General features: G+C 73.0%; 110 protein-coding genes, 1 tRNA gene and 1 riboswitch (2 of these 112 cut by a window edge). Of the genes, 80 read left to right on the top strand and 31 right to left on the bottom strand.

Features of this window, described 5'->3' with window-relative positions; genetic code table 11:
* The 4 genes from ACFO9I_RS02205 to ACFO9I_RS02190 all read right to left on the bottom strand — a co-directional run.
* Window positions 1-636, bottom strand: partial view of an ABC transporter ATP-binding protein gene (locus ACFO9I_RS02205; protein WP_379177345.1) — the 5' portion only. 141 nt of this gene lie to the left of the window's left edge; 636 of the gene's 777 nt are visible here — the first part of the coding sequence; the start codon lies at window positions 634-636; its stop codon lies off the left edge, out of view.
* Window positions 637-700: 64 nt separating this feature from the next.
* Window positions 701-1,384: a response regulator gene (locus tag ACFO9I_RS02200; protein WP_379177344.1), complete on the bottom strand. Its 684-nt coding sequence runs from the start codon at window positions 1,382-1,384 to the stop codon at window positions 701-703.
* A gap of 19 nt (window positions 1,385-1,403) precedes the next feature.
* The gene (locus tag ACFO9I_RS02195; protein ID WP_379177343.1) at window positions 1,404-2,585 is read right to left on the bottom strand and encodes a sensor histidine kinase; all 1,182 of its coding nucleotides are present in this window, start codon (window positions 2,583-2,585) and stop codon (window positions 1,404-1,406) included.
* 108 nt (window positions 2,586-2,693) lie between these two features.
* Window positions 2,694-3,089 carry a low affinity iron permease family protein gene (locus tag ACFO9I_RS02190; RefSeq protein WP_379177341.1) on the bottom strand — a complete coding sequence of 132 codons (396 nt, stop codon included), beginning with the start codon at window positions 3,087-3,089 and terminating at the stop codon, window positions 2,694-2,696.
* A 44-nt stretch (window positions 3,090-3,133) separates the two neighbouring features.
* Between ACFO9I_RS02190 and ACFO9I_RS02185 the strand changes: the two genes are divergently transcribed.
* The 5 genes from ACFO9I_RS02185 (at window position 3,134) to ACFO9I_RS02165 (ending at window position 6,591) form a co-directional block, all read left to right on the top strand.
* Window positions 3,134-3,292 carry a DUF4177 domain-containing protein gene (locus ACFO9I_RS02185; protein ID WP_165236972.1) on the top strand — a complete coding sequence of 53 codons (159 nt, stop codon included), beginning with the start codon at window positions 3,134-3,136 and terminating at the stop codon, window positions 3,290-3,292.
* Window positions 3,289-3,747, top strand: coding sequence for a RidA family protein (locus ACFO9I_RS02180; RefSeq protein ID WP_379177339.1), 459 nt, complete (start codon window positions 3,289-3,291; stop codon window positions 3,745-3,747). Before ACFO9I_RS02185 ends, ACFO9I_RS02180 begins: the two co-directional genes overlap by 4 nt.
* Window positions 3,744-4,625 carry an NUDIX hydrolase gene (locus tag ACFO9I_RS02175; RefSeq protein ID WP_379177337.1) on the top strand — a complete coding sequence of 294 codons (882 nt, stop codon included), beginning with the start codon at window positions 3,744-3,746 and terminating at the stop codon, window positions 4,623-4,625. Before ACFO9I_RS02180 ends, ACFO9I_RS02175 begins: the two co-directional genes overlap by 4 nt.
* Before the next feature lie 68 nt (window positions 4,626-4,693).
* Window positions 4,694-5,467, top strand: a complete 774-nt coding sequence (locus ACFO9I_RS02170; protein WP_379177388.1) for an MBL fold metallo-hydrolase — start codon at window positions 4,694-4,696, stop codon at window positions 5,465-5,467.
* 221 nt (window positions 5,468-5,688) lie between these two features.
* Window positions 5,689-6,591: a DUF559 domain-containing protein gene (locus ACFO9I_RS02165; protein WP_379177335.1), complete on the top strand. Its 903-nt coding sequence runs from the start codon at window positions 5,689-5,691 to the stop codon at window positions 6,589-6,591.
* Between the two features lie 61 nt (window positions 6,592-6,652).
* On the opposite strand, the gene ACFO9I_RS02160 is transcribed toward ACFO9I_RS02165, so the two are convergent.
* The 3 genes from ACFO9I_RS02160 to ACFO9I_RS02150 all read right to left on the bottom strand — a co-directional run bounded on the left by ACFO9I_RS02160 (window position 6,653) and on the right by ACFO9I_RS02150 (window position 9,237).
* Window positions 6,653-7,987 (bottom strand): hypothetical protein, encoded by a 1,335-nt coding sequence (locus ACFO9I_RS02160; RefSeq protein WP_379177333.1) that lies wholly within the window; start codon window positions 7,985-7,987, stop codon window positions 6,653-6,655.
* On the bottom strand, window positions 7,984-8,487 hold the full coding sequence (locus ACFO9I_RS02155) for a SigE family RNA polymerase sigma factor (RefSeq protein ID WP_379177331.1): 504 nt from the start codon (window positions 8,485-8,487) through the stop codon (window positions 7,984-7,986). The genes ACFO9I_RS02160 and ACFO9I_RS02155 overlap by 4 nt, the downstream gene beginning before the upstream one ends.
* A 72-nt stretch (window positions 8,488-8,559) precedes the next feature.
* Window positions 8,560-9,237: a Crp/Fnr family transcriptional regulator gene (locus tag ACFO9I_RS02150; protein WP_246355054.1), complete on the bottom strand. Its 678-nt coding sequence runs from the start codon at window positions 9,235-9,237 to the stop codon at window positions 8,560-8,562.
* A gap of 136 nt (window positions 9,238-9,373) precedes the next feature.
* Between ACFO9I_RS02150 and nth the strand changes: the two genes are divergently transcribed.
* The 4 genes from nth to ACFO9I_RS02130 are packed head-to-tail and all read left to right on the top strand — an operon-like array spanning window position 9,374 to window position 12,559.
* Window positions 9,374-10,078, top strand: coding sequence for an endonuclease III (nth, locus tag ACFO9I_RS02145; protein ID WP_379177329.1), 705 nt, complete (start codon window positions 9,374-9,376; stop codon window positions 10,076-10,078).
* Complete coding sequence (locus ACFO9I_RS02140) at window positions 10,075-10,680, top strand: TlpA family protein disulfide reductase (RefSeq protein WP_379177327.1); 606 nt, start codon at window positions 10,075-10,077, stop codon at window positions 10,678-10,680. The genes nth and ACFO9I_RS02140 overlap by 4 nt, the downstream gene beginning before the upstream one ends.
* A complete protein-coding gene (locus ACFO9I_RS02135; RefSeq protein WP_379177325.1) occupies window positions 10,677-11,387 on the top strand; it encodes an NUDIX hydrolase in 711 nt (236 codons plus the stop codon). The genes ACFO9I_RS02140 and ACFO9I_RS02135 overlap by 4 nt, the downstream gene beginning before the upstream one ends.
* A gap of 2 nt (window positions 11,388-11,389) precedes the next feature.
* Entirely contained in the window at window positions 11,390-12,559 is a 1,170-nt protein-coding gene (locus ACFO9I_RS02130; RefSeq protein ID WP_379177386.1) for a MarP family serine protease, read from the top strand.
* A gap of 27 nt (window positions 12,560-12,586) precedes the next feature.
* On the opposite strand, the gene ACFO9I_RS02125 is transcribed toward ACFO9I_RS02130, so the two are convergent.
* The 4 genes from ACFO9I_RS02125 to ACFO9I_RS02110 form a co-directional block, all read right to left on the bottom strand.
* Window positions 12,587-13,006: a phage holin family protein gene (locus ACFO9I_RS02125; protein WP_379177324.1), complete on the bottom strand. Its 420-nt coding sequence runs from the start codon at window positions 13,004-13,006 to the stop codon at window positions 12,587-12,589.
* A 78-nt stretch (window positions 13,007-13,084) separates the two neighbouring features.
* Complete coding sequence (gene nhaA, locus ACFO9I_RS02120) at window positions 13,085-14,419, bottom strand: Na+/H+ antiporter NhaA (protein WP_379177322.1); 1,335 nt, start codon at window positions 14,417-14,419, stop codon at window positions 13,085-13,087.
* Window positions 14,420-14,546: 127 nt separating this feature from the next.
* The gene (acs, locus tag ACFO9I_RS02115) at window positions 14,547-16,541 is read right to left on the bottom strand and encodes an acetate--CoA ligase (RefSeq protein WP_379177320.1); all 1,995 of its coding nucleotides are present in this window, start codon (window positions 16,539-16,541) and stop codon (window positions 14,547-14,549) included.
* A 113-nt stretch (window positions 16,542-16,654) separates the two neighbouring features.
* On the bottom strand, window positions 16,655-17,548 hold the full coding sequence (locus ACFO9I_RS02110; RefSeq protein WP_379177318.1) for a class I SAM-dependent methyltransferase: 894 nt from the start codon (window positions 17,546-17,548) through the stop codon (window positions 16,655-16,657).
* Between the two features lie 57 nt (window positions 17,549-17,605).
* On the opposite strand from ACFO9I_RS02110, the gene ACFO9I_RS02105 reads away from it, so the two are divergent.
* Window positions 17,606-18,340 carry an oxidoreductase gene (locus ACFO9I_RS02105; protein WP_379177316.1) on the top strand — a complete coding sequence of 245 codons (735 nt, stop codon included), beginning with the start codon at window positions 17,606-17,608 and terminating at the stop codon, window positions 18,338-18,340.
* Window positions 18,341-18,599: 259 nt separating this feature from the next.
* On the opposite strand, the gene ACFO9I_RS02100 is transcribed toward ACFO9I_RS02105, so the two are convergent.
* A complete protein-coding gene (locus ACFO9I_RS02100; protein WP_379177315.1) occupies window positions 18,600-19,400 on the bottom strand; it encodes an HAD family hydrolase in 801 nt (266 codons plus the stop codon).
* Between the two features lie 136 nt (window positions 19,401-19,536).
* Between ACFO9I_RS02100 and ssd the strand changes: the two genes are divergently transcribed.
* The 7 genes from ssd to ACFO9I_RS02065 all read left to right on the top strand — a co-directional run bounded on the left by ssd (window position 19,537) and on the right by ACFO9I_RS02065 (window position 24,369).
* Window positions 19,537-20,583, top strand: a complete 1,047-nt coding sequence (gene ssd, locus ACFO9I_RS02095) for a septum site-determining protein Ssd (protein ID WP_379177313.1) — start codon at window positions 19,537-19,539, stop codon at window positions 20,581-20,583.
* Window positions 20,580-21,746, top strand: a complete 1,167-nt coding sequence (locus tag ACFO9I_RS02090; protein ID WP_379177311.1) for a TadA family conjugal transfer-associated ATPase — start codon at window positions 20,580-20,582, stop codon at window positions 21,744-21,746. The genes ssd and ACFO9I_RS02090 overlap by 4 nt, the downstream gene beginning before the upstream one ends.
* Complete coding sequence (locus ACFO9I_RS02085) at window positions 21,743-22,507, top strand: type II secretion system F family protein (RefSeq protein ID WP_379177309.1); 765 nt, start codon at window positions 21,743-21,745, stop codon at window positions 22,505-22,507. The genes ACFO9I_RS02090 and ACFO9I_RS02085 overlap by 4 nt, the downstream gene beginning before the upstream one ends.
* On the top strand, window positions 22,504-23,217 hold the full coding sequence (locus tag ACFO9I_RS02080) for a type II secretion system F family protein (RefSeq protein WP_379177307.1): 714 nt from the start codon (window positions 22,504-22,506) through the stop codon (window positions 23,215-23,217). Before ACFO9I_RS02085 ends, ACFO9I_RS02080 begins: the two co-directional genes overlap by 4 nt.
* A 146-nt stretch (window positions 23,218-23,363) precedes the next feature.
* The gene (locus tag ACFO9I_RS02075) at window positions 23,364-23,651 is read left to right on the top strand and encodes a DUF4244 domain-containing protein (RefSeq protein ID WP_379177305.1); all 288 of its coding nucleotides are present in this window, start codon (window positions 23,364-23,366) and stop codon (window positions 23,649-23,651) included.
* Window positions 23,648-24,031, top strand: a complete 384-nt coding sequence (locus ACFO9I_RS02070; protein WP_379177304.1) for a TadE family type IV pilus minor pilin — start codon at window positions 23,648-23,650, stop codon at window positions 24,029-24,031. The genes ACFO9I_RS02075 and ACFO9I_RS02070 overlap by 4 nt, the downstream gene beginning before the upstream one ends.
* Window positions 24,028-24,369: an Rv3654c family TadE-like protein gene (locus tag ACFO9I_RS02065; RefSeq protein ID WP_379177302.1), complete on the top strand. Its 342-nt coding sequence runs from the start codon at window positions 24,028-24,030 to the stop codon at window positions 24,367-24,369. Before ACFO9I_RS02070 ends, ACFO9I_RS02065 begins: the two co-directional genes overlap by 4 nt.
* A 6-nt stretch (window positions 24,370-24,375) precedes the next feature.
* Here the strand turns inward: ACFO9I_RS02065 and ACFO9I_RS02060 are convergent, their stop codons facing one another.
* Window positions 24,376-26,670 (bottom strand): DEAD/DEAH box helicase, encoded by a 2,295-nt coding sequence (locus tag ACFO9I_RS02060; RefSeq protein ID WP_379177300.1) that lies wholly within the window; start codon window positions 26,668-26,670, stop codon window positions 24,376-24,378.
* A 212-nt stretch (window positions 26,671-26,882) separates the two neighbouring features.
* Here ACFO9I_RS02060 and ACFO9I_RS02055 point away from each other — a divergent pair, with 212 nt between their 5' ends.
* From ACFO9I_RS02055 to ACFO9I_RS02045, 3 genes are all read left to right on the top strand, one after another.
* Window positions 26,883-27,221, top strand: a complete 339-nt coding sequence (locus ACFO9I_RS02055) for an STAS domain-containing protein (RefSeq protein WP_379177299.1) — start codon at window positions 26,883-26,885, stop codon at window positions 27,219-27,221.
* A 218-nt stretch (window positions 27,222-27,439) separates the two neighbouring features.
* Window positions 27,440-29,869, top strand: coding sequence for a sodium-translocating pyrophosphatase (locus ACFO9I_RS02050; RefSeq protein ID WP_379177297.1), 2,430 nt, complete (start codon window positions 27,440-27,442; stop codon window positions 29,867-29,869).
* Between the two features lie 164 nt (window positions 29,870-30,033).
* Window positions 30,034-31,512, top strand: a complete 1,479-nt coding sequence (locus tag ACFO9I_RS02045) for a DUF7059 domain-containing protein (RefSeq protein WP_379177295.1) — start codon at window positions 30,034-30,036, stop codon at window positions 31,510-31,512.
* A gap of 12 nt (window positions 31,513-31,524) precedes the next feature.
* On the opposite strand, the gene ACFO9I_RS02040 is transcribed toward ACFO9I_RS02045, so the two are convergent.
* On the bottom strand, window positions 31,525-32,325 hold the full coding sequence (locus ACFO9I_RS02040) for a hypothetical protein (RefSeq protein WP_379177294.1): 801 nt from the start codon (window positions 32,323-32,325) through the stop codon (window positions 31,525-31,527).
* Window positions 32,326-32,520: 195 nt separating this feature from the next.
* On the opposite strand from ACFO9I_RS02040, the gene topA reads away from it, so the two are divergent.
* The 4 genes from topA (at window position 32,521) to ACFO9I_RS02020 (ending at window position 38,756) form a co-directional block, all read left to right on the top strand.
* Complete coding sequence (topA, locus tag ACFO9I_RS02035; protein ID WP_379177292.1) at window positions 32,521-35,214, top strand: type I DNA topoisomerase; 2,694 nt, start codon at window positions 32,521-32,523, stop codon at window positions 35,212-35,214.
* A 169-nt stretch (window positions 35,215-35,383) separates the two neighbouring features.
* Window positions 35,384-36,043 carry a dTMP kinase gene (gene tmk, locus ACFO9I_RS02030; protein ID WP_379177290.1) on the top strand — a complete coding sequence of 220 codons (660 nt, stop codon included), beginning with the start codon at window positions 35,384-35,386 and terminating at the stop codon, window positions 36,041-36,043.
* Complete coding sequence (locus ACFO9I_RS02025) at window positions 36,040-37,203, top strand: DNA polymerase III subunit delta' (RefSeq protein WP_379177289.1); 1,164 nt, start codon at window positions 36,040-36,042, stop codon at window positions 37,201-37,203. The genes tmk and ACFO9I_RS02025 overlap by 4 nt, the downstream gene beginning before the upstream one ends.
* Complete coding sequence (locus tag ACFO9I_RS02020; protein ID WP_379177287.1) at window positions 37,200-38,756, top strand: alpha/beta hydrolase; 1,557 nt, start codon at window positions 37,200-37,202, stop codon at window positions 38,754-38,756. Before ACFO9I_RS02025 ends, ACFO9I_RS02020 begins: the two co-directional genes overlap by 4 nt.
* A 96-nt stretch (window positions 38,757-38,852) precedes the next feature.
* Here ACFO9I_RS02020 and ACFO9I_RS02015 read toward each other — a convergent pair whose 3' ends face one another.
* A complete protein-coding gene (locus tag ACFO9I_RS02015) occupies window positions 38,853-39,791 on the bottom strand; it encodes a TauD/TfdA dioxygenase family protein (RefSeq protein WP_379177285.1) in 939 nt (312 codons plus the stop codon).
* A gap of 71 nt (window positions 39,792-39,862) precedes the next feature.
* Window positions 39,863-40,789 carry a LysR family transcriptional regulator gene (locus ACFO9I_RS02010; protein ID WP_379177284.1) on the bottom strand — a complete coding sequence of 309 codons (927 nt, stop codon included), beginning with the start codon at window positions 40,787-40,789 and terminating at the stop codon, window positions 39,863-39,865.
* 105 nt (window positions 40,790-40,894) lie between these two features.
* Between ACFO9I_RS02010 and ACFO9I_RS02005 the strand changes: the two genes are divergently transcribed.
* From ACFO9I_RS02005 to ACFO9I_RS01995, 3 genes are all read left to right on the top strand, one after another.
* Entirely contained in the window at window positions 40,895-41,077 is a 183-nt protein-coding gene (locus tag ACFO9I_RS02005) for a hypothetical protein (RefSeq protein ID WP_379177283.1), read from the top strand.
* 106 nt (window positions 41,078-41,183) lie between these two features.
* Window positions 41,184-41,259: transfer RNA gene (locus tag ACFO9I_RS02000), tRNA-Thr, on the top strand.
* A 212-nt stretch (window positions 41,260-41,471) separates the two neighbouring features.
* Window positions 41,472-42,548 (top strand): acyltransferase family protein, encoded by a 1,077-nt coding sequence (locus ACFO9I_RS01995; protein ID WP_379177281.1) that lies wholly within the window; start codon window positions 41,472-41,474, stop codon window positions 42,546-42,548.
* 3 nt (window positions 42,549-42,551) lie between these two features.
* On the opposite strand, the gene ACFO9I_RS01990 is transcribed toward ACFO9I_RS01995, so the two are convergent.
* From ACFO9I_RS01990 to ACFO9I_RS01975, 4 genes are all read right to left on the bottom strand, one after another.
* The gene (locus tag ACFO9I_RS01990; RefSeq protein WP_379177279.1) at window positions 42,552-43,019 is read right to left on the bottom strand and encodes a PTS sugar transporter subunit IIA; all 468 of its coding nucleotides are present in this window, start codon (window positions 43,017-43,019) and stop codon (window positions 42,552-42,554) included.
* Window positions 43,016-44,302 (bottom strand): MFS transporter, encoded by a 1,287-nt coding sequence (locus ACFO9I_RS01985; RefSeq protein ID WP_379177278.1) that lies wholly within the window; start codon window positions 44,300-44,302, stop codon window positions 43,016-43,018. The genes ACFO9I_RS01990 and ACFO9I_RS01985 overlap by 4 nt, the downstream gene beginning before the upstream one ends.
* A gap of 78 nt (window positions 44,303-44,380) precedes the next feature.
* Window positions 44,381-44,920 carry a DUF421 domain-containing protein gene (locus ACFO9I_RS01980; RefSeq protein WP_379177276.1) on the bottom strand — a complete coding sequence of 180 codons (540 nt, stop codon included), beginning with the start codon at window positions 44,918-44,920 and terminating at the stop codon, window positions 44,381-44,383.
* Between the two features lies 1 nt (window position 44,921).
* Window positions 44,922-47,177, bottom strand: coding sequence for a SpoIIE family protein phosphatase (locus ACFO9I_RS01975; RefSeq protein ID WP_379177274.1), 2,256 nt, complete (start codon window positions 47,175-47,177; stop codon window positions 44,922-44,924).
* Window positions 47,178-47,314: 137 nt separating this feature from the next.
* On the opposite strand from ACFO9I_RS01975, the gene ACFO9I_RS01970 reads away from it, so the two are divergent.
* Window positions 47,315-47,659 (top strand): STAS domain-containing protein, encoded by a 345-nt coding sequence (locus ACFO9I_RS01970; protein ID WP_379177273.1) that lies wholly within the window; start codon window positions 47,315-47,317, stop codon window positions 47,657-47,659.
* Between the two features lie 19 nt (window positions 47,660-47,678).
* On the opposite strand, the gene ACFO9I_RS01965 is transcribed toward ACFO9I_RS01970, so the two are convergent.
* Together ACFO9I_RS01965 and ACFO9I_RS01960 are read right to left on the bottom strand one after the other, a co-directional pair.
* Complete coding sequence (locus ACFO9I_RS01965; protein ID WP_379177271.1) at window positions 47,679-48,101, bottom strand: ATP-binding protein; 423 nt, start codon at window positions 48,099-48,101, stop codon at window positions 47,679-47,681.
* Window positions 48,102-48,114: 13 nt separating this feature from the next.
* Window positions 48,115-48,423: an STAS domain-containing protein gene (locus ACFO9I_RS01960; protein WP_379177269.1), complete on the bottom strand. Its 309-nt coding sequence runs from the start codon at window positions 48,421-48,423 to the stop codon at window positions 48,115-48,117.
* 64 nt (window positions 48,424-48,487) lie between these two features.
* Between ACFO9I_RS01960 and ACFO9I_RS01955 the strand changes: the two genes are divergently transcribed.
* The gene (locus tag ACFO9I_RS01955; protein ID WP_379177267.1) at window positions 48,488-49,162 is read left to right on the top strand and encodes a heme oxygenase (biliverdin-producing); all 675 of its coding nucleotides are present in this window, start codon (window positions 48,488-48,490) and stop codon (window positions 49,160-49,162) included.
* Here ACFO9I_RS01955 and ACFO9I_RS01950 read toward each other — a convergent pair.
* A complete protein-coding gene (locus ACFO9I_RS01950) occupies window positions 49,125-49,934 on the bottom strand; it encodes a putative protein N(5)-glutamine methyltransferase (RefSeq protein WP_379177265.1) in 810 nt (269 codons plus the stop codon). The two genes, ACFO9I_RS01955 and ACFO9I_RS01950, sit on opposite strands and share 38 nt — an antisense overlap.
* A 42-nt stretch (window positions 49,935-49,976) precedes the next feature.
* On the opposite strand from ACFO9I_RS01950, the gene ACFO9I_RS01945 reads away from it, so the two are divergent.
* Together ACFO9I_RS01945 and ACFO9I_RS01940 are read left to right on the top strand one after the other, a co-directional pair.
* Window positions 49,977-50,348, top strand: coding sequence for a hypothetical protein (locus ACFO9I_RS01945; protein WP_379177264.1), 372 nt, complete (start codon window positions 49,977-49,979; stop codon window positions 50,346-50,348).
* A 15-nt stretch (window positions 50,349-50,363) separates the two neighbouring features.
* The gene (locus tag ACFO9I_RS01940) at window positions 50,364-50,783 is read left to right on the top strand and encodes a hypothetical protein (RefSeq protein ID WP_379177262.1); all 420 of its coding nucleotides are present in this window, start codon (window positions 50,364-50,366) and stop codon (window positions 50,781-50,783) included.
* Window positions 50,784-50,786: 3 nt separating this feature from the next.
* Here the strand turns inward: ACFO9I_RS01940 and ACFO9I_RS01935 are convergent, their stop codons facing one another.
* Together ACFO9I_RS01935 and ACFO9I_RS01930 are read right to left on the bottom strand one after the other, a co-directional pair.
* Entirely contained in the window at window positions 50,787-51,302 is a 516-nt protein-coding gene (locus tag ACFO9I_RS01935; protein WP_379177260.1) for a DinB family protein, read from the bottom strand.
* Entirely contained in the window at window positions 51,299-51,706 is a 408-nt protein-coding gene (locus ACFO9I_RS01930; protein ID WP_379177258.1) for a VOC family protein, read from the bottom strand. Before ACFO9I_RS01930 ends, ACFO9I_RS01935 begins: the two co-directional genes overlap by 4 nt.
* A 92-nt stretch (window positions 51,707-51,798) precedes the next feature.
* Here ACFO9I_RS01930 and ACFO9I_RS01925 point away from each other — a divergent pair, with 92 nt between their 5' ends.
* Complete coding sequence (locus ACFO9I_RS01925; RefSeq protein ID WP_379177256.1) at window positions 51,799-52,860, top strand: MBL fold metallo-hydrolase; 1,062 nt, start codon at window positions 51,799-51,801, stop codon at window positions 52,858-52,860.
* On the opposite strand, the gene ACFO9I_RS01920 is transcribed toward ACFO9I_RS01925, so the two are convergent.
* Both ACFO9I_RS01920 and ACFO9I_RS01915 read right to left on the bottom strand, forming a co-directional pair.
* Window positions 52,844-53,281 (bottom strand): GNAT family N-acetyltransferase, encoded by a 438-nt coding sequence (locus tag ACFO9I_RS01920; protein ID WP_379177254.1) that lies wholly within the window; start codon window positions 53,279-53,281, stop codon window positions 52,844-52,846. The genes ACFO9I_RS01925 and ACFO9I_RS01920 overlap by 17 nt on opposite strands.
* A complete protein-coding gene (locus ACFO9I_RS01915; RefSeq protein WP_379177252.1) occupies window positions 53,278-54,207 on the bottom strand; it encodes an alpha/beta hydrolase in 930 nt (309 codons plus the stop codon). The genes ACFO9I_RS01920 and ACFO9I_RS01915 overlap by 4 nt, the downstream gene beginning before the upstream one ends.
* 80 nt (window positions 54,208-54,287) lie before the next feature.
* Here ACFO9I_RS01915 and ACFO9I_RS01910 point away from each other — a divergent pair, with 80 nt between their 5' ends.
* From ACFO9I_RS01910 to ACFO9I_RS01870, 9 genes are all read left to right on the top strand, one after another.
* Window positions 54,288-54,872, top strand: coding sequence for a carboxymuconolactone decarboxylase family protein (locus tag ACFO9I_RS01910; RefSeq protein ID WP_379177250.1), 585 nt, complete (start codon window positions 54,288-54,290; stop codon window positions 54,870-54,872).
* Between the two features lie 8 nt (window positions 54,873-54,880).
* The gene (locus ACFO9I_RS01905; RefSeq protein WP_379177248.1) at window positions 54,881-55,753 is read left to right on the top strand and encodes an RNA polymerase sigma-70 factor; all 873 of its coding nucleotides are present in this window, start codon (window positions 54,881-54,883) and stop codon (window positions 55,751-55,753) included.
* Window positions 55,754-55,768: 15 nt separating this feature from the next.
* Window positions 55,769-55,888, top strand: a riboswitch (TPP riboswitch).
* Entirely contained in the window at window positions 55,878-56,948 is a 1,071-nt protein-coding gene (locus ACFO9I_RS01900) for a thiamine ABC transporter substrate-binding protein (protein WP_379177246.1), read from the top strand. (Overlaps the previous riboswitch by 11 nt.)
* Window positions 56,945-58,624: an ABC transporter permease gene (locus tag ACFO9I_RS01895; RefSeq protein WP_379177244.1), complete on the top strand. Its 1,680-nt coding sequence runs from the start codon at window positions 56,945-56,947 to the stop codon at window positions 58,622-58,624. The genes ACFO9I_RS01900 and ACFO9I_RS01895 overlap by 4 nt, the downstream gene beginning before the upstream one ends.
* Window positions 58,625-58,628: 4 nt before the next feature.
* Window positions 58,629-59,621 (top strand): ABC transporter ATP-binding protein, encoded by a 993-nt coding sequence (locus ACFO9I_RS01890; RefSeq protein ID WP_379177242.1) that lies wholly within the window; start codon window positions 58,629-58,631, stop codon window positions 59,619-59,621.
* Between the two features lie 30 nt (window positions 59,622-59,651).
* Window positions 59,652-60,698: a phosphatase PAP2 family protein gene (locus tag ACFO9I_RS01885; RefSeq protein ID WP_379177240.1), complete on the top strand. Its 1,047-nt coding sequence runs from the start codon at window positions 59,652-59,654 to the stop codon at window positions 60,696-60,698.
* Window positions 60,699-60,979: 281 nt separating this feature from the next.
* A complete protein-coding gene (locus ACFO9I_RS01880; RefSeq protein WP_379177238.1) occupies window positions 60,980-62,299 on the top strand; it encodes an NlpC/P60 family protein in 1,320 nt (439 codons plus the stop codon).
* Between the two features lie 90 nt (window positions 62,300-62,389).
* Complete coding sequence (locus ACFO9I_RS01875) at window positions 62,390-64,381, top strand: acyl-CoA dehydrogenase family protein (RefSeq protein ID WP_379177236.1); 1,992 nt, start codon at window positions 62,390-62,392, stop codon at window positions 64,379-64,381.
* A gap of 3 nt (window positions 64,382-64,384) precedes the next feature.
* Window positions 64,385-65,056 (top strand): class I SAM-dependent methyltransferase, encoded by a 672-nt coding sequence (locus ACFO9I_RS01870; protein ID WP_379177234.1) that lies wholly within the window; start codon window positions 64,385-64,387, stop codon window positions 65,054-65,056.
* Between the two features lie 65 nt (window positions 65,057-65,121).
* Here the strand turns inward: ACFO9I_RS01870 and ACFO9I_RS01865 are convergent, their stop codons facing one another.
* Complete coding sequence (locus ACFO9I_RS01865; RefSeq protein WP_379177384.1) at window positions 65,122-65,610, bottom strand: inorganic diphosphatase; 489 nt, start codon at window positions 65,608-65,610, stop codon at window positions 65,122-65,124.
* 183 nt (window positions 65,611-65,793) lie between these two features.
* On the opposite strand from ACFO9I_RS01865, the gene dacB reads away from it, so the two are divergent.
* The 14 genes from dacB to ACFO9I_RS01795 all read left to right on the top strand — a co-directional run bounded on the left by dacB (window position 65,794) and on the right by ACFO9I_RS01795 (window position 78,105).
* Window positions 65,794-67,185: a D-alanyl-D-alanine carboxypeptidase/D-alanyl-D-alanine-endopeptidase gene (dacB, locus tag ACFO9I_RS01860; protein ID WP_379177232.1), complete on the top strand. Its 1,392-nt coding sequence runs from the start codon at window positions 65,794-65,796 to the stop codon at window positions 67,183-67,185.
* 73 nt (window positions 67,186-67,258) lie between these two features.
* Window positions 67,259-68,290, top strand: a complete 1,032-nt coding sequence (locus ACFO9I_RS01855; RefSeq protein WP_379177229.1) for a zinc-dependent metalloprotease — start codon at window positions 67,259-67,261, stop codon at window positions 68,288-68,290.
* A 16-nt stretch (window positions 68,291-68,306) separates the two neighbouring features.
* Window positions 68,307-69,299 (top strand): tRNA lysidine(34) synthetase TilS, encoded by a 993-nt coding sequence (tilS, locus tag ACFO9I_RS01850; protein WP_379177227.1) that lies wholly within the window; start codon window positions 68,307-68,309, stop codon window positions 69,297-69,299.
* A 268-nt stretch (window positions 69,300-69,567) separates the two neighbouring features.
* Window positions 69,568-69,750 carry a hypothetical protein gene (locus ACFO9I_RS01845; RefSeq protein WP_379177225.1) on the top strand — a complete coding sequence of 61 codons (183 nt, stop codon included), beginning with the start codon at window positions 69,568-69,570 and terminating at the stop codon, window positions 69,748-69,750.
* 81 nt (window positions 69,751-69,831) lie between these two features.
* Entirely contained in the window at window positions 69,832-70,569 is a 738-nt protein-coding gene (locus ACFO9I_RS01840) for an Ig-like domain repeat protein (protein ID WP_379177223.1), read from the top strand.
* Window positions 70,570-70,628: 59 nt separating this feature from the next.
* Window positions 70,629-71,180: a hypoxanthine phosphoribosyltransferase gene (hpt, locus tag ACFO9I_RS01835; RefSeq protein WP_379177221.1), complete on the top strand. Its 552-nt coding sequence runs from the start codon at window positions 70,629-70,631 to the stop codon at window positions 71,178-71,180.
* Window positions 71,181-71,319: 139 nt separating this feature from the next.
* Complete coding sequence (gene ftsH, locus ACFO9I_RS01830) at window positions 71,320-73,374, top strand: ATP-dependent zinc metalloprotease FtsH (protein WP_379177219.1); 2,055 nt, start codon at window positions 71,320-71,322, stop codon at window positions 73,372-73,374.
* The gene (gene folE / locus ACFO9I_RS01825; protein ID WP_379177217.1) at window positions 73,371-73,985 is read left to right on the top strand and encodes a GTP cyclohydrolase I FolE; all 615 of its coding nucleotides are present in this window, start codon (window positions 73,371-73,373) and stop codon (window positions 73,983-73,985) included. The genes ftsH and folE overlap by 4 nt, the downstream gene beginning before the upstream one ends.
* A complete protein-coding gene (gene folP, locus ACFO9I_RS01820) occupies window positions 73,985-74,866 on the top strand; it encodes a dihydropteroate synthase (RefSeq protein ID WP_379177215.1) in 882 nt (293 codons plus the stop codon). The genes folE and folP overlap by 1 nt, the downstream gene beginning before the upstream one ends.
* On the top strand, window positions 74,863-75,234 hold the full coding sequence (gene folB, locus ACFO9I_RS01815; protein WP_379177213.1) for a dihydroneopterin aldolase: 372 nt from the start codon (window positions 74,863-74,865) through the stop codon (window positions 75,232-75,234). The genes folP and folB overlap by 4 nt, the downstream gene beginning before the upstream one ends.
* Window positions 75,231-75,800 carry a 2-amino-4-hydroxy-6-hydroxymethyldihydropteridine diphosphokinase gene (gene folK, locus ACFO9I_RS01810; RefSeq protein WP_379177211.1) on the top strand — a complete coding sequence of 190 codons (570 nt, stop codon included), beginning with the start codon at window positions 75,231-75,233 and terminating at the stop codon, window positions 75,798-75,800. The genes folB and folK overlap by 4 nt, the downstream gene beginning before the upstream one ends.
* Entirely contained in the window at window positions 75,797-76,285 is a 489-nt protein-coding gene (locus tag ACFO9I_RS01805; protein WP_379177210.1) for a DUF3180 domain-containing protein, read from the top strand. The genes folK and ACFO9I_RS01805 overlap by 4 nt, the downstream gene beginning before the upstream one ends.
* 9 nt (window positions 76,286-76,294) lie before the next feature.
* Window positions 76,295-76,903 (top strand): hypothetical protein, encoded by a 609-nt coding sequence (locus tag ACFO9I_RS01800; protein ID WP_379177208.1) that lies wholly within the window; start codon window positions 76,295-76,297, stop codon window positions 76,901-76,903.
* A gap of 92 nt (window positions 76,904-76,995) precedes the next feature.
* Entirely contained in the window at window positions 76,996-78,105 is a 1,110-nt protein-coding gene (locus tag ACFO9I_RS01795) for a GNAT family N-acetyltransferase (protein WP_379177206.1), read from the top strand.
* A gap of 72 nt (window positions 78,106-78,177) precedes the next feature.
* Here ACFO9I_RS01795 and ACFO9I_RS01790 read toward each other — a convergent pair whose 3' ends face one another.
* The gene (locus ACFO9I_RS01790; protein ID WP_379177204.1) at window positions 78,178-79,197 is read right to left on the bottom strand and encodes an ABC transporter ATP-binding protein; all 1,020 of its coding nucleotides are present in this window, start codon (window positions 79,195-79,197) and stop codon (window positions 78,178-78,180) included.
* Between the two features lie 3 nt (window positions 79,198-79,200).
* On the opposite strand from ACFO9I_RS01790, the gene ACFO9I_RS01785 reads away from it, so the two are divergent.
* The 11 genes from ACFO9I_RS01785 to ACFO9I_RS01735 all read left to right on the top strand — a co-directional run bounded on the left by ACFO9I_RS01785 (window position 79,201) and on the right by ACFO9I_RS01735 (window position 95,770).
* Complete coding sequence (locus tag ACFO9I_RS01785) at window positions 79,201-79,908, top strand: ABC transporter permease (protein ID WP_379177202.1); 708 nt, start codon at window positions 79,201-79,203, stop codon at window positions 79,906-79,908.
* Window positions 79,905-80,669, top strand: coding sequence for an ABC transporter permease (locus tag ACFO9I_RS01780; RefSeq protein WP_379177200.1), 765 nt, complete (start codon window positions 79,905-79,907; stop codon window positions 80,667-80,669). The genes ACFO9I_RS01785 and ACFO9I_RS01780 overlap by 4 nt, the downstream gene beginning before the upstream one ends.
* Before the next feature lie 68 nt (window positions 80,670-80,737).
* Window positions 80,738-81,694, top strand: a complete 957-nt coding sequence (locus tag ACFO9I_RS01775) for a glycine betaine ABC transporter substrate-binding protein (RefSeq protein WP_379177198.1) — start codon at window positions 80,738-80,740, stop codon at window positions 81,692-81,694.
* A 30-nt stretch (window positions 81,695-81,724) separates the two neighbouring features.
* Window positions 81,725-84,688 carry a CDP-glycerol glycerophosphotransferase family protein gene (locus tag ACFO9I_RS01770; protein WP_379177196.1) on the top strand — a complete coding sequence of 988 codons (2,964 nt, stop codon included), beginning with the start codon at window positions 81,725-81,727 and terminating at the stop codon, window positions 84,686-84,688.
* A gap of 64 nt (window positions 84,689-84,752) precedes the next feature.
* Entirely contained in the window at window positions 84,753-86,585 is a 1,833-nt protein-coding gene (locus tag ACFO9I_RS01765; protein WP_379177194.1) for a class I SAM-dependent methyltransferase, read from the top strand.
* Between the two features lie 21 nt (window positions 86,586-86,606).
* Window positions 86,607-87,368 carry a class I SAM-dependent methyltransferase gene (locus ACFO9I_RS01760; RefSeq protein ID WP_379177192.1) on the top strand — a complete coding sequence of 254 codons (762 nt, stop codon included), beginning with the start codon at window positions 86,607-86,609 and terminating at the stop codon, window positions 87,366-87,368.
* Window positions 87,365-87,877: a hypothetical protein gene (locus tag ACFO9I_RS01755; protein WP_379177190.1), complete on the top strand. Its 513-nt coding sequence runs from the start codon at window positions 87,365-87,367 to the stop codon at window positions 87,875-87,877. Before ACFO9I_RS01760 ends, ACFO9I_RS01755 begins: the two co-directional genes overlap by 4 nt.
* 86 nt (window positions 87,878-87,963) lie before the next feature.
* Entirely contained in the window at window positions 87,964-89,709 is a 1,746-nt protein-coding gene (locus ACFO9I_RS01750; protein WP_379177188.1) for a glycosyltransferase family 61 protein, read from the top strand.
* A 77-nt stretch (window positions 89,710-89,786) separates the two neighbouring features.
* Window positions 89,787-93,341 (top strand): bifunctional glycosyltransferase/CDP-glycerol:glycerophosphate glycerophosphotransferase, encoded by a 3,555-nt coding sequence (locus ACFO9I_RS01745; RefSeq protein WP_379177186.1) that lies wholly within the window; start codon window positions 89,787-89,789, stop codon window positions 93,339-93,341.
* A gap of 45 nt (window positions 93,342-93,386) precedes the next feature.
* Window positions 93,387-94,451, top strand: coding sequence for a sulfotransferase family protein (locus ACFO9I_RS01740; protein ID WP_379177184.1), 1,065 nt, complete (start codon window positions 93,387-93,389; stop codon window positions 94,449-94,451).
* Window positions 94,452-94,585: 134 nt separating this feature from the next.
* Window positions 94,586-95,770 carry a hypothetical protein gene (locus tag ACFO9I_RS01735; RefSeq protein ID WP_379177182.1) on the top strand — a complete coding sequence of 395 codons (1,185 nt, stop codon included), beginning with the start codon at window positions 94,586-94,588 and terminating at the stop codon, window positions 95,768-95,770.
* A 60-nt stretch (window positions 95,771-95,830) separates the two neighbouring features.
* Here the strand turns inward: ACFO9I_RS01735 and ACFO9I_RS01730 are convergent, their stop codons facing one another.
* Window positions 95,831-97,255, bottom strand: a complete 1,425-nt coding sequence (locus tag ACFO9I_RS01730; RefSeq protein ID WP_379177180.1) for an SDR family NAD(P)-dependent oxidoreductase — start codon at window positions 97,253-97,255, stop codon at window positions 95,831-95,833.
* Window positions 97,256-97,372: 117 nt separating this feature from the next.
* On the opposite strand from ACFO9I_RS01730, the gene ACFO9I_RS01725 reads away from it, so the two are divergent.
* From ACFO9I_RS01725 to ACFO9I_RS01660, 14 genes are all read left to right on the top strand, one after another.
* Window positions 97,373-98,509, top strand: coding sequence for a hypothetical protein (locus ACFO9I_RS01725; RefSeq protein ID WP_379177178.1), 1,137 nt, complete (start codon window positions 97,373-97,375; stop codon window positions 98,507-98,509).
* A gap of 54 nt (window positions 98,510-98,563) precedes the next feature.
* Window positions 98,564-99,319, top strand: coding sequence for a TylF/MycF/NovP-related O-methyltransferase (locus ACFO9I_RS01720; RefSeq protein WP_379177176.1), 756 nt, complete (start codon window positions 98,564-98,566; stop codon window positions 99,317-99,319).
* 203 nt (window positions 99,320-99,522) lie between these two features.
* Window positions 99,523-100,437 carry a Rossmann-like and DUF2520 domain-containing protein gene (locus ACFO9I_RS01715; protein WP_379177174.1) on the top strand — a complete coding sequence of 305 codons (915 nt, stop codon included), beginning with the start codon at window positions 99,523-99,525 and terminating at the stop codon, window positions 100,435-100,437.
* The gene (panC, locus tag ACFO9I_RS01710) at window positions 100,434-101,333 is read left to right on the top strand and encodes a pantoate--beta-alanine ligase (RefSeq protein ID WP_379177172.1); all 900 of its coding nucleotides are present in this window, start codon (window positions 100,434-100,436) and stop codon (window positions 101,331-101,333) included. Before ACFO9I_RS01715 ends, panC begins: the two co-directional genes overlap by 4 nt.
* Window positions 101,333-101,752: an aspartate 1-decarboxylase gene (panD, locus tag ACFO9I_RS01705; RefSeq protein ID WP_379177170.1), complete on the top strand. Its 420-nt coding sequence runs from the start codon at window positions 101,333-101,335 to the stop codon at window positions 101,750-101,752. Before panC ends, panD begins: the two co-directional genes overlap by 1 nt.
* Window positions 101,753-101,761: 9 nt before the next feature.
* On the top strand, window positions 101,762-103,435 hold the full coding sequence (locus ACFO9I_RS01700; protein ID WP_379177168.1) for an L-aspartate oxidase: 1,674 nt from the start codon (window positions 101,762-101,764) through the stop codon (window positions 103,433-103,435).
* Window positions 103,436-103,446: 11 nt separating this feature from the next.
* Window positions 103,447-104,364 (top strand): carboxylating nicotinate-nucleotide diphosphorylase, encoded by a 918-nt coding sequence (gene nadC, locus ACFO9I_RS01695; RefSeq protein ID WP_379177166.1) that lies wholly within the window; start codon window positions 103,447-103,449, stop codon window positions 104,362-104,364.
* Between the two features lie 5 nt (window positions 104,365-104,369).
* Complete coding sequence (locus ACFO9I_RS01690) at window positions 104,370-105,143, top strand: type III pantothenate kinase (protein ID WP_379177164.1); 774 nt, start codon at window positions 104,370-104,372, stop codon at window positions 105,141-105,143.
* Between the two features lie 113 nt (window positions 105,144-105,256).
* Complete coding sequence (locus tag ACFO9I_RS01685) at window positions 105,257-105,718, top strand: hypothetical protein (RefSeq protein WP_379177162.1); 462 nt, start codon at window positions 105,257-105,259, stop codon at window positions 105,716-105,718.
* Window positions 105,715-106,671 carry a hypothetical protein gene (locus ACFO9I_RS01680; protein ID WP_379177160.1) on the top strand — a complete coding sequence of 319 codons (957 nt, stop codon included), beginning with the start codon at window positions 105,715-105,717 and terminating at the stop codon, window positions 106,669-106,671. Before ACFO9I_RS01685 ends, ACFO9I_RS01680 begins: the two co-directional genes overlap by 4 nt.
* Window positions 106,668-108,092 (top strand): hypothetical protein, encoded by a 1,425-nt coding sequence (locus ACFO9I_RS01675; protein ID WP_379177158.1) that lies wholly within the window; start codon window positions 106,668-106,670, stop codon window positions 108,090-108,092. The genes ACFO9I_RS01680 and ACFO9I_RS01675 overlap by 4 nt, the downstream gene beginning before the upstream one ends.
* Window positions 108,089-108,832, top strand: coding sequence for a hypothetical protein (locus tag ACFO9I_RS01670; protein WP_379177156.1), 744 nt, complete (start codon window positions 108,089-108,091; stop codon window positions 108,830-108,832). Before ACFO9I_RS01675 ends, ACFO9I_RS01670 begins: the two co-directional genes overlap by 4 nt.
* A 123-nt stretch (window positions 108,833-108,955) precedes the next feature.
* Complete coding sequence (locus ACFO9I_RS01665; RefSeq protein ID WP_379177154.1) at window positions 108,956-109,291, top strand: histone-like nucleoid-structuring protein Lsr2; 336 nt, start codon at window positions 108,956-108,958, stop codon at window positions 109,289-109,291.
* A 245-nt stretch (window positions 109,292-109,536) separates the two neighbouring features.
* Window positions 109,537-112,125 (top strand): ATP-dependent Clp protease ATP-binding subunit, encoded by a 2,589-nt coding sequence (locus ACFO9I_RS01660; protein WP_379177153.1) that lies wholly within the window; start codon window positions 109,537-109,539, stop codon window positions 112,123-112,125.
* A gap of 123 nt (window positions 112,126-112,248) precedes the next feature.
* Here ACFO9I_RS01660 and ACFO9I_RS01655 read toward each other — a convergent pair whose 3' ends face one another.
* Window positions 112,249-112,697, bottom strand: the 3' portion of a protein-coding gene (locus ACFO9I_RS01655) for an A/G-specific adenine glycosylase (protein ID WP_379177151.1). Its footprint extends 418 nt past the window's final position; the window shows 449 of its 867 coding nt (coding positions 419-867); its start codon lies beyond the right edge, outside the window; it ends in the stop codon at window positions 112,249-112,251.

The following is a 112,697-nucleotide window of genomic DNA, read 5'->3' as shown; positions in this document are numbered from 1 at the left end:
GACCGTCTGGCCGAGCTCGCGCACCGAGCGCCGCAGGAAGTCGAGCACCTCGGCGGATGCCTGGCTGTCCAGGTTGCCGGTCGGTTCGTCGGCGAAGACGATCTCGGGACGGGTGACCAGGGCGCGTGCGATCGCCACCCGTTGCTGCTGGCCGCCGGAGAGCTCCGCCGGCCGGTGGCCGAGACGGTCTCCGAGCCCGAGCACCTCGACGACGAGGTCGAAGCGGGCCCGGACCGCCTCGCCGCCCCGACGCCCGGCGAGCTCGAGGGGCAGCAGGATGTTCTGGCGCGCGGTGAGCATCGGCAGCAGGTTGAAGGACTGGAACACGAAGCCGACGTGCTCGCGCCGGAACACCGTCAGCGCCGTGTCGTCCATGGCGCCCAGCTCCCGCCCGGCGATGTTGACGCTCCCCCCGGTGGGGACGTCGAGGCCGGCGAGACAGTGCATGAGGGTGGACTTGCCGGAGCCCGAGGGGCCCATGATGGCGGTGAACCGGCCTGAGGGAAGGTCGAGGTCGACGCCGCGCAGAGCGTGCACCTGGGCGTCACCGCGGCCGTAGGCGCGAGTGAGGCCACGGGCCCGGGCGGCGAACCTGGTCTGGAGTGAGGTGCTGGTGGTCGTGGTGCCTGAGGTCATGCGACGACGATCCCGTCCGGCGGCCCGCGGATCGTCAGACCGGGGAACGGGACCGGCGTACGACTCAGGGAGTACGCACCAGGCCGGTCTCGTACGCCAGCACGACGAGCTGGACCCGGTCGCGGCTGCCGGTCTTGGCCAGCAGCCGGCCGATGTGGGTCTTCACGGTGGCCTCGGCCACCACGAGGTCGGCCGCGATCTCGGTGTTGGAGCGGCCGCGGCCGACGTGCGTGAGCACCTCGCGCTCCCGCTCGGTCAGCGACTCGAGCCGGGCGTCCGCACGTCCTGCGCACCGAGGGTCGGGGAGGGCCGTCGCGAACTGCTCGAGCAGCCGTCGGGTGGTGCTGGGCGCGACGACCGAGTCGCCCGCATGGACCGTGCGGATCGCGGCGAGCAGGTCCTCGGGTGCGGCGTCCTTGAGGAGGAACGCGGCCGCTCCGGCGCGGATGGCGGCGAAGGCGTACTCGTCGAGGTCGAAGGTGGTCAGCACGACCACCCGGGGTGAGTCACCCCGGCCGGTGACCACGCGGGTGGCCTCCACGCCGTCCAGCCGGGGCATCCGGACGTCCATGAGCACGACGTCGGTGCGGGTGACGGCGAGCCTCTCCACGGCCTCGGCGCCGTCCCCCGCCTCGCCGACGACCTCCATGTCGGGTTGGCTGTCCACCAGCATCCGAAAGCCGCCCCGGACCATCTGCTGGTCGTCGACCAGGAAGACCCGGATCGGTCCGCTCGCCCCTGCACTCACCCGGTGATCCTCTCCCGGCTCACAGAGGGAGCCTCGCGCAGACCCGGAACCCGCCGCCGGACCGCGGCCCGGCCTCGACCTCACCGCCGTGCGCGGCGACCCGCTCCCGCATCCCGACCAGGCCCAGGCCCCGACCGTCGCCGGGCGCAGCGGCGCCCCTCCCGTCGTCCTCGACCACGACCTCCACCTCGTCGCCCACCGTCACCTCGAGACGGACGGCGACGACAGGGCCGGCGTGCTTGCGGACGTTGGTCAGCGCCTCCTGCACCACGCGGTACGCCGTGAGCGCCACTCCGTCGGGCACCGACGGTGCCCGGTCCGGAAGCCGCGCCGCCACCACGGCCCCGGCGCTGCGGGCCTCGTCGACGAGGGCGCCGAGATCGGCGAGCCCGGGCTGGGGGGCGAGGTCCGGCCGCGTATCGGACCGCAGCAGGCCCAGCATCCGGCGCATCTCGGTGAGCGCCTCGCGTCCTGTGGTCGAGATGTTCGCCAGGGCCGCGGTCGCGGCGACCGGGTCGTGCGGCGCGGCGTACCGCGCCCCGTCGGCCTGGACCACGATCACCGACAGGCCGTGTGCCACGACGTCGTGCATCTCCCGAGCGATCCGGGCCCGCTCGGCGGAGGCCGCCAGCTCGACCTGCTGGGCGGCCTCGAGCTCGATCCGCTGGCCGCGCTCGACCAGCGCGTCGACGTAGGCGCTGCGGGTGCGACCCAGGGTCCCCAGGGCCCAGGCGGTCACCACGATGGTGGCGATGGTGAGGAAGTAGGAGGCGACCGCGGAACCGGAGAGCGTCACGCCGTACCCCCCGATCCAGTCGGGTGCCGCGACGGCGGCGCCGCACAGCCCGACCAGCAGGGCCGCCACGCCGAAGCGGGGCCGCGAGAACCGGGCCACCGAGTAGACCGCGACCGGGAACGCCACCTGGCCCCAGAGCGGGGTGTCGACCAGCACCGCCTGCAGGGCGCTCAGCGCAGCCACGACCACGAAGACCGGCACCGCATGCCGCCGCCGCCAGAGGAGCGGGAGCAGCTGGCCAGCAGTCAGGGCCACCCCTGTCGGGTCCGCTCCTGCGACGCCGAGGACCGGGACCGGTGCCAGCAGCACCAGCACCAGCCCCGCGTCGAACCAGCGCCGGCCGCGCACGCCGAGCCGCGGCGGGCGGCGGGCGGCCCGGTCGGGTGTGCTGCCCCCGGTCGTCACGAGCCGACCCTAGAGGAGCCGTGGCCCGCCGCGCGTCCTACCGAGGTCGTACGTCCCCGGCGCCGACCGCTGCCCGGGCAGCAAGCGGGAGCGACTCCGCGGCCTCGGTCAGTGCCGCTCCTCGAGACCGACGGCGTCGCGGAGGCGGCGTACCGACTGCTGGAGCCCGGGGTCGTCCTGCGCCCGGGAGTCCATCAGGTCCGAGAGGGCCTCGGCGATCACGTTGAGCTTCTCCTGGGCCGCCTCCTCCGAGCGCCGGCCGGCGTTCTCCAGCAGCACCAGCAGCAGCAGGGAGAGCACGGTGCCGAGGGTGTGGATCGCGACCTGCCAGGACTTCGACGACGACCAGAGCGGGTAGCTGGCGAGCCAGGCGACGACGATCGCGACGATCACGAGGAAGAAGGGGGCGCGGCTGACGACCTGGTTGACCGCCTCGACGAACTTCTCGAACCGACCGCGCCCGTCGTCCTTGTGCCGGTCCTTGGCCGCATCGCTCCTGTCCACGCCAGGAGCGTAGTGCGCCCGAGGGCGTCGGTAGAGTCACCGGCATGACCAAGTGGGAATACCTGACGGCGCCGATCCTGACGCACGCAGCGAAGCAGATCCTCGACAACTTCGGCGCCGACGGGTGGGAGCTCGTCCAGATCGCGCCGGGGATGAACCCCGAGAACCTCGTCGGCTACTTCAAGCGTCCGGTCGAGGCATGAGCACCCCGGAGGAGCGCCTCGCCGAGCTCGGCCTGTCGGTGCCCGAGGTGGCCAAGCCGGTGGCGGTCTACGTCCCGGCCGTGCGCAGCGGCAACCACGTCTTCACGTCGGGCCAGCTGCCGATGCGCGCGGGCGAGCTGATGCTCACCGGCAAGGTCGGCGGCGAGGTCAGCCAGGACGAGGCCGTCGAGTGCGCCCAGCAGTGCGCGCTCAACGCGATCGCGGCCGTCAAGGCGGAGATCGGCGACCTGTCGCTGGTGAAGAGGGTCGTCAAGGTCGTGGCGTTCGTGGCCTCCACCCCCGACTTCACCGGCCAGCCGTTCGTGGCCAACGGCGCCTCCGAGCTGCTCGGCAAGGCCTTCGGCGACGCCGGCGTGCACGCCCGCTCGGCGGTCGGCGTGCCCGTGCTCCCCCTGGACTCGCCGGTCGAGGTCGAGATCCTCGTCGAAGTGTGACGACGGTGCTCCGCATCCCGCTGCCGCCGCAGCTCGTCGAGCAGGCCAAGGAGTACGCCGCGGGCACGCGCACGCCGGCCGAGCCGCGCAACGCGGCGACCGTCGTGCTCCTGCGTCCCTCCTCGTCAGGGTCCCCGGCGGGCGGGCCGTCGGTCTACCTGCTGCGCCGCCAGACGTCGATGGCGTTCGCGGGAGGCATGTGCGTGTTCCCGGGCGGCGGTGTCGACCAGCGTGACTTCGACGCCACCGTCGCCTGGCACGGGCCCTCCCCGGCCGACTGGGCCGACCGGCTCGGCACCGACGAGGAGACCGCGCGCGCCCTGGTGTGCGCGGCGGTCCGGGAGACCTTCGAGGAGTCCGGCGTGCTCCTGGCGGGGCCGTCGCCCGACACCGTCATCGCCGACACCACCGGCGAGGACTGGGAGGCCGACCGGGTGGCGCTCGAGGGCCGCGACCTGGCGTTCACCGAGTTCCTGGCGCGGCGCGGGCTGGTGCTGCGCTCGGACCTGCTCGGCGTCTGGTCCGGCTGGCTGACGCCGGTCTTCGAGCCGCGTCGCTACCGCACCTGGTTCTTCGTGGCGGCCATGCCCGACGGGCAACGGACCCGCGACGTGTCGACGGAGTCGTCGTCCGTGCACTGGACGCCGGCGATGTCGGCGGTCGAGGCGGTGGACGCCGAGGAGCTGCTGATGCTGCCGCCGACGTACCTCACCTGCCTCGAGATCGCGCAGTACGACGCACCCGGCGACGTGCTCGCGGCGGCCGCGGGACGGCGCGTGGAGATGTTCACGCCCGAGGTCGAGGGGGAGGGCGAGGGGGCCACGCTGTCCATGCCGGAGTCGCTGCGGCCGCTGGTCGAGGAGCGGCTGGGGTCGTGACCGGGAGCGGATGGGCGGGGGGATCCTTCGGCGAGCGCGCCCGGTGCGTGCTGGCCCCCAACGCCAACATGATGACGCTCGACGGCACCAACACCTGGGTGCTGCGCGAGCCGGGTGCCCGACGCTCGGTGGTGGTCGACCCGGGCCCGTCGATCCTCGCCCACCTCGACGCGGTGGCGGCCGAGGCCGGCGAGGTCGGCGTCGTGCTGCTCACCCACCACCACGCGGACCACTCCGAGGCGGCCAAGGAGTTCGCCGAGCGGATGGGCTGCGGCGTACGCGCCCTGGACCCGGAGTACCGCCTCGGCGCGGAGGGTCTCGGCGACGGTGACGTGGTGGAGCTGGACGGGCTCGAGGTCCGCGTGGTCGGCACCCCCGGCCACACCGCCGACTCGCTGTCGTTCCTGCTGCCCGCCGAGGGTGCGGTGCTGACCGGTGACACGGTCCTGGGTCGCGGCACCACCGTGGTCGCCCACCCGGACGGGCAGCTCGGGGCCTACCTCGACTCGCTGGACCGCCTGCACGCGCTGGCTTCGGCCCACGAGGTGTCCCGCATCTGGCCCGGCCACGGTCCGGTCATCGACGACGCCCTGGGCGCCCTGGACTTCTACATCGCCCACCGGCGCGAGCGGCTCGCCCAGGTGGAGGCCGCCGTGCTCACGCTGTCGGGGGAGACCTCCCTCGCGCGGGCGCTGCCCCACGTGGACCTCGAGGCGGGCACCGGCGCCACCCTGACCCCGCGTGCCGTGGTCGAGCACGTCTACGCCGACGTCGACCCGGTGCTCTGGGGCGCGGCCGAGCTCTCGGTCCGGGCCCAGCTGGCCTACCTCGCCCGTCGTTGAGTTGGGCCGAAATCAGTGTTGAGTTGGGCCTGATTCGGCTTCCAGTTGGGCCAGGTTCGGCTCCGAGGTGGGCCTGATCCGCTGTCGGTCCTGGGCGAGCCGGGTGCCTGCAGCCGATCGTGCCGCGACGAGCCGTCCACAGTGTGCTGCGCCGCCGGCGCCGTCCACAGGCTCCCGCGGCGTCCGCCTCCTCTGCTGCCGCCCCGCCGGATCGTGTGCAGATGCAGGTACGTACCGAGTTCCCCTCCGTCCCCTTCACGTGGGGTCAGACGCGCAGGCTCGGCTGCCGGCGCTGGAACCTCGACGCCGCAGTGCGCGAGCGCACGCTGCTCCGCCTCTTCACGGGTGTCTACGTCCGGGCCGACGTCGAGCTGACCCCCGTGCTGCGGGCCCAGGCGGCCCTGCTCGTCATGAGCAGGCACTCGGTGCTCTGCGACCGGAGCGCCGCCTGGATCCACGGCGTCGACGTCCACCGGTTCCGCGAGCGCGACGTCGTGCCGCAGCTCGAGTCGTACGTCCTGCGCGGACACGACCCGACGGACCGACCGGAGTGCAACGGAGGCACGCGAGACCTGCTCCCGGTGGACTGGATGACGATCGGTGGGGTCCGGGTGACGACGCCGCTGCGCACAGCCATGGACCTGGGCTGCAAGCTCTCGCGTCGAGATGCCCTGGCTGCCATGGACGCCCTGGCCCGGATCCACGGGATCACGCTGGCCGAGATGCTGAGGTTGCTTCCCAGGTACTTCCGGCGGCGCGGCGTGGTCCAGCTGCGTGAGCTGATCCCGTTGGTCGACGGCAGCTCCGAGTCGCCCGGTGAGTCCTGGACCCGGCTGGAGATCCTCGATCGAGGCCTACCGTCGCCGAGGCTCCAGCACTGGGTCTGCGTCGACGGAGTGCCGACGTACCGCCTCGACCTGGCCTATCCGCATGCTCGCGTCGCCATCGAGTACGACGGCGAGGAGTTCCACTCCAGCCCCGCGGACCGGGAGGCCGATCGAGTCCGCCGGGCATGGCTTCGAGAACAGGGCTGGACCGTCATCGTCGTGACCAAGCACGACTTCACCCCGGATGCCACGGACCGTTGGATCCGCGAGGTCCGCGACGCGCTCGGTCTCCGGTGACTCGTGCGGGGCCGCTGGTCGAGCCGATTCCGGCCCAACTGAACACTGAACGCGGCCCAACTCAACGATGGCGGCGGCGGATGCGCCACGCGCTCACGAGCAGCGTGAGGGCGCCGGCCCCGACGAGGGCGATCGTCAGCGCGAGCCGCTCGTCGGACCAGGGCCAGTCGGGCTCGGGGCGCTCGACCGTGGGGCGGTCGGGCGTCACGAGGTCGGCCGCCACGGTCAGGGACGGGTTGACCCCGCCGTCGACGGTCCCGACGGTCCGGGACGCGCCGCCGGAGACCGGCACCAGCCGCAGGACGCCGTCCGACGGTCCGTTGTCGTCGGTCACCACGAGCAGCTCGTCCCCGACCCAGGCCAGCGGCATCACCCGCGCCTCGCGGTCCTGGACCCCCACGTCCACGGTCCGCGAGCGCACCCCGTCGACGAGGACGACGCTCGCCTGCCCGAACGTCGACAGCGCCACCTCGCCCCTCGGGCTCACGGGCGCCATCCCCCCGAGCCTCGCGCCGGCCAGGTCGATCGCCCGCGCCCGCACCCCGTCCCAGGAGACCAGCCCCCCTCCGTCGCTGAGAGTGACCCGACCCCGGTCGTCGACCGACAGGTCGGCCTCGGACGTGTCGATGCGGCGGACGGGGATCGCCTTGGCGGTGCTCGCCGCCACCGAGACCCGACCGGCCACAGGTTCGCCCCGGCCCATCGAGGACGTCGTCCACGAGCCCATCCGGGCGCCGGCCCACGCCAGCCACCGGCCGTCGGGTGACCAGGCGAGCGTGGTGACCGCGGTGCCCTCGTCGCCACGCAGGACGAACTCCCGCACCCGGCCCGTCTCCAGGTCGGCGACTCGCACCCCGCTCGGGATCGGGTCGGTGGCAGCGTTCGCACCGAAGGTGGCCCAGGAGTAGGCCAGCTGTCGGCCGTCGGCCGACAGTGCGATCGTCGGCTCGTGCAGCCCGTAGGTCATGAACCGGTTGTTGCCGGAGAACCCTGGCAGGTCGAGCAGGTGGTAACCGCCCTCGGCCGCGTCGACGACCACGGGGAGTCCACCCGAGGGCGTCAGCCAGGCGGCCGCCGCGGTGCCCACCTTCAGGTCGGTGGTGACCTCGTCGCGTGTCCAGCCGAGGTCCTCGTCGTGCTGCGACATCCGTTCCGGGACGTAGTACAGGTGATTCGGCAGCCCGGGTCCGCCGCCCGAGGCGACCGGTGCCGAGTCCGGTGGCGGCAGGAGGGTCAGGCCCCCGACGACTGCCAGCACCGCCATCGCCGCCGCGCCCGTCAGCACCCGGTCACGGACCCGCGCGCGACGAGCCCGGGCCCACGTGTCCGCGGGCACGTCGGCCACCGGGGCCTGCTCGGCGACCCGGGCCAGCGCATCGCGGAGCTGCCCGGTCACGACGGCTCCCCGATCAGCTCGGCCAGCTCCGGCGCCAGGACGCGCAGCCGGCCCAGCGCCTGACGGGTGATCGACTTGACGGTTCCGGAGCCGATGCCGAGCACCTCGGCTGCCTGCACCTCGGTGAGGTCGTCGAAGTACCGCAGGACCAGGACGGTGCGCTGGCGGGTCGTGAGCCGGCCCAGGGCCTCCTCGAGGGTCAGCCGCAGGTCGGTGTCCGCCGGCGCCGAGGGGGCGTCGTACGACGCCAGAGAGGTCTCACGGACGTGTCGCCGCGAGCGCCACCAGGAGACGTTCTGGGTGTAGAGGATGCGTCGCACGTAGGCCTCGGGTGAGCCCTGGATGCGCTGCCAGTGGCGCGCCGCCTTGAACAGTGCCGTCTGCACGAGGTCCTCCGCGAGGTGGGCGTCCCCGGTCAGGAGGTACGCCGTGCGCGACAGGGCAGGAGTGCGTGCGACGACGAACGCGTGGAACTCGTCCTCGGCTGACGTTGCTGGCACCCGGGCCCCCTTTCACCTCGTACGACGCGAAGGTCGCGGGCTCCGGGGGTCACCCGGGTGCAGAAATGTTCGTCAGCGGGCGCGGCGGGAGAGCCGCTCGACGTCCATGATCACGACCGAGCGCGGCTCGAGGCGCAGCCAGCCGCGGGAGGCGAAGTCGGCCAGCGCCTTGTTCACGGTCTCGCGGGAGGCTCCGACCAGCTGGGCCAGCTCCTCCTGGGTGAGGTCGTGGTGGACGTGCACCCCGTCGTCGGCGGTGCGGCCGAAGCGGTCGGCGAGGTCGAGCAGCGCCTTGGCCACGCGACCGGGCACGTCGGAGAAGACCAGGTCGGCGACGACGTCGTTGGCCTTGCGGAGCCGGCCGGCGAGCTGGGCGAGCAGCCCGCGGGCGACCACCGGGCGGCCCTCGAGCCAGCGCAGCAGGTCCTCGTGGGAGAGGGAGGCGAACGAGGCGTCGGTGACCGCGGTCACCGTCGCCGAGCGCGGGCCCGGGTCGAAGAGGGAGAGCTCGCCGAACATCTGGCCCGGGCCGAGGATCGCGAGGAGGTTCTCGCGGCCGTCGGAGGAGGTGCGTCCGAGCTTCACCTTGCCGTCGAGGACCACGTAGAGCTTGTCGCCGGAGTCGCCCTCGTGGAACAGCACGTCACCCCGTCGCAGCCGGCTCTCGGTCATCGAAGACCTCAGCGCGGTGGCCGCCTCGTCGTCGAGAGCGCTGAACAGCGGCGCCTGACGAAGTACGTCGTTGTCCACGAAACCTCCTGGTGACCTCACCCGCCCCGCACGGGCGGCCGCGACGATCCTAGCCAGTGCAATTGGTCACAGGAACAACCGGCACCGGGAAGTCGCGATCGGGACGCCGTCGGCGGTGCGCCGTACGCTGGGGCGCGTGCTCGATGCGGAAACCCCCACCGGCCTGGTCCGGCGTGCCCGGAAGATCGACCGGGTCCTCGCCGAGACCTACCCCGACGCGCGCTGCGAGCTCGACTTCGACAACCCCTTCGAGCTGCTCGTGGTGACCGTGCTGTCGGCCCAGACGACCGACAAGCGGGTCAACGCGGTGCGCCCGACGCTCTTCGCGGCGTACCCCGACGCGCCCTCGATGGCCGCGGCCGAGCGCGACAAGCTCGAGCAGATCGTCGGTCCGCTGGGCTTCTTCCGCGCCAAGACCGAGTCGCTGCTCAAGCTGAGTCAGGCGCTGGTCGAGCGGTACGACGGCCAGGTGCCGGCCCGGCTCGAGGACCTGGTGACCCTGCCCGGCGTGGGGCGCAAGACGGCGAACGTCGTGCTCGGCAACGCGTTCGGGGTCCCCGGCATCACCGTGGACACCCACTTCGGCCGCCTGGCCCGCCGCTTCGGCTGGACCGACGAGACCGACCCCGTGAAGGTCGAGCACGCGATCGGCGCGCTCTTCCCCAAGCGGGACTGGACGATGCTCAGCCACCACCTGATCTGGCACGGCCGGCGGGTCTGCCACTCCCGCAACCCCGCCTGCGGTGCCTGCCCGGTGGCGCGCTGGTGCCCGGCGTACGGCGAGGGTCCCACCGACCCCGAGGCGGCGGCGAAGCTGGTGCGGACCGAGGGCAGAGCGTGAGGCCGTCCCTCGTTGCCGCGCTGGCCGCGGCGGTGCTGGTGCTGAGCGCCTGCGGCACCGACTCCGTGCCCGCCCCGGGCCCGGCGAAGATCGACGTGGACACCCAGCAGCTGCGCCAGGCCAAGAAGGACGCCGGGGTGGAGCCCTGCCGGCCCGCCGACGCCGCCCCGGTCGACGGTGGCCTCCCCGACGTGACGCTGCCCTGCTTCGGCGGAGGCGACGACGTCACCCTGTCGAGCCTGCGCGGGCCCCTCGTGGTGAACCTGTGGGCCTCCTGGTGCGGCCCCTGCCGCCAGGAGATGCCGGTGCTCCAGCAGTTCCACGAGCAGTACGGCGACCGCGTCGGTGTCCTCGGCATCGACTTCCAGGACCCGCAGGCGCAGGGCGCCATGGACCTGGTCGGCAAGTCCGGCGTGACCTACCCGCTGCTGGCCGACCCGCAGGGCGAGCTCCAGGGCGCCGCCCCGTTCCCGGCCCGGATGGGGCTGCCCCTGTTCGCGTTCGTCGACGAGTCGGGTCACGTCGAGCTCGCCGCCGGCGGCGTGGACTCCGTCGACGAGCTGGTCGACCTGGTCGACGAGCACCTGGGGGTGCAGCTGTGAGCGCCGCGCCCGGGCTGCCTGACTGGCTGCGCCCGGTGGAGGCCGGCGCGCGGTCCATCACGGTGCACGACCTGACCCGGTTCATGCCGCCGGAGGACTCCGACGCCCGCCTCGGGGCGGTGCTGATGCTCTTCGGGGAAGGCCCCGACGGCCCCGACCTGCTGCTGACCGAGCGTGCCCACCACATGCGCTCCCACCCCGGACAGGTCTCCTTCCCGGGCGGCAAGCTCGACCCGGGTGAGACACCTCGGGAGGCAGCGCTGCGCGAGGCGTGGGAGGAGACCGGGCTGGACCCCGAGGGCGTGACAGTGTTCGCGGAGCTGCCCGAGCTGTGGCTGCCGCCGAGCAACTTCGCGGTGACCCCGGTCCTCGGCTGGTGGCACGAGCCCACCCCGGTGGCGGTCGTCGACCCCGACGAGGTCCACGAGGTCTACCGGGTGCCGATCAGCGAGCTGGTCGCCCCCGAGCACCGGATCGCCGTGCGCCACCCCTCCGGCTGGGTCGGCCCCGGCTTCCTCATCGGCGAGGACAAGGACGTCATCCTCTGGGGGTTCACGGCCGGCATCATCGCCCGCCTCTTCGACTTCCTGGGCTGGACGACCGAGGTGGACGATCCGCCGATGCGTGACCTGCCGGACTACATGCTGCAGGGTGAACCCGTCCCGCGCGACGTGCAGCCCAACACCAGATTCGAGGAACGCCGGTGAACATGCTCGACTGGCTGTTGGTGGTGCTGGTCCTGGCCTACGCCCTCTCGGGCTACTGGCAGGGCTTCGTCACCGGTGCCTTCGCCACCGCCGGCCTGCTGCTGGGCGGCCTGTTCGGCGTCTGGCTGGCACCCGTCGCCCTCGGCGACGCCCAATCGTCGCTGCTGGTGTCGCTCGGCGCGCTGTTCATCGTGATCCTCTCGGCCTCGCTGGGGCAGGCTATCCTGCAGTTCCTCGGCGCCAAGATCCGCGACCGGATCACCTGGCAGCCGATCCGCGCCATCGACGCCGTGGGCGGGGCCGCGCTCAGCGCCGCGGCCGTGCTGCTCGTCGCCTGGGCCCTCGGGGTCGCGATCTCGGGCACCCGCATCGGCTCGATCACCACGATGGTGCGCAGCTCGGCGGTGCTCAGCGAGGTCGACGGCGTGCTGCCGTCCTCGGCCGGCGGCGTGCTCCAGGCGTTCAACAACGTGGTCGGCACCAGCTTCTTCCCGCGCTACCTCGAGCCGTTCGCGCCGGAGCGGATCGTCGAGGTCGGGCCCGGGCCGAAGCGGCTGCTCAAGGACCCCGACGTGGTCGACGCTGCCACCAGCGTGCTGAAGGTGCGCGGCACCAACGACTGCGGCCGCGGCGTCGAGGGGTCGGGCTTCGTCTACGCCCCCGACCGGGTGATGACCAATGCCCACGTGGTGGCCGGCGTCGACTCGCCCGACGTGCTCATCGGCGACAGCTCGGTCCCCGCCGAGGTCGTCTACTACAACCCCGACATCGACGTGGCCGTGCTCGCCACGGACACCGGCACGGCCCCCGTCCTCGACTTCGACACCGGCGGCACGGCCAGCGAGGGCGTCGCGATCCTCGGCTACCCCGAGGACGGCCCGTACGACGTCCAGCCCGGCCGTGTCCGCGCCGAGCAGCGGCTGCGCTCGCCCAACATCTACGGCGACGGCGCGGTGATCCGCCAGGTGTTCTCGCTGCGCGGGCTGGTCCGCCCCGGCAACTCCGGCGGACCGATCGTGTCGTCGGCCGGTGACGTCGTGGGCGTGGTGTTCGCGGCCTCGGTGACCGACCCGGACACCGGCTACGCGCTCACGACCGAGCAGGTGCAGCGCAGCGCGGAGCTCGGCCGGGCCAGCAACGGCGAGGTGTCCACCGGCGACTGCGCCGGGTGATCAGGGCCGCTTGATCAGGCCGGTGGATCAGGCCCGGCCTTTCAGGGCGCGGGGGATCTCCTTGCCCTGGGCGATCGCCTTCTCCGGTGCCCGCACCTGCTTGACCTTGCGCACGCCGACGTAGACGAGCAGTCCGGCGAGCAGCAGGTAGAACGCGAAGACGATCAGGAACGCCCACTGCAGGGCGAGCCCGTCGCCGTTCCAGTGGATGAGGTAGGCGATCGCGACCGAGAGCATGATGATCGCCAGGACGGCGAGGAACCCGGCGGCGGCGAAGAGGCCGATGCCGGTGCCGCCTGCCTTGACGCTCACCTTCAGCTCGGACTTGGCGAGCGCGATCTCCTTGGAGATCAGGCTGGAGATGTCCCGGCTGGCGTCGGTGACGAGCTTGCCGATGGTCGGCTCGTCCTCGGTGGGAGCAGCGGCCTTGACCGGTTCGGTTGCCATGCGGTGTTCCCCCTGCGGATGGGCTCGTGGGCTGGGCTCGGTGCTGACCCTACAGAAGGAGGCGTGGGAGCTGCGCCGTCAGGCCGTTCCGTCGTCCCTCGTCTGGTAGACGTCGGGGATCCCGTCCGCGTCGTCGTCGCGCTCCTCGAGCTCGCAGATGCGGCGGTAGACCCGGTTGCGGGCCCGCAGCACGACGGTGGCGAGGAGGGTGGCGACCAGGGATCCGACGAGCACGCCCACCTTGACGTGGTCGTCGCGCGCCGTGCCGGAGCCGAAGGCGAGCTCGCCGATCAGCAGCGAGACGGTGAACCCGATGCCGGCGAGCATGGCCATCCCGAGGACGTCGACCCACGACAGCTCGTCGTCGAGGTCGGCCCGGGTGAACGTCGCGAGCAGCCAGGTCGAGCCGGCGATGCCGACGGTCTTGCCGACCACCAGACCGGCGATGATCCCGAGCGCGACCGGGTCCTGCAGGGCGGTGCGCAGCCCGTCGAGTCCCCCGACGGTGACGCCCGCCGCGAAGAAGGCGAACACCGGCACGGCGACGCCCGCCGAGACCGGTCGCACCAGGTGCTCGAGGTGCTCGGCGAGGCCGGTCCCGTCCGACCCGTCGCGACGGCGTACCGGCACCGTGAAGCCGAGGACGACACCGGCCACCGTCGCGTGCACCCCGGACTCGTGGACCAGCGCCCAGGCCACGACCGCGAGGGGGATCAGCAGCCACCCCCGGTGGATCCGGCGCTGGACGAGGACGGCGAACACCGCGATCGGCACGACCGCCAGCGCGAGCCAGGCCAGGTGGAGCTGGTCGGTGTAGAAGATCGCGATGATCGTGATCGCCAGCAGGTCGTCGACCACGGCGAGGGTGAGCAGGAAGGTGCGCAGACCCACCGGGAGGTGGGTGCTGATCACCGCGAGGATCGCGACCGCGAACGCGATGTCGGTGGCGGTCGGGATCGCCCAGCCGGACAGGTCGCCGTCACCGCGGAGGTTGATCGCGGCGAAGACCAGCGCCGGCAGGGCCATCCCGCCCACGGCCGCCACCACCGGCAGCGCGGCCCGGCGGGTGTCGCGCAGGTCGCCGGCCACGAACTCGCGCTTGAGCTCGAGGCCGGCCACGAAGAAGAAGATCGCCAGCAACCCGTCGGCGGCCCAGGTCCCGAGGCTGAGGTGGAGGTCGAGCGCCTCGGGCCCGACCCGGAAGTCCCGCAGCGCCGCGTAGGCGTCGGACCACGGGGTGTTCGCCCAGACGATCGCCACCAACGCGCCGGCGATGAGCAGCAGGCCGCCGGTCGTCTCCGCCCGGAGGATCTCGGCGACCCGTGAGCTCTCGAGGAACGACCCCCGGGTGAAGAGTCGCTGCGTACGACCGGGCTGCGGGCCCTGCGAACGGTGGTGCGGGGGCGTTGTCATGGCGCTCCAAGGGTCGACGGCATGGTGCCGACCAGACTTCCCGGCGCTCCTGCGGCCACCCTACCGAACTCCGAGTCGGCGCTCGTCGACCATCGCGCGGGTCGACGGGCGCCGGCTCGGCGGGGGATCAGTCCTCGGACCTGCCGGAGTCGAGGCCGGTGGAGATCAGGTCCATCACCGAGGAGTCGGCCAGCGTGGTGACGTCGCCGACCTCGCGGTGCTCGGCCACGTCGCGCAGCAGCCGGCGCATGATCTTGCCCGACCGGGTCTTGGGCAGCTCGGGGACGATCATGATCTGGCGCGGCTTGGCGATCGCACCGATCTCCTTGCGGACGTGGTTGCGCAGCTCCTCGACGATGTCCTCGCCGCCGTCGCCGGCCTCCTCCCGCAGGATCACGAACGCGCAGACCGCCTGGCCGGTGTCCTCGTCCTTGGCGCCGACGACGGCCGCCTCGGCGACCTTCGGGTGCGAGACCAGAGCCGACTCGATCTCGGTGGTGGAGAGCCGGTGGCCCGACACGTTCATCACGTCGTCGACCCGGCCGAGGACCCAGATGTCGCCGTCCTCGTCCTTCTTGGCGCCGTCGCCGGCGAAGTAGAAGCCCTGCTTGGAGAAGCGCGACCAGTAGGTCTCCTTGAACCGGTCGTCGTCGCCCCACAGGGTGCGGAGCATCGAGGGCCACGGCTCGGTGAGCACGAGGTAGCCGCCGGACCCGTTCGGCACCGGCTCACCCTCGTCGTTCACGACCTCGGCCGCGACGCCCGGGATGGGGGTCATCGCCGAGCCGGGCTTGCCCGCGGTCACGCCCGGCAGCGGGCTGATCATGATCGAGCCGGTCTCGGTCTGCCACCAGGTGTCGACGACCGGGGTGCGGTCACCACCGACGACGGAGCGGTACCAGACGTAGGCCTCGGGGTTGATCGGCTCGCCGACCGAGCCGAGCAGCCGCAGCGACGACATGTCGCGCCGGTCCGGGATCTCGCGGCCCTGCTTCATGAAGGACCTGATCGCGGTGGGGGCGGTGTAGAAGATCGAGACGCCGTACTCCTCGATGATCTGCCACCAGCGCCCTCGCTCGGGGCTGTCGGGCGTGCCCTCGTAGAGCACCTGCGTCGCGCCGTTGGCCATCGGCCCGTAGACGATGTAGGAGTGCCCGGTGACCCAGCCGATGTCGGCGGTGCACCAGTAGACGTCGGTCTCCGGCTTGAGGTCGAAGACCGCCCAGTGGGTGTAGGCCGAGCCGACGAGGTAGCCGCCGGTCGTGTGCAGGATGCCCTTGGGCTTGCCGGTGGTGCCGGAGGTGTACATGACGTAGAGCGGGTGCTCGGCGTCGAAGAACTCGCAGGCGTGCTCGGTGGAGGCGGAGTCGACGGCGTCGTGCCACCACACGTCGACGGAGTCGTCCCAGTCGACGTCCTGGCCGGTACGCCGCACCACGAGCACCTTCTCGACCTGGTGGCCGCTCTCGGCGGTCTTCGCGCGGGCCTCGTCGACCGCCGGCTTGAGCGCGGAGGGCGCGCCGCGGCGGTAGCCCCCGTCGGAGGTGATCACGACACGGGCGTCGCAGTCGATGAGCCGGGTGGCCAACGCGTCGGAGGAGAAGCCGCCGAAGACCACCGTGTGCGGGGCGCCGATGCGGGCGCAGGCGAGCATCGCGATGACGGCCTCGGGGATCATCGGCATGTAGATCGCGACCCGGTCACCGGTCCGCACCCCGAGGTCGGTGAGCGCGTTCGCGGCCTTCGAGACCTCGTCCTTCATCTCCGCGTAGGTCAGGGTGCGCTTGTCGTCGACCGGCTCGCCGACCCAGTGGAAGGCGACCTTGTCGCCGTGGCCGGCCTCGACGTGGCGGTCCACGCAGTTGTACGCCGCGTTGATCCGGCCGCCGGTGAACCACTTCGCGAAGGGCGGGTTGTCCCAGTCCATGACCCGGTCCCACTTCTGGTCCCAGCTGAGCCGCTCCGCCTGCTCGGCCCAGAACGCCTCCCGGTCCTGCGCGGCCCGGTCGTAGGCCTCGACCTTGAGGTTGGCGTGCTCCGCGAGCTCCGCCGGCGGCTCGAAGCGGCGCTCCTCGCGGGACAGGTTGGCCAGGGTCTGGTCAGAGGGGGTCTCTTCGCTCACGGTCTCTCCCGGATCTCGCTCGATGTGGCTCTCGCCACCCTAGGACGTGGGCAGCGCACGTGGATACGTGCCGCTCTCCCAGCGTGCACGGGCGGGGTTGGCCCCCGGTTGCCCTACCGGAAGTCGATGAGCAGCATGTCGGTGTCCGTGCCGTCGGAGACCTCGGGCTCCACGGCGACGGGGGTCTCGCCGGTCTGGTCGTCCGGCCCCGGCTCGTGCACGGCCTTCGGCTCCTCGGTTGCGCGCGGCTGGTCCACCACCACCGCCCGGAAGCAGCTGGACTCGTAGGGCAGCTGCATGCCGTCCATGCCCCGCCCGTAGTCGTCGTAGAAGGCGAGCACCTCGGCGAGCTTCGCGGCGCGCGCCTCCTCGTCGAGCACCGCGACGTTGGAGCGCGAGAGCACGAGGTCCTGGATCGACTCGCGGTCGACGGTCTGCCAGAAGCGGAACGTCGTCGCCTCCACGAAGCCGAACAGCGCCGACTGAACCAGCGGCTCGGCCGGCTCCCGCAGCTGCTCCTGGGTGCCGATGAGCGCGCCGAGGCGGCGCACCCACGGGATCCGCTCGTCGCGCTGGTTCCACACCAGCGCGAGGCGGCCGCGCGGCTTGAGCACCCGGGCGATCTCCGGCAGGGCCCGGTCGAGGTCGAACCAGTGGAAGGCCTGGGCACAGACCACGACGTCGACCGAGCGGTCGGGAGCCGGGATCTCCTCGGCCGAGGCGACGGTGGTGCGCACGTCCGGGAGGTCGCGGCGCAGGACGGCCAGCATCGCCTCGTCGGGGTCGGTGGCGTGGACGTCGTGGCCGAGCGCCACCAGCTGCGCGGTGAGCTTCCCGGTGCCGGCGCCGAGCTCGAGGACCGTCACCGGCTGCTCGCCGACCAGCCACGCCGCCGCCTCGAGGGGGTACGAGGGGCGGCCCCGGTCGTAGGCGTCGGCGACGGGGCCGAAGGACCTGGCCCAGTCGGGGTTGCGGTCGTCCGAGGGGGGCTGCGGCGCGTCACTCATCACCGATCACGTTACCGGCTGGGGATGCCCGATCGGCGAGCCGTAGCCTTCACAGCCATGAGTGCGGATCCGCTGGCCTGGCTGACGAACCTGGAGGGTGTGCCCTCGGCGTACGCCGCGGCCCGCGACGGGATCGACGTGGTGCTGCGCGACCGCGGGCTGCGCCGGACCTCGCCCGAGACCACCGCGGAGTCGCTGCTCCGCGGTGCCCACTCGAGCGCGGTGCTGGAGGGGTCCGGATCCTCCCTCGCCGAGGTCCGCGAGGGGACCGGGGACCAGGTCGCGCACGACGCCGTGCGGGTCTCCACCGAGCTGCTCTCGCTGGCCCCGCTGCTGGCCCGGTCGCCCCTGCAGGCCCTGGCCCGCATCCACGCGCTGGCCGCGGCCGGGAGCCTGCCCGCCGAGCTGCTGGGCCGCCCACGGGACGCCGCGTCCGCCGAACGGCTGCGCGGGCTGGCCGAGCTGCTGACCGCCACGACCTCGGCCCCGGCGCTGCTCCAGGCCGCCGTGGTGCACGCCGAGCTGGCGACGGTCGCCCCCTTCGCCTCCCACAACGGGCTGGTGGCCCGGGCGGCCGAGCGGCTGGTGCTGGTCGCCCGCGGGGTCGACGAGAAGTCGCTGGTGGTGCCGGAGGCCGGGCACCTGGCCCTGCGCGCGGCGTACGAGTCGAACCTGCGGGGGTACGCCGACGGCGGCCGGGCCGGCGTGCACGCCTGGATCCTCTACGCGCCCGAGGCGTACGCCGCGGGCGCGGAGGCGAGCCCGTTGCGACGTGCCGCCGACGAGGCCTGAGACCTGGCTCCCGACGTGCGAGCGGCACCCGACTCGAGAAGATTCGGATGCCGCCGCTGACACGTGACTCCGATGGCTACCAAGCGTGCAACATCAACTGCTGCCCCGGGACCACCCCGGTCTGGCAAGCGCCCTGTAGAAGGGTAGATCGCCGCGTGGGTACCCGGATCACGTGCTGTCCTGTGGAGTTCTGCCCCCGTTTCTACGCCCCATCCATCCCGTGTTCAAGGCTTGACATTCGGCGTCAGGGCGAGACAGATCAGGCGCCGAGCCGTCGCTTGCGGGCGTTGGCCCACCACACGCCGCCCACGGCGACGACCCCGCCGACTGCCAGCGCGGCCAGGGTCGGCCGGGCCGGCGGCAGCGGGACCCGGGCCCGGAGCGCGACCGGCTTGCTGAAGACCAGGACCGGCCAGCCGTTGGCCGTCGCGATGCGGCGCAGCTCGCGGTCGGGGTTGACGGCGTGCGGGTGGCCGACCGCCTCGAGCATGTGCACGTCGGTCACGGAGTCGCTGTAGGCGTAGCTGTGCTCGAGGTCGTAGCCCTCCAGCTCGGCGAGCTCGCGGATGGCGCGGGCCTTCTCCTCGGCGTAGGCGTAGTACTCGATCTCGCCGGTGTAGCGACCGTCCTCGATCTCCATCCGGGTCGCGACCACGCGGTCGGCGCCGAGCATCTCCCCGATGGGGCCGACCACCTCGGTGCCCGAGGTCGAGACGATCACGACGTCGCGGCCGGCGAGGTGGTGCTCCTCGATGAGCGAGACGGCCTCGTCGTAGACCAGCGGGTCGACGATGTTGTGCAGGGTGTCGGCGACGATCTCGCGGACCGTCGCCACGTCCCAGCCCGCGCACAGCTGCGACATGAACTGCCGCATCTTCTCCATCTGGTCGTGGTCGGCCCCGCCGACGAGGTAGACGAACTGGGCGTAGGCCGACCGGAGCACCGCGCGCCGGGTGATCAGGCCCCCGGCCTGGAACGGTCGGCTGAACGCCAGCGTGCTCGACTTCGCGATGATCGTCTTGTCGAGGTCGAAGAAGGCCGCGGTGGGGCGGTGCGCCATGGGCACATCGTAGGTGGGGACGCCGTCCGGCCGTCGCCGGTCCGGTTGTCGTCCCCAGCGCCGGTTCCCGCACGCGTCCTCCACAGCCCGTCCGGGGAGGCGGGTGGAGCGACCCGGTGGCGGGGAGCCTGCTGCCATGACCGCGCCCCTGCTGATCACCCGTGACCAGACCCTGCTCGACGACCTGCTCCGCCTGGCGGCGGCCGCGGGGGTCACGCCCGACGTCGCCGCCGACGCGGCGGCGGCCCTGCGCACCTGGACGGCGGCGCCGCTGGTCCTCCTGGGGGCCGACCTGGCGGTCGAGGTGGCCCGCACCCAGCCGGCGCGCCGGGCGCGCGTGCACCTGGTGGTGCCGGGCCCGGCACCCGAGGCGCTGTTCCGCACGGCGGTGGCCGTCGGCGCCGAGGGCGTGGTCGAGCTGCCCCGGGCCGACGAGTGGCTGGTCGAGCTGCTGACCGACGTCGGCGACCACGACCGCGGTCAGGGGGTGCTGCTGGGCGTGGTGGGCGGGTCCGGCGGTGCCGGCGCCACCACCTTCGCCTGCGCGCTGGGGCAGGTCGCGTCGCGGCACGGGCCGGCCGTGGTGGTCGACACCGACCCCCTGGGGCCGGGCGTCGACCGGGTCCTGGGGCTGGAGAACGACGAGGGGGTCCGGTGGGACGCCCTGTGCCGGACCACCGGACGGCTCAGCGCGAGGTCGCTGCGCGACGCGCTGCCCCGGCGCGGGGACCTCGCGGCACTGACCTGGCACGCGGCCACGAGCACGCCGCTGCCGGCGTACGCCGTGCGGGAGGCGCTCTCGGCGGCGCGCCGTGGCCACGACACCGTGGTGGTGGACCTGCCCCGGGCCTCCGACGAGGTGGTCGAGGAGGTGGCCTCCCACTGCGACCTCGTGCTGGTGCTGGTCGTCCCCTCGGTCGCGGGCGTCGCCGCGGCGGCGCGTCTGTGCGCGCGCGCCGCCGACGCGTCGCGGATGCGGCTCGTGGTGCGCGGGGGCGGTGTCGAGCCCGACGAGGTGGCACGGGTCACCGGCGTGCCGGTCCTGACCAGGATGGCCGACCAGCGCGGGCTCGCCGAGGCCATCGACCTGGGCCTGGGGCCGGTGCGGTCGCGCCGGGGGCCGCTGGGTCGTGCCGCCGCGGACGTCCTCACCCGGCTGGCGATGACGCGGGCCGCGGCATGACCTCCGGTCCGGGCCCGTGGGCCGACGGGGACCTCGGGCTGGTGCGTGACCGGCTCGCCCGGGAGCCGGGCGAGGTCACCCCGCACCGGGTGGCCCAGGCCCTGCGGGAGTCGGGCCGACCGGTCGGCGACGCCACCGTGCTGGAGGTCTACGAGGCGCTGCGTCGCGACGTGGTGGGTGCCGGGCCGCTGGAGCCGCTGCTGCGGACGCCCGGTGTCACCGACGTCCTCGTCAACGGCGCGGAGCGGGTCTACCTGGACCGTGGGCACGGGCTCGAGCTCAGCGGGGTGCGGTTCCCCGACGAGGAGGCCGTCCGGCGGCTGGCCCAGCGGCTGGCGGCCGCGGGAGGGCGGCGCCTCGACGACGCCACGCCGCACGCCGATCTGCGGCTCCCGGACGGGACCCGCTTCCACGCGGTGCTGGCGCCGGTCGCCAGCCCGGGCACGCTGGTCTCGCTCCGGGTGCCGCGGGCGCGCACCTTCACGCTCGAGGAGCTGCTGACGGCCGGGTCGCTCACGGCCGACGCGGTCGAGCTGCTGCGTGCGGTCGTCGCCTCCCGGGTGGCGTTCCTGGTCAGCGGGGGCACCGGCACCGGGAAGACCACGCTGCTGGCCGCACTGCTGTCGCTGGTGCCACCCGGCGAGCGGATCGTGCTGGTCGAGGACGCGGGCGAGCTGAGGCCCGACCATCCCCACGTGGTGGCGCTGGAGGGGCGCCCGCCCAACATCGAGGGAGCGGGAGGGATCGACCTGCGGACGCTGGTCCGCCAAGCGCTGCGGATGCGTCCCGACCGGCTGGTCGTCGGCGAGGTGCGCGGCGCGGAGGTGGTGGAGCTGCTCGCGGCGCTCAACACCGGCCACGAGGGCGGCTGCGGCACCCTTCACGCCAACTCGGCGCTCGACGTCCCGGCGCGGGTGGAGGCGCTGGCCCTGGCCGCGGGGCTGGGCCGGGCGGCGGCCCACAGCCAGCTCGCGTCCGCGGTGGACGTCGTGCTGCACCTGACCCGTGACCGGGACGGCCACCGCCGTCTGGGCCAGGTCGCCGTGCCCGAGCGGGGTGCGGACGGCCTGGTCCGGATGGTCACCGCCCTGGAGCTCGGTCCGGAGGGACCGGCGAGGATCGGCCCGGCGGGTGGCCGGCTCGTCGAGCGGCTCGGCCGATGACCCTCCTCGCTGCGCTCGCCGCCGCGCTGGCGGTGCTGCTCCTCCTGCCGGTGCGTCCGCGGTCCCAGGCCCCGGCGGCGGGGCGCCGCGCCCCGCTGCTCCTCCTGGTGGCGGGTGTGGTGGCGCTGGCGGTCCGTCACCCCGGTGTCGCCGCGCCCACGGCGGTCGCGACCGGCGCGCTGCTCGGCGCCTCGGCCCTCTGGGCCGCACGGCGCCGCCGTCGCGATGCCCGGGCGGTGGCCGGCCGGGTGCTCGAGACCTGCGAGCTGCTCGCCGCCGAGCTGGGGTCCGGTCTGCCTCCCGGTGCCGCACTCGACCGGGCCGCGGCGACCTGGCCGCCGCTCGCCCCGGCTGCCGAGGCCTTCCGGGTGGGCGCGGACGTGCCGGACTCGCTGCGCCAGCTCGCCCGGTCACCCGGCGCCGCCGACCTGCGCCTGGTCGCCGCTGCGTGGCAGGTCGCCCACCGGACCGGGCACGGCCTCGCCCGGGCCGTGGACGCCGTGGCCGACGACCTGCGCGCCGACGAGGCGAGCCGCAGGGTCGTGGAGGGCGAGCTCGCGTCGGCGCGGGCCACGGCCCGGATGGTCGCCGGCCTGCCGCTGCTCGCGCTGGCCATGGGCTCGGGCGCCGGCGGCGACCCGTGGGGCTTCCTGGTGGGGCGACCGCTCGGACTGGTCTGCCTGGCCGGTGGCATCGCGCTCGCCCTGGCGGGGCTGGCCTGGATCGAGGCGATCGCGCGGGACGTGGACCGGTGCCGGTGACGCAGTGGACGGCCGTCGTCTGCGCGGCCCTGGCCGTCGCGCTCGCCCTTCCGGTGCGAGCCGGGCTGCCCGCGCCGGGACCTGGACCCCGGGAGGCGGCAGCCGGCGGCTGGATGCGTCGCCAGCGTGCTCTCCTGTCGCTGCTCGCGGGCACGGCGGCGCTGCTGTTCGTGGGTGGCCCCGCCGGTGGTGCCGCCGCGGGTGTGGTGGGCGTCGCCGCGTGGGTCGCGATCGGTCGCGCCGAGACGCCCGAGGCCCGCCGGGAGCGCGAGCAGGTGCGCCGTGACCTCCCGCACGTGGTCACGCTGTTCGCCGCCACCCTCCGGGCGGGGGCCGCGCCCGGGGACGGGCTCCGGGTCGTGTGCAGCGCGCTGCCCGGCGCCGCGGCGGACCGTCTCGCCGCCGTGTCCGCGCGGTTGGCGCTGGGGCTCGACCCCGTCGTCGTCTGGGAGTCCCTCGGCTCCGACGCCGACCTGGCCCCGCTGGGCAGGACCCTGGCCCGGTCCCAGGCGACCGGGGCCGCCGTGGTGCCGGCGGTGGAGCGGCTTGCTGGGGACCTCGCCCGCCGGGCCCGCGCGGACGTCGAGGACCGGGCCCGGGCCGTGGGCGTGAAGGCGGCGCTGCCGCTGGGGCTGTGCCTGCTGCCCGCCTTCGTGCTGGTCGGGATCGTGCCCCTGGTCGCGGGCCTGCTGTCGAGCCTCGATCTGTGACCACCGGCCACCGGGCGTCCACCGCGAGGTCCCGGGCACACAGGATCCACAGGTCGGGCCCACGAGCCGGGTCGGGGTCGGCGTCATCGCCGAGCCTCGTCCTGGGCGGTCGCACCGGCGACCGCACTGACACCGAGAGGCACGCCATGTCCCTGACGACCCAGATCCTCACGCCCCAGCCCCTCACGACCCAGCCCCTGACGGCCCAGCCCCTGACGGCCCAGCCCCTGACGGCCCAGCCCCTGACGGCCCAGCCCCCTGCCCGCACCCGCGGACGGAGCGAGGCCGGCATCACGACGGCGGAGTACGCCGTGGGCACCGCTGCCGGCGCCGGACTGGCCGGGTTGCTCTACAAGCTGCTCACCGGAGGCTTCGGCAACCAGCTGCTGCACACGCTGTTCGACCACGTGCTGGGCCTGCTGGGCGTCGGGTGATCCCGGTCCGGACCGGGGCGCTCCGCCGCCGTGACGACCACGGCGCCGCTACCGCCGAGCTGGCGATGTCGTTGCCGCTCCTGCTCGCGGTGACCGTGGGCCTGGTCTGGCTGCTCGCCGTGGGAGCCGCGCAGATCCGGGTCGTCGACGCGGCGCGCGAGTCCGCCCGGGCCGCGGCCCGGGGCGAGGGGCAGGCCGAGGCGGTCGCCCGGGGGCTGCAGGTGGCGCCTCCGGGCAGCACCATCACCGTCCGGGCGGACGGCGACCGGGTGACCGCCTCGGCGGTGGCCCGGATGTCGGGGCCCGGTGCGGTCCTCGACCTGTTCCCGGCGGTCACCCTGCGCGCCGACGCGGTCGCCGCGCTGGAGCCCTCGCCGTGACCCGGTCCGACCGCGGCTCGGTGAGCGTCGTGGTGGTGGCCTGCCTGGGCGTGCTGCTGCTCCTCGGCGCTGCCCTGGGCGTGGTGGCCGCCATGGTGCGCGCCCACCGGCAGGCGCAGTCGGCGGCCGACCTGACCGCGCTCGCGGTGGCAGGGGCGGTGCTCGGCGGCGGGGATCCCTGCTCGGCGGGTGCCGGCATCGCGACCGCGAACGGCGCCCGGCTGGTCGCGTGCGAGGTGGTCGGCCACGACGTCCTGGTCCGGGTCGAGGTGGACGGACCGCACTGGCTCGGCCAGCAGGGGGACCTCGTCGCTGTGGCCCGCGCGGGGCCCGCGTGAGGGGGCTCAGGCCCCGGTCGAGGCACCGAGCAGGACGTCGAGCAGCCGCACCGCCCCGGCCTTGTCGAGCGGGTTGTTCTGGTTGCCGCACTTGGGCGACTGGATGCACGAGGGGCAGCCCTCGACGCAGGCGCACGCCTCGATGGCCTCGCGGGTGGCGGTCAGCCACTCGCGGGCCGCCGCGAACCCCCGCTCGGCGAAGCCGGCACCGCCGGGGTGGCCGTCGTAGACAAAGACGGTCAGCCGGCCGGTGTCGGGGTGGACGGCCGTGGAGACGCCGCCGATGTCCCAGCGGTCACAGGTGGCGAAGAGAGGCAGCAGGCCGATCGAGCAGTGCTCGGCGGCGTGCGCGGCCCCGGGCAGGTCCTGCTCGGCCAGCCCGGACTCGGCGAGCACGTGCTCGGGCACGGTCCACCAGACCGCGCAGGTGCGCAGCGACCGCTCGGGCAGGTCGAGCGGCTCCTCGCCGATGACGTCCCCGCCGGGCTGGCGGCGCTTGAGGAACGACACGACCTGGTGGGAGACGTCGACGTCCCCGAAGGAGATCCGGCAGTCCGCCCAGTCCCGGTGGGCGCGCTCCGCGACGACGGCGATGTCGGTGACCTCGCGGGCCGAGGTCGAGTAGTCGGGCTCGGCCCGCTCGATCACGGCCACGTGGTCGTCGAGGTCGAGCGAGGAGACGAGGTAGGTCTCGCCGCGGTGGACGTAGACGGCGCCCTGGTGGGCGGTGCCGTGGGCGCTGGAGGCGTCGACGGTGCCGACGACCCGACCGGTCCCGGCCTCGACGAGCTGCACCGGCGAGCCACCGGTGGAGCGGATGTCCGCCAGGTCGGCGGCCCGGCGCCGGTCGGTCCAGAACCACCCGCGCGGCCGGCGGCGCAGCAGCCCGGCCTCGGTGAGCTGGTCGAGGACCTCGGCAGCAGTGGGTCCGAAGAGCGGCAGGTCGGCCTCGGTGAGCGGGCGCTCCTGGGCGGCCGCGCACAGGTGCGGGCCGAGGACGTAGGGGTTGCCCGGGTCGAAGACCGTCGACTCGACCGGTCGGCCGAGCAGCGCCTCGGGGTGGGTCACGAGGTAGGTGTCGAGCGGGTCGTCGCGGGCCACCAGCACCCCGAGTGCGTCCTGGGCGCCGCGTCCGGCCCGGCCGACCTGCTGCCACAGGGCGGCCCGGGTGCCGGGGAAGCCCGCCATCAGCACGGCGTCGAGGCCGCTGATGTCGATGCCGAGCTCGAGGGCGTTGGTCGCGGCGAGCCCGGTCAGGTCGCCGCGGCGCAGCGCCTGCTCGATGGCCCGGCGCTCCTCCGGCAGGTAGCCGCCCCGGTAGGACGCGACCCGCCCGGGCAGGCTCGGGTCCACCTCGGTGAGCAGGTCGGCCGCGGTCATCGCCACCTGCTCCGCCCCGCGACGCGAGCGCACGAAGGCGAGGGTGCGGACCCCCTCCGCGACCAGGTCGGCCAGCAGGTCGGCGGTCTCGGAGGACGCCGCCCGGCGGACCGGGGCGCCGTTCTCACCGCCGCCCGAGGTGAACGGCGGCTCCCATAGCGCCAGCGACACCTCGCCCCGGGGCGAGGCGTCGTCGGTGACCGCCTCGACGTCGGCGCCGACGAGCCGCTGTGCGGCGACCTCGGGCTCGGCGACCGTGGCGGAGGCCAGCACGAAGGTCGGGTCGGCGCCGTACGCCGCGCAGATCCGGCGCAGTCGTCTCAGCACGTGGGAGACGTGCGCGCCGAACACGCCGCGGTAGTGGTGGCACTCGTCGACGACGACGTAGGAGAGCGAGCCGAGGAACGACGCCCAGCGCGCGTGCCCGGGCAGCAGCGAGCGATGCAGCATGTCGGGGTTGGTGAGGACGTACTCGCCGTGGTCGCGGGCCCAGTCGCGCTGGTCGCGACCGCTGTCCCCGTCGTGCGTGGTCACCCGGACGTCGAGCCCGAGGCCGGTGATCCCCGACAGCTGGTCCTGCGCCAGCGCCTTGGTGGGGGCGAGGTAGAGCACGGTGGCCCCGCGCTGGCCGCGGGGGCCGCGGGCGGCCCGGATCGCGGTCAGCGCCGGCAGCTGGTAGGCCAGCGACTTGCCCGAGGCGGTGCCGGTGGCCAGCACGACGTGCCGCCCGGCGTGGGCCGCGTCCGCCGCGAGCGCCTGGTGCGCCCACGGGCGCTCGACGCCGCGGGCCACGAAGGCGGCGACCACGTCGGGGTCGGCCCAGCCGGGCCAGTCGCTGGTCCGCGCGGCGCGGGACGGCAGCACCTCGAGGTGCGTCAGGCGCCCCTCGCGACCGGGCACGGACGCCAGGCGATCGACCACCTGACCCGTGCTCCGGGGCACGATCCCGACCGCAGATTCCACCCCGTCAGTCTCGCAAATGGCACCGACAGTGGACGACGCGCGTCAACAGAGTCTTTACTTCTTTGTGCGTGCGAGGGGTGCGCGTGGTTTTATTGTGCTGGCCGAGTTTCGGGGCTTGCCGCCACGACTGACTCGGCAACCAGCCGTTTCGTTCCTCCAGGGGAGATCTTGTGGACCTGACTCTTGCGACGCGCGACGTCGATGGGAAGACCATCGTTGCCGTCGGGGGCGAGATCGACGTCTACACCGCGCCCAAGCTCCGGGACAAGATCACCGAGCTGGTGGCCGCAGGTGTCTACGACCTCGTCATCGACATGGAGGAGGTCGAGTTCCTCGACTCCACCGGTCTCGGAGTCCTGGTCGGCGGCCTGAAGAAGGTCCGGGCCCACGACGGCTCCCTGCAGCTGGTCTGCAACCAGGACCGCCTCCTGAAGATCTTCCGGATCACCGGCCTGGCGAAGGTCTTCGTCATCCACGAGTCGGCCGAGGCCGCGCTCGCCGCCAACTGAGCGCGGCCACTCCTCACCGCACCGGCCCGTAGGCCGGTCCTCCCCGCTGGCCGGGCCGGTCGTCCGCGCCCGCCCCCGCGCCCCCATTGGTGGGTCGGCTCCGCGACGCGCCGTGTGGTCCCGGTCACATCTACGCGCATCGAGGCGCCTTCGCGTGCGTAGACTCCCCGCAGTTCGTGAGACATGAATCACTCCCTCGATCGCGCAGGAGGAATCACATGGCGGGGACGCATCCCTTCGTCGTGGACGTCTCCGGCGGCAATCTCGTCCTGGTCATCGTCGTCGCACTGATCGCGCTGGGCGCGCTCGCGATGGCAGCGATGTTCCGCCAGGAAGTCATGGCCGCCGGTGAGGGCACCGACAACATGAAGAACATCGCCCAAGCGGTGCAGGAGGGCGCCGACGCCTACCTGCAGCGACAGTTCCGGACCCTGGCGATCTTCGCCGCGGTCGCCTTCTTCGCACTGCTGGCGCTGCCCGCCGACGACGCGACCGTGCGCATCTTCCGCTCCGTCTTCTTCCTCGTGGGGGCCGGCTTCTCGGCCGCCGTGGGCTACCTCGGCATGTCGCTGGCGGTCCGCGCCAACCTGCGCGTGGCGGCGGCGGCCAACACCACCGGCCGCGAGGCCGCGATGACCATCGGCCTGCGCACCGGAGCCATGGTGGGCATGCTCACCGTGGGTCTGGGCCTGCTCGGCGCGAGCCTGGTCGTGATCTTCTTCCAGGACCAGGCACCCAAGGTGCTCGAGGGCTTCGGCTTCGGCGCGGCGCTGCTCGCCATGTTCATGCGGGTGGGTGGCGGCATCTTCACCAAGGCCGCCGACGTCGGTGCCGACCTGGTCGGCAAGGTGGAGCAGAACATCCCCGAGGACGACCCGCGCAACGCGGCGACCATCGCCGACAACGTGGGGGACAACGTCGGCGACTGCGCCGGCATGGCGGCCGACCTCTTCGAGTCGTACGCCGTGACCCTGGTCGCGGCGCTGATCCTCGGGTCGCAGGCGTTCGGGGACAAGGGCCTCGTCTACCCGCTGCTGATCCCGGCCATCGGCGCGCTGACCGCCGTGATGGGCGTCTACGTCACCAAGCCCCGCGCCGGGGAGAACGGCCTGACCACGATCAACCGGGCGTTCTACATCTCGGCCGGTGTCGCCGCGGTGGCCAGCGTCATCCTCTCGTTCGTCTACCTGCCGACGTCGTTCGACGACTTCTCCGGCGTCGGGGGCAACACGCTCGACGAGCTCTTCGGGGGCCAGCCCGACGGCAACCCGGCCCTGATCGCGTCGATCGCGGTGGTCATCGGCATCGTGATGGCCGCCGGGATCCTCGCGCTCACCGGCTACTTCACCGGCACCGAGTACCGCCCGGTCAAGGACGTCGGGAAGACGTCGCTCACCGGTGCCGCGACCGTCATCCTGTCCGGCCTGGCGGTCGGCTTCGAGTCGGCGGTCTACACGACGCTGGTGATCGCTGCGGCCGTGTTCGGGGCCTTCCTGCTCGGCGGCGCGTCCCTGACCGTGTCGCTGTTCGCGGTGGCCTTGGCCGGCTGCGGGCTGCTCACGACGGTGGGCGTGATCGTCGCCATGGACACCTTCGGCCCCGTCTCCGACAACGCCCAGGGCGTGGCGGAGATGTCCGGCGACGTCAGCCCCGAGGGCGCCCAGATCCTCACCGAGCTCGACGCGGTCGGCAACACCACCAAGGCGATCACCAAGGGCATCGCGATCGCGACCGCCGTGCTGGCGGCGACCGCGCTGTTCGGGTCCTACTCCACGTCGGCCTTCGAGGCGCTCGCCGAGGCCAACCCGACCCAGGACGAGTTCAAGATCTCCGACTTCTTCGTGTTCAACCCGGCGGTGCTCGTGGGTGTCCTGCTCGGCGCCGCGGTGGTCTTCCTGTTCGCCGGCCTGGCGATCAACGCGGTCGGCCGGGCTGCGGGCGCGGTGGTCTTCGAGGTACGCCGCCAGTTCCGCGAGATCCCCGGGATCATGGAGGGCACCGGCCGTCCGGAGTACGGCCGCGTGGTCGACATCGTCACCAAGGACTCCCTGCGCGAGCTCATCACGCCCGGCATCCTGGCCGTGCTGGCACCGGTGGCGGTCGGCTTCGGGCTCGGTGTCACCGCCCTCGCCGGCTTCCTGGCGGGCGCGATCGGCGCCGGCACCCTGATGGCGGTCTTCCTGGCCAACTCCGGTGGTGCCTGGGACAACGCCAAGAAGCTCGTCGAGGACGGCAACTTCGGCGGCAAGGGCTCGGACGCCCACGCGGCCACGGTCATCGGCGACACGGTGGGCGACCCGTTCAAGGACACCGCCGGCCCGGCGATCAACCCGCTGATCAAGGTGATGAACCTGGTCTCGCTGCTGATCGCCAGTGCTGTCGTCTCCATGGGCGTCGGCAAGGACCAGAACGACCCGCTGCGCATCATCATCGCGGTGGTCGCGGTCGCGATCATCGCCGGCGCGGTCTACGTGTCCAAGCAGCGCCAGGTGTCGATCGGTGACGGCGCCGACGAGCCGCCCGCGCCTCCGGCGGCCCCGCCGGCCGACGCCGCCGGCGAGACCCGGCCGCGGGCCTACACGCCGGACGCCCCGCCGCCCCCGGCGGATCCGACGGCGACCCAGCAGTTCGAGCCGCCGACGCACTAGGCACCAGCACCACGACACCGGCCCCCGGAGCGCCCGCTCCGGGGGCCGGTGCCGTCCGGTCGCGGCCGAGCCCGTCTCCCGCACGTCGAGAGGACGGTCACATCGCCCCCGTGGGACACCACGCGGGTGAGGCGACGGCAACGATCGACCCCTACTGTCGACGGGTGACGACCAGCGACCTTCCCCAGCGGCTGCGGGCCGCCCTCTCCCTGGCCGGCTTTACCTACGACGCGGTGGCCGAGACCCTCGGCCCGCTCGCGCACGACGCGCTCGGCCGCAACGAGACCACGCCCGGGCTGCGCGCGACCGCCGGCGGCTCGCCGCTCGAGACCCTGATCCGGATGTTCCTGCTCCAGGCGCCGGTGGAGCTCGCCGCCGCCGAGGCCGCGCTCCCGGGGCTGCTCGACCCGATGGCCGCCGAGGGCCTCGTCGAGCAGACCGTCGGCGAGGTGGCGGCCCGCATGGACGTGCGGCCGTACGCCACCGGCGAGCTGGCCGGTGACCGGGACCTGTGGGTGGTCAGCGACCTGACCCCCGGACTCGACGGGCAGCAGGTCCGCGTCGGCGCCGACCACGTGCTCGGGATCAGCTCGGCCTCGACCTCGCTCGCCCAGCTCACCCTGCGGATGCCAGTCGGCCGCGCCCTGGACCTCGGCACCGGCTGCGGCGTCCAGGCGCTGCACCTCGCCCAGCACAGCGACCGGGTGGTCGCGACGGACGTGAACGCGCGCGCCCTGTGGACGACCCGCTTCAACGCGGCCCTCAACGACGTGGCCGACCGGGTCGAGGTCCGGGACGGGTCGCTGTTCGGCCCGGTCGGGGGCGAGCGGTTCGACCTGATCGCCACCAACCCGCCGTTCGTGATCTCGCCGGCCACGGGGGAGCGGCTGGTCTACCGCGACTCGGGGCTGCCGGGCGACCGGGTCGTCGAGGACATCGTGCGGGCCGCGCCGCAGCACCTCACCGAGGGCGGCTGGTGCCAGGTCCTGGCCAACTGGGTGATCTCGCGCGACCGCCCCTGGGACGACCGCCTGGCCTCGTGGCTCGCCGACGACTGCGACGCGTTCGTCGTGCAGCGCGAGGTGCTCGACCCCGCGGCGTACGTCGAGCTCTGGCTCAAGGACGCCGGACTCCACGGGGCCGTGGACTACCTGGTGCGCTACGACACCTGGCTGTCGTGGTTCGAGGAGCAGGGGGTCGAGGGCATCGGCTTCGGGTGGATCAACCTGCGCCGCCGCGGCGCGCAGCAGGGGGGCGGCCCGGCCCGCGAGCTCCTCGTGTGGCCCTACGACGTGGAGCAGCCGATCGCCCCCGCGATCCGCGACTGGTCGACCGCCGTGGGCGCTGACGTGGGCGCGGGCTCCCGCCTGGTGGTCCGGCCCGACGTCCAGCAGGAGACCCTCGGCGCCCCGGGGGCCGAGGACCCCGAGGTGGTGGTCCTGCGCCAGCAGCGCGGCCTGCGTCGGGCCCGCCAGGTCGACACCGTGGAGGCGGCGCTGGTCGGTGCCTGTGACGGGGAGCTGACCGTGGGCCAGATCCTCGACGCGCTCGCCGAGCTGCTCGACCTCGACGCCGATCAGGCGCGGACGACGTACCTCCCGACGGTCCGCGAGCTGGTCGCGGAGGGCTTCCTGCAGGCCTGACCCGGGGCCGGATCAGGCCGCATCTGTGGCGGCGTCCCGGGCGGCCAGTGCCCGGTCGCGCAGCCGGACCAGCCGTCGACGGGTCGGGGAGCAGAGCAGCTCCACCCGGCCGAGCGGCTCGAGCGCCGGTGCCCCCTGGGGGCGCCACCAGCGGCCCGGGCCGAGGTCCCGGAACCCGACGAGCGCACTGCGGACCGTGCTGCCGGGGCCGGAGAGCGGCGTCGACAGCGCCAGCGCCTCCTGCACGCGGGCCACCGTCAGGTCGCCCTGCGGCCGGAAGCTGCCGTTGGCCTTGCCGACCGCCCAGCAGATCCCCCCGGCGAGGTGAGCCGCGGACCGGGCGCCGGTCACCGTCTCGGGCTCCTCGGCCCACAGCAGGAGCAGCGCCCGGCGCAGGGCGGTGGCCGTCTCGGGGTCGAAGCAGCGGGCGGCGACCGCGTCGAGCAGCTCGGCGGTCGCCTCGAGGCGGCTGCGGGACCCGGCGTCGGGCGTCTCGGTGGGGAGGTCGCACCCGTCGTCGAGGGCTTCGTCGGTCAGGCCGGTGACGGCTGCGGGTCCGCCGCAGACGTGGGCGAGCCAGTCGAGCGCCTGCTGCCACGTCGGCCGCGGGGGCGGTGCCGGCTCGGCGCGGAAGCGCTCGCGGTCGAACCGGTCGGCGTGGCGCTGCCAGCGGGTCCCGGCCACCGGCTCGGACCAGGTGTCCACCAGCCTCCCGTCCACCAGCACCAGGTGCGTGAGCCGCTCGAGGTCGCGCCGGGGCACCTCCTCGAGGTCGTGCTCGTCGAGCCAGGGGTGGTCGTGGTCGTCGTACATGCGTGCTCCTCCGAGCGGGGTCGCGGGGTGTGGTGGCCCACGCTGGCACCCTCCGGGCGTCCCCCGCCGAGCTCCTCCACAGGGCGGGGGCGGACGGCCGCGGGAGTGGGATCTGTGGAAGACGCGCTACCGTGAGCGGCCGTGGGCCCCGCAGCGGTGGCCCGTGCAGCAGGTGAGCAGGAGAAGGAAGCACACGTGGCACACAAGTTGGTGATCGTCGAGTCCCCGGCGAAGGCCCGCACGATCGGCGGGTACCTCGGCGCGGGGTACGTCGTCGAGTCCTCCATCGGCCACATCCGCGACCTGCCGAACAACGCGGCGGACACCCCGGCCAAGATCAAGGACAAGCCGTGGGGCCGGCTGGCCGTCGACGTGGAGAACGGCTTCGAGCCCTACTACGTCGTCCCGCGCGACAAGAAGTCCCACATCTCCAAGCTCAAGTCGCTGCTGAAGGACGCCGACGAGCTCTACCTCGCCACCGACGAGGACCGCGAGGGCGAGGCGATCGCCTGGCACCTCCTCGACGAGCTGAAGCCGAAGAACATCCCGGTCCACCGGATGGTGTTCCACGAGATCACCAAGCCCGCGATCCAGGCCGCGGTCGAGAACCCCCGCCAGATCAACGAGGACCTCGTCGAGGCCCAGGAGGCCCGCCGCATCCTGGACCGTCTGTACGGCTACGAGGTCTCCCCGGTGCTGTGGAAGAAGGTCATGTCCGGCCTCTCCGCGGGCCGCGTGCAGTCGGTGGCGACCCGCCTGGTGGTCGACCGCGAGCGGGAGCGGATGCGCTTCCGGATCGCGTCCTACTGGGACCTCGAGGGCACCTTCGACGCCGGCAGCAAGCACGAGCAGCGGATGTTCCCCGCCAAGCTGCACTCGGTCGACGGCGCCCGGGTGGCCCGCGGCTCCGACTTCGGCCCCGACGGGCTGCTCAAGGACGCCGCCAAGGTCGTCCACCTCGACCGCACCCGCGCCGAGGCGCTGGCCGCGGCGCTGCAGGACACGACGTACGACGTCCGCTCGGTGGAGTCCAAGCCCTACCGACGCTCGCCGTACGCGCCGTTCCGCACCACCACCCTCCAGCAGGAGGCGAGCCGCAAGCTCGGGATGGGCGCGTCGGTGACCATGTCGGTCGCGCAGCGGCTGTACGAGAACGGCTTCATCACCTACATGCGTACCGACTCCACGACCCTCTCCGACGCCGCCGTCGGTGCGGCGCGGTCGCAGGTGCGGGAGCTGTACGGCGCGGAGTACCTCCCCGACTCCCCACGCGTCTACGCCTCGAAGGTCAAGAACGCCCAGGAGGCGCACGAGGCGATCCGCCCGGCGGGCGACTCGTTCCGCACCCCCGCGCAGACCGGGCTCAAGGGCGACCAGTTCCGCCTCTACGAGCTGATCTGGATGCGCACGGTCGCCTCCCAGATGAAGGACGCCGTCGGCCAGTCGGTCACGATCCGCCTCGGTGGCGGGGCGGCGACCGGCGAGGACGTCGTGTTCTCCGCGTCCGGTCGCGTCATCACCTTCCACGGGTTCCTCAAGGCCTACGTCGAGGGCACCGACGACGCCTCCGCGGCCAAGGACGACCAGGAGACGCGGCTGCCCGCGCTCGAGCAGGGCGACGCCGTCTCCGCCGCGTCGGTCACCGCGTCCGGCCACGAGACCAAGCCACCGGCCCGCTACACCGAGGCCACCTTGATCAAGGAGCTCGAGGAGCGCGAGATCGGGCGGCCCTCGACGTACGCCTCGATCATCGGGACGATTCTCAACCGCGGGTACGTCTACAAGAAGGGCACCGCGCTGGTGCCGGCGTGGCTGGCGTTCTCGGTGACCCGGCTGCTCGAGGAGCACTTCCCGCGCCAGGTCTCCTACGAGTTCACCGCCTCGATGGAGGACGTGCTCGACGAGATCGCCGCCGGCCGCAAGGATCGCAACACCGAGCTCGGCGAGTTCTACTACGGCTCCGGTGACGTCGAGGGCCTGCACACGCTGGTCAACGAGCTGGGCGAGATCGACGCCCGCGAGCTGGCGACCTTCCCCGTGGGCGGGGAGGACTCCGGGATCCACCTGCGGGTGGGCCGCTACGGCCCCTACCTCGAGGGCCCGGACGAGGACGGCACCCCGTTCGGCCGCCGCGCCAACGTGCCCGACGACCTGCCGCCCGACGAGCTGACCATGGAGAAGGCCAAGGAGCTGCTGGCCAACCCCGCGGGCGAGGAGATCGAGCTGGGCTCCCACCCGGAGACCGGGCTGCGCGTCGTGGCGAAGAACGGCCGCTTCGGCCCCTACGTCACCGAGGAGCTCCCCGAGGACGCCCCGAAGTCCGCGAAGCCGCGCACCGGCTCGCTGTTCAAGACGATGTCCCTGGACACGGTCACGCTCGACGACGCGGTCAAGCTGCTCTCGCTGCCGCGCGTGGTCGGGGTCGCCGAGGACGGCGAGGAGATCACCGCCCAGAACGGTCGCTACGGGCCGTACCTGAAGAAGGGCACCGACTCCCGCTCGCTGACCTCCGAGGACCAGCTGCTCACGATCGGCCTCGACGAGGCGCTGAAGATCTACGCCCAGCCCAAGCAGCGCGGGCGCGCCGCAGCCGCGGCGCCGCTCAAGGAGCTCGGCAACGACCCGGTCTCCGGGCAGCCGGTGGTGGTCAAGGCCGGCCGGTTCGGCGAGTACGTCACCGACGGTGAGTACAACGCGACCCTCCGCAAGGAGGACTCGGTCGAGTCCATCACGATCGAGCGGGCGGCCGAGCTGCTCGCCGAGCGCCGCGCCAAGGGCCCGGCGAAGAAGACGGCCAAGAAGGGCGCGAAGAAGACCGCCGCCAAGAAGACGGCCAAGAAGTCGACGGCCAAGAAGACCACCAAGAAGGCGGCCGCGAAGAAGTCCTGAGAACGGTCCCGGCGGTGCCCGAGGGCTGCGGATTGGTCCCCAACCGCAGGTCTCGGGGCCTTCGAGGTGCGGTTCGTGACCAGTCGGCGACCTCTGCCGGGCCCGGTGACGGGCTCCCACGCGGCACGCGCGGCGGCCGGCGTCGGCCCCTCCGCCTAGGGTGTACGCCGTGAGCACCGGCGTCCACGCATCCACCGGCGTCTTCGTCTGCTTCGAGGGGGGCGAGGGCTCGGGCAAGTCCACCCAGTCCCGGCTCCTGCGCGACCGCCTGGCCGCGGAGGGGTACGACGTGGTGCTCACCTTCGAGCCCGGCGACACCCCGGTGGGGCGGGAGATGCGCCGGATCGTGCTGAGCCCGGAGACCGGCGTGCTCGCCGACCGCACGGAGGTGCTGCTCTACGCCGCCGACAAGGCCGAGCACGTCGAGACCCTGGTCCAGCCCGCGCTGGACCGGGGCGCGGTGGTCGTCACCGACCGCTACGTCGACTCCACGCTGGCCTACCAGGGCGCCGGCCGTGCCCTCGACGTGGCCGAGGTCGAGCAGGTCGCCCGCTGGGCCACCCACGACCTGCGGCCGCACCTGACCGTGGTCCTCGACCTCGAGCCGGAGCACGGCCTCGGCCGGTTCGAGGAGCGGGACCGGATCGAGGGCGAGTCGGTGGAGTTCCACCAGCGGGTGCGCGCGGCCTTCCTCGCGATGGCCGCGGCCGACCCCGACCACTACCTCGTGCTCGACGCCCGGCGGCCGGTCGAGGAGATCGCCGACGCCGTGCTCGAGCGGGTCGCGCCGCTGCTGGACCACGCGGTCCGGGGAGCGGGGCAGCGGTGACCGTCTGGGACGGCCTGGTCGGCCAGCACCGGGCCATCGAGGCGCTGCGCACCGCCGCGGAGGGCCACGGGATGAGCCACTCCTGGCTGTTCACCGGCCCGCCCGGGTCGGGTCGTTCGAACGCCGCGATCGCCTTCGCGGCCGCGCTGCAGTGCGAGACGGCCCCGCCCGCCGGACCGGGTTGCGGCACCTGCCACTCCTGCCACACCGTGCTCGCCGGGTCCCACGCCGACGTTTCGGTGATCCGCACCGAGAAGCTCTCCATCGGCGTCGACGAGGTCCGCGACCTGGTCCGCCGGGCGGCGCTCTCCCCGGTCGGCCGGCGCTGGCAGATCCTCATCGTCGAGGACGCCGACCGGCTCACCGACCAGGCCTGCAACGCGCTGCTCAAGGCCATCGAGGAGCCCACCGACCGCACCGTCTGGATGCTCTGCACGCCCACGGTCGAGGACGTGCTGCCCACGATCCGGTCCCGCTGCCGGCTGGTCACGCTGACCACGCCCACCGCCGAGGACGTGGCGGCCTTCCTGACCAGGACCGACGGGGTGCCCGACGCGCTGGCGTCGTACGCCGCCCGGGCCAGCCAGGGTCACATCGGTCGCGCCCGCGCGCTGGCCCGCGACGAGGCGACCCGCAACCGTCGTCGCGAGGTCGTCTCGATCCCGGCGCGGCTGACCTCCCTGGGCGCCTGCATGACCGCGGCCGCCAACCTGGCCGAGGTGACCAAGGAGGAGGCCGACCTCCTCACCCGCGAGCTCGATGCCCGCGAGCGCTCCGACCTCGACGCGTCGTACGGCGTGGTCGAGCGCGGACGCCGGCCCCGCGAGTACGCCCCCGCGCTCGCCACCATGGAGAAGGGGCAGAAGACCCGCGCCAAGCGCCGCCACCTCGACGTGGTCGACCGCAGCCTGATGGACCTGGTCTCGGTCTACCGCGACGCGATCGCGCTGGCCTGCGGGGCTCCCGGGCGGCTGGTCAACGAGGAGATCCGCGGCGACGTCGACCAGGTGGTGCGCACCTCCACCCCCGAGCTCAACCTGCGCCGGATCTCGTGGATCTTCGAGGCCCGCGAGCAGATGCTCGACTTCAACGTGCCCGTCGCCCTCGCGCTGGAGTCGATGATGGTGGCGCTCCGGGTCCCCGACGGGCCGGCGAGATGAAGCGCGTCCTGGTCTCGGTGCTCGCCCTCGCGTTGCTGGCCACCGGACTGGGCACCCTCGGGTTCGCGATCCTCCAGCTGGACGACGAGCCCGGCGTCTCGAGCGTCCCCGCCGCGCCCCCCACCACCACTCCCGACCCCGAGGCGACCCGGCCGCCCCGCGCGGACCTGGCCCGCTTCTACTCCCAGCGCCTGGACTGGTCGTCGTGCGACGACAACCTCTGCGCCACGCTGGAGGTGCCGCTGGACTACCGGCACCCCGAGGGGCAGGCCCTCGACCTGGCCGTGCTCAAGGTCCCGGCGCAGGAGCCCTCCCGGCGGATCGGCTCGCTCGTGGTGAACCCCGGTGGCCCGGGCGCGCCCGGCACGCAGTACGCCGCGCAGGCCGGCCAGGTCTTCCGGCAGCCGCTGCTCGACCGGTTCGACATCGTCGGCTTCGACCCGCGCGGCACCGGCGCGAGCGACCCGGTCGACTGCCTGAGCGACGACCAGCTCGACGCCTACGTGGCCATGGACCCCGACCCCGACACCGCCGCCGAGCGGGCGACCTACCTCGGCTTCGTCGACACCCTGGGCCGCGGCTGCGCCGAGCGGTCGGGCGACCTGGCCGCCCACGTCTCCACGGTCGAGGCGGCCCGCGACATGGACGTCCTGCGGGCGGCGCTGGGCGAGTCGACGATGACCTACTTCGGTGCGTCGTACGGCACCAAGCTCGGCGCGACGTACGCCGACCTGTTCCCCGACAGGGCCGGGCGGCTGGTCCTCGACGGCGCGGTCGACCTCTCGATCGGGGCGCGCGAGCTGGCGCTCGAGCAGGCTGCGGGCTTCGAGACGGCGCTGCGCGCCTACGTCCAGAACTGCGTGGACCAGACCGACAGCTGCTTCCTCGGGGACTCGGTCGACGCGGGGCTGGCGCGGATCTCGTCCTTCCTCGACGGTGTGGACGCGCAGCCGCTGCCGACGAGCGGAAACCGTGAGCTGGAGGTGGGCAACGCGTTCTACGGCATCGTGGCTCCGCTCTACAACCGCGACTACTGGTACGTCCTCTCGGCGGCGCTCAAGCAGGGCTTCGCCGGGGACGGCTCGACGCTGCTGCAGCTCTCGGACCTCTACTCCTCGCGCGGGTCCGACGGCTACGACGACAACAGCGCCGAGGCGATCTACGCCATCAGCTGCCTCGACGACCCCTACGCGATCACCGGGGACCAGGTGGCCGGTCAGCTGGCCGACTTCGAGCGGGCATCGCCCACCTTCGGCGACGTGTTCGCGTGGGGGCTGACCGGCTGCGGCGGCGTGCAGGCCCGCTCGTCGGAGAAGCCCCGGCAGGTGCGCGCCGCCGGTGCGCCGCCGATCCTCGTGATCGGGACGACCCGCGACCCGGCCACGCCGATGCAGTGGGCCGAGCACCTGGCCGCGCAGCTCGACTCCGGAGTGCTGGTCCGCCGCGACGGCGACGGCCACACCGGCTACAACGCCGGCAACGACTGCGTGGACGGTGCCGTCGAGCACTACCTGCTCGACGGCACCGTCCCGCAGGACGGCCTGTCCTGCTGAGCGCCCCCGCGACTCAGCCGACCACCGTCTGGAGGGATAGTCCGGCACGTTTTCCTCGTCGCGAGGCCGAGAACGTGCCGGACTATCGTCAGGACTTCAGCTGATCAGCTCGTCGATGCGCGTGTAGGCGTCGGAGTCGCCGAGCACGACGCGGCTGCGGCGCCCGTCGATGCTGACGGGGGCGTCGCCGGCCACGGTCACCCGGCGTACTTCCCTGCGGTGGTTGTCGAAGTCCGCGACCGCGTAGTGCTGGGTGGCGCGGTTGTCCCACATCGCGACGTCGCCCTCCTCCCACGACCACCGGACGGTGTTCTCGAGGCGGGTGACCCGGTTCTGCAGCAGCTGGAAGAGCGCGCTGGACTCGGCGCTGTTGAGCCCGATGAAGCGGCGCACGAAGTGGCCGAGCACCAGCGACCGCTCACCGGTCTCGGGGTGGACCCGCACCACGGGGTGCTCGGTCTCGTAGGCGGTGGAGCGGAACTGCCGGCGGTCCAGCGCGTCGCGGTCCGGCCCGTCGTTCTCGGGGTCCTCGGCGGACGCGACGTAGTCGTAGTCGTTGCTGTGCACCGCCCACAGGCCGTCGACGAGCGCCTGCAGCGGCGCGGGCAGGGACTCGTACGCCGTGGCCGTGTTGGCCCAGACGGTGCTGCCGCCGTACGGCGGGATGGTGACGCCGCGCAGGATGCTGATCGCCGGGATCCGGTCGACGAACGTGACGTCGGTGTGCCAGCTGTTGGCGGCCATCCCCTTGGTCGCGGCCAGGCTCAGGACGTGCGCGCTGCCGGTGTTGACCGTCGGGTGCGCGGTGGTGAGCGTGCCGAGCTGCTGGGCGAACGCGATCTGGCCGGCGTCGTCGAGGTGGTGCTGGCCGCGGAAGAACACGACCTTGTGCCGCAGCAGGGCTCGGCGGATGGCAGCGACGGTCTCCGCGGGGAGGTCGGGGCCCAGGTGCACGCCGTCGATGCGGGCGCCGATCCGGCCGCCGAGACGGTGCACGTCGACGTCGTGGTGGGTGCGGTCGAGACTGATGGTCATGCGGGCCCTCCGTGCGTTCGTGGTGACTAAGCTCTACTGACTTACTAGAGAATAGCCCACGACACTCCGGGCTAGCGCGGGCGCACCGGCTCGGCGATGGCCTGGATGCGCGCGGTGGCCAGCTCGATCATCAGCCGGGCGGCCGGGGAGAGGGTGGCGCCGGCGCGGTGCACGATCGCGAAGGTGTCGTACTGGCGGGGGCGCAGCGAGACCCAGCCGGCGTCCGGAGCGAGTCGCGGCAGCAGCTGGAGCGCGGCGCCCTTGGGGATCACCGAGTCGGCGAAGCCCATGCCGACCAGCTCGACCGCTGTCTCGATGTCCTCGACCTCGATGCGCGTCTGCGGGTTGCGACCGGTCTCGTGCAGCATCTGGCGCAGGGTCTGCCGGGTCGAGTCCTCCGCGCGGTAGGTCGTCTCCGGCATCACCAGCGAGGCCTGCGACAGCCGCTGGGCGGTGACCGGCGTGGCCAGGTGCGTGGGCTCGGCGCTGATGTAGACGAGCTCCTCCCGGGCCACCGGTGTGATGACCATGCCCTCGCTGGTGACGGTGGACACGGCCAGCATCGCGGCCTCGAGGCGCCCGCGGCGCAGGTCCTCGGCGACCTCGGTGGAGTTCTGCCCGACCAGCTCGACCCGGACCCCGGGATGGCGGGAGAGCACGTCGGCGATCAGGCCGGCGCCGGCGTAGAGCCGGGCGATCCCGAACATGCCGAAGCGGATCGTGCCGGTCTCGAACGACTTCACGCGCTGCACGGCCTGCCGGGCGTCCTCGGCGGCGGCCAGGACGCGTTCGGCATGGGGGCGGAGGCTGTCGGCGACGGTGGTCGGCACGACGCCGCGCCCGACCCTCCGGAACAGCTGTACGCCGAGCGTCTTCTCGAGGGCGCGGACCTGCTCCGAGACCGACGGCTGCGCATACCCGAGCTCGTCGGCCGCCGCGGTGAACGACCCCTGCTCGTAGACGGTGAGGAAGCAGCGGAGCTGGTGCGGCGACAACATAGGTGTCTCCTTGGGTTTCTATAGAAAGGAGAGGCTACCCCTATGTATGGCAGTGACCCACCATGGTGACGCACCCGTCTGCCGTCTTCTGAGAGGGAGGTCATCATGTTCGACCACCACTGCACCGCCTGCGACAAGCGCCAGCTGATCTTCCCGAGCCAGATCACGGCGATGACCAACACCGACGCCGGCATCGTCGTCGGCTTCACCTGCTGGTGCGGCGCCGAGCAGACGATGACGACCGGCCGCCGCGCGCAGCGCTCGTCGAAGGTGTCGATCGCGGCCTGACGCCGCCCCGGCATCGGGACGTCACGCCGGTTTCGCGCCCGGGCGGCGACGTCCGTATACTTCCCCGGGTTGCCCGGACAGGCCGTCGAGCCGAGCCGGGCAGCGCGCCGCCTTAGCTCAGTCGGTAGAGCGATTCACTCGTAATGAATAGGTCGTCGGTTCGATTCCGACAGGCGGCTCCAGCAGGAGCCGAGCACAGGTCCGCAGCCCGCCGGGGCGGCGGACCTTCGGCATTTCGGGGCTGCCGGCCCGCGGTGCCTGAGCCGGCGGTGGGAACGGCCGCCCACGTGGCACCGGTCACTGGCAGGGCCCCGCCGCGACCGCCACCCGTCTGTCCCCGGGAGGACGCCGGGTAGCGTGCGCCGGTCCCCGTCCCGAGAGTTCCTGGAGTGCTGTGCCCACCCCCGTCACGCCCGGCGTCCGGCTGCTGTGGCCCGACCTCGCCAAGGGCGTGTGCATCCTGCTCGTGGTGCTGCACCACGTCATCACCAAGCACTACGCGGCCTGGGTCCCCGATGACCTGGGTCGGCTCGGCAGCGCCTGGCTGGGCGCGACGTACGCGCTCAGGCCGGTCCGGATGCCGCTGTTCTTCGTGATCAGCGGGATGTTCGCGGCGCGAGCCGTGCACCGGCCGTGGCGGCAGGCGGCGCGGCGCGCGGCCGGCCCCTACTACCTGTACGTCGTCTGGCTGCTCCTCCTGGCCGTGGCCTTCTCGGTCGAGCGCACGCTGCCCATGAATCGCACCCAGGACCTCGGCGAGCTGCTCGCGGACCTCGTGCTCGCCTCGACCGGGCTGTGGTTCCTCTACGCGCTCTCGGCCTACTTCGTGCTCGCCCGGCTGCTGGCCCCGGTCCCGTCCCGGTGGCTGCTGCCGGTCGCGGCCGCCGGCTCGATGGCCGCGCACGCGCTGCCGCTGGACGAGGTCAACCGGGTCTCGGTGCTGGCCCACTTCTTCTGGTTCCTGGTCGGCACCCGGTGCGTCGCTGCCCTCCGCGGCCTCGCGGCGCTGGAGCACCGGGCCCTGCTGCCGGCGCTGGTCGTGGGATACGCCGTCGTGGCGGGTGTGCTGGCGGCGCTGCGGGCCCCGCAGGCGGCCGACGTGCTGCTGGGCCTGCTGGGCGTGCCCGCGGCGGTGCTCGCCGCCGCCAGGATCGCGACCCGGCCTCCGGTGGCGGGTCCGCTGGCGCGCCTGGGGCGCCGGACGCTGCCCGTCTACGTGCTGCACGTGCCGGTGCTGGCGGTGGCCCACCACCTCGTCGAGCCACCCCCGGTGGGTCTGAGGGGCGCGGGCGCGCTGGTCGTGGCCGGCTACCCGCTGCTGCTGACGGCGGCCGTCGTGGCCACCTGCCTGGCCGCCCACGCCCTGATGGTCCGCTCCGGGCTGGGTGCCCTCTTCGAGCTGCCCCGCCGACGGTCGACGGTGGCCGAGGCGAGCGAGGTCGCCCGGCGGGGTGCGGTCATCAGCGCCTGAGCGTCAGCGGCGGCCGAGTGCGCCGCTCACGAGCGCGGCGAGCTCCTCGGGGGACTCGGCGTCGCGCACGGCGGAGCGGAAGCTGGACTTCACGCAGGCACCGGCCAGCTGCGACAGGACCGCCAGGTAGCCCTGGGGGTCGTCGTCCGGAGCGGCGATGAGCAGCACGACCCCGACCGCCGGGCCGTCGGCCTCGAGGGCGACGGGGCGGGGGAGGCGGGCGACCGCGACGGACAGCTGGGCGACCGCGGGCGTGCGGGCGTGCGGGATGGCGAAGCCACCCGGGAGCGCGGTCGAGGCGAGCGCCTCGCGCGCCATCACGGACTCGACGAAGGCGTCGGCGTCGCCCACCCGTCCGTCGGCGACCAGCAGCTCGGTCAGGGCACTGACGACCGCGCGGGTGTCCTCGCCCACAGGGGTGCCGAGCGCGACGATGGCGGGCGTGGTGACGGGTGTTTCGGGTTGGCTCATACAGCGATTGTCTCGGTCGCCCCGGGGCGCCCGCCACCGAGGTCGGTCGGTGCCCCCTCGGAGGGGTGCTGCCGCGGGTGCCCGGCAGCCGCGCGTCGTAGGCGGGAGCGCTGGCTCGCCGCCAGGAGCACGGCGACGGCGGTGACGGTCACCGTGACCGCGAACGCCGCCGTGTGGCCGTGGTGGTCGGCCAGACGGCCGGCGACGCTGGAGCCCAGCGCGTAGCCCAGCCCGGTGGCACTGGCCAGCAGCGTCATGGCGGTGCCGACCCGGCCCGGCGGCACGATCCGCTCGCCCAGCGTGAAGACGCCGATCATGTACGGCGCCACCGCGAAGCCGAGCGCGAAGACGGTGATCGTGAGCGAGGTCAACCCGTCGGCGACGAGCAGGGGCAGCGAGAGGAGGAACAGGGCGCCCGCGGCGACGAGCACCCGGGTCTCCTGCCCGATCCGCTCCGGGACGAACGCCGTGGCCAGGCCCGCGGCAGCGCTCCCGACCCCGAGCATCGCGTGCACCAGGCCGGCGGCTCCGGGCTGGCCGGCGGCCGTCGCCAGCACGGTCGCGCCGGTCTGGGTAGCCCCGAAGAGCGCGCCGATCGCCAGCTGGGCGAGGGCCAGCACCGCGAACGCCAGGGTCAGCAACCGGCCGGTGGCGAGGGTGCGGGCGCTCTCGGCCGCGAGCCGGGCGGTCGGGTGCAGCGCGAAGGCCGAGCCGAAGACGGCCAGCAGCAGCGCTGCGAGCAGGAGCGCGCCGGACGGCGAGACCACGACCGCCCCGACGCCGACGAGCGCCGGACCGACCGCGAACGATGCCTCGTCGGCAGCACCCTCGTAGGAGAAGGCTGCGTCGACGAGACGGCGCTGGTGCGCGCCGGTCCCGGCGGTGATCGGACGCCAGCGCACGCGGGCCAGGGGCCCGATCTGCGGCAGCGCCAGTCCAGCCAGGCCGGCCGCTCCGATCAGGGCCGCGGCCTGGGCGTCGAGGTGGACCAGCAGCACGAGCAGGGCCAGCGCGCCGCCGCCCGCCAGCGACTGGGCCAGGACGACCGGTCGCTGCCCGACCCGGTCGGCGAGGGCTCCGGCGAGGGGCGCGCCCACGGCGCTGGTGATCGCGAGGGCGCCGGCGGCGAGACCGCCGAGCGCGTACTGCCCGGTGGCGGTCGAGACCAGCAGCAGCGTCCCGAGCTGGCTCATCGCCAGCGGCAGCCGGCCGAGGAAGCTGATGAGGACGTACGCCGGGCCGGTGAGGTCGAGCAGGCGGCGGTAGGAGGAGAGCGGTGACACGGGGCGGGCCTTTCGGGTGCGTCAGTACGACGCGCCGAACCCACCTCCAAGACGCGTGAAACCCTCTACGTCGCCATTCTAGGACGACCCGGTCGTGGGTCGTGAGTCCACGGTCAGGTCCGCGGTGAGCCACGCGTCCACCGGGCCGCGCAGCACGCTGATCCGGCCGGTCGGCTCGAGCACGGCGTACGCCACCTCGGCGAGGGTGGCCACGCCGGCGGCGCGCAGCGCCTGGCGCAGGTCGTCCTCGTGGACCCGGGCGCGCCACAGCGCCGCGGGCAGCAGCTGGCCGTCGCGCACGAGCACCACGGGGGAGCGGTGCAGCCGGTCCCGCCAGGGCCCCCGCCGCTGCAGCCGCGTCATCAGCCACTGCAGGAGGAGCAGGGTCACCAGCGCCAGCAGCCCGGTGACGAGCGTCGGCTCCGCCAGCAGCGCGGTGCGGCCCACGACCGCACCCAGCGCCATCACGCAGGCGACGTCGGGCAGCGACAGGGTGGCCAGGGTCCGGTGGCCGGTCAGCCGCAGGAGCAGCAGGAACACGAGGTAGACGACGACCGTGGCGACCACGACCTGGAAGGCGGTCGACGGCGTGGTGGTCAGCTCGTCGAGCACCGGCACCTCACAGGACGGTCAGGGCCAGGACGGTGGTGTCGTCGTCGCCCTGGGCGGGCATGTCGGCGAGCACCTGGTCGACCCACAGGTCGAGGTCCTGGCCGCCGGGCCCGTCGCCCGCGGTGCGCGAGAGCAGGTCCAGGCTGTCGAAGAGGTCGGTGCCGCGACGCTCCACCAGCCCGTCGGTGAACATGAGCAGGGTGGTGCCGGCGGGCACGTCGACCGACGTGACGACCGCGGTCCCCGCGCCGAGCCCCAGGACCGGACGTGCGACCGGGTGCAGCGGGGCGGCCGGGTCGGGAGGCAGGAGCAGCGGCGGCGGGTGGCCGGCGCTGGCGACCTCGAGGCGGCGCGCAGCGCGGTCGACCACCACGATCTGCGCCGAGGCGATCTGCTCGCCGAGCAGGGCCGACATGAACAGGTCCAGCTGGTCGAGGCTCTGGCCGGTGTCGTGGCCGGCGAACAGGTAGGCGCGCAGCGCGGCCCGGACCTGGGTCATCGCGGCCACCGCCGAGACGCCGTGCCCGGCGACGTCGCCGATCACGAACGCCACCCGGTCGCCGTCCAGCTCCATGCAGTCCCACCAGTCGCCGCCGAGCTGGTAGGACGCGGCGGAGGCGTACCGGACCGCGACCTCGAGGCCCTCGAGCCGGGGCGCGCCGTCCGCGAGGACGCTGCGCTGGAGGGACTCCGCGACCTCGATCTGGTCGCGGGAGCGCTTGAGCAGGAGGCCGTTGATGCGGCTGCGCAGGTCGTGGGCGGCCTCCTCGTCCTCCTCGACCCAGGGGCGGCTGCGGCCACGCACGACCTCGCGCCACTTCTCGAAGGACTTGCGGGGGGAGAGGCGCACCGAGGTGTCCTCGGCCGCCGCGACCTCCTTGTTGTGCGGGTCGCCGCCCCAGTCCACGGTCTGCTGGAGCTCGGGACGGAACCAGACGATCCACCGGTCGGGCAGGGTCCCGATCGCGAGCGCACCCGCGGCCGGGCCGTCGTACGCCGCCAGCCGCGCGTCCAGCTCGCCCAGCCGGTCGGTGTGCCCGACCGACCCGTCCTCGGGGCCGAGCAGTGCGTGGGCGACGACGGGCAGCGCCTCCAGCGGCGGCACCTCGCCGACCGTGCGCAGGGTCCCGTCGTAGGACAGCGCGACGCCGTCGGCCCCCATCAGCTCCAGGAGCTCCGGGTCGTCGAGCAGGGCTTCCAGCGTGGAGCCCGAGGTGGCCGCCACCCGGCCGACGATCCGGCTGAGCATGGACCGTGTCCGCAGCACCTCCTCGCGGGCGTCGGAGCGCTGCCGCTCGGCGACCTGCTGCGAGGCGACCTGGCCGAGGAACTCCGCCGCGGCGCGGGCGTCCTGGCTCGGCCGGTGCGGCCCGGAGTAGTGGTGGCAGGCGATGAGGCCCCACAGCTCGCCGTCGATGACCAGCGAGATCGACATCGAGGACGTCACGCCCATGTTGTGGAGGTACTCGAGGTGGATCGGTGACACGCTGCGCAACGTGGAGTGCGACAGGTCAAGCGGGGCGGCCGAGGCCGGGTCGAGGACGGGCACGAGCGGCACCGGGACGTAGTCCACGTCGGCGATGAGCCGGGTCCAGTTGACGGTGTACAGCCGCCGGGCCTGCGCCGGGATGTCGGTCGCGGGGTAGTGCAGCCCCAGGAAGGGGTTCAGGTCGGCGCGTCGCTCCTCGGCGATGACCTCGCCGTTCCAGTCCCGGTCGAAGCGGTAGACCATGACCCGGTCGAACAGCGTCAGGGCGGCGACCTCGCGGGCCAGCTGGGCGGCCAGGCCCAGCACGGTCGTCTCCTCCGCCAGCCGGGCCATCGCGCCGCGGGCGGACTGGTAGCTGAGCATGACCGAGCGCGGCCGGCCGAGCGTCTCGAGCTCGACGACCAGCCTGCTCCCGGACAGGTGCAGGCTGATGTCCACCTCTCGCCCGCCCAGGTCGCCGCGGACGGACGCGGGCAGCCGGACGATCAGCGGCTCGCGGAAGGTCTGCTCGATCGTGCGCCGGCGTACCTGCTCGGCGGCGTCCTCGCCGATGAAGGCCGCGAGCGGGCTCCCGACCGCGTCCGCGAGCAGCACGCCGGTCTGCTGCTCGCAGTTGGCCGATGCGACGGCCACCTCGAGCGAGGTGGGATCGACCGCGAGCAGCACGCCGTGGGGCTGGATCGCGCCCGGGACGTGGATCGGCTCGTCCTCACAGCTGGCCAGGTCGACGGGGCCGTAGGCCGGTGTGTGCTGCGAACCCGAGGTCGAGACCATGGAACCTTCCGTAGCGTGAGTCCCGGCAGGGTTGGCCGGTTCCGGCAACACTATCCCGGGGAGGCCGTCGCGAGTGCCCACTCACTTCACCCCTTCCGGTGGAACATCGCCGGCGCTCGTTGCCTAGGGTGGGGCCCGTGCTTGACCGGACCTTCGAGGCAGAGCTCGTCGACCGGACCCTCGTGGTCCGGGGCGACGTGGACGACTACGGCATCATCACCCTGCGCAACCTGCTCGCCGAGCACGGGACGACGCCGGGGACCGCGCTGGTGGTGGACCTCAGCGCCGCCGACTACCTGCCGAGCGTGGCGGTCGGGGTGCTGACCCGGGCCCTCGGCGCGGCCCAGCGCGCCGGGGCCGAGATCGAGCTGGTGGCCCGGCGGGGCAGCGTCGCCCAGCGGGTGCTGCACGTCTGCGCTCTGCCCTACCGCGAGTCCGCCGACGACGACCGGGACCCGCCGGACGCCGACGTGCCCGCCTGACCCGCGCCCCTGCGGGCGGTCAGCGCCAGGCCAGGACGGCGGTGACCCGGGTGCCGCCCTCGCGGTCGAACCACCAGGACGTCGACAGCGCCTGCACCATGGCCAGTCCTCGCCCGCGTGGGGCGTCGAGGTCCGGGGGCATCACGTGCGGCGTGGTCGACCCGCCGCCGTCGAGGACGCTGAGCCGCAGCGTGGCGCCGTCGAGCTGCCAGGAGACCTCGAGCCCCCGGTGCAGGTCGGGGCGACCGTGGTCCAGCCCGTTGGCGACGAGCTCGCCGATCACGATGGCGGCGTCCATGGCTGCCTCGGAGGGCAGGGTCTGGCGGCCCAGGAAGTCCTTGAGGAGTGAGCGGGCGCGCCGGTTGCTGTCGCGCGAGAACGGCAGCTCGTGCACCTCGGCCGTGGACCCGAAGCCCGTGCTGACCGCCCCCGCGTCCGTCATGGTGTGGACCGGGTCAGACCGTCTCGTGCTCGAGCTGGCAGATCGTGAGCACGCGCTGCGCCACGGTGCCCTCGGCAGCCAGCAGGCCGAGACCCACACCCGCCTGCGCGGCCTTGCGGCGGGCCGTCGCGAGGACCCCCACGGCGAGGCTGGGGAAGTAGTCGACACCGCTCAGGTCGATCCGCAGCCCGCGCGAGAACTCGCGGGAGTACTTCGAGATCTCCTCGCGGAGCACCACGCCCGCGGCCTCGTCGATCTCACCGGTCACGGTGAGCGTCGAGGAGCCCTCGTCGAAGCTGGAGGAGTACGACACGTCATCCACACCAACGAGGATAACCGCGATCCTCGTGGCATAGCGTGGGACCTCACCAACGGAAGGCAAGCGCGTGCTCCCAGCGGAGGATCCGACCCCGCTCTCGATCGCGATGCGCGAGGGCTCGCGGGCCGACCACGAGCGGGCCGAGGCGGCCGGCTTCGTGGCCGACCTGATGGCCGGGCGGATGGATCCCGAGCGGTACGCCGCGTACCTGCGCCGCCTGCAGGTCGTCTACACCGCGCTCGAGCGGGCGGTCGGCGCCCACCGCGCCCACCCCGCGGTGTCCGCGGTGCACGACGCGTCGCTGTGCCGCAGCGACGCGCTGGAGCGGGACCTGGCGCACTGGTCGGCTGCGTGCCCGGGACCCGCCTCCCCGCGGACGACCTCGCCGGCGGCCGCGGCCTACCGGGTGCGGATCGAGCTCGCCGGAGAGCGCCCGCACCTGCTGGTGGCGCACCACTACACGCGGTACCTGGGGGACCTCTCGGGCGGGCGCATGCTCGCGCAGGCCCTGCGCCGGAGCCACCCCGGGCTCGCAGACGGCGGGTTGGCGTTCTACGACTTCGCGGACATCGCCAAGCCCGTGGCCTACAAGCGGGCCTACCGCGCCCAGCTCGACGCGCTCCCGGTCGACCCGGCCGAGCGGGTCGAGGTGGTCGAGGAGGTCCGGCACGCCTTCGACCTCAACCGGCGGCTCCTCGACGAGCTCAGCGCGGCCGACCAGGCGCCGGCCCTGTGCCCGTGACGGGGCCGCCCGTGTCCAGGGTGCCGACCACCAGGGTGCTGCCGAGCTCCTCGTCGTGGACCACCTCAGGCACCAGGCCGGCCGCCTGCATCAGCCCCGCCGTGACCGGGGCCTGAGCGACGCTGCTCTCGACGAGCAGGCGCCCGCCCGGCGCCAGCCACTCCGGCGCCCCGCCCACCACGCGGCGCTGCACGTCCAGGCCGTCCGGGCCGCCGTCGAGGGCCACGAGGTGCTCGTGCTCGCGCGCCTCGGGCGGCATCAGCGCCACCGCGTCGGTGGGGACGTAGGGCGCGTTGCACGCCAGCACGTCGACGCGCCCCAGCAACCCGGGCGGGAGTGCGGCGTACAGGTCGCCCTCGAGGACCCGGTCGGGGGGCAGGTTGCGGCGCGCGCAGGCGACCGCGGCAGGGTCGAGGTCGGCGGCGTACACCTCCGCGGACGGGAGGGCGTCGAGCACGACCCGGCCCACCGCGCCGGTTCCGCAGCACAGGTCCACGACGACGGAGCCCGGGCGAGCCAGGGCGGCCGCCCGCCGGGCCATCAGCCCGGTGCGCCGTCGTGGCACGAAGACACCCGCCTCGACGACGATGCGCAGCCCGCAGAACTCCGCCCAGCCGAGCACGACCTCCAGCGGCCGCCCAGCGACCCGCTCGCCGACCATCCGCTCGAGGTCGCCGGGAGAGGCCGCCGTCTCCTCGAGGAGCGCGGCCTCCTCCTCGGCGAACACGCAGCCGGCGGCGCGCAGCCGGTCGACGACGGTCGTGAGGGTCATGGCGGTCTCCGGGGTCAGGAGGGGGACGGCGATGATGGTCCCATGCAGTCCGCTCTCGACACCCCGCTCGGCCAGCTCACCGTGGTCGCGGCGGGGTACGCCGGCGTCGTCACGCTGGTCGCCCTCGTCATCACCCTGCGCCGGGTCCCGCGGCCGGCCTGGCTCGACCACATGGTGTGGGCGCTCGAGCTGGTCATGGCGGTCCGTGCGGTGGCCGGCCTGGGGACGATGCTGAAGGGCGACCGGCCCGACGAGCTCGGCCCGAACGTGGGCTACCTGGTCGCCGCCGTCTGCATCCTGCCGATCGCGATGCAGTCCGTCGCCGACGACCGCGGCACCTGGGCCACCGGGGTCGTGACCGTGGCAGCGCTGGCGGTGACCGTGGTCGCCGTACGCCTCCAGATGACCGTCTGACCGGACAGGAGACCCGTGACCGACACTCCTCGCAGCGGCCCCCACAAGGTGCTGCTCGCGTTCTACGCGCTCTTCACCCTCGCCGCCGGCGCACGTGCCGCGGTCCAGCTCCTGACGCAGTACGACGACGCCCCGGTCGCCTACTGGCTCTCCGCCGCAGCGGCGGTGACCTACGCGCTCGGCTGGTTCGCGATCCGCCGCGCCTCGGTCGGCCACACCGGCTTCGCCAGCGTGATGCTCTGGGTCGAGCTCGGCGGGGTGCTCACCGTCGGCACGTTGAGCCTCGTCGAGCGGGACTGGTTCCCCGACGCCTCGGTGTGGTCCGACTACGGCGTCGGTTACGGCTTCTTCCCGGCGGTGCTGCCGATCGCCGGGCTGTTCTGGCTGCGCCGGCAGAAGCAGCAGGAGCCGGAGCCGGAGCGCGCGGGCCGCTAGGGGTCAGTCCGGGAGGACCAGCCAGGTCCGCCCGTCGATCAGCTCCCTGGCCGCGTCGAGGTGGCCCGCGTGGGTGGCGGTCTCGGTGATCACGTGCATCAGCACCTCGCGCAGGCTCTCCATGCGGAAGCCGCCGAAGAAGTCCGGCCACCAGGCGGGCGCGGAGTCCAGGGGGGTGGCCTCGACGATCGCGTCCGTCAGGGCGGCCTCCTCGCGGTAGAGCGCGAGGACGTCCTCCGCCGACTCCTCGGGCCCGACCTGCCACGCGCTCTGCGTGGCCGTGGCGACCTCGTCGATCACCGCCTGCTGGCCCGCCACGACGCCGCGGAACCAGAACCGCTCGTCGTCGAGCGCCAGGTGGCGGACCAGACCGAGGCACGACCAGCCGCTGGGGAGCACCGGCCGGCGCAGCGCCTCGTCGTCCAGCCCGTCGAGGATGCCGAGCACGTGTCGTCGCTGCGAGCGCAGGTGGGCCAGCAGCAGCTCGGTCTCGGGACCGACCGGGTCGGACGTGCTCACGAGGCCTCGATCCCCTGCGCGACCTCCCAGCTGTGGCCGGCAGGGTCGGTGAAGGTGGCGACGCGCATCCCCCACGGCCGGTCCACCGGGCCGACCAGGAGCGTGACGCCCCGCTCACGCAGGTCGGCGCAGACGGCATCGACGTCCGGGACCCAGATGCTCAGCTGGAAGCGTGAGCCCGCGTCCGGTGCCGCCACCGGCGCCGGCTCGACGAGCTCCGACGCCGCTGTGTCGTGCAGCAGGTTGACGACCAGGTTGTCGAACCTCAGCGCGACCGACACCTCGTCCTCGAAGACCACCGGGACGCCGAACACGTCCTGGTAGAACCTCTTGGCCTCCGGCACGTCCGCCACGAACAGGCTGATCGCGCTGATCGGTCCCAGCGTCGTCACGTCGGTGCTCACCCGAGTCCGCCCCCTTGGTCACGTCTTGTGGAGCCTCACCGTAGACCTCCGCCCGCCCGCGGGGGCTGCGACTCGCCCCCTAGGGTCGAGGGGTGAGCTCCACGACCAGCACCGCCCACGCCGTCTCGCCCGACTCCGGTCGGCACTGGACCGAGCCGGGCGCCTGGCAGGTGGCCGAGCAGGTGCACCGGATCCCGCTGCCGCTGCCCACCGACGGGCTGCGCGCGGTCAACGTGTACGTCATCGACACCGGTCACGGGCTGACGCTGGTCGACGGCGGCTGGGCCATCGACGAGGGCCGCACCCTGCTGGAGAAGTCGCTCGGCGAGATCGGGTCCTCCTTCGCCGACATCACCCGCTTCCTGGTCACCCACGTGCACCGCGACCACTACACGCTGGCCGCGGTGCTCGGGCGGGAGGTCGGCGCCCACGTCAGCCTCGGGCTCGGTGACAAGCCCACGCTGGACCTGCTGCACGGCGCCGACGAGTCGACCGACGACCCCACGCTGCTCGTGCTGCGCTCGACCGGCGCGCACCGCATCGCCGAGGAGTGGCAGCGCTTCACCGACGGCCGGGTGCCCGACCTGGGCACCTGGGGCTACCCCGACTCCTGGCTGGAGGGCGACCACGCGATCGAGGTCGGCGACCGGACCCTCGACGCCGTGCACACGCCGGGGCACACGCAGGGGCACTACGTCTTCGCCGAGCGGGCCGCGGGGCTGCTGTTCGCGGGCGACCACGTGCTGCCGACGATCACCCCGTCCATCGGCTTCGAGCCGGTCCCGGTCCGCCAGCCGCTGCGCGACTTCATGGGCTCGCTGGCCAAGGTGCGCGACCTCCCCGACCTGACGCTGCTGCCGGCGCACGGGCCGGTCGCGCCGTCCTCGCACGCACGGGTGGACCAGCTGCTCGACCACCACGAGGAGCGGCTGGCCCACTGCCTCGAGGTCCTCGGCGGTGGCCCGGCCACGGCGTACGACGTCGCCGGCGAGCTCCCGTGGACCCGTCACGAGCACCGGCTCGCCGACCTCGACACCTTCAACGCGGCGCTCGCCAGCCTGGAGACCAAGGCCCACCTCGAGCTGCTCGTGGCGCGCGGTCAGGCCAGCCGTGCGGACACCGACGGGGTCGTCGTGTTCACCGCGGCCGGCTGACCCGGCGCATCGGCACGTGCGGGATGCCGTCCTCGACGAACTCCGGACCGTCGACCTCGAACCCGAACGACGCGTACCAGCCCGCCAGCGGTGACTGGGCGTCGAGCACGACGTCGCGGTCCGGGCAGACCTGGAGCGCCGTGCTCACCAGGTGGTCGGCGAGGCCACGACCGCGGGCGGCCGGGTCGAGCACGACCCGGCCGATGCGCCACACGTCGCCGTCGTCGAGCACCCGCGCGTAGCCGAGCAGCGTGTCCTCGTCGTCCAGCAGCACGTGCCGGGTGCCCGGCTCGGGGTCGCGCCCGTCGAGGTCGGGGTAGGGGCACTCCTGCTCGACGACGAAGACCGCCTGCCGCAACCGCCAGACGTCGTACGCCGTGCGGGCGTCGAGCGCCTCGAAGGGGACCGCGGCGACCCTCACGAGAGGAACTCCACCGTGCGGTGCCAGGCCCGGCGGGCCTCGGGCAGCAGGGGGAGCAGCGGGTAGACGTGGATCAGGTCCGGCTCCTCCACGTAGGTCAGGTCCCAGGTCGACGCGGCGGCCCGCGAGGCGAGCAGCCGGCAACCCGGCGCGAGCAGGTCCCGTGTGCCGCAGAACATCAGCGCCGGCGGCAGCCCGTCCAGGTCGGCGAGCGCGGGCGAGACCTCGTGGCGGCCGAGGTCGGCGGGCGAGCCGGCCCACCAGGCGGCGTACGCGTGCATCTTGCCGAGGAACAGCCAGGTGTCCCGGGCCGCGAACGCCTCCGTCTCGGGGGCGGAGGCGGTCAGGTCGACCCAGGGCGAGTGGAGCAGCAGCCGTGACGGCTGGGCGCCGCCCCGGTCGCGCAGCGTCTCCGCGACGGCCAGCGCGTAGCCGCCGCCCGCAGAGTCGCCGGCGAGCACCACCGGCTCGGGCTCCTCCAGCCACCGCCCGGTCAGGTCCGCCACGGCCTCGTGCGAGTCCCGCCAGGAGTGCTCGGGCGCCAGCGGGTAGTCCGGCAGCACCACCCGGGCCCCGAGCGTCTGCGCCAGCCGGGCGGCGTAGCGGACGTGGAAGGGGTCGAGCGGGGCGACGAAGCCGCCGCCGTGCACGTAGACGAGCGTGAGGCGGGGCTCGAGGTGCCGAGGGGTGAGGACGTGGGCCGGGAACTCGCCCGACGGGCCGGTCAGCGTCTCGGTGACGACCGAGAAGCGGCGGTGGAAGCCGGGCACGAGCCGGGTCGGGAGCGCCCGGGTGAGGCCGTCGTGCCAGCGCTCGAGGCGCGCCCGCTCGGCGTCCTCGGTGTCGAGGTCGCGCGACCCGCGGACCCGGGGGACCGCCCAGGCGAGGAGCTCGTGGCGGCGGCTGGGGGACCGTCGGGCAGACATGGGGCCGAGGTTGTCACACGCGCGCCCCGGCCGGTGTCTCCATGCCGACAGACGAACACGACTCACTCGAGGAGGGCACCGTGCCCAGCACGTTCCGCATCCCGAAGGCCACCATCTCCGGCGCCTACGGCAAGGTCATGGCCGCCTACGCCCGTCGCACCTGGGGCCAGGTCCCCGACAACGCCTACGTCTACTTCCACCACAAGCAGCTGCTGAAGGCGGTGTTCGGCTTCGAGGGGAAGGTGGCGAAGTGGCACGCCCTCGACGAGGACCTCAAGTCCTACGCCCAGCTGGCGAGCGCCGGGGTCATCGGCTGCAGCTGGTGCCTGGACTTCGGCTACTTCATGGCCCGCAACGACGGCCTCGACCTCGCCAAGGTGCGCGAGGTGCCGCGCTGGCGCGAGTCCGACGTCTTCACCCCGCTGGAGCGCGACGTCCTCGAGTACGCCGAGGCGATGAGCGTCACCCCGCCCACCGTCACCGACGAGATGGTCGCCGGCCTGGTCGACCGGCTCGGCGCCGCGGCCGTCGTGGAGCTGACCCAGATGGTCGCGCTGGAGAACATGCGCTCCCGCTTCAACTCGGCCGCCGGGCTGCAGAGCCAGGGCTACTCCGACGTGTGCGAGATTCCGTTGGCCCGCCCGACGGGGGCGACGGCAGGATGAGCGGCGTGATGACCCGTGCGACCGAGGCGTTCGTCGCCCACCGCAATCTGCTGTTCACCGTCTCCTACGAGATGCTCGGCTCCGCCGCGGACGCCGAGGACGTGCTGCAGGAGACCTGGCTGCGCTGGGCCGAGGTCGACCACGGCACGGTGCGTGACGAGCGTGCCTACCTGGTCCGGGTCGTCACGAGGCTGAGCCTCAACCGGCTGCGCACCCTCCAGCGGCGCCGCGAGGAGTACGTCGGGCCGTGGTTGCCCGAGCCGCTGCTCACCTCCCCCGACGTGGCCGAGGACGTGGAGCTCGCCGACAGCGTGTCCACGGCGATGCTGGTGGTGCTCGAGACGCTCGCGCCGACCGAGCGGGCCGTGTTCGTGCTGCGCGAGGCCTTCGACCTGGGCTACGACGAGATCGCGGCGGCCGTGGACAAGTCGCCGGCCGCGGTGCGCCAGATCGCGCACCGGGCCCGCGCCCACATCGAGGAGAGGCGTCCGCGGGCCGACGTGTCGCCCAGCCTCCGCGACGAGGTGATCGGGAAGTTCCTGCTCGCCGCGAGCACCGGCGACATCACGAGCCTGATGGACGTGCTGGCACCGGACGTCGTGCTCGTCACCGACGGGGGTGGCTTCAAGAAGGCCGCGCTGCGGCCGATCCTCGGGCGGGACAAGGTCATCCGGTTCCTCGACGGGGTCACGCCGCAGGAGGGTGCGCAGGCCGACGTGGTCGTCGTCAACGGTGCCCCGGCGCTGCGGGTCCTCCTCGACGGGGAGCTGGACTCGATCGGCTCGCTGTTGGTCGAGGACGGCCTGGTGACCGGCATCTACTGGGTCCGCAACCCCGCCAAGCTGGCCCGGCTGGGCAAGGTGGTCAGCCTGACCCGGTGACGTCGTAGAGTGAGCGGCACAAGACAGGGGAGCACGCGCCCCGACGGGACCGGCGTGCTGAGAGTGCGGACGAGCCGCAGACCCTCCGAACCTGCTCCGGTTAGCACCGGCGAAGGGAGTCCACATGAAGTCCGCGCGTGCGCTCGCAGCGCTCTGCTCGATGACGGTCCTGGGCCTGACGGCCTCGGCCTGCTCCACCCTGGGCGAGAGCTCCGACGGTGACGGGGGCCAGGCGAGCGACCGGGTCGTCCTGGTCACCCACGACTCGTTCGTGCTGCCGAAGGAGCTGAAGAAGAAGTTCGAGCAGGAGTCCGGCTACGACCTGGTCGTGCGTGCCTCGGGTGACGCCGGCCAGCTCACCAACAGGCTGGTGCTGACCAAGGACGACCCGATCGGGGACGTGGCCTTCGGGGTGGACAACACCTTCGCGTCCCGGGCCCTGGACGCGGGCGTCTTCGCGCCGTACTCCTTCGACGAGCCGGCCGGGGTCTCCGACTACGCGCTGCCCGGCGACGAGGACCACCGGCTGACCCCGGTCGACAACGGCAACGTCTGCGTCAACGTCGACGACACCTGGTTCGCCGCACACGACCAGGCGCCGCCGAGGACGCTGGACGACCTGACCGACCCGGCCTACCAGGACCTGTTCGTCCTCCCGGGCGCCGCCACCAGCTCCACCGGCATGGCGTTCCTGCTCGCCACCGTCGCGGCGTACGGCGAGGACGGCTGGCAGGACTACTGGTCCAGGCTGATGGACAACGGCGCGAAGCTCACCGCCGGCTGGTCGGACGCCTACGAGGTCGACTTCACCCAGGGCGGCGGCTCGGGCGACCGCCCGATCGTGCTGTCCTACGACTCCTCGCCGGCCTTCACCGTGCCGAAGGGCGCGAAGACCTCCACCACCAGCGCGCTGCTGGACACCTGCTTCGAGCAGGTGGAGTACGTCGGCGTGCTGGACGGCGCCGCGAACGTCGACGGCGCGCGGGCGTTCGTGCGCTTCATGGACAGCCCCGAGGTGCAGGCGGCGCTGCCGGAGAGCATGTACGTCTTCCCGGACGCCGACGGGGTGAAGCTGCCGGCCGAGTGGGCGAAGTTCGCCGTCCAGCCCACCGACCCGTACGCCGTGGATCCCGCCGACATCGCCGCGAACCGCGACGACTGGCTGCGGGACTGGAGCGACATCACCTCGCGATGAGGGGCCGCACCCGCCGCACGGCGCCCCGCCGGTGGTCGAGCCTGTCGAGACCGCTCGCCACCACGGCGCTGGCCCTGGTGCCGGTGCTCGTACTCGGCGTGTTCTTCGTGCTGCCGGTGAGCGGGATGCTCCGGCTCGGGTTCTGGTCCGACGGGACCTTCGACCCCGCCGCGGTGCTGGAGGTGCTCGGCCGGCCACGGGTGCACCGGGTCGCGTGGTTCACGGTGTGGTCCTCCTCGGTCGCGACCGTGGTCGCGGTCCTGCTGGGGCTGCCGGCGGCACACACGTTGCACCGGCTGCGCTTCCCCGGTCGGGGCCTGGTCCGGGCGGCGCTGCTGGTGCCGTTCGTGCTGCCGACCGTGGTGGTCGGCGTGGCGTTCCGCCAGCTGCTCGGCGAGGCGGGACCTTTGGGGTTCCTCGGCCTCGACGGCACGGCGGTGGCGATCGTCGCCGGCCTGGTGTTCTTCAACGTCGCGGTCGTGATCCGGGCGGTCGGCGCCGCCTGGGAGTCCCTGGACCCGCGCCCCGCGGAGGCCGCGGCGGCGCTGGGGGCCAGCCCGGCGCAGGTGTTCCGGACCGTCACGCTGCCGGCGCTGCGGCCCGCGATCGTCTCCGCGGCCTGCGTGGTGTTCCTGTTCTGCGCGACCGCGTTCGGGGTGGTGCTGACCCTCGGCGGGCTGCGCTACTCCTCGGTGGAGACCGAGATCTACCTGCTCACCACCAACCTGCTCGACCTCCAGGCCGCGGCCGCCCTCTCGATCCTGCAGCTGGTGGCCGTCGTGGTGCTGCTGGTGCTCGCCGGGCGGCTGCGCGCCGTGCCCGGTGACGGCGTCACGCGGGTGCGTGCCCGCCCCCGTCGCCCCGGGCGCGGCGACCTCGCCGCGATCGGCTCGATCGTGGTGCTGCTGGTGCTGGTGGCCGCCCCCATCGCGACCCTGGTGGTGGGCTCCCTCCAGGTCGACGGTCGCTGGAGCCTCGCGAACTACCGGGCGCTGACGACCCAGGGCACCCACCAGGCGCTGCTGGTCCCGGTCACCGACGCCCTCGTCACCTCGCTGCGCACCGCCGTGGACGCGACCTGGATGGCGCTGTCCATGGGCCTGATGGTGGCGTTCACCGTCACCCGCCGCTCGCGCTCCCGCGCGGAGCGGCGGGTGCGCAGCGGCCTCGACGGGCTGTTCATGCTGCCGCTGGGCGTGTCGGCGGTGACCCTCGGCTTCGGGTTCCTGATCACGCTGGACCACCCGCCGCTGGACCTGCGGGAATCTCCGTTGCTGGTGCCGATCGCCCAGGCGCTGGTCGCGCTCCCGCTCGTCGTCCGCACCATCGTCCCGGTGCTGGCCGGCATCAACGACCGTCAGCGGCAGGCCGCCGCCTCGTTGGGGGCGGGGCCGCTGCGTGCGGTGCTGACCGTCGACCTGCCGGTCGTCTGGAAGCCGCTGCTGGCCGCCAGCGGCTTCGCGTTCGCCGCGTCGCTGGGGGAGTTCGGCGCGACCTCGTTCCTCGCGCGCGAGGAGCACCCGACGGTGCCGGTCGTGATCTTCCGGCTGATCGGCCACCCGGGGCCGATGAACTACGGGATGGCGCTGGCCGCGTCGGTGGTCCTGGCCGCGGCCACCACCATCGTCATGCTGGCCGTCGAACGCCTCCGGGTGCCGTCCGTGGGAGCCTTCTGACGCCATGCTCCAGATCGAGGACCTGACCGTGTCGTACGACGGGGTCCCCGCCGTCGTCGACGTCTCGCTGGACCTGCGCGACGGCGAGGTGCTCGCCGTGCTCGGCCCGTCCGGCTGCGGCAAGTCGACGCTGCTGCGCGCGGTCGCGGGCCTCGAGGTGCCGACCGCGGGGAGCGTGCGCTGGGACGGCCGCGACCTCGCGGGCGTGGCCACCCACCGGCGCGGCTTCGCGCTGATGTTCCAGGACGGGCAGCTGTTCGACCACCTCACGGTGGCGCGCAACGTGGGGTACGCCCTGCGGATCCGGCGCACGCCCCGGCCCCGGGTCGCCCGCCGCGTCGAGGAGCTGCTGGAGCTGGTGGGCCTCGAGGGGTACGCCCCCCGCCTGCCGTCGACCCTGTCCGGGGGCGAGCGGCAGCGGGTGGCGCTCGCGCGCGCACTCGCGGTCGAGCCACGGCTGATCCTCCTGGACGAGCCCCTCTCGGCGCTCGACGCCGGGCTGCGCGAGCGTCTGGCCGGTGACCTGCGCGAGATCCTGCGCACGGCCGGGACGACCGCGCTGATGGTCACCCACGACCACGAGGAGGCGTTCACGGTCGCGGACCGGCTGGCCGTGATGCGCGAGGGCCGCCTGGTGCAGTCCGGTGCGATCGGCGAGGTGTGGCGAGCCCCTGCCGATCCCGACACCGCGCTGTTCCTCGGCTACGCGCGGGTGCTGCGCGACGACGCCGCGCGGCTGCTGCTCGAGGCGGCGGGCCTGCCGGGCGCGCCGGCGGTCGCCGTACGCCGCTCGGCGCTGCTCGCCTCGACCACCGGACCTCTCGTCGGCCGGGTGGTCTCCGGCCGGGCCACCCCGGAGCAGGTGCGGCTGGTGGTGGATGTCGCGGGCCTGGGCGAGATCGACGCGGTGGCACCGCTGGACCTCCATCCGGGACCGGGTGACCTGGTTCACCTGGCCGTCGAGGCGGCCAAGCTCGCGGTCATCCCCGGAGCCTGACCCGAGGGTCAGATCCCTACACTGGCGTGCGTGTATCGCCGCGCCTATGCCCTCCTGATCGGGATCGCCGCGCTCATGGGCGCCCTCGCGATCCTCGCGGCGTTGCTGCTCGACAAGAGCCTGGCCGACCCCGACGGGTTCCTCGGGCCCTCGTGGGCCCGGCTGCCGCTGCTGGTCGGTGGTGCGTTCGCAGCCGACCTGGTGCCGCGGACGCTGTGGCAGTCGCGGATGAGGCCGAAGGAGATGCCGGCGATCTTCCGCACCCGGGTCCGCACCCACTGGACGCGCGAGCGGGTGACGCTCGTGGTGATGGGCGTCGTGTGCTTCTACATCACCTACGTCAGCTACCGGAACCTCAAGTCGTTCCTGCCGTTCGTGATGGGCGACACCAAGTACGACCGCGAGCTGCACCTCGTCGACCGGGCGCTCCTGTTCGGCCACGACCCGGCCATCGCGCTGCACGACCTGCTCGGCACCGGCATCTCGGCGCACTTCCTGTCCTACATCTACCTGTGGTTCCTGCCGCTGGTGCCGCTCGCGCTCACCGCCTGGCTGGTGTGGTCGCGCAACATCACCTTCGGCTACTGGTTCGCGACCTCCCAGTGCATCGCCTGGGCGCTCGGCACGCTGTCGTACTACGCGTTGCCGACCCTCGGCCCGGGCTTCCAGTACCCGTGGCTCTACGACAGCCTCCCCGACACCCCGGCGTCGTCGCTGATGGAGTCGCTGTTCTACGGCCGGGCGGGCGTCATCCACACGGGGATCGAGGGCGCCGTCCAGTCGGTGGCCGGCTTCGCGAGCCTGCACTGCGCGATCACCCTGCTGGTCGCGATGATGGTGCAGTTCACGCTGCGCTCGAAGGTCCTCAAGTGGGTGTTCTGGGTGAACTTCGGGTTCACGCTCTTCGCCACGATCTACTTCGGCTGGCACTACATCTCCGACGACGTGGCCGGCATCATGATCGCGCTGATCTCGTTCTACGTCGGCGGCATCGCCAGCGGCCAGAGATTCGACCACCACGGCCTCGCCTCGCACCCCACGGCGACCACCTCCGCCGTACCCGTCGAGCAGGACTGACCTCTTCTCCCGGTTCCAGCGGGTAGTCCGGCACGTTCCTCTGGGTAGTCCGGCACCTTTTCCTGCCCCGACGGCGGGCGCGACGACGGAAACGTGCCGGACTATCCGTCCAGGACGGGAATTACAACGTTGTAGTTCGTCAAGGCGACACGCCGGGGACTGGAGAGAAATTTGGGGAAAATGTTTCTTTTGTGACGAATGAGCACTAGCGTGCTCCGAGTGCCTCGGGTGAAGAGGAAGTCACCCGAGGCCCAGCAACCGATGTCACGAGAGGCCGAGACGTGCGTGCACTGAGGATCGCCACCGCGATCGCTTTGACCTTCGTGGTCGGCGGGACCGTCACCGGTGTCGCCGTCGCGGCCGACGACTCGACGCCGTCGCGCCAGGACGTCCGTCAGGCCCGCGAAGCGGTCCAGGACAAGGCCGCCGACGTCGAGTCGGTCCGCGCCCAGCTGGTCCTGGCCAACCAGCGGCTGCAGTCCTCCGCAGAGGAGGCCGCGAAGGCGGCGGAGGCCTACAACGGGGCGCGCTGGCAGCTGCAGCAGGCCCGGGCCCAGGCGCGCAGCGCCCTGGAGCGCTCCCAAATCGCTTCGGCCGACGTGGAGCGCCAGCGTGCGGTGTACGGCGACGCCGTGGTCAGCTCCTACGAGATGTCGCCGGGCCTGACCGCCCTCTCCGCGATCGCCGACTCCGACGGGATCGAGACCGTCGTCGACCGGGCCACCACGCTGCAGAACGCCGAGGCCGCCCTCGACGACCACTACGACGAGTTCCGCGCCGCGGCCACCCTCGCCGACGTGGCCACCCAGCAGGCCGAGGAGGCCCGCGCCACCGCGGCCGCGGCCGAGGAGAAGGCCCGCAGCGCCCGCGACGCGGCCCAGGCCGCGGCGGACTCCGCCGCCGCCCAGGCGCAGTCGATCGCGGACGAGAAGACCCGGCTGATCGCCCAGCTCGCCGACCTCCAGCACACCAGCGTCCGTCTGGCCGAGAAGCGCCAGGCCGCCCTCGAGGCCGCGGCGGCCGCCGCGGCGGCCGAGGCCGCGCAGCACCAGCAGGAGCTCCAGCAGCAGCAGGAGCAGGCCCAGCAGCAGGCCCAGCAGCAGGCGGAGCAGCAGGCCGAGGACCAGCAGCCCGGCGGAGGCGGCTCCGGGAACGGCGGCTCGACCCCCGACCACGGGCCCAGCACCCCGCCGACGCCCCCGGCGCCGCCCGCGCCTCCGGCCCCGCCGGCCCCCGCCTCGGGCGCCCAGGCCGCCATCGCGTTCGCGCGCGCCCAGCTCGGCGAGCCCTACCAGTGGGGCGCAGCGGGACCGGACGCGTGGGACTGCTCCGGCCTGACCATGGGCGCCTGGCGCGCCGGCGGCCGCTCGCTGCCGCACTACTCGGTGGCGCAGTACGACGCGGCGACGCCCGTCTCCGCGTCGAGCCTGCAGCCGGGCGACCTGGTGTTCTGGGGCTCCTCGAGCGACCCGTCGTCGATCTTCCACGTCGCGCTCTACATCGGCGGCGGCCAGATCATCCACGCACCGCGCACGGGCGAGCCCGTGCAGGTCGCGTCGATGTACTACTGGACGCCCCCGAACTTCTTCGCCCGCCCGTAGGGGTCGCTCCCCGGAGCCCGTTCCGACGCTCCTGCGCCGCGCCTCCAGACCACCTGTGTGGACGGCGTACTCGTGGGTACGTTGACGCTCATGGCCACCGACACCGCCCCTCCGGCCGCCCCGGAGGGGACCGATGCGTCCCGCTACGTCCAGCCCGAGGTCGACGTGCGCGCCCTGGCGGCGCTGCTCGACGGCAGGTACGCCGAGGTCCGCTCGCTCGTGCGCACCAACCTCGCGGCGTACGCCTCGATCCTCGAGGACGCCGAGACCCTGCCGCGCGACGAGTTCCGCGAGCGGGTGCGGGAGGTCGTCGTCGAGATGGCCGCGACCGGTCAGACCGGCATGGGGTTCCCTGAGGAGTACGGCGGCGGCGGGGACATCGGCGCCTCCGTGGCCGCGTTCGAGACCCTCGCCTACGGCGACCTCTCGGTGCTGGTCAAGGTGGGCGTGCAGTTCGGGCTGTTCGGCGGCGCGATCCTCCAGCTCGGCACGCAGGCCCACCACGAGGCCTACCTCCCGGACCTGATCACCGGCAGGCTGATGGGCTGCTTCGCGATGACCGAGTCCGGTCACGGCTCCAACGTGCAGGCGCTCGGCACGGTGGCGACGTACGACGCCGAGACCCAGGAGTTCGTGATCACCACGAACGGCGACGCCGCCCGCAAGGACTACATCGGCAACGCGGCCCGGCACGCCGAGGTCGCCGTGGTCTTCGCCCAGCTCGAGGTGGGCCCGGAGGGCGACCGGGTGTCCGAGGGCGTGCACGCGTTCGTGGTGCCGATCCGCTCGAACGGCGAGCCGTGCGCCGGGGTCCGGATCGAGGACGACGGCGCGAAGATGGGCCTCAACGGCGTCGACAACGGCCGGTTGTGGTTCGACGGCGTGCGGGTGCCGCGGACCGCGCTGCTCAACCGGTTCGCCGACGTCACCGCCGAGGGCGTCTACGAGAGCGCGATCGAGAACCCCAACCGACGCTTCTTCACGATGCTCGGCACCCTGGTCCAGGGTCGCGTGTGCGTCGGCGGGGCCGGCATCAACGCGGCCAAGGTGGCGCTCACGATCGCCACGAAGTACGCCCTGCGCCGCCGGCAGTTCGAGGCCAGCAGCGACGAGCAGGAGGAGCTGCTCCTCGACTACGGCATGCACCAGCGTCGGCTCCTCCCGCTGCTGGCCCGCACCTACGCGCTGCACTTCGCCCAGGAGGTCGTGGCGGCCCAGCTCCACGACGTGTTCTCCGGGATCACCGACGACGAGCACACCCGCCGCGAGCTGGAGTCCCGCGCCGCCGGCACCAAGGCGCTCGGCACCTGGCACGCCACCCGCACCATCCAGGAGTGCCGCGAGGCCTGCGGTGGCGCCGGTTACCTGTCGGTGAACCGGTTCGCGGCGCTGAAGGCCGACACCGACGTCTTCACGACGTTCGAGGGCGACAACCACGTGCTGCTGCAGCTGGTCGCCAAGGGGCTGCTCACCGACTACGCCAGCGAGTTCGAGGACCTCGACCAGTTCGGGATGGTGCGCTTCGTCGCCGGGATGGCGGTCGACACCGTGATCGAGAAGACCAACGTCCACAAGCTCCTCGAGCGGATCAAGGACGTGCTGCCGGGCGGCGACCAGTGGGACCAGGAGGCGGGCCTGCTCGACCCCGACTACCAGCTGGCGATGCTCCGCTTCCGCGAGGAGCACATGCTGGCCGGCGTCGCGCGGCGGCTCAAGCGTGGCATCGACCAGGGCATGAACCCGGGCGCCGTCTTCTCCCGCGTCCAGGACCACGTGATCGCCGCCGCGCGGGCCCATGTCGAGCGCCTCGTGCTCGAGGCGTTCGTCGCCAAGGCGCGCGCCCTGCCCGAGGGTGACCTGAAGGTCACCCTCAACCTGCTGTGCGACCTGCACGCGCTGTCCACGATCGAGGCGGACCGAGCCTGGTTCATGGAGCACGGCCGGCTCACCGTCGTGCGCTCCAAGGCGATCAGCCGCGAGATCGGCAGCCTGTGCCGCAAGATCCGCCCGCTCGCCGGAGACCTCGTCGACGCCTTCGACGTGCCGGTCGAGATGCTCCGGTCCCCGGACCTGGTCGGTTGAGCCGTGCGGATCCCCGGGCTGGGTGGCTGGAACGAGGACCCGCTCTGGGCGGGCGTCTACGACTGGACGGTCGAGCATCCAGTGCCGGGCGGCCTGCTGTGGCGCGCGGGGATCGGGAGCGACCTGGACCGTCTCTACCGGGCGGCCGCCGAGATCGGTGAGCTCCCGGCGGGGTCGCGGGTCCTCGACGTGCCGTGCGGTGGTGGCGTCGCGCTGCGGGGCCTGCGCCGCGGGCAGGGGGTGGAGTACGTCGCCGCCGACATCGCCCAGCGGATGCTGGACCGGACGACCGAGTCCGCCCGCCGCCGCGGGGTCGAGGACCAGGTCGTGACCCGGCTGGCCGACGTCGAGGAGCTGCCGTTCCCCGACGGCCACTTCGACCTGGTCGTGTCGTTCACCGGCCTGCACTGTTTCCCCGACCCGGCCCGCGCCGTCGTCGAGATGGTGCGCGTCCTGCGGCCCGGGGGAGTGCTGACCGGGAGCGCCCTGCTGAACGACGCCGGCCTGCGCTACGCGCCCGTCCGCGCGGCCGGGCGGGCGGCGGGCCTGCTCGGTCCCGGCTGCACGGGCGATCAGGTGGAGAGCTGGCTGGGCGCCCACGGCATGGTGGGGGTGTCCCTGGAGACGAGCGGGGCGATCGGCTACTTCAGGGGCGTCCGGACCACCGGCGGCTGAGCAACGCAAATGCAGCGTGCCCCCCGACCACGGTCGAGGGGCACGCGACGATGCTCAGGTGCGGCTCAGTGGCCGGCCTTCCGGGCACGCTCGAAGGACGCCTCGACCTCGGCCTCGGCCTCGGTGCGGCCGACCCACTCGGCCCCCTCGACGGACTTGCCGGGCTCGAGGTCCTTGTAGACCTCGAAGAAGTGCTGGATCTCCAGGCGGTCGAACTTGGAGACGTGGTTGATGTCGCGCAGGTGCTCGAGGCGCGGGTCGTGCGTGGGGACGCACAGCACCTTGTCGTCGCCGCCGGCCTCGTCGGTCATCCGGAACATGCCGATCGCGCGGCACTTGATCAGGCAGCCCGGGAACGTGGGCGCCTGGAGGATCACCAGCGCGTCCAGCGGGTCGCCGTCCTGGCCGAGGGTGTTCTCGATGTAGCCGTAGTCCTCGGGGTACGCCGTCGACGTGAAGAGCATGCGGTCGAGGCGGATGCGCCCCGTCTCGTGGTCGACCTCGTACTTGTTGCGCGAACCCTTGGGGATCTCCACGAGTACGTCGAACTCCAGCACGTCATCCTCCGCGATCGTCATCGGCCCGCGCGGCGGGCCGGTTGTCGGTGTGGGCCCCTGGCGCGGGCCGGGAGACAGTGTCCCGCACAATGTGCACAAACGCGCAGTCGGAGAGGGGAAACGGTGACCGGACGTGACACACGCCACGTTCGACGCTCGGGCGCCCGTCTCCTCCTGTGGGTGCCGGTGGTGCTCGTGCTGGTGCTGCTGGCGAGCGCCGCAGCGTCGTGGCGCTACGACCTCGGCAGCCGCTGGCTGGGCACGGAGCCGCCCGCGCCCGCCGGTCCGGCGGCGGTGCCGCCGCCGGAGGGCCTGACGCTGCCGGAGCCGGCCGCGCTGTCGCCCGTCGCCGCGCCGATCGAGGACGCGACCCGCCTCGACGCCCGCACGCTGCGCCGCACCCTCGCCCCGGCGCTGCGCGACCGCGACCTCGGCAAGCACGTGCTCGCGACCGTCTCCGGGCTGGACGGCGCCGGGCCCGCCTTCTCGCAGGGCTCCGGCGTGGCCGTTCCGGCGTCGACGATGAAGCTGCTCACCACCACCGCCGCCCTCGCCACGCTCGGCCCCGGCCACACGTTCACCACGCAGGTGCTGCCCGGCCCGGGCGACCGGGTCGTCCTGGTGGGTGGCGGTGACCCCTACCTCGCCAGTCGACCGGTGGGCGACGCGGCGTACCCCCGCCGCGCCGACGTGGTCACGCTGGCCCGGGCCACGGCCCGCGCGCTGCGCCAGCAGGGCACCAGCAGGGTCCGCGTGACCTACGACGCCTCCCTGTTCAGCGGGCCCCGTGTCGACCCGCACTGGCCCGACGACTACGTCCCCGACGGGGTGGTCGCCCCGATCACGTCGCTGTGGGTGGACGAGGGGCGGCCGGCCAGCGGTGTCGGCCGGGTCGCCGACCCGCCGGCCGTCGCCGGCGAGGCGTTCGCCGCCGCGCTGCGCCGCGCCGGCATCACGGTCCGGGGACCGGTGCAGGAGGGTCGGGCCGAGTCCGAGGCCGCTCCGCTGGCCAGCGTCGAGAGCGCCCCCCTCTCGGAGATCGTCGAGCAGGTGCTCACGGTCAGCGACAACGAGGGTGCCGAGGTGCTGGCCCACCACGTCGGGATCGCCACCGGTGGCGCCGGCTCGTTCGCGGACGGGGCGGCCGGCGTGGCCAAGGTGCTCGACTCGCTGGGCGTGCCGCTGGCGGGTGCCGAGATCCACGACGGCAGCGGTCTCTCCCGCGAGGACCGGCTTGACCCGGACACGCTGGCGGCGGTGCTGTCCCTGGCGGCGTCGGAGGAGCACCCCGAGCTGCGGTCCGTCGTGACCGGGCTGCCGGTCGCTGGCTTCACGGGCTCGCTGGAGTCCCGCTTCGCGGACGCCGCGCCCCCCGGCCGGGGGAGGGTGCGGGCCAAGACCGGCACCCTCACCGGGGTGAGTGCCCTGGCCGGCCTGGCGACCGACCTCGACGGCGACCCGATGGTGTTCGTGCTGATGGCCGACGAGGTGGCCGTCGAGGACACCCTCGACGCGCGGGCCGCCCTGGACCGTCTGGCCGCCGACCTGGGCGCCTGCCACTGTGCCCGCTAGCCGGAGCCCCGGGCGGTCCTGAGCCGTCGGGATCGCGCGGTGCGCGATTGCCCCTCGCGGGTACGGTCGGTCCATGACTGACAACCCGGCCATGGTCGACTGGGACCTCGCGGTCTCCCTGGGCTCTCGCCTCGCCGGCGAGGGTCCGCGGGTCAGCCGCGCGGAGGCCGCCGCCGCCGTGGCCGAGCTGCGCGAGGGAGCCGACCGCTCCACGGGGCTGGTCCGCGAGTTCACGGGGCTGGTCGCCGCGGAGCGCACCGCCCCGGTCGTGGTCGTGGACCGCCCGGGCTGGATCCAGGCGAACGCCGACAGCTTCGCCACCATCCTGGGGCCCGTGGTCGAGCAGCTGACCGCGAAGAAGGCGCCCCCGACCGGCCTCGCGCTGGCCATCGGGTCGCGGGTCACCGGCGCCGAGGTGGGCGCGCTGCTCGGCTTCCTGGCCGGCAAGGTGCTGGGCCAGTTCGACCCGTTCTTCGGCGACGCCGGCCGCCTGCTCCTGGTCGCGCCCAACATCGTGCACGTCGAGCGCGAGCTCGGCGCCCGGCCGCACGACTTCCGGCTCTGGGTCTGCCTGCACGAGGAGACCCACCGGGTGCAGTTCACGGCGGTGCCGTGGATGCGCGAGCACCTCTTCGCCGAGATGCAGCGGATCGCCGAGACCCTCGAGCCCAGCCGGCTCCTCGACGACGGCCTCAGCCGGGTCGTCGAGGCCGTCAAGAGCGGAGGGGGCAGCCTGATCGACGCGATCGGCACGCCCGAGCAGAAGGAGATCGTGGACCGGGTCACCGGCGTCATGTCCCTGCTCGAGGGACACGCCGACGTGGTGATGGACGGCGTGGGTCCGTCGGTCATCCCCAGCGTCGCCCAGATCCGGCGAGCCTTCGACCAGCGCCGCAAGGGGGTCGGCACCCTCGACCGGATCCTGCGCCGCCTCCTCGGCCTGGACGCCAAGATGGCGCAGTACCGCAACGGCGCGGCGTTCGTGCGTGGCGTCGTCGACAAGGTCGGCATGGCGGACTTCAACGCCGTGTGGGAGCGCCCCGAGAACCTGCCCAGCAAGGCCGAGATCGGCGACCCCGGGGCCTGGGTGTCCCGGGTGCTCTGACCCCACCGGTCCACGGATGAGCCTGCACCCGGCCGTCGCGGCGGTGCGGCGCGGCGTACGCCGTGGCCTCGCCGACCTCGAGCCCGGCAGCACCGTCGTGGTGGCCTGCTCGGGGGGCGCCGACTCCCTGGCCCTGCTGGCGGCCACCGTCTTCGAGGGCGGGAAGGCCGGGTGGCGCGTGGTCGGCGCGACCGTCGACCACGGGCTGCAGCCCGGCTCCGACGCGCGCGCGGCCCATGTGGTCGAGCAGATGGCCGGGCTCGGGGCCGACGAGACGATGAGCGCCAGGGTCCGGGTCGACGGCGGGGGGCTCGGACCCGAGGCCGCGGCGCGCCGGGCGAGGTACGCCGTGCTCGAGCAGGTCGGCGAGCACGTCGGCGCCGCGGCGGTGCTGCTCGGGCACACGCGCGACGACCAGGCCGAGACGGTGCTGCTCGGCCTCACCCGGGGATCGGGCGGGCGTTCGCTCGCCGGCATGCGCCGGTCCTTCGACCGCTACCGCCGACCGCTGCTGGACCTGTCCCGCGACGACACCGTGACCGCCTGCCAGGTGGAGGGGATCGACTACTGGGAGGACCCGCACAACGAGGACCCGGGCTTCACCCGGGTGCGGGTGCGGAGCACGGTGCTCCCGGTGCTGGAGCAGGAGCTCGGGCCGGGAGTGGCCAGGACGCTGGCCCGCACGGCCGACCAGCTGCGCGAGGACATGGACTTCCTCGACGACCTCGCCGAGGACCAGTGGGGGAGGCTCCGGGGTGAGGACGGGTCGCTCCCGGTCGACGAGCTGACCGGGCTCGCTCCCGCCGTACGCCGCCGGGTGCTGCGGCTGGCGGCCCTGGCCGCGGGCGCGCCGGCCGCCGAGCTGTTCCACGAGCACGTGGTAGCGATGGACGGGCTGCTCACCGACTGGCACGGGCAGAAGTGGATCGACCTGCCCGGGCACCTCCGGTGCCGGCGCGAGCACGGGCGGCTCGGATTTCTCGCACCTGACGAGCACCGTTCGCGGTAGCTTCGCGAGCTGTCCGTTGACGGCCTCGGGGGAGAGCCTGGTGCGACGCATGCGAGGTCTGGTTGCCCTGGTCGTCCTGGCGACCCTGGCCGCCCTGCTGGGGGTGGCACCCGCGGGCGCGGAGACTCCACTGGTCAGGACGGGTGCCGCCGACGATCGTCGGTGACCGCGTCCGGGACGGGTCCTGACCGTCGACCCGGGCAGCTGGGATCCCGACGTCGAGGGCACGACCTTCGCCTACCGCTGGCTCCGCGACGGTGAGCCGATCGTGGACGGCGACCGGGTCCGCTCGGTGAGGCTCCGGGAGGCCGACGACGGTCGGAAGAAGCTGCGCCTCCCCCGCCAGGCGGTGGGTCGGCGCCGGGTCGAGGTGGAGTTCTCCGAGCCCGGCACCATGACCCCCTCCCGGGACTCGGTGCGGCTGCGGGTTTGCCCGGGCCACGGGCACTGAGCAAAGAAATCCGCGAAACGCCGCCGGAGACCGAGCCGCAGCCCCATGATCGTGAGGCTCTCTCACCCCCGGAGGACCCCCATGATCCGCACCCGCCCGCTCGTCGGTCTCCTGCTGGCGGCCCTGGCCGCGGGCGGAGCCGTCTCGACGATGAGCTCGCCCACGGTGGCCAACCCCGCCTTCCACGTCTCGGGGACCGCGCTCGCGGCTGCCGAGCCGCCGCTGGTCCAGGGCCTCGTGGTCGACCAGCAGGGCCGCTTCCTCAACAACGCCGTGGTGGAGGCGGTGCGCAAGGACGGAAGCGTCGCCGCCACTGCGCTGACCTACGCGAGCACCCGGGAGGACGGTCCGCAGAACGGCTACTTCTACCTCGAGGTCGGCAAGAGGGGCGTCTACACGCTCACGATCTCGAAGGCGGGCTACCAGAAGCGTTCCTACGGCCCGGTCGAGATCACCCGGCTGCGCCAGAAGCTCGGCCTCGGCGAGATCGAGCTGAAGCGGGCCCAGGCACCGACCACCGCCAAGGCGCAGCTCCCGTCGGCCCACATCACCTCGGACGCAAGGGGCAAGGTCGTCGTGACCGTCGCCGCGACCGGCACCAGCCGGCCCACCGGCGACGTCGAGGTCCGGCTCGGCCGCAAGGTGCTCGGCAGCGACGAGCTGACCGCCCGTGACAAGGGCAGGGCAACGGTCACGCTGAAGAGGCTCGACCCCGGCAGCTACACGCTCAAGGCCTACTACCTGGGTTCGAAGACGCTGAAGGCGTCCTCCTCGAAGTCCGTCACCCTGACGGTCAAGAAGCCGAGGCGCCACCACTGACCCGGCGACGGCCCTGCCCGCGCACCGGCGCGGGCAGGGCTGCCTCTAGTCTCTGATCCATGGACGCGTCCCACGTCGAAGACGACCTCGTCAACGTGCTCTTCACCGAGGCCCAGATCCAGGAACGGCTCGCCGAGCTCGCCCGCGAGATCGAGGCCGACTACGAGGGCAAGGACCTCCTCATCGTCGGCATCCTGCGGGGTGCCGTCATGGTGATGGCCGACCTGGCCCGCAGCTTCAGCCGGCACGTCGAGATGGACTGGATGGCGGTGTCGTCGTACGGCTCGGGCACCAAGTCCAGCGGTGTGGTCCGGATCCTCAAGGACCTCGACACCGACATCTCCGGGCGGCACGTCGTGATCGTCGACGAGATCATCGACACCGGCCTGACGCTCTCCTGGCTGACCTCGAACCTGAGCTCGCGCAACCCGGCGAGCGTCGAGATCTGCACGCTGCTGCGCAAGCCGGAGGCGCTGCAGATGCCGGTCGAGGTCAGGTACGTCGGATGGGACATCCCGAACGAGTTCGTGGTCGGCTACGGGCTGGACTACCGGGAGAAGTACCGCAACCTCCGCGACATCGGCACGCTCGCCCCGCACGTCTACTCCTGAGCCGTTCGCTGTGACTGTGCCCACGACCGGGCACTCGCCTGCGAGAATGTGCGTTGTCGAGGTTGTGTACCGTCGTCAGTTCAGTTGATCGTCCGCCCATGAGTCCGGTCGGACGGCAGAGCCGTGTCGAGAGAAGCCTGTGAAGCGCATAGTCAAGGGTCCGTGGCTGTGGATCGTCGTCGCCGTGGTCGGCGTCCTCCTCGCCCTGCAGTACCTCGCCCCCAACGGGGGGTACGACGAGATCGAGACCTCCCAGCTCGAGTCCTACATCAACAAGGGCGAGGTCAAGGAGATCACCTTCGTCGGGGGTGACCAGCAGATCCAGGCGACGCTCGACAGCGGTGTCCGCGACGACGGGGACAAGGTCAGCGCCTACTGGGTGGCCGGCCAGCAGCAGGGCATCATCAACGAGGTCGACAAGCAGGTCGCCAAGGGCACCATCGAGAAGTCCAACTCGAAGATCGCCAAGCCCAGCCTGATCGGCTCCTTCCTCTTCTCGGTGCTGCCGTTCGTGGTGATCTTCCTGGTCTTCCTGTGGCTGCTGAACAACATGCAGGGCGGCGGCGGCCGCGGCGTGATGCAGTTCGGCAAGTCCAAGGCCAAGCTGATCTCCAAGGACATGCCGAAGACGACGTTCACCGACGTCGCCGGCTGCGACGAGGCCATCGAGGAGCTCGGCGAGATCAAGGAGTTCCTCCAGGAGCCCGCCAAGTTCCAGGCCGTGGGCGCCAAGATCCCCAAGGGCGTGCTGCTCTACGGCCCGCCCGGCACCGGCAAGACACTGCTGGCCCGCGCCGTAGCGGGCGAGGCCGGCGTCCCCTTCTACTCCATCTCCGGCTCCGACTTCGTCGAGATGTTCGTCGGCGTGGGCGCCTCGCGCGTGCGCGACCTGTTCGAGCAGGCCAAGGAGAACGCCCCCGCGATCGTCTTCATCGACGAGATCGACGCCGTCGGTCGCCACCGCGGCGCCGGCATGGGCGGCGGTCACGACGAGCGGGAGCAGACCCTCAACCAGCTGCTGGTCGAGATGGACGGCTTCGACGTCCGTGGCGGCGTGATCCTGATCGCCGCCACCAACCGGCCCGACGTGCTCGACCCCGCGCTGCTGCGCCCGGGACGCTTCGACCGCCAGATCGGTGTCGACGCGCCCGACCTGGCCGGTCGCCACATGATCCTCCAGGTCCACTCGCGCGGTAAGCCGATGGCCCCGGACATCGACCTGATGTCGATCGCCCGGCGCACCCCCGGCTTCACCGGTGCCGACCTGGCCAACGTCCTCAACGAGGCGGCCCTGCTCACCGCCCGGCAGAACCAGAAGCTGATCGGCAACCGGGCGCTCGACGAGGCGATCGACCGCGTCATCGCCGGCCCGCAGCGCAGCTCGCGGCTGATGAGCGAGAAGGAGAAGCTGATCACGGCCTACCACGAGGGCGGGCACGCCCTGGTGGCCGCGGCGCTCCCCGGCACCGACCCGGTGCACAAGATCACGATCCTGCCCCGGGGCCGGGCGCTCGGCTACACGATGGTGCTGCCGGACGAGGACAAGTACTCCCAGACCCGCTCGGAGATGCTCGACAAGCTCGCCTACATGCTCGGCGGCCGGGCGGCCGAGGAGATGGTCTTCCACGACCCCACCACCGGCGCCGGCAACGACATCGAGAAGGCGACCAACCTCGCCCGGGCCATGGTGACGCAGTACGGCATGACCGAGCGGCTCGGCGCGATCAAGCTCGGCGAGTCCAACTCCGAGCCGTTCCTGGGGCGCGACCTCGGCCACCAGCGCAACTACTCCGAGGACGTCGCCGCCAAGGTCGACGAGGAGACCAAGAAGCTCCTCGCGACCGCCCACCAGGAGGCGTTCGACATCCTCGAGGAGAACCGCGACGTCCTCGACAACCTGGTGCTCGAGCTGCTCGACAAGGAGACGCTCGACAAGGAGCAGGTCGCGCGCGTCTTCGCGCCGCTGCGCCGTCGGGATGCCCGCCCGGCGTGGACCGGCTCGCCGGACCGCAACCCGTCGGCCCTGCCTCCGGTCGAGATCCCGCAGGAGATCCGCGACCGGGCCTCGGCCAACGGCTCCGCCCCGCAGGAGGCCGGTGCGATCATCACGCCTCCCGGCTCCGGCGGCGACGTGCACGGCGACCCCGGGGCCGGTGGCCCCGGCCAGTCCGGCCCGGAGCTGCCGTCGCGATGACCGACCCGATCGGCCTGGTGCCGCGCGACCCCGAGGACGTGCCCGCCTTCGACGCCCCTCGGGCCGAGGCGGCCGTGCGCGAGCTGCTCATCGCGATGGGCGAGGACCCCGAGCGCGAGGGGCTGCGCGACACCCCCGCCCGGGTGGCGCGGGCCTACGCCGAGCTGACGATCGGCCTGCGCCAGACGCCCGAGGAGGTGCTGACCACCACCTTCGACATCGGCCACGACGAGATGGTGCTGGTCCGCGACATCGAGCTGTGGTCGATGTGCGAGCACCACCTGGTGCCGTTCACCGGTGTGGCCCACGTGGGCTACATCCCGGCCGACAGCGGCAAGATCACCGGGCTGTCCAAGCTGGCCCGGCTGGTCGACGTGTTCGCCAAGCGCCCGCAGGTCCAGGAGCGCCTCACCACCCAGGTGGCGGACGCGTTGATGGAGATCCTCGAGGCCCGCGGCGTCATCGTCGTGATCGAGGCCGAGCACCTTTGCATGACCATGCGCGGCGTCCGCAAGGCCGGCGCCCGCACCATCACCTCCGCGGTGCGCGGCATGATGCACAACGCCGCCACCCGTTCCGAGGCGATGTCGCTCATCAACCGCGGACACTGATGGCCGCGCCGGGCTCGCTGTTCGCGCCGCTGGGCCGGCCCCGGTTGATGGGGGTCGTCAACGTCACCCCCGACTCCTTCTCCGACGGCGGCCGCTGGGTCGAGCCGGAGGCGGCGATCGCGCACGGCCACGAGCTGCTGCTGGACGGCGCCGACATCCTCGACATCGGCGGGGAGTCGACCCGGCCGGGGGCGACCCGCCCCCTCGTCGAGGAGGAGCTCGGACGGGTGGTCCCCGTGATCAGCGCCCTGGCCGCGGCCGGAGCCGTCGTCTCCGTCGACACCATGCGCGCCGAGGTCGCCGAGGCGGCCCTGGAGGCCGGCGCGACCCTCGTCAACGACGTGTCCGGAGGCCTGGCCGACCCGAGGATGCTCGACGTGGTCGCCGCGGCCGGCGCGCCGTACGTCGCCATGCACTGGCGAGCCCACAGCGACCACATGCGCGACTTCGCGACGTACGACGCCCCCGGCGGTGTGGTCGCGGCGGTCTGCGAGGAGCTGGCCCGCCGGGTGGACGCGATGCTCGCGGCCGGCATCGCGGCCGACCGCATCGTGCTCGACCCGGGCCTGGGTTTCGCGAAGGAGCCCGCCCACAACTGGCAGCTGCTGGCCGGCCTCGACGCGTTGCTGGGCCTGGGGCACCCCGTCCTGGTGGGCGCGAGCCGCAAGTCCTTCCTGGGCTCGCTGCTGGCCGACACCGACGGCAGGGCCCGGCCCGTGGACCAGCGCGAGGACGCCAACACCGCGGTGTCGGTGCACCTCGCGCAGCACGGCGTCTGGGGGATCAGGGTCCACGACGTCCGCGCCAGCCGGGACGCCGTCGCGGTCGTCGGTCGGCTCGCGGCCGAGACGGAAGCACCTGGGACGAGGGAGAGAGAGTGACCGACGAGCTCGCCGTGCTGGGCATCGAGTGCTACGGGCACCACGGCGTCTTCGACTTCGAGCGGCGCGAGGGCCAGACCTTCGTGGTCGACCTCGTGCTGGGCCTCGACACCGCTCCCGCGGCCCGGTCCGACGACTTGCGCGACACCGTCGACTACGGAAGTCTCGTGGCCTCGGTGCAAGCCGCCGTGGAGAAAGATCCGGTCGACTTGATCGAGACTCTCGTCCAGCGCATCGCGGACGTCTGCCTCTTGGACGTCCGTGTTGAATGGGCGCGGGTCACGGTCCACAAGCCGGACGCACCCATCGACGCGACGTTCGCAGACGTCGCCTTGACGATCACCCGAACACGTGAGGGCGAGAAGTGACTGAGACCCCCAATCCGAACATCATCGACGCCGACACGCTGACCGGCGAGATGCGGCCGATCCGCCGCGCGGTGTTGGCGCTGGGGTCGAACCTCGGCGAGCGGATGGCGAGCCTCCAGGGTGCGGTCAACGCGATCGCGGACACCCCCGACGTGTGGGTCACCGGTGTCTCGCCGGTCTACGAGACCGAGCCGGTGGACAGCCCGGAGGAGGCCAAGACCTACCTCAACGCGGTGGTCCTGATCGACACCACCCTCGCCGCGACCCGGCTGATGGACCGCGCGCTGGCCATCGAGGACGCCTTCGAGCGCGAGCGCACCGAGGTGCGCAACGCCCCCCGCACCCTCGACGTCGACCTGATCGTCGTCGGTGACCGGCGCAGCGACGAGGACTTCCTGCGCCTGCCGCACCCGCGCGCGGCCGAGCGGGCGTTCGTCCTGCAGCCGTGGCACGACCTCGAGCCGGAGGCGGAGTTCCCCGACCTCGGCCCGATCGCCGAGCTGCTGGAGAAGGCGGACCGTTCCGGGATCTCGCGTCGGGACGACCTGACGCTCGAGATCCAGTGACCCACGACCCGTCCGGCGAGGAGCCGTCGGGCGGGCACCTGCGACCGACGTCCGCGGGCGCCCTGACGGCGTGGGCCGTGATCGGCCTGGTCGGCGGCTGGCTGCTGCACCCGCTCACGGAGCGGATGCGGGGCAGCGCCCCGGTCGTGACCTGGACCCAGCCGCTCGCCCTCTTCCTGGGGGCCGCCATCGTGGGGGCCACCGCCTGGACCACCTGGCGCACCGTGCACGTGCGCCGCGAGCGTCTCGAGCCGCACCGGGCGGTCAACCGTCTGCTGCTCGCGCGCTCCTGCGCGTACGTCGGCGCGCTCGTGGCCGGCGGGTACGCCGGCTACGCGGTCAGCTGGCTGGGCGACCCCGCCGAGCTGGCGTCCCAGCGGGCGTGGCGCTCGGCGGCGGCCGCGGCGGCCGGTGTGGCGATCACCATCATGGCGGTGCTGCTCGAGCGAGCGTGTCGCGTCCGTTCCGACGACGACACGACATAACCTGCTTTCATGTCTTCCCCGTTGGCTCCGGCCCCCTCCAGCCGGGCTCCCAAGGCCCGCCGCCGGCAGCGGAGCGTCCGGCTCACCGTCGCCGTCGCCCTCCTCGTGGTCGCGGCACTGTTCGTGCTGGGTGCCGTGGTGAGTGGCTCGTGGCCCGTCCTCGTGCTCGCCGCGCTGGTCGGTGTCGCCCTCGGTGCGGCCGCCACCCGCATCGCCCACTCCGAGCTCATGGAGACCCGGCGCGAGGCCGCGCGGGACCGTGCCGAGCAGGCGCAGGCCTACCGCGACCTGACGGTCGAGCGCACCGCCGAGCAGAAGACCTTCGCCGAGACCATGGAGTCGCGGATCGCGGCCCACGAGTCCGCGATCCACGAGCTCGAGGTCGCCCTGACCTCGGCCCAGAAGCGCGCCGCCGAGGCGACCCGCAAGATGAACTCCGAGGCCCGCCGCGCCGATGTCGCCGAGCGCGACGGTCGCGAGGTCTCCGAGCAGCTGGAGGCCGCCGAGCTGCGCGCGGCCGAGGCGATCGTCCGGGTCGCCGAGCTGGAGCAGGAGATCGACGTCCTGAAGTCCGAGCTTCTCGCCTGGCAGACCGCCCCGGCGCGACGCCACGCCTGAGCCGCTCGTCGACGGTCCACCCGTGCCGACCCGCCCGCAGTCGCTGTGGGCGGGTCAGCGCATGTGTGGGCACTACGGCACAATCAACTGACGTGATCCCTGAGGACTCCCGTTTCGAGAGCGACCCCGACCTCGTCATCCGATCGGAGCTCGGCGCCGAACCGGGACTGCCGGAGGGCTGGGAGGTCGGGACCCCCGACCCCTCCGACCGCTTCGACGTCGCCCGGCTGACCCACCTGCTGCGCGCGCACGAGCGGCACGGCCGCGGCTGGGCGGCCTCCGGGGTCGACGACGTGCTCGTGGAGGTCTCCGAGCGCGGCCTGCGGATGCGCGAGAACGTCGTGGTCCGCGACGACACCGGCGAGATCCGCGCGTGGGGCAGCGTCCACGACCGCTCGGTCGGCCGGATGCTCTTCGTCCACATCGTCGAGCGGGACCTGCCCGGGGCGATCGCGAAGAAGTGCTCGGACGTCCTCGTCGAGTGGGCCGTCGGCCAGGCCCGGGCCGTCGGTGCGGCCCGCGGGCTGGAGACCCAGCAGATCGACACCGGCGCCTTCGCCGACGACGAGCGCCAGCACACCTGGCTCGCGGACGCCGGCTTCGAGCGGGTCCGGACCTGGTGGCAGATGAGCCGGCCGGTCACTCCCGACGAGGCGTCCCTGACCGGGTCGCCCGACCACTGGGAGAAGGACGGCGTGGTGTTCCGGCTGGTGCGGCGTACCGGCGACGGCATGCCCGACGAGTCCGACCTGCGCGAGGTCCACGACGTCCTCGAGGGCGCCTTCGTCGACCACTTCAACTCCAGCGAGGAGACCTTCGAGGAGTTCCTGTTCCGTCTGCGCGAGGACCCGGGGCACCGTTGGGACCACTGGTGGCTCGCCGAGCTGACCGAGGGGGAGGCCCCGCAGCCGGTGGGAGCCCTGGTCGGCACGGTCAGCGAGAGCTCCTCGGGCCCGGACGGGTCCTACGTCTCCTACCTCGGCGTGCTCGAGGCGGCCCGGGGCCGCGGGGTCGCCAAGGGCCTGCTGCGCACGATCATCGCCGACGCGGCCGCCCGTGGCCGGGACCGCGTCGGCCTCGAGGTGGACGCCGACTCGCCCACCGGCGCCGCCGGCCTCTACACCTCGATGGGCTGGCAGACGAAGTACGTCACCGAGTCCTGGCACCGGGACGTGCCGGTCGACCCCGAACAGGACGGATAGTCCGGCACGTTTCGCCTGCCCGGCAGATCAGAACGTGCCGGACTATCCCTTCAAACGTGCCGGACTATCCCTTCAGTCGGCCAGTGAGGCCCGCAGGGCCCGGTGGATGCCGTTGGGCGTGAGGACCCCGACGAACTGCGCCCCCTGCTTGACCGCCACCATCGGCTTGTCCTCACGCAGCAGCACCGCGAGGGCCTGCTCGAGGGTGGAGTCCACGTCGATGGCGGCGCCGAGGTCCCCGGTGCGTACGCCGTCCAGCGGCTCGAGGTGGGCGGGGTCGATGGGGGTCACCGCGAGCCGGCGCAGCCCGCGCGTCGAGCCCACGAAGTCGGCGACGAAGTCGTCGGCCGGCCGTCCCAGCAGGTCCGCGGGGGTGGCGTACTGCGCGAGCCGGCCGCCCTCGGCGAAGATCGCGACCCGGTCGCCCATCCGCACCGCCTCGTCGATGTCGTGGGTCACCAGCACCACCGTCTTGCCGAGGTCGCGCTGCAGCCGGAGGAACTCGTCCTGCAGGCGCACGCGCACCACGGGGTCGACGGCCCCGAACGGCTCGTCCATGAGCAGCACCGGCGGGTCGGCCGCCAGCGCACGGGCCACGCCGACACGCTGACGCTGGCCGCCGGAGAGCTGGTGCGGGTAGCGGTCGGCGTACGTCGCGGGGTCGAGGCCGACGAGCTCCATCAGCTCGTACGCCCGGTCGCGGGCCCTGGCCTTCGACTCGCCGTACAGCAGCGGCACCGTCATCACGTTCGTGACGATCTTCTGGTGCGGGAACAGGCCGACCTGCTGGATGACGTAGCCGATCCCGCGCCGCAGCTCGACCGGGTCCTGGCGCGTGACGTCACGGCCGTCGATCTCGATGGTGCCGGTGGTGGGCTCGATCAGCCGGTTGATCATCTTCAGCGTCGTCGACTTGCCGCAGCCCGACGGGCCGACCAGGCAGACCAGCTCGCCGGCGGCGATCTCCAGGTCGAGCGCGCGGACCGCCTCGGTCCCGTCGTCATAGGTCTTGCCGACCCCGGTGAGCCGGATCATCGGCTCGGTCGCGGGCCGGTCGGAGGCCCTGGCTGCGGGGGAGCCGGTAACGTCCATGCGGTGACCCTACTCGCGGCGGCGGCACCGGCCGTGGAGCCGAGCTGCTACAGCCGGCTGACGAACGAGTGGTTCTGCGTGCAGTACGTCCAGGACCGGCAGAGCGAGATCGTCGACGCGACCACCCAGCACCTGGCGATCACCGTCGCCTCGGTGCTGCTCGGGGTCGTGATCGCGTTCCCGATGGCGCTGGTGGCGCGACGCGTGCCGCGTCTCGAGGCGACGATCCTCGGTGTCAGCACGGGCATCTACACGATCCCGTCGCTGGCGCTCTTCCCGCTGCTGGTGCCGTTCACCGGGCTGACGCCCACGACCGTGGTGATCGGGCTGGCGCTCTACGCGCTGACCGTGCTGGTGCGCAGCATGCTCGAGGGGCTGCGCTCGGTGCCCGAGGACGTCCGGGAGTCCGCGACCGGTCTCGGCTACGGCCCCACCCGGCTGCTGTTCCGGGTCGAGCTGCCGCTCGCGCTGCCCGTGATCATGGCCGGGCTCCGGGTCGCCACGGTCTCGACGGTCGCGCTGACCACCGTCGGCTCGCTCGTGGCGTACGGCGGCCTCGGCAACCTGATCAAGGACGGCGTGTCCACCAACTTCCGGGCCGAGCTCTTCACCGCCTCGGTGCTGTGCGTGGTGCTCGCGGTGCTCCTCGACGTGGTGCTGGTCGTGGCGCAGCGCCTGATGACCCCGTGGACGAGGGGAGTGACCGCGTGAACGTCTTCGCCGACACCTGGACCTACCTCACCGACCCGGCCAACTGGCAGGGCGAGGGCGGGATGCTCCAGCTCCTGCTCCAGCAGCTGCTGCTCAGCGTCACGGCGCTCGCCGCCGCGGTGGTGGTCGGGCTGCCGATCGCGATGTGGCTGGGCCACCTCGGCAAGGGCGGCTTCCTGGCGATCAACATCTCCAACATCGGGCGTGCGGTCCCGACGTTCGCCCTGCTGGCCATCCTGGTCACCGCCGACCACCCGGGTGTCGCCACCTTCGGCCCCTACGGCCGGGCGGGGCTGGCCACCCTGATCGCGCTCACCCTCTTCGCGCTGCCGCCGATCATCACCAACGCCTACGTCGCCGTCCGCGAGGTGCCAGGCGACGTCCGGCAGGCCGCCGACGGGATGGGGATGACCGGCCTGCAGAAGTTCCGCCGGGTCGAGCTGCCGCTCTCCCTGCCGCTGGTGATGTCGGGCGTCCGCCTGGCGCTCGTGCAGGTCTGGGCCACCGCGACCATCGCGGCGCTGGTCGCCGGGCCCGGCCTCGGGCGCATCATCACCGACGGCTTCTACCGCTCGAACTACCCCAAGGGCATCGCCGGGGCGGTCGTCGTCGCCCTCGTCGCGCTGCTCCTGGAGCTCGGCGCGGCGGCCGCGCAGCGGGCCCTGGACCCCACGCCACCGCGATCGTCACCGAAACGTGAGCGGGCGATGTCGGACCCGGCCCGTAGGGTGGCCGAAGCGGCCGAACCTGTCGGCAGCTGAGAGCGGGTCCGCCCGCTCGCATCCGGACACGCGCGGCGGGGGCCGCGGGACACAGAAGGTTGGACGCCATGCAGGTACGACGCTCTCTCGCCGCGGTCCTCTCCGTCGGCTCGCTCTTCCTCGCCACCGCGTGCGCCGGTGACGACCTCGCCAACGACAAGGCGAGCGACGGCAGCTCCTCGCCGTCCGCCGCCACCGGCAGCGGCACGGTCCACATCTCGGGGCAGAACTTCCCCGAGGCGGCCCTGGTCGCGGCGATGTACGACGAGCTGCTCACCGACGCCGGTTACACCACCGACGTCAAGCTGGTCGACACCCGCGACGTCTACATGCAGCAGTTCCCGGGCGACGTCGACGTCGTCCCGGAGTACGTCGGCGGCATCCTCGACTTCCTCAACACCACGCAGAACGGCGCCGACGCCAAGCCGATCACGACCTCCGACGCCCAGCAGTCGATCGAGGCCGGCAAGGACCTGCTCGACAAGCAGGGCATCACGCTGCTCGACCCGTCCGCCGCGACCGACACGAACGCCTTCTTCGTCACCCAGGACTACGCCGACTCCGAGAGCGTGAGCACGCTCTCCGACCTCAAGGGCAAGAGCGTCGTGCTGGCCGCCGCGCCCGACTGCGAGGGGCGCCCCGACTGCGAGGGCGGCCTCTCCGACGACTACGGGATCGACGTGACCAAGGTGCTGCCGCTGGGCTACGCCAGCGACCAGACCTACAAGTCCGTCCTCGACGGCGAGTCCCAGCTCGGCGAGACCAGCACCACCGACGGCACGCTCGAGTCCCAGGGCCTGCTGCTCCTCGAGGACGACAAGGGGATCCAGCCGGCGCAGAACCTCGTTCCCGCCGTGAGCTCGGACTTCCTCGACGAGCACCCGGACGTGGCCGACACCCTCAACAAGCTGATGGCGGCGCTCACGACCGAGAAGCTCACCGAGCTCAACGGCCAGGTCGCGGTCGACCGGGCCAAGCCCGAGGACGTCGCCCACGACTTCCTCACCGAGGCCGGCCTCGTCTGACGCCGTCCTGACCCCGTTACCCTGAGCCGCATGGCCGGCAGCTCGTTCACCCGACGGGCTGCCGGCGCCGCAGCCTCCGCGCTGCCGGAGGGTGTGCGCGCCTCGCTGCGACGACGCCTCCGCCGCGGCGCCGACCCCGCGGGCCCGGTCTCGGTGGTGGTCGTCGTCGAGGCAGTCGACCGCCCCCGGCTGGGCGCCTGCCTCGAGTCGGCGCTGGCCCACCCCCGGGCCGAGGTCCTGCTCTGCCCGGTCGGCGAGCTCGACGTGCTCGACGTGCCGAGCCACGACCGGCTGCGTCGGCTGCCGCCGCAGCCGACCTGGCAGGAGGCTGCCGACGTCGGGGCACGGGCTGCCACGGCCGGTCACCTGGCCTTCGTGCGCGGGTGCGACCGGCTCCCGGCCGAGGCGCTGCTGCGGGCCTCCTCCGCGCTCGCCGCGTCCGGATCGGTGCTGGTCACCGGCCGGCTCGAGCAGACCGGGGAGCCCGAGCCGTGGCTGGCGCGGGCCCAGCAGTCCGCCCACGAGACGCCGATGCGGGGCGCCGACCCCGCCGTGCTCCCCGCGCTGGCGGGCGACCTGGCCGTCGGCAACAAGGTCGTGGACCGCGCGGCGTGGCTCGCGGCGGGCGGCTTCGGACCCGATGACGACTGGCTGCTCTCGCCCGCGGTGGCCCGGCTCCTCGCCGCGGCCACCCGCGTCGACGTGCTGACGGAGCCGGCATACACCTTCGCCCACGACCACGGCACCCGCGCCTACGGAGCGACGCCCAGTGCCCTGCCCGGGCTCTCGGCCTGGCACGCCCGGGCCCGCGCGGTCGACGCGGCGCTGGCCGGGTCCGCGCTGGCTGACGGCTGGCGTCGCCACCTGGCCGACGTCGAGGTGCCCCGGCTGCTGGCCGACGCCGAGCGGGCCGACGCGGGCCAGTGGGCCGAGCTGCGTGAGCTCGCCGGCGAGCACGACCCGGCCGGGTCGGGGGTGCGGGCGTCCGCACGCGCCCAGATCCGGCTCGCCGTGCTGGACCGTCGGGCCGAGCTGGAGGCCTTCAACGCCGACCTGGCGGGCCTCGGTGAGGAGGTGCCGACCCGTGTCGAGGGGGCCGATGTCCTCGCCTGCTGGCCGACGCCGGGGCTGGACCTGCCCCACGACGTGCTCAGGCTGTCCGGGGTGGAGACCCCGCTGCGCAGCCACGTCCAGCGGGTGCGGGCCACGACCGACGGCTGCGTGGTCGACGTCCTGGTCGCGATCCGGCACGTCGACCTCCACCCGGACAGCACCCGGGTCGAGGCTCGCACCGCCGACGGGACCGCCCTGTCGGTGGCGCCGCTGCCACCGGCCGAGGCCACCCGCTGGGCGGCCAGCCGGTTCCAGGCCGCGCTGGCGGTGCGCCTCACCCTCCCGTCGGAATCGGGGCGCGTGGAGCTCTCGGTCGCCGCCGGGGGAGTCACGCGCAGCGGGCCGCTGGCACTGCCCCCGGCCCCGCCCGCTCCCCGCGGCGTCGTCACGGTCGACGACGTGCGCCTCGACGGCACGGTCCTGGTGGTGACCGGGTCCGGCGACCTGCGCCGGCTCCGCCTGCTGGACCCCGACGAACGGCCGGTCGAGGTCGCCTGGGACCTCTCGACCCCCGGCGCCGCCCGCGCCGAGCTGCGGGTCGAGTCCTTCGGGCTGCCGACCTGGCTGCCCTCGGGGCCGCACCGCCTCGTCACCGACGACGGCAACGTCGCGGTGGGCGAGGACCTGCGCGCGCGGCTGCCCCTGGAGCTGCTCGGCGAGCGGCACCGGCTGCGCCCCCACCTCGGGGCCCGCGGCGGCCTGGTGCTCGGCGTCAACGCCCCGCTGGCCGAGGACGAGCTCGGTCCCCACGCGCAGGAGCGGCTGCGGACGGCGTACTCCCGAGACACCCGCCCGGTCGATCCCGAGCTCTTCTACTTCGAGAGCTACGCCGGCAAGTCGGCCACCGACAGCCCGCGCGCGATCTTCGAGGAGCTGCGCCGGCGACGCCCCGGGGTGCGCGCCTTCTGGGGGGTCGCCGACCACGGGCAGCACGTCCCCGAGGGCGCGACGCCGCTGCTGCTGCGCAGCACGGCATGGTACGACGTGCTGGCGCGCGCCGGCTGCCTCGTGCTCAACACCGACGTCGAGGTCTGGTTCCGGCGGCGACCGGGGCAGTTCCTGCTCCAGACGTTCCACGGCTACCCGTCCAAGGCGATGGGGATGAGCCAGTGGCGCGCCAAGGACTATCCGCCGTCCCGGATCCGCGAGTTCCGGGCCCGCGGCGTCGACACGTGGAGCGCCATCCTCACGCCCACCCCGGAGATGACCCGGCACTACCGCGAGCAGTACGACTACGACGGGCCCGCCTGCGAGCAGGGCTACCCGCGCGACGACGACCTGGTCGGCCCGGGAGCCGCCGAGCGGCGGGCGGCCACCCGGCGCCTGCTGGGCATCCGGGACGACCAGGTGGCGGTCCTCTACGCCCCGACCTGGCGCGACCACCTCGCCGTGCGTCCGCGCGCCGCCGTGATGACCGACTTCCTCGACGTGGCCCGGGCCGCGGAGGCGCTGGGCGACGACCACGTCCTGCTGCTGCGCGGGCACCGGTTCCACACCCCGCGGGTCGCCGGGAGCCGCGTCGTCGACGTGACCCGGCACCCCGAGGTCAACGACCTCATCCTCGCCTCCGACGCCGCGGTCCTGGACTACTCCTCGCTGCGCTTCGACTACGCCCTGACCGGCAACCCGATGGTCTTCCTGGTCCCCGACCTCGAGGAGTACGACTCCGGCAGCCGCAGCTTCCTGTTCCCGTTCGCCGGCACCGCCCCGGGGCCGCACGTGCACGACACCGACGAGGTCGTGGCGCAGCTGCGGGACCTCGCCGGGCTGCGGGACCGGTACGCCCACCGCGTGGCCGCGTTCAACGCCGAGTACAACCCGTGGCAGGACGGTCGGGCGGCCGCGCGGGTCGTCGACTTCCTCGAGGCATCTGGCCGCTGACCCACCGGGCTGATGACCTAGGGTGTTCCTCCATGCGGACCCTCGGACCAGGTCGGATGTGCTGATGTCACCTCACGCGTCGCGCCTCGCGTCGCTGCTCACCCGGCGACTCTCCACCACCGCGCACGAGGAGCCGAAGCCGGCGCCGCGGCCCCCGGCCCCGGCCCCGGTCGTGGGCATCGTCGAGGAGTTCTCCCGTCGCCTGATCGTCGGCTGGGTCTCCGTGCCCGCCGACTCGCCCCCGACCCGGGTCGACCTGTTCGTCGGCAAGCTCAAGCTGGCGTCGACCTACGCGACCCCGGGATCCTCGATGTCGGGCATCACGAGCGTCCTGCGCCGGGAGCCGGCCGACGGCGAGGAGCAGGGTCCGGGAGCCGCCGACCACGCCGCGGCGCCGCGTGACCCGGGCCTCGTCCACGAGTGGCAGGTGCCCGGCATCCCGCGCCCGGCCGACGACCGCCGCAACTCCCTGCAGCAGATCCGCACCTTCTCCTTCCGGATCCGCGGCATCTGGCCGTTCGTCAAGAAGTCGACCCGCATCACGGTCCGGGTGAACGGCCGGCCGCTGCCCATCCACGGGCACGGCACCTACCTGCTCCCGCCCAAGTCCGGACGGCGGTCGGTGGCCGAGCTCGGCGAGCTGCTGGAGCAGGGGCACGTGCTCACCCAGAAGGGCCAGGTCGAGCTCTCCAAGCAGCTCGACGAGAAGTGGCAGGCGGAGGTCATCGGCCTCTACGACCGGACCAGCGAGGTGCTGCGCGAACGCTTCGGGTACGACGCCTTCCTCGTCTACGGCACCCTCCTCGGCGTGGTGCGCGAGGGCGGCTACATCGGGCACGACGTGGACTTCGACGCGGCCTTCCTCTCGCAGCAGCACACCGGTCCGGACGTCGCGGCCGAGGCGGTCGAGGTCGCGCTCGCCCTCGTCGAGGCCGGCCTCGACGTGGACGCGCACCCGACGGCCCTGCACATCTTCGACCCGGAGCGGCCCGACACCCGGATCGACCTCTTCCACGTCTACTTCGACGAGTCGGGTCGGCTGAGGTTCCCCTTCGGGATCGCCGGCACCTCCGTGGTCACCGAGGACGACTGGCAGGGCACCCGGCACGTGGAGTTCCGAGGCGGCCGGGGACTGGTGCCGGTCAACGCCGAGCAGTTCGTGGAGCACCTGTACGGCCCCGACTGGCGCAACCCCAAGCCCGGCTTCAACTGGAACCTCGACCGGACCGACTCCGCGCCCGAGGGATGCCTCGACGAGGCTGCCCTGACGAAGGTCTACTGGGCGAACTTCTACTCGCGCACCGGCTATGACACCGGCTCGACCTTCTTCGAGTTCGTGCAGAAGCTCGAGGAGACCCCCGACACCATCATCGACATCGGCTGCGGCGACGGCCGCGACTCGCGCGCCTTCGCCGCGGCCGGCCGCACCGTCCTCGGCCTGGACCAGTCCCAGGTCGGCATCGCGCACGCCAGCAGCCGGACTGCCGAGGGCGGCGTCAGCGGCTCGGCGCGCTTCCGCGTCTGTGACGTCTCGGACACCGACGACCTCGGCCGGGCGCTGGACGAGGGCGAGAGCGGGGCGAACGGGCCCAAGCTGTTCTACATGCGGTTCTTCCTGCACGCGATCCCCGAGTCCGTCCAGGTCGGCCTGCTCGACGCGATCGGCTCCCACGCCCGCCCGGGTGACCAGCTGGCCGCGGAGTTCCGCACCGACAAGGACGAGCAGAACCTCAAGGTGCATCTCAAGCACTACCGGCGGTTCCAGAACGCCGACGCGTTCGTCGACGACCTGGAGGCACGGGGCTGGATCATCGTCCACCGCGAGGAGGGCACCGGGCTCTCGCCGTACCGTGACGAGGACCCGGTCCTGTGCCGGGTGATCGCGCGCCGTCCCTGACGTCGTGGTGACGAGACAGCTGTGAGACGGCATGAGCTGCTGGCGGGCCTGCACGAGGTGCTGCGCCCGCGGAACTACTTCGAGATCGGCGTCCGCAACGGCCTGAGCCTGGCGCTGTCGCGCAGCCGCAGCGTCGCGGTCGACCCGTTCTACAGCCTCACCAAGGAGATCCGTTGCGACGTCCACCTGGTGCGGACGACCAGCGACGAGTTCTTCGCGCGCAAGCACCCCTTCGCGCACTTCGACGTCCCCGAGGTCGACCTGGCCTTCATCGACGGCATGCACCTCTCGGAGTTCGCGCTCCGGGACTTCATCAACACCGAGCGGTACTGCCACCCGGGCAGCGTCGTGGTGCTCGACGACATCCTGCCCCGCACGGTCATCGAGGCCGGCCGGCGCCGCGTGGGCCCCGCCGAGCACGGCGCCTGGACCGGCGACGTCTTCAAGGTGATCGAGTCGCTGCGCACGCTTCGCCCGGACCTGGTGGTCCTGGAGGTCGACACCCAGCCGACCGGCACGCTGGTGATCCTCAACCCCGATCCACGCAGCCGCGTGCTCGCCGGTGCGTACGACGACCTGGTGGCCGACTACGTCCAGCCTGATCCGCAGGTCGTGCCCGCGTCGATCCTGGACCGCCGCGGTGCGATCAGCGGCGAGGAGCTGCTCACGGCGCCGTCGTGGTCGGAGATCCGGGCCCTGCGCGGGATGCCCGCGACCGAGGCCGCGGGGCTCGCCCGAGCGGCGTACGAACGAGCCGGCCTGGTGGCCGGGGTGGTCGCGTGAGCCGGCTCGAGCGCGTCGACGTCGCCGCCAGCTACGCCCGGCGCGACGACGAGGGCGTGCACCTCGTGCTGCTGCTGCCCGACCTCGAGACCGGGTCCGGCCCCGTCGTGGTCCGGTTGCGGGACGGGGAGCGGACCGTCCGGCGACCGGCCGTGGTCAGCACGGACGCGGACGGAGTGCGGCTCGAGCTGGTGCTGCCCGCGGCGAAGCTCGGTCGGGGCGTGTGGCGGCTCGCCGTCCGCACCGCGCCGGACGCGCCGTTCACGCGCATCGAGGCCCGCCTGCTGACCGGCCGGAAGCAGCCGGTCGCGTTGCTGCCCGGCCCGACGCCCGCCACCCGGATGCCGGCCCCTGAGCCCGCTCCGAAGCACACCGGGCGTCCCGCGGCCGCCCGCCGGTCCCGGTCGGTGCCGGTGCGTCGGGGCCGACGGCTCGTCACCCGGCTCGGCCGGGCCGCCACCTCGCTGGCCGGGCCTCGTGACCGGTCCCACGACGAGGAGCGCCCGTGACACGCAGTGGTCGTCTGTTCGGAGGGCCGGGCGGCCGGCGGGACGACGAGGCCGCCGCCGGCTCCCCGGGTCCGCAGGAGCCCGTCGTGACGGACGGTCCCCAGCGTCGTCCGCGCAAGAAGGGACGGCGACGGGACCGGGACGGAGGCGCCCTCGCCGGGCTCGAGTCCCTGGTGCCCGACGGCCGCGACCGACGGGTGCTCCTCGTCGCCGACGCCGCCCAGCGTCGCGAGCTGGTGCCCTGGCTCGAGAGGTTCTCGAAGGACCGGGTCTGCGTCGTCTCCGCCGACGAGGCGCCGGAGTGGGACCTCGCCGGGCGACAGGTCGAGCACCGCGCCTGCGCCGACCTCGCCACCGTGGTCAAGCACGTCCGGATGCTCGATGCGCCCCACATCGTCGTCTCCGTGCTGCCGAGCGACCTGCTGCCGACCGGAGCCGAGGACCAGCTCGACCTGTTCGCGGCCCTCTTCCGCTTCGTGCGCCGGGACGGCGCCTACATCCTCGACCGGCTCGCCACCGGTCCGCGGCTCGAGGGGCTGCCTGAGTGGCTCCACCTCCTCGCCGCGGCCGAGGACCGGTCGCTGCGCGACTCGCTGGGTCCGCGGCAGACCGAGCTCGCCTCGGCCGTCGGGACGTTCGCCGTCTCCCGCGACGCGGTCGTCGTGACCAAGCGTGTGGAGCACCTCGTCAAGCTCCGGGACGCGGAGCTGAACCGGATCCTGCCGGCTCGTGAGCCGGACCTGACGCTCGCCGAGCTCGACAAGCGGCCCGGCGGCGAGCTCACCTCGCGTGCCCGGGTGACGTCGCACACCGCGCTGGTCGACATCTCGATGCCGTCGGTGATCGCCTACCCCGAGCTCACCACCCGCCACTACTCCGGACAGGTCGCGCTCGGCGGGGCGAGCCTGATGTACGCCGGGCACACCGTGCTGCCCGACTCGTTCCGGTGGCACCTCACCGACAACCCGTCCAACCCGAACCTGCGGTCCGAGTCACGCCGGTTCGCCCGGGTGCCGAGTGCGAGCCGGCCGAGGCGGACGCTGACGGGCGACTACTACCAGCTCGAGAGCACCTATCCCCACCACTTCGGGCACCTGATGACCGAGGTCGTGTCCAGGCTGTGGGGCTGGGAGGCAGCCAAGCGGGAGATCCCCGACCTCAAGGCGATCTTCCAGCTCAAGACGAAGAGCCGACGCGACCCCCGCCTGGAGCGGACCCTGTTCACGGCCTACGGGATCAGCGAGGCCGACCTGGTCTGGGTCAACGAGCCCGTCTTCGTCGAGTCCGTCGTCGCGGCGACACCGATGTGGCACAACGCCCCGCCCCACTACGTCCACCCCGACATCGTCGAGACCTGGGACCGGCTGGCCGCAGGTCTCGTGCGGGACGCCGGGCGCGGCCCCCACGAGCGGATCTTCGTGTCCCGAGGTGCCGGGGCCAAGCACCGGGAGTGCAGGAACGCCGTCGAGGTGGAGGAGTTCTTCCGGGCCCGCGGGTTCGAGATCGTCTACCCCGAGCTCCTCTCGCTCCCGGAACAGGTCGTCCTCTTCCGGGACGCCCGGGTCGTGGCCGGGTTCGGTGGATCCGCGATGTTCAACCTGATGTTCGCCAAGTCGGTCGAGACCGTGGTCCTGCTCAGCCACGAGGCCTACACCGCCCGCAACGAGCACCTCTACACCTCGCTCACGGGGGGCGACGTGCACTACTTCTGGTCGCGTCCGGACGTGGAGCACCCGGAGGGCGGCTGGAGCCAGGAGGCGTTCACCGCCGCCTGGGAGTTCGACTTCGGACGCAACGGGGACGAGCTCGCGCAGGTGCTCGCGCAGGCGTGACGGACGGGCTCGCGGATCGACGGCCGCCCTCGGGTGCACCTGTGGTCGAACACGGTCGGGATGACATGATTCGGCGCATGTCCAAGATCTCCGCCGTCCGTCGGACCGCCGGTCACCAGGCCGGCCGGATCGGTCGTCGGGTGGTGCAGACCCGGGTGGGCCGGCGGCTGCGACGGCCCGCGATCAGCGTCGTCGTGCCGTTCTACAACGTCGAGGAGTACCTCGCCGAGTGCCTGGACTCGATCCAGCGCCAGACGTTCGTCGACTACGAGGTCGTGCTCGTCGACGACGGCTCGCCGGACGGGTCCCGTGCCATCGCGGAGCGGTACGCCGCCCGCGACCCGCGGCTGCGCGTGGTCACCCGCGAGAACGGTGGGCTGGGTGCCGCCCGGAACACCGGCATCCGCGAGGCCCGGGGCCGCTACCTCACGTTCGTCGACTCCGACGACCTGCTGCCGCCGCACGCCCTGGCGGTGCTGATCTCCAGCGCGAAGCGGACCGGCTCCGACATCGTGGTGGGATCCGTGGAGCGCTTCGACGGACGCAGCACGTGGTCCCCGGCGTGGGTCTCCGACGTCCACCAGGTCCCTCGCGAACGGGTCCGCATCGAGGAGTTCCTGCCGCTGCTGCGCAACCTCTACACCTGGAACAAGCTGTTCCGGCGCGACTTCTGGGACGCCCAGGGCCTGTGGTTCCGCGAGGGCGTGGCCTACGAGGACCAGCCGATCATCACCCAGCTCTTCGCCCGAGCGGGTGCGATCGACGTGCTCACGCAGATCGTCTACCGCTACCGCGCGCGCGACGACAAGAGCTCCATCAGCCAGCAGACCGCCACCGTCAAGGACCTCCGCGACCGGATCGCGGCCTGGGAGGTCAGCCGCGAGGCCTTCCGCACCGAGCTCTCGGCGACCGTCTACGACGGCTGGCTGCAGACGCTGCTCGACGCGCACTTCCAGTGGTACCTCACCAGCCCCGGCACCGTCGACGACGACTACTGGAACGAGCTGGTCGCCGCCGTCCGGTCCCTCACCGACGGCGTACCGTCGTGGGTCTGGGACGACGTCACCCCCCACGCCCGGGTGCTGGTCCGGCTGGCGCAGCTGGACCGACGTGAGGACGCGCAGGAGTTCGTCCGGCGCGGTGGCACCAAGTCCGACGAGTGGCCCTCCGTCGTCCGCGAGGACGGGGTCCTGCTCGAGCTGCCGCTGTACGGCGACCCCGAGCTCGACGACTCGCTGTTCGTGATCCGGCCCCACCGGCTGCGGATCGCGCACGCCGTCGAGAACCTCCACTGGATCGACCAGCCGGACGGTGGGCGGACCTGCTGGATCTCGGGGTGGGCCTACCTGCGCAAGCTCGACCTGAGCAAGTACGACTCCGAGATCACCGTCCAGCTGCGCAACGAGGACACCGGTGAGATCCGCTCCTTCCCGTCCACCAGCCAGCCGCCGGCGAGCTACGCCCCGCCGCGCGACGACCTGTGGTGCGACTACTCGCCCGGCCGGTTCGGCGTGGAGATCCCGCTGGACGACCTCGACGCCGGGGACGAGGCCGCGGTGTGGGCGGTCTGGCTGCGCGTCACGACCGCCGGGTTCACCGTCGAGAGACCGGTGACCCGCCTGGTCCGCAGCGGGTCGGCGGGTGCCGTCCCGGCCGCACCGTTGGGCGGCGGCGACCGGCTGATCGCCGACTGGCAGTACCGGCAGCCCCTCCGGCTGCGCATCGACCGGGGCAACGTGACGGCCTCCGACGTCGCACTCTCGGGTCGGGTCGTCACCGGCACCCTCGCCGCTGCCGACGCCGCGCGCGTCGCGCGCCTGGCCGTGGAGGGTGCCGACAGTGTCGCCGAGGCCACCTGGAGCCCGACCGGCGGCGGGCGCGCCTTCCGGCTCGAGCTGCCTGGCTCCGCGGCACCCGAGGTGGGCGCCTCCACCACGTGGCAGCTGGCGGCCTGGACGAAGGACGGACGCCGGGTCGAGGTCCTGCCGACCGCGGACACCCGTGTCGAGGCCGCCACCGGGAGCCTCGTCCTCGGCACCAACCGCAACGGCGGCCTCGTGGTCCGCGAGTGGAGCCGGGGCGCCACGGCGGACCGCATCACCGTGTCGGCCGACGGCCGCCTGACGGTGGCCGGACGCGTCTTCGGTCCGGGGAGCCCCCGGGTGGGCGTCGCCACCAGGAACAAGCGCACCCGCGTCTTCGGTGAGCAGACGCCGACCGTCGACGGACGGTTCGAGGCGAGCGTCGTGCTCGCGCACGAGCTGTACCGCTTCGGGCAGCGGCCGTTGCCCACGGGCGACCACGACCTGTCGCTCGTGGTCAGCGACGGGGACGCGGAGCCCGTCGAGGTGCCCCTGCTGGTCTCCGCCGAGCTCGGCTCCGCTCTGCCGCTGCCCGTCCGCGCCGACGCCCTCGAGGGTCGCATCGTGCGCGGGCCCGAGACGGTCGTCCGGGTCACCCTCCAGCGCCCCCTCGGCACCGGCCGTGGTCGGTACGCGCAGAACCTCCTGCGCACGCAGGGCCCCACCCGCAGCGGGCTGACCCGTGGGGTGCTGATGCGGTCCTACTTCGGCGAGCAGGCCACCGACAACGGCATCTCGATCCAGAAGGAGCTGGCCCGCCGCGGCAGCGACCTGCCGGTCTACTGGGCGGTCCAGGACAAGTCGATCCCCGTGCCCGACGGCGGCATCCCGGTCGTGGTCAACAGCCCCGAGTGGTACGACCTCATCTTCTCGGTGAAGTACTACGTCGACAACATGTACCAGCCGGAGTACCACCGCAAGGCCGACGGCCAGGTGCTGGTGCAGACCTTCCACGGCTACCCGTTCAAGATGATGGGCCACCCGCACTGGCGCAACCTGCAGTTCTCCCAGGCCCGCATCGACGCCTACGACGCCCGTGCGCGCGACTGGGACTACCTGGTCTCCCCGGCCCGCTACGCCACCCCCCTGCTGGTGCGGGACTTCAACTACCAGGGCGAGGTCCTCGAGATCGGCTACCCCCGCAACGACGTGCTGAGCTCGCCGGAGGCGGACGACATCCGCCGGCAGACCCGCGAGTCGCTGGGGATCGAGGAGGGCCAGAAGGCCGTGCTCTACGCCCCGACCTTCCGTGACTACCTCGCCTCCAACGACACCAAGGCCGTGATGGCGGACTTCTTCGACTTCGAGGCCGCCGCCCGGCGCCTCGGGGACGAGTACGTCCTGCTGGTCCGGGGCCACGCGTTCAACGCGCGCTCCAGCCAGCGCGTGGGCAGCCGTCGTGGCTGCATCGACGTCACCGACTACCCGGAGGTCTCCGACCTCTACCTCGCCGCCGACGCGGGGATCGTCGACTACTCCTCGCTCCGGTTCGACTTCGGGGTTACGGGCAAGCCGATGATCTTCCACGTGCCCGACCTGCAGCGCTACAAGGACACCCGCGGCTGGCTCTTCGACTTCGAGCCCACCGCGCCCGGCCCCCTGGTCGACACCACCGACGAGGTGGTCGACCGGCTGCTCGACCTCGACGGGGTTCGCGAGGAGTACGCCGCGGCGTACACCCGCTTCCGCGACGACTACCTCGACCTCGAGGACGGTCGTGCGGGCGAGCGGTTCGTGGACGCGGTCTTCGTGCCCCGGGGCGACGCGTGACAGTCTCTGGCGACACCCGAGCGAAACCCAGGAGAAAGTGACCCCGTGAACACCCTCGTGCTCATCACCGGGACCGGACGCAGTGGCACCAGCACGATGTCAGGCACCCTGCACCACCTCGGCCTGTACGTCCCGGGTCCCTACCTCGGCGCCAACGAGTCCAACCCCAAGGGGTTCTTCGAGTCGCGCTGGTCGGTGCGCTTCCACAAGCGGGTGACGCAGAAGGCCCACGTCCACGAGTTCGACGGACGTCCCGAGGCGTTCGACCGGGTGCAGTCGGTGCTGTCGGACGAGGACCGCGAGGCGGTCGTCCGCTTCCTCCGCAAGCACGCGGAGGGGCACGAGCAGATCGTGGTCAAGGACCCGCGCACCGTCTGGACGCAGGCCCTGTGGCGTGAGGCGGCCGCCGAGGTGGGGCTGGAGACCCGCTACATCTCGATGCTGCGGCACCCGGCCGAGGTCGTGGGCAGCCGGGCCACCTACTACGCGAGCTCCACTGACCAGGAGAAGCGACGCCGCTACGAGATCTTCAACGTGGCCCGCTGGATCAACAACTCGCTGATCAGCGAGCGGGAGACACGAGGCCAGTCGCGCGCCTTCGTCGCCTACACCGACCTGCTGGACGACTGGCGACCGGTGCTGGTGCGCCTCTCGGCCGAGCTCGGCCTGGCCTACGACGCCGACCTGACCGACGGGTCACCCTCGCCGGTGGACGACTTCATCGAACCCGGTCTGCGGCGGCACCAGGTCACGTGGCAGGACCTCGAGATCCCGGCGGACCTGCAGGACCTCGCGCAGCGCATCTGGGACGACCTCGTGGTGCTGGGCCGCTCGGGCGGCCACGACGAGGCGGCCTCGGCCGACCTCGACGAGCTGTCCTGCCGCTACCAGCGGTTGCTCAGCGAGGCGGCCGCGATCAGCCACGACTCGATCGGCGAGGCGGTGGACCAGGCTCGTCGTGCGGGAGCGGAGGAGGAGCGGTCCCGCCTGGGGACATCGGGCGCCACCGCCCCGGCCCGGGACTCGCGTCGCATCGTCGAGGAGACCGGAGGACGGGAGCTGCTGCGCGAGGTGGGCGCGCGCGTGCGCCGCCGCGTACGCCGCGGCTGAGCTCCCCGCAAACCGCCCGTCCGGCCGCCGGGAATCGGGTTGGCGGGCTGCCGTGGCCGGGACATATGCTGCATCGCTCTCCGCCCCACCGGACACCGTACGACCACACGCAACGCCGAGAGGTGCACAGGGACATGGAACCGCTTCCCGAGGGAACCCACCTGATCCACATCGGTCCCCAGAAGACCGGCTCCACGGCGATCCAGGCGGCGATGCACGCGGCTCGCGAGACGCTGCGTGAGCACGGCGTGCTCTACCCCGGCCCCACGCCGAAGCCGCGCGAGGCCGCCGAGGTGGGCCTCGGCTTCGACCGCATGGACGGCCGGCCCAACAAGCCGATGCAGGCGTGGGACGACCTGCTGCGACAGCTGCAGGAGCCGGGCCACCAGCGGGTGTGCGTGAGCCTGGAGGCGTTCGGGCGGGCCACCGACGAGCAGATCAGCCGGATCGTCTCCGAGCTCGGCGGCGGGCGACCCCACGTGATCGCGGCGGCGCGCCGCTACGACACCCTCATGCCCTCCCAGTGGCAGGAGCGGGTCAAGTCCCAGCTGCGCCTGTCCTACGACGAGTGGCTGCGGGTCGTCCTCGGCCCCGAGGACCCCGAGGACCCGCGCTGGCGCAACCTCTGGGTGCCGCACGACACGGTCAGCCTGCTGCGTCGCTGGGCCGACGTGGTCGGGGAGGAGAACGTCACGCTGGTCGTCCTCGACGAGAACGAGCGGGACCGGCTGCCGCGCACCTTCGAGTCGCTGCTCGGCCTCCCCACGGGCGTGCTCGACCTCGAGGGGGCGACGCAGAACCAGTCGCTGACCTACAACCAGACCGAGCTGCTGCGCCGGCTCAACATCCTCTTCCATGACCGCTCGTGGCCGCGCTCCGACTACCACGACCTGGTCCGCAAGGGCGCCGTGCAGCAGATGCTGCGCGTCCCGGCGGCGCCCGGGGAGGTCCGGATCCCCGCGCTCCCGGTCTGGGCGCGCGAGCGCCTCGTGGAGCTCTCCGACCAGCGCATCGAGGGGCTCGGCAAGCTGTCGGTGCGGGTCGTGGGTGACCTGGAAGCGTTGCGCGTGCAGCGTCTCGACGGTCCGGCCGAGGTGGCCGAAGCCGACCCGCACGTCTCGCTGGAGACCGCGGTGAGCGCGCTCGAGGGGCTCATGGTCGCGTCGAACCGACGGCTGCGCGAAGAGCGGAGCGCCTTGCGCAGGCGCCTGCGCGCCGCCCGCCGTCGGGCCTCGGCGGCGAGCGCAGCCGCAGCCGCAGCAACGCCCGACGGCTCGAGGAGCCGTCGCGCCCTGCGGCGTCTCGTGCGGGGCCGCTGAGGCGGCTGGCCCGCTCCGGGTCCGCGGGGCCGGGGATCCGGGACCGGAACCCCGGGTGGCCTACTGGGCGGTCTCCGCGGCGCTCAGGGGGTCGTCCTTGCGGACGTCGATGATGTGCCCGGTGTGCGAGGAGATCAGCACGTCGAGCGACGTCTGCGCGACGATCCCCGACTCGAGCAGCGTGCCGGCCGGCTCCTGGCCGAAGGCCTTGGTCCGCATCGGGGTGGCGGTGCGCTCGGGGTTGACGCAGTTGACCCGCACCCGGTCGGCTGCCCACTCGTCAGCGAGGGCCTGGGTGAGGTTCACCGTGGCGGCCTTGGCCGAGGAGTAGAGGCTGTAGCCGCTGCGGCCACGGGTGTAGGAGCTCGACGTGAACAGCAGCAGCGAGCCGGAGGTCTCCTTCAGCAGGGGGTAGAACACCTGCGCGATGAAGACGGGGGCGAGGTAGTTCACCTCGGTGGCGGCGTAGATGGTCTCCTCGCTGGTCTCGAGGAGCGTGCCCCGAGGCAGGATGCCGGCGGTGTTGACGACGTAGTCCACCCGCCCGGTCTTGGAGATGACCTCCTTGGCCGCGGCGGCCACGTCGGCACGACGCTCGACGTGGGTGTTGGTGCTCGACCGGCTGAAGGTGAACACCTCCGCGCCCAGGCCGGCGGCCAGCTCGGCGATGTCGGCGCCGATGCCGTAGCTGCCCCCGAACACCACCATCGTCCTGCCCTCGAGCGCGGCGCGGTACTCGTCGTCCGAGGCGGGGACCGGGACGTCGTTGCTGGTGAGCTGGAACAGCTTGTCGGCGAGGTAGACGTCGACCGGCTCGGTGACCTTCATGTTCCGCTCGTCGCCGTGGACCACCCAGATGGGCTCCTCCGGCAGGTAGCGGAGCACGACCGTGCAGTCGTCGGTGGCGACGAAGTCGGGGTCGGTGCTCGCCACCGCGTAGGCCTTCTTGATGACCGACGAGCGGAACGCCTGCGGGGTCTGGCCACGGCGCAGCCTGGCCCGCGGCGGGATCTCCTTGATGGTGTTGTCGTCGGAGACCTCGATGATCGTGTCGGCCGAGGGGATCGCCACGTCGACCGCCGGGTGCGTGGCCAGCGCGTCGAAGCACTCCTGGATGATCCGTGGGGTCACCAGCGGGCGGACGGCGTCGTGGAAGAGCACGTGGCACTCCTCGTCACCGAGGCTCTCCAGCGCGCGCAGCGTGGTGTCGTTGCGGGTCTCGCCGCCCTCGAGGATGTCGGTGACCTTGTCGTCGTACCCGCCGCTGCGGACGATGGCGCGGACCGCGTCGAGGTGACCGGGGGCCATCATGATCTTGATCTCGTCGACCGCCGGGTGGCTGTGGAGCGCGATCAGGGCGTGCTCGAGGATCGTCTTCCCGGCGACCTTGATCAGCTGCTTGGGGATGTCCAGCCCGATCCGGGCACCCACGCCGCCGGCGAGCAGGACGGCCACGTTACGGACGCGGTCTGGCTTCGACTCCATGGCGGGCATTGTGTCAGAGCCGTCGCGGCCGCCCGGCTGCCCGGGGCCGCCTCCCGGCCCGGGCCGACGGGTAGGGTGAGTCGGCCCGGGAACGGGCGAGGACACGAGAGGCGAGGCGTGAGCAACGAAGACCCACTGCTCCTCCCACCCGGTGCGCGGCTGCTGCACATCGGGCCGCACAAGACCGGAAGCACCGCGATCCAGGTCTCCCTCCACGAGGCCCGCGACGCCCTCGCCGCGCACGGCGTCCACTACGCCGGCAAGAAGGTCCGTCCGCGCAAGGCGGTGTGGTCCATCGGCGTCCGGGTGCGCCCCGCCGGCACCCCGCGCCCCTCCGAGAAGAACTGGCGGAGGCTGGTCGACGAGGTGGCCGCCGCCGGGGACCAGCGCGTCTGCATCAGCAACGAGGACTTCGGCCGGGCCACGCCCAAGCAGATCCGCAGGATCGTCGGCGAGCTCACCGGGGACGACGCGCACGTCGTCGCCGTCGCCCGTCGTCTCGACCGCTACCTCCCGTCGCAGTGGCAGGAGCGGGTCAAGGCCGGTGACAGCCGGTCGTACGACGAGTGGCTGCGGGTGGTCCTCGAGCCGCAGGTCGGCGACTACTCGTGGGACCGCCGCGACCCGGAGTACTCCTGGGACCGCACCAACGTCTGGTACGCCCACGACACCGAGGCGCTGGTGCGTCGGTGGACCGACGTCATCGGGCCCGACCGGTTCACCCTGATTGTCAGCGACGACCGCGACCGCCAGCTGCTCCCCACGACGTTCGAGCGGATGCTCGGCCTCCCGGCCGGGACGCTGCAGCTCTTCCCGGACCGGTCGAACCGGAGCCTCACGTGGGCCGAGGTCGAGCTGGTCCGCGCGGTCAACGAGCTCCTCACCGCACGAGGCGTGCCCCGGCCGCAGCTGCAGTCGATCGTCTCCCGCGGCATCGTGCGTGCGTTGCAGGAGCGCCCGGGGGAGCAGTCCGGGCCCCGGACCCCCCCGCTGCCCGACTGGGCGGCGGAGATCGTCCGCGAGCGCAGCGCCGCCCGCCTCGCGGTGATCCGCGACCTCGGAGCCCACATCGTCGGGGACCCCGACTCGCTCATGGTCACCGATGAGGGGTCCGAGGGTGACCTCGCCGACCCGCCGCGGGTCTCCGCGGCCACCGCGGCCGCGGCGCTGGCCGGAGCGCTGGACCGCGTGGGCGGACCCGGATCGCAGGATCGGGACGTCCCGGACGCGGACGCCACGCCCGAGGAGGAGTGACGCAGGTCTCGCTCGCCGCGCAAGAGTGATTGAATCGGGCCCATGGTCTCGTTGATGCGAAAGGCAGCTGCCCGCCTCGGTGGCAACGAGCCGGCGCCTGCGCCGGCACCCGCCCCGCCGAAGAAGCCCAAGTACCCGCTCGACTACGATCCGGCGGCCTGCGAGGTGATCGACCTCGTCAAGCCGTACACCATGACCAGCCACGAGAAGCTCTACGCGCTGATCACCGCGGTCCGCTACGTCGTGGACGCCCGGGTCGAGGGGGCGCTGGTCGAGTGCGGCGTCTGGCGCGGCGGGTCCATGCACGCCATCGCGCGGACCCTGGACGAGCGGGGCGTGCACGACCGCGAGCTGCACCTCTTCGACACGTTCCAGGGGATGACCGAGCCCACCGAGCGCGACCGCAAGATCAAGGGTGACCGCCGCGCCGACGAGCTGCTCGAGACCTCCGCGAAGAACACGTGGGTCTGGGCGGTCGCGTCCATCGAGGACGTCCGCGAGGGGCTGCAGACGCTGCCCTACCCCTACGAACGCTTCCACCTCGTCAAGGGGCCGGTCGAGGAGACCATCCCCGAGCACTGCCCCGAGAAGATCGCGCTGCTGCGCCTGGACACCGACTGGTACGAGTCGACCCGGCACGAGCTGGAGCACATGTACGACCGGCTGCAGCCGGGCGGCATCCTCATCATCGACGACTACGGCACCTGGCAGGGCTCCAAGGAGGCCACCGACGAGTTTGTGGCCCGGCTCGACAAGCCCCTGATGCTGATGCGTGCCGGGCGCTCCCGGATCGCGGTCAAGCCCGGCTGACCCGGTCCCGGCGCGCCGGCGCGGTGTCGGCCACGTCACTCCCGGACCCGTTCCGTCGCGTGCGGGACGGGGCGTAGATTCGGTGGTGGTTCCACCTCGGGAACACCACGCACGAACGAGCACACGTCCGGTACCCACCCCGGCCTCCGCGGAGCACGATCCCGCGGGGGTGGTCGGAGGGACTGGAACGAAAGGTTCGCACCATGACGAAGGCACCTGTGCGCCTGCGGGTGGGCGTCGTCGGCGCAGGTCGCGTCGGGGCCGTCCTCGCAGCCGCTCTCGGCGGAGCCGGCCACCACGTCGTGGCCGCCGCCGGCGAGTCCGACGCCTCACGGCTCCGCATCGCCGAGCTGCTGCCCGGCGCCGCCAACGAGAAGCCGACCGCGGTCGCCCGCTCCTGCGACCTGCTGCTGCTCACGGTCCCCGACGACATGCTGCCCAACGTCGTGACGATGCTGGCCGCCAGCGGCGCGATCCACGAGGGCCAGTACGTCGTGCACACGTCCGGCCGGCACGGGCTGGCCGTGCTGGAGCCCGCTGCCTCGGTCGGGGCCCGGGTGATCGCCCTGCACCCCGCGATGACCTTCACCGGGACCGCCGTCGACCTGCCGCGCCTCGCCGGCTGCGTCTTCGGCCTCACCGCTCCGGCCGGCGAGCGCGCCGTGGCCGAGAGCCTGGTCGCCGACCTAGGCGGCCGGCCGATGTGGGTGCCCGAGGAGATGCGCACGCTCTACCACGCCGCGCTCGCCCACGGCGCCAACCACCTGGTCACCCTGGTGACCGAGGCGATGGAGATGCTCACCGCCGCCGGTGCCGACGACCCCGCCGGCACGCTCCGCCCGCTGCTCACCGCCGCCCTCGACAACGCCCTGCAGCAAGGCGACGCCGCGCTGACCGGCCCGATCGTCCGCGGCGACGTCAACACGGTGCGCGCCCACCTGGCCGACATCGGCGCCAACGCGCCCCAGACCCTCGCGTCGTACGTCGCCCTGGCCCGCGCCACGCTCGACCGGGCGGTGACCGACGGACGGGTGCTGCCGATCCGGGCCGCCTCGATCCGGCTCGCGCTCGACGAGGCCGTGGCTCCCGCCGCCCGGAACCGGATCACGCTGCCGTGACCGGGACGCCGGTCCTCGCCACCACGCGCGAGGAGCTCGCCGCGCTGCTCGCGCCCGCGCGTGCCGAGGGGCGCCGGGTGGGCCTCGTGCCCACCATGGGGGCGCTGCACGAGGGGCACGCCAGCCTGGTCCGGGTCGCCCGTGAGCACGTCCCGGACGGGCCGGTGGTGGTCTCGATCTTCGTCAACCCGCTGCAGTTCGCCGCCGGCGAGGACCTCGACCGCTACCCCCGCACCCTCGAGGCGGACCTGAAGGTCTGCGAGCGCGAGGGGGTCGACGTGGTCTTCGCGCCCTCCGTCGAGGAGGTCTACCCCGGCGGGGACCCGCAGGTCACGGTCGAGCCGGGTCCGCTGGCCGACGTCTTCGAGGGCGCGACCCGCCCCGGTCACTTCCGCGGCGTGCTGACCGTCGTCGCCAAGCTCTTCGGCCTCGTCCGTCCGGACGTGGCGGTCTTCGGTGAGAAGGACTACCAGCAGCTGGTCCTGATCCGCCGGATGGTGCTCGACCTGAACATGGGGGTGACGGTCGTCGGCGCGCCCACGCAGCGCGAGGTCGACGGGCTCGCGCTGTCCAGCCGCAACCGCTACCTCGAGGGGGAGCAGCGTGAGCAGGCGGTCGGGCTGAGCCGCACCCTGCTCGCCGCCCGCGAGGTCTCCGAGTACGGCCCCGACGTGGCGCTCGACTCCGCGCGTGCCGAGCTGCGCCGGTCCCTCGGCGTCGACCTCGACTACCTCGCCCTCGCCGACCCCGGGCTCGGCGAGCTGCCCGCCGACGTACCCGCCGGCACCGAGGCCCGCATCCTCATCGCGGCCCGCGTCGGCGGCACCCGCCTGATCGACAACATGCCCATCACGCTCGGGTCGGGCCCTGAGCGCCGCCAGCCGAAGGACTCCTGATGCTCCGCACCATGATGAAGAGCAAGATCCACCGCGCCACGGTCACCCAGGCCGACCTGCACTACGTCGGCTCGGTGACGGTCGACGAGGACCTGCTCGACGCCGCGGACCTGCTGCCCGGGGAGCTGGTGCACGTCGTCGACATCACCAACGGCGCCCGGCTGGAGACGTACACGATCGCCGGCGAGCGCGGCTCCGGGGTGATCGGCATCAACGGCGCCGCCGCCCGCCTGGTGCACCCCGGTGACCTGGTGATCCTCATCGCCTACGGCCAGATGGAGACCGCCGAGGCGAAGACGCACCAGCCGCACGTGGTCTTCGTGGACGCCGACAACCGCGTGCTGGCGACCGGCAGCGACCCGGCCGAGACCTTCGACGGCTCCGGTCTGGTCCGGGGGGACCTCACCGCCGCCCGATAGCCTTCACTCGTGAACGGCAGAGCGGTCGACGCCCCCGTACGCCGGGTACCCGGCCGCCTGAGCGCGCCGCCCCCCGGGTGGACCACGACCGCGGACGTGGTGGTCGTCGGCTCCGGGATCGCCGGGCTCACCGCCGCCCTGCGGCTGCGCGACCGGGTGGCCAAGGTCCTCGTCGTCACCAAGGACGTCCTGGCGGCCGGCTCCACGCAGTGGGCGCAGGGCGGCATCGCCGCGGCGCTCGGGCCCGAGGACACCCCCGCGCAGCACGAGCACGACACGCTCGTCGCCGGTGCCGGGGCGTGCGACCTCGACGCCGTCCGGGCCCTGGTCACCGAGGGTCCCGAGGCGGTCCGGGAGCTGATCGCGCTCGGCACCCGCTTCGACCACGACCCCGACGGGGTGCTGTCGCTGACCCGCGAGGGCGGCCACCACCGCGACCGGATCGCCCACGCGGGCGGCGACGCCACCGGCGCCGAGATCCAGCGCGCGCTCATCGCCGCCGTCGAGCAGGCCCCGGAGATCGAGGTGATCCAGCACGCGCTGGCCGTCGACCTGCTGCTCGACGCCGAGGGGGGCGTCGCCGGCCTGACGCTGCACGTGATGGGCGAGGGCCAGCGCGACGGCGTCGGCGCCGTGCACTGCCGCGCGGTCGTGCTCGCCAGCGGAGGCCTGGGCCAGGTGTTCTCCCAGACCACGAACCCGTCGGTCGCGACCGGTGACGGCATGGCGGTCGCGCTGCGGGCCGGTGCGGCGCTGCGCGACCTCGAGTTCGTGCAGTTCCACCCGACGGTGATGTACCTCGGTCCCGCGTCGCGGGGACAGCAGCCGCTGATCTCGGAGGCGGTGCGCGGCGAGGGTGCGTTCCTGGTGGACTTCGAGGGCAACCGGTTCATGCAGGGCGTGCACGAACTCGCCGACCTCGCGCCGCGCGACGTGGTCGCCAAGGCCATCACCCGGCGGATGAACGAGACCGGCCACCCGCACATGTGGCTGGACGCGCGGCACCTCGGCGCGGCGTTCTGGGAGCGGCGGTTCCCGACCATCCTGGCCACCGCACGGTCCCACGGCGTCGACCCGGTCACCGAGCTGATCCCGGTCGCGCCGGCCTGCCACTACGCCTCGGGCGGGGTCCGCACCGACCTGTGGGGCCGCACCAGCGTGCCCGGCCTCTACGCCACCGGGGAGGTCGCGTGCTCGGGCGTGCACGGCGCCAACCGGCTCGCCTCGAACTCCCTCCTCGAGGGGCTGGTCTTCTCCCGGCGGATCGCGAGCGTGCTGCCCGGGGAGCTGCGGCCCCGGGCCGAGCCTGCTGACGACACCCGCACGGCCGGCCTGGTGCCCGGCTCGGTGCGCCGCGAGCTGCAGGAGGTGATGACCTCCCGCGTGGGCGTGCTGCGCAGCGCCGACGGGCTGGCCGAGGCGGCCCTGCTCCTCGACAAGCTGGCCGGGGCCGGGGCCGACGAGGTCAACCAGGAGTCGTGGGAGACCACCAACCTGCTCACGATCAGCGTCGCGCTGGCGGGCGCCGCCGCGCTGCGCGAGGAGACCCGGGGCTCGCACTGGCGCGAGGACTTCCCCGCCCGCGACGACGCCGGCTGGGCGGGACACCTCGACGCCGTGATGGCCGACGGCGAGACCACGCTCGACTTCCACCCGGCCGCCGCCACCGACCAGTCCGCCTGAGGAGAACCGCCGTGACCGCCCGCACGCCGTACGACGCCCTGCCGCCCGCGCTGCTCGCCGAGCTGGAGGACGCCGGCCTGGACGCCAAGGCCGTCTACGACGCGATCGTGGCCGCCGTCGCCGAGGACCTCCCCGGCGACGACGTCACGAGCGTCGCCACGATCCCCGCCGACGCCCGCGGCGTCGCCGACTTCGGCGCGCGGGAGCCCGGTGTCGTGGCCGGCCTGCCGGTCGCCGCGATGGTCTTCCACTACGTGATGGGCGACGAGGTCACCGTCACCGACCGGCTCCCCGACGGCACCCGCGTGGTGGCGGGCGACGTGGTGATGCGGGTCGCCGGGCCGACCCGCGGCCTGCTCACCGCGGAGCGCACCGCACTCAACTACGCCTCGCACCTGTCCGGGGTGGCCACCGCCACCGCGGCCTGGGTCGAGGCCCTGCAGGGGACCCGCGCCCGGGTCCTCGACACCCGCAAGACGCTGCCGGGCTACCGCGCCCTGCAGAAGTACGCCGTGCGCTGCGGCGGCGGCGTCAACCACCGGTTCAGCCTCTCCGACATGGCGATGGTCAAGGACAACCACGTGGTGGCCGCGGGCGGCGTGGTGCCCGCGTTCCACGCCGTGCGGGCGGCGTACCCGCACCTCGAGGTGGAGGTCGAGGTCACCGACCTCGACCAGCTGCGCGAGCTGCTCGAGGTCGGCTGCGAGCGGATCCTGCTCGACAACATGGACACCGCGACCATGGCCGAGGCGGTGCGGCTGGTGGAGCGGGCGGGGGCCTCCGGTCGGGTCACCCTGGAGGCCAGCGGCGGGCTCACGATCACCCGGGCGCGGGAGGTGGCCGAGACCGGCGTTGACTTCATCTCGGTCGGCGCGCTCACCCACTCGGTCGTGGTCCTCGACCTCGGCATGGACCTCCAGGAGGCATAGACCGCGTGGCGCTCCTGGCGGCCGACATCGGCAACAGCCACACCGTCCTCGGCATCATCGAGGACGGCGTGGTCGTGGCCGACTGGCGGATCGCCACCGAGGAGCGGCGTACCTCCGACGACTGGTCGGTCGTCCTCAAGGGCCTGCTCGACGACGACCTCGCGCGGATCGACGGGATCGCGGTCTGCTCGACGGTCCCGGCGGTGCTGCACGAGTGGCGCGAGATGCTGGCCGGCCACTTCCCCGACGTGTCCAGCGTCGTGGTCGAGCCCGGGGTGCGGACCGGGGTCCCGGTGCTGATGGACAACCCGCGCGAGGTCGGCTCGGACCGCATCATCAACGCCCTCGCGGCCGCCACGGACTACGGCGGGCCCGCCATCGTGGTCGACTTCGGGGGCACCGCCACCACCTTCGACGTGGTCAGCGAGCGCGGTCAGTACGTCGGCGGGGCCATCGCGCCCGGCATCGAGATCTCCCTGGAGGCGCTCGGTCGCCGGGGTGCCCAGCTGCGCAAGGTCGAGCTGCTGCGCCCCCGCGCGGTGATCGCCAAGAACACCGTCGAGGCGCTGCAGTCCGGCATGGTCTTCGGCGTCGCCAGCCAGGTCGAGGGGGTCGTCGCGCGGATGATCGCCGAGCTCGGGGCCGAGCCGGCCGACGTCCGCGTCATCGCGACCGGCTACCTCGCGCCGCTGGTGATCGGCGAGTGCCGCTGCTTCGACGAGCACGTCCCCTGGCTCACCCTCCGCGGCCTGGAGCTCGTCTTCGAGCGCAACCGCTGACGCCGGCCGCGGTCTCGTGTGACCCGTGCGTCCACAGCCCTGGACCGGGTGGTTTCGGACGGGTGGCCGGGCGGGCATTGCTCCTGTGACGCAGACCATGCACAGGAGCACGTATGTACGGGGAACCCAGCAGGATCCGGGAGGTGGCCGCCCGCCTCGAGAGACGGGCCGACCAGCTCAGGACCGAGGCCGACGAGCTGCACGAGGCGAGCCAGGAGGTCGGCTGGACCTCCGTGGCCGCGGACCGGATGCGGGAGCAGGCGCGGCTGCGTCGCGACGAGCTCCGCGGCGTCGCCCGCGAGTACGACGAGGCCGCGCAGAAGGTCCGCGAGCACGCGGCCGAGGTGCAGCGGCTGCTCGACCTCATCGCCAGCATCGAACGGCAGGTGCGCTCGATCATCAGCGGCGCCCTCGACCGGCTGCAGGGGGCGCTGTCCGACCTCGCCCACGGCATCAAGGACGCCCTCACCCCGGGTGAGGAGTCCGACCGGCGGCTGGCGAACCTCGACACCCCGCCACCGGGCCACAGGGACTGGCTCGACATGCCCGACGTCGTCCCGGGGATCCGGCTGTGAGCCCGGTCGTGCGGGTCCGGCCGGCAGCGCCCGGCCCCGACGTCCCGCTGGTGCCGTTCCGGGTCACCCTCCGCCTCGACGAGCTCGTCCTGGCGGCCCGGATCGCCGACCTGCCCCTCCCGGTCCGCACCGACCGCCTCATGCGCGAGGACCGGTTCAGCGACCGGTTGGCCGGCACCCCCGCCAGCGAGGCCCGCGCGGTCCTCGCGGCGGCGCTCGCCCGGGTCGAGGACGACGGGCCCGACGGGGCGCGGGCGTCGTTGACCGCCCGGGGCCTGCTCGGGGGCGACACCGTCGACGTCGGCGTCGTGGCCGCGCTGTCCGTGCTCGCCGCGGGCCCGCTGGGGGCGCTCCTCGACGTGGCCCTGGTCCGCGCGGAGGGAGACCTCCGCCTGCGCTCGTGGTTCGGGGCCGCCCCCTCGACGGTCGCCCAGCTCTCGACCACCGACGGGCTCGAGCACGAGCTGGCGTGGTTCGCGCCCGCGCTGTGGGTCTCGCAGGTCACCCGCGCCGTGTCCGTCGAGCCGTGGGTGCCGCGCCCGGCGCCGCTCGCGCTCCCCGACTTCGTGTCGCTCCCGAGCGAGCTGCTCGCCGGCAGCGAGAAGGCCCACCGCGAGCGGCGAGCCGACCTGGTTCCCGCGCTCGCGGCGACGTACGCCGGCCGCGTCCGGCTCGGCGACGCGCGGGCGGTCCGCGCCGCCGACCCCGACGAGGTGCTGAGGCTGCTCAGCACCCTCGGCACCGCCACCCGCGGACGGCTGCGGATGGCCACCCGGCGCCGCGACCGCGAGGACGCCGACCCGGCGGTCGCCTCGTGGCTCCTGCTCGACGACGGCTGGCACGAGCTGCGACCCGGCCGCGACGCCACGGCGGTGCTGCGCCGCCGTGACGCCCACGACCTCGGGCTGCTCAGCCGGCCCGCCGTCGCCGCGGTGACGGAGGTGGCCGCATGAGCACGCCCGACGTCACGGTGAGCGGGGGTGCCGGCGGCATCGACGCGCGCTACGACGACATCGAGCGCCTCGGCCGGCTCTACGGCGACACGGGCGCGTGGCTGCTCGAGGCGGCCTGGGACGACAAGCTCGAGGCGGCCGACGGCGACCTGCTGGCCTCCGCGATCCTCTCGCCCGGCACGTTCGCCGCCGCCGAGGGGGCCATCGTCGACGCGACGTACGGTCCCCGCGGGCTGGTGGCCAGGGCGCTCGTGATCGAGGCCGAGAGCTTCTGCTTCGTGGCGGTCGTCGAGGTCTACCGCAGCGCCGACGAGCTGCGGCACGGAGTGATCGAGGCGCTGTCCTACGGGCTGGGCTTCGTCGTCGGCGTCGACCTGCCGGGCGTCCTGGTGCTCGGCGGCATCGTCTACGGCGGCCTGCACCTCTCCGGCGTGAGCAACGAGGAGATGATCGCCTTCCTCGAGGACCACCCCGAGATCGCCCAGACACTGGTCAACGGCGGCGGCGGCCTCCTCGACGGCATGTCGGTCAACCCGCTCACCGCCCCGCTGATGGACCTGCTGGGCCTCGACGGCTTCCACCCCGACACGGGGTCGGCGGCCGACGACCTGGGTGACCTGCTCTTCGGCGACCACGCCGGTGACCTGAACGACGACTACCCGTCCACGGAGTTCCAGGACGCCATCGACGCACCCCACGACGTGCAGGACGTCGTCGACGACCTGGGCGTCGTGGCCACCGGCACCCCCCACGGGGTCATCAACGTCCAGCAGGTGGTGGGCCCCGACGGCTCGGTGCGCTACATCGTCCAGCTGCCGGGGACCGACGAGTTCCTCGACGAGCACGCGATCCGCAACATGGGCTCCAACCTCGACCTCATCGCGGGCGACTCCACGGCCTACGCCGATGCGATCCGCCAGGCCATGGAGGCCGCCCACGTGCCGCACGACGCCCCGGTGATGCTGGTGGGCCACTCCCAGGGCGGCATGCAGGCCGCGGCGCTGGCCGGCGACCCCGACTTCGAGTACCACGTCACGCACGTCGTCACCGCCGGGTCCCCGGTCGCCACGTCCGGGATCCCCGACCACGTGCAGGTCCTCAGCCTGGAGAACACCGGCGACGTGGTGCCGTTGCTCGACGGCGAGGCCAACCCGGCGACGGCCCACCACACGACCGTGCAGGCCGATCTCCACAGCGGCAGCTTCGGCGCCGGGCCCGGGCAGAACCACTCCCTGTCCACCTACAGCCAGATCGCCGGCGCGGTCGACGCCAGCGACGACCCGTCGGTCCAGCACTTCGTGGAGTCGTTGCAGCAGCAGGGCTTCCTCGACGGGACGACCTCGAGCTCGACCTCCTTCCAGACCCAGCAGGGGGACCAGGTGCGGCCGGCCGGGCTGCCGATCGGCAGTCTGGTGCCATGAGGTCCCTCCTCCCAGTCCTCGGCTGCGTCCTCGCCCTCGGTGCGTGCAGCAACCCGACGAAGGCCCTTCAGGACCAGGCCGCCTGCCCCGGCCGGACCTGCACCGACGACGCCCGGGACCGCTACGACGCCATCGCCGGGCTGGACCGGGTGACCGGCGTCGAGAGCGTGGCCCGGACCTACGGCCTCGACAAGGGGGCCGCCAGCACCGCCACCGTGCAGGCCTCGGTGCGGGACGACCGCCAGGCCCGGCAGGTCGCCCTCGACGTCCTGGCCGAGCTCGACGCCTGGCCCGACCACGAGCCCTCGACGGCGACCGCGACGGTCAGGGCGGACCCGGTGGTCGACACCGAGTACGTCGGCCGGCAGACCGAGGACCTCTCCAACCCGTACTTCAAGGAGTGCTCACCCGCCGAGTGCGAGCAGGCGCTCACCGACCTGCGGGAGCGCATGCTCGCCGAGATCGACGGCCTGCGCGACGTCAGCGTCGCGGTCCGGGGCGGGACGCTGCGCATCGAGGGGACCACCGACCCCGAGCAGTACTCCCTCGCGGCGGCGGCCGTGCACGGGATGGTCCTCGACACCGCCCTCCGGCTGGCCGACCGGCTCGACGTCGAGATGCGGTCGACCGGCCCGCTCGAGCTCACCCTGCGGCTGCGCGAGGGCCGGGTCTGCGCCCAGGCGCCGGGCACGACCGCGGCGTGCGACGAGGAGAATTCACGACCTTTCGACAATTCCTGACCCGAACTCGCCGTGAACTCGGATCAACTCCTCCTCAATTGGGAAATACTCGATTATCTGGCACACTTTGTCGCGCCGTTAATGACGGCAATTCCTTTCGTGCGAAATTGAATTGAGGAAGAAATGGCGCAGAAGGTCAACATCGTGCTGGTCGACGACATCGACGGAAGCGAAGCGACCGAGACGGTTTCCTTCGGCCTGGACGGCACGTCGTACGAGATGGACCTCAACGACGAGAACGCCGCCCGCCTGCGCGACGCCCTGGCGGAGTTCGTGGGGCACGCCCGCAAGGTCGGCTCCGCCTCCCGGCGCGGTGGCGCTCGTCGCGCCGGCGCGGCTGCCACCGGCGGCCCGAGCGCCAAGGAGATCCGGGACTGGGCCCGCTCGAACGGGTACGACGTGCCCGACCGCGGTCGGGTCTCCGCGGAGGTGCGTGAGGCGTACGACGCCGCGCACTGACCGACCCACCCGCACGCCGAGTCGGCGCTCGTGGACACCGCTGTGTGTCGAGGAGCGCCGACCCGGCGCGTGTCGGGCCCTCGTCGGCGGCCGACCTGCGCCCGTCCGGCCTGTCCTGTTCGCTCTGAGCGGAGCGGAGACCGCGCGCATCCGGGAACGCGTAGGCTGTCGTCGGGGTTAGTTCTCATGTCCGGTCCCGTCGATCCACGAGCGGGACGGCCCCGAGCTCCTGAGGAGAGTTGCAGATGTTCGAGCGGTTCACAGACCGAGCCCGCCGGGTGGTCGTGCTGGCCCAGGAAGAGGCCCGCATGCTCTCCCACAACTACATCGGCACGGAGCACATCCTGCTCGGCCTGATCCACGAGGGGGAGGGCGTCGCCGCCAAGGCGCTCGAGAGCCTCGACATCTCGCTCGAAGCCGTCCGCGCCCAGGTCGAGGAGATCATCGGCCAGGGTCAGCAGGCGCCGAGCGGTCACATCCCGTTCACGCCGCGTGCCAAGAAGGTCCTCGAGCTGTCCCTGCGCGAGGCGCTGCAGCTCGGCCACTCCTACATCGGGACCGAGCACATCCTGCTCGGCCTGATCCGGGAGGGCGAGGGCGTCGCCGCCCAGGTGCTGCAGAAGCTCGGCGCGGACCTCAACCGCGTCCGCCAGCAGGTCATCCAGCTGCTGTCGGGCTTCCAGGGCAAGGAGTCCGCGTCGTCGGGCGCCGCCGCGAGCGGCTCGACCAGCGACGCGCCCTCGTCGTCGCTGGTCCTCGACCAGTTCGGCCGCAACCTGACCCAGGACGCCCGCGAGGGCAAGCTCGACCCGGTCATCGGCCGGGAGCAGGAGATCGAGCGGGTCATGCAGATCCTGTCCCGCCGGACGAAGAACAACCCGGTCCTCATCGGTGAGCCCGGCGTCGGCAAGACGACGATCGTCGAGGGCCTGGCCCAGGACATCGTCAAGGGCAACGTGCCCGAGACGCTGAAGGACAAGCAGATCTACACGCTCGACCTCGGCGCCCTGGTGGCCGGCTCCCGTTACCGCGGTGACTTCGAGGAGCGCCTGAAGAAGGTGCTCAAGGAGATCCGCACCCGCGGCGACATCGTGCTGTTCATCGACGAGATCCACACCCTCGTCGGTGCCGGCGCGGCCGAGGGTGCCATCGACGCCGCCAGCATCCTCAAGCCGATGCTGGCCCGCGGCGAGCTGCAGACCATCGGTGCGACCACGCTCGACGAGTACCGCAAGTACCTCGAGAAGGACGCCGCGCTCGAGCGCCGCTTCCAGCCGATCCAGGTCGCCGAGCCCTCGATCGCGCACACCATCGAGATGCTCAAGGGCCTGCGCGACCGCTACGAGGCGCACCACCGGGTCACCATCACCGACGAGGCCCTGGTCTCGGCGGCGACGCTGGCCGACCGCTACATCTCCGACCGGTTCCTGCCGGACAAGGCCATCGACCTCATCGACGAGGCCGGCTCCCGGCTGCGCATCCGCCGGATGACCGCCCCCGCCGACCTGCGCGAGTACGACGACAAGATCGGCGACGTGCGCCAGCGCAAGGAGGCCGCGATCGACGGGCAGGACTTCGAGGCGGCCGCGCGCCTGCGCGACGAGGAGAAGCAGCTGATCCTGAAGAAGGCCGAGCGCGAGAAGCAGTGGCGCGCGGGCGACATGGACGAGGTCGCGGAGGTCGACGAGGAGCTGATCGCCGAGGTGCTCGCCGTGGCGACCGGCATCCCGATCGTGAAGCTGTCCGAGGAGGAGTCCACCCGGCTGCTCAAGATGGAGGACGAGCTGCACAAGCGCGTCATCGGCCAGGAGGAGGCCGTCAAGGCCCTCTCGCGGGCCATCCGTCGTACCCGCGCCGGCCTGAAGGACCCCAAGCGTCCCGGTGGCTCGTTCATCTTCGCCGGCCCGTCCGGTGTCGGTAAGACCTGGCTGTCCAAGACGCTCGCGGAGTTCCTCTTCGGCGACGAGGACGCGCTGATCCAGCTCGACATGAGCGAGTTCGGCGAGAAGCACACGGTCTCGCGGCTCTTCGGCTCGCCCCCCGGCTACGTCGGCTACGAAGAGGGTGGCCAGCTGACCGAGAAGGTGCGGCGCAAGCCGTTCTCGGTCGTGCTGTTCGACGAGGTCGAGAAGGCGCACCCCGACATCTTCAACAGCCTGCTGCAGATCCTGGAGGAGGGTCGCCTGACCGACTCCCAGGGCCGGGTGGTCGACTTCAAGAACACCGTCATCATCATGACCACCAACCTCGGCACCCGCGACATCGCCAAGGGCGTCAACCTCGGCTTCCAGCAGAGCGGCGACGCGGCGGGGTCCTACGACCGGATGAAGGCCAAGGTGTCGGAGGAGCTCAAGCAGCACTTCCGTCCCGAGTTCCTCAACCGTGTCGACGAGATCATCGTGTTCCCGCCGCTGTCGCAGGAGCAGATCATCTCGATGGTGGACAACATGATCGCGGCGGTCGAGAAGCGCCTCAAGGACCGCGACATGCAGCTCGAGCTGACCCAGCCCGCGAAGAACCTGCTCGCGCAGCGGGGCTTCGACCCGGTGCTGGGCGCGCGGCCGCTGCGTCGCACGGTCCAGCGTGAGATCGAGGATACCCTCGCCGAGAAGATGCTCTACGGCGAGGTCGGCCCCGGCCAGATCGTGCTCGTGGACGTCGAGGGCGAGGGTCCCACCGCGACCTTCACCTTCAAGGGTCAGAAGGTCGGCGCGCTGCCGGACCTGCCGCCGTTCGAGACCGCCGGCGTCGAGCTCACCGGTGGCGAGGGCGCGACGGACGAAGGTGACGAGCCCGGCCCGATCGACGTCCCGAAGTCGCCCGACAACGACTGACCGTTCCCCGCTCAGCCTGCAACGTCATCCGGCCCGGTCGCTCCTGCGACCGGGCCGGATGACGTTCCGGCGGACGTCATGCGGCCCGGCTGCCTCGGCGACCTGTTCGTATGACGTCCCTGGTCAGGGGAGGGCGTAGGTGCCCCGGCCGGTGCGCACGACCAGGCCGTCCTCGACGAGGCCGGCCAGGCAGCGTGCCCGCTGCAGCTCCTCGGACCAGGCGGCGTCCAGGCGGGCCTGGGCGACCTCGCCCTCGGCCTCGCGCAGCACCGCGAGCAGCCGGCCCCGGCACTGACGGTCGGTCCCGGCCCAGGCCTGCACCTTCCGCGGCGGCCCGTCGTACGCCGGGTGGCCGGCCGCGCGCCACGCGCACAGGTCGGCGACCGGGCAGGCGCCGCACCGCGGGTTGGTCGCGGTGCAGACCAGGGCGCCGAGCTCCATGACGGCGACCGACCACGTCGCGGCGGTGGGCTCGTCCTCGGGGAGCAGGTCGGCCGCGAGGGTGCGCTCGGCCTTGGTCACGCTCGCGGCGGGGAACTCGACACCGCTGACCGCCCGGGCCAGCACCCGGC

Source organism: Nocardioides sp. GCM10023255 (assembly GCF_042653125.1).
GTDB lineage: Bacteria > Actinomycetota > Actinomycetes > Propionibacteriales > Nocardioidaceae > Nocardioides.
This window is presented reverse-complemented; position numbering and strand designations above follow the sequence as displayed.

Excerpts from the sequence above, each read along its gene's own strand:
- ACFO9I_RS01775 (WP_379177198.1), top strand. The coding sequence starts at position 80,738 with ATGCAGGTACGACGCTCTCTCGCCGCGGTCCTCTCCGTCGGCTCGCTC.
- ACFO9I_RS01965 (WP_379177271.1), bottom strand. The coding sequence starts at position 48,101 with ATGACGGACGCGGGGGCGGTCAGCACGGGCTTCGGGTCCACGGCCGAG.
- ACFO9I_RS02090 (WP_379177311.1), top strand. The coding sequence starts at position 20,580 with ATGACCTCCGGTCCGGGCCCGTGGGCCGACGGGGACCTCGGGCTGGTG.
- ACFO9I_RS01665 (WP_379177154.1), top strand. The coding sequence starts at position 108,956 with ATGGCGCAGAAGGTCAACATCGTGCTGGTCGACGACATCGACGGAAGC.
- ACFO9I_RS01720 (WP_379177176.1), top strand. The coding sequence starts at position 98,564 with ATGCGAAAGGCAGCTGCCCGCCTCGGTGGCAACGAGCCGGCGCCTGCG.
- ACFO9I_RS02180 (WP_379177339.1), top strand. The coding sequence starts at position 3,289 with ATGAGCACCCCGGAGGAGCGCCTCGCCGAGCTCGGCCTGTCGGTGCCC.
- folP (WP_379177215.1), top strand. The coding sequence starts at position 73,985 with ATGGCCGCGCCGGGCTCGCTGTTCGCGCCGCTGGGCCGGCCCCGGTTG.
- ACFO9I_RS02185 (WP_165236972.1), top strand. The coding sequence starts at position 3,134 with ATGACCAAGTGGGAATACCTGACGGCGCCGATCCTGACGCACGCAGCG.
- panD (WP_379177170.1), top strand. The coding sequence starts at position 101,333 with ATGCTCCGCACCATGATGAAGAGCAAGATCCACCGCGCCACGGTCACC.
- tilS (WP_379177227.1), top strand. The coding sequence starts at position 68,307 with ATGAGCCTGCACCCGGCCGTCGCGGCGGTGCGGCGCGGCGTACGCCGT.
- ACFO9I_RS01800 (WP_379177208.1), top strand. The coding sequence starts at position 76,295 with ATGTCTTCCCCGTTGGCTCCGGCCCCCTCCAGCCGGGCTCCCAAGGCC.
- ACFO9I_RS02130 (WP_379177386.1), top strand. The coding sequence starts at position 11,390 with ATGCTCGACTGGCTGTTGGTGGTGCTGGTCCTGGCCTACGCCCTCTCG.
- ACFO9I_RS01950 (WP_379177265.1), bottom strand. The coding sequence starts at position 49,934 with ATGACCCTCACGACCGTCGTCGACCGGCTGCGCGCCGCCGGCTGCGTG.
- hpt (WP_379177221.1), top strand. The coding sequence starts at position 70,629 with ATGGACGCGTCCCACGTCGAAGACGACCTCGTCAACGTGCTCTTCACC.
- ACFO9I_RS02010 (WP_379177284.1), bottom strand. The coding sequence starts at position 40,789 with ATGTTGTCGCCGCACCAGCTCCGCTGCTTCCTCACCGTCTACGAGCAG.
- ssd (WP_379177313.1), top strand. The coding sequence starts at position 19,537 with ATGACCGCGCCCCTGCTGATCACCCGTGACCAGACCCTGCTCGACGAC.
- ACFO9I_RS01715 (WP_379177174.1), top strand. The coding sequence starts at position 99,523 with ATGACGAAGGCACCTGTGCGCCTGCGGGTGGGCGTCGTCGGCGCAGGT.
- ACFO9I_RS02020 (WP_379177287.1), top strand. The coding sequence starts at position 37,200 with ATGAAGCGCGTCCTGGTCTCGGTGCTCGCCCTCGCGTTGCTGGCCACC.
- ACFO9I_RS01765 (WP_379177194.1), top strand. The coding sequence starts at position 84,753 with ATGTCACCTCACGCGTCGCGCCTCGCGTCGCTGCTCACCCGGCGACTC.
- ACFO9I_RS02170 (WP_379177388.1), top strand. The coding sequence starts at position 4,694 with ATGATGACGCTCGACGGCACCAACACCTGGGTGCTGCGCGAGCCGGGT.
- nhaA (WP_379177322.1), bottom strand. The coding sequence starts at position 14,419 with ATGACAACGCCCCCGCACCACCGTTCGCAGGGCCCGCAGCCCGGTCGT.
- ACFO9I_RS01670 (WP_379177156.1), top strand. The coding sequence starts at position 108,089 with ATGAGGTCCCTCCTCCCAGTCCTCGGCTGCGTCCTCGCCCTCGGTGCG.
- ACFO9I_RS02005 (WP_379177283.1), top strand. The coding sequence starts at position 40,895 with ATGTTCGACCACCACTGCACCGCCTGCGACAAGCGCCAGCTGATCTTC.
- ACFO9I_RS02110 (WP_379177318.1), bottom strand. The coding sequence starts at position 17,548 with ATGAGTGACGCGCCGCAGCCCCCCTCGGACGACCGCAACCCCGACTGG.
- ACFO9I_RS01900 (WP_379177246.1), top strand. The coding sequence starts at position 55,878 with ATGAAGTCCGCGCGTGCGCTCGCAGCGCTCTGCTCGATGACGGTCCTG.
- ACFO9I_RS02040 (WP_379177294.1), bottom strand. The coding sequence starts at position 32,325 with ATGTACGACGACCACGACCACCCCTGGCTCGACGAGCACGACCTCGAG.
- ACFO9I_RS01915 (WP_379177252.1), bottom strand. The coding sequence starts at position 54,207 with ATGTCTGCCCGACGGTCCCCCAGCCGCCGCCACGAGCTCCTCGCCTGG.
- ACFO9I_RS01735 (WP_379177182.1), top strand. The coding sequence starts at position 94,586 with ATGGAACCGCTTCCCGAGGGAACCCACCTGATCCACATCGGTCCCCAG.
- ACFO9I_RS01745 (WP_379177186.1), top strand. The coding sequence starts at position 89,787 with ATGTCCAAGATCTCCGCCGTCCGTCGGACCGCCGGTCACCAGGCCGGC.
- ACFO9I_RS02100 (WP_379177315.1), bottom strand. The coding sequence starts at position 19,400 with ATGGCGCACCGCCCCACCGCGGCCTTCTTCGACCTCGACAAGACGATC.
- ACFO9I_RS01770 (WP_379177196.1), top strand. The coding sequence starts at position 81,725 with ATGGCCGGCAGCTCGTTCACCCGACGGGCTGCCGGCGCCGCAGCCTCC.
- ACFO9I_RS01945 (WP_379177264.1), top strand. The coding sequence starts at position 49,977 with ATGCAGTCCGCTCTCGACACCCCGCTCGGCCAGCTCACCGTGGTCGCG.
- ACFO9I_RS02050 (WP_379177297.1), top strand. The coding sequence starts at position 27,440 with ATGGCGGGGACGCATCCCTTCGTCGTGGACGTCTCCGGCGGCAATCTC.
- ACFO9I_RS01840 (WP_379177223.1), top strand. The coding sequence starts at position 69,832 with ATGATCCGCACCCGCCCGCTCGTCGGTCTCCTGCTGGCGGCCCTGGCC.
- ACFO9I_RS01790 (WP_379177204.1), bottom strand. The coding sequence starts at position 79,197 with ATGGACGTTACCGGCTCCCCCGCAGCCAGGGCCTCCGACCGGCCCGCG.
- ACFO9I_RS02015 (WP_379177285.1), bottom strand. The coding sequence starts at position 39,791 with ATGACCATCAGTCTCGACCGCACCCACCACGACGTCGACGTGCACCGT.
- ACFO9I_RS01685 (WP_379177162.1), top strand. The coding sequence starts at position 105,257 with ATGTACGGGGAACCCAGCAGGATCCGGGAGGTGGCCGCCCGCCTCGAG.
- ACFO9I_RS01975 (WP_379177274.1), bottom strand. The coding sequence starts at position 47,177 with ATGGTCTCGACCTCGGGTTCGCAGCACACACCGGCCTACGGCCCCGTC.
- ACFO9I_RS01905 (WP_379177248.1), top strand. The coding sequence starts at position 54,881 with ATGACCCGTGCGACCGAGGCGTTCGTCGCCCACCGCAATCTGCTGTTC.
- ACFO9I_RS01730 (WP_379177180.1), bottom strand. The coding sequence starts at position 97,255 with ATGGAGTCGAAGCCAGACCGCGTCCGTAACGTGGCCGTCCTGCTCGCC.
- ACFO9I_RS01890 (WP_379177242.1), top strand. The coding sequence starts at position 58,629 with ATGCTCCAGATCGAGGACCTGACCGTGTCGTACGACGGGGTCCCCGCC.
- ACFO9I_RS01990 (WP_379177279.1), bottom strand. The coding sequence starts at position 43,019 with ATGAGCCAACCCGAAACACCCGTCACCACGCCCGCCATCGTCGCGCTC.
- ACFO9I_RS02075 (WP_379177305.1), top strand. The coding sequence starts at position 23,364 with ATGTCCCTGACGACCCAGATCCTCACGCCCCAGCCCCTCACGACCCAG.
- ACFO9I_RS01855 (WP_379177229.1), top strand. The coding sequence starts at position 67,259 with ATGACTGACAACCCGGCCATGGTCGACTGGGACCTCGCGGTCTCCCTG.
- ACFO9I_RS01675 (WP_379177158.1), top strand. The coding sequence starts at position 106,668 with ATGAGCACGCCCGACGTCACGGTGAGCGGGGGTGCCGGCGGCATCGAC.
- ACFO9I_RS01895 (WP_379177244.1), top strand. The coding sequence starts at position 56,945 with ATGAGGGGCCGCACCCGCCGCACGGCGCCCCGCCGGTGGTCGAGCCTG.
- ACFO9I_RS01875 (WP_379177236.1), top strand. The coding sequence starts at position 62,390 with ATGGCCACCGACACCGCCCCTCCGGCCGCCCCGGAGGGGACCGATGCG.
- ACFO9I_RS01660 (WP_379177153.1), top strand. The coding sequence starts at position 109,537 with ATGTTCGAGCGGTTCACAGACCGAGCCCGCCGGGTGGTCGTGCTGGCC.
- ACFO9I_RS02105 (WP_379177316.1), top strand. The coding sequence starts at position 17,606 with ATGAGTGCGGATCCGCTGGCCTGGCTGACGAACCTGGAGGGTGTGCCC.
- folE (WP_379177217.1), top strand. The coding sequence starts at position 73,371 with ATGACCGACCCGATCGGCCTGGTGCCGCGCGACCCCGAGGACGTGCCC.
- ACFO9I_RS02165 (WP_379177335.1), top strand. The coding sequence starts at position 5,689 with ATGCAGGTACGTACCGAGTTCCCCTCCGTCCCCTTCACGTGGGGTCAG.
- ACFO9I_RS02085 (WP_379177309.1), top strand. The coding sequence starts at position 21,743 with ATGACCCTCCTCGCTGCGCTCGCCGCCGCGCTGGCGGTGCTGCTCCTC.
- ACFO9I_RS02125 (WP_379177324.1), bottom strand. The coding sequence starts at position 13,006 with ATGGCAACCGAACCGGTCAAGGCCGCTGCTCCCACCGAGGACGAGCCG.